75 protein-coding genes and 5 tRNA genes are annotated in these 81,600 nt (G+C 56.5%); 59 read left to right on the top strand and 21 right to left on the bottom strand.

What is annotated here, in order from left to right; translation table 11 throughout:
• The first annotated feature begins 122 nt into the window (after positions 1–122).
• Positions 123–198: transfer RNA gene (locus tag HCH49_RS21530), tRNA-Trp, on the top strand.
• 97 nt (positions 199–295) lie between these two features.
• Here HCH49_RS21530 and hdfR read toward each other — a convergent pair.
• Positions 296–1,117 (bottom strand): HTH-type transcriptional regulator HdfR, encoded by an 822-nt coding sequence (hdfR, locus tag HCH49_RS21535; protein WP_214580483.1) that lies wholly within the window; start codon positions 1,115–1,117, stop codon positions 296–298.
• Between the two features lie 118 nt (positions 1,118–1,235).
• Here hdfR and HCH49_RS21540 point away from each other — a divergent pair, with 118 nt between their 5' ends.
• Positions 1,236–1,574, top strand: a complete 339-nt coding sequence (locus HCH49_RS21540) for a DUF413 domain-containing protein (protein ID WP_023309658.1) — start codon at positions 1,236–1,238, stop codon at positions 1,572–1,574.
• Positions 1,575–1,604: 30 nt separating this feature from the next.
• Here HCH49_RS21540 and HCH49_RS21545 read toward each other — a convergent pair whose 3' ends face one another.
• Positions 1,605–3,125, bottom strand: coding sequence for a YifB family Mg chelatase-like AAA ATPase (locus tag HCH49_RS21545; protein ID WP_221703326.1), 1,521 nt, complete (start codon positions 3,123–3,125; stop codon positions 1,605–1,607).
• A 341-nt stretch (positions 3,126–3,466) separates the two neighbouring features.
• Between HCH49_RS21545 and ilvL the strand changes: the two genes are divergently transcribed.
• The 7 genes from ilvL to ilvA all read left to right on the top strand — a co-directional run bounded on the left by ilvL (position 3,467) and on the right by ilvA (position 10,017).
• Complete coding sequence (gene ilvL / locus HCH49_RS21550) at positions 3,467–3,565, top strand: ilv operon leader peptide (protein ID WP_001311244.1); 99 nt, start codon at positions 3,467–3,469, stop codon at positions 3,563–3,565.
• A gap of 86 nt (positions 3,566–3,651) precedes the next feature.
• Positions 3,652–3,702: a peptide IlvX gene (gene ilvX, locus HCH49_RS21555; protein WP_166792073.1), complete on the top strand. Its 51-nt coding sequence runs from the start codon at positions 3,652–3,654 to the stop codon at positions 3,700–3,702.
• A 2-nt stretch (positions 3,703–3,704) separates the two neighbouring features.
• Positions 3,705–5,351 (top strand): acetolactate synthase 2 catalytic subunit, encoded by a 1,647-nt coding sequence (gene ilvG / locus HCH49_RS21560; protein ID WP_064673098.1) that lies wholly within the window; start codon positions 3,705–3,707, stop codon positions 5,349–5,351.
• On the top strand, positions 5,348–5,611 hold the full coding sequence (gene ilvM / locus HCH49_RS21565; RefSeq protein ID WP_024907956.1) for an acetolactate synthase 2 small subunit: 264 nt from the start codon (positions 5,348–5,350) through the stop codon (positions 5,609–5,611). The genes ilvG and ilvM overlap by 4 nt, the downstream gene beginning before the upstream one ends.
• Positions 5,612–5,629: 18 nt before the next feature.
• Positions 5,630–6,559 carry a branched-chain-amino-acid transaminase gene (ilvE, locus tag HCH49_RS21570; RefSeq protein ID WP_221703327.1) on the top strand — a complete coding sequence of 310 codons (930 nt, stop codon included), beginning with the start codon at positions 5,630–5,632 and terminating at the stop codon, positions 6,557–6,559.
• 60 nt (positions 6,560–6,619) lie between these two features.
• Complete coding sequence (gene ilvD / locus HCH49_RS21575) at positions 6,620–8,470, top strand: dihydroxy-acid dehydratase (RefSeq protein ID WP_059347432.1); 1,851 nt, start codon at positions 6,620–6,622, stop codon at positions 8,468–8,470.
• A gap of 2 nt (positions 8,471–8,472) precedes the next feature.
• Positions 8,473–10,017 (top strand): threonine ammonia-lyase, biosynthetic, encoded by a 1,545-nt coding sequence (gene ilvA / locus HCH49_RS21580; protein WP_096150382.1) that lies wholly within the window; start codon positions 8,473–8,475, stop codon positions 10,015–10,017.
• Between the two features lie 45 nt (positions 10,018–10,062).
• Here the strand turns inward: ilvA and ilvY are convergent, their stop codons facing one another.
• Positions 10,063–10,953, bottom strand: a complete 891-nt coding sequence (gene ilvY, locus HCH49_RS21585) for an HTH-type transcriptional activator IlvY (protein ID WP_032641403.1) — start codon at positions 10,951–10,953, stop codon at positions 10,063–10,065.
• A gap of 152 nt (positions 10,954–11,105) precedes the next feature.
• Here ilvY and ilvC point away from each other — a divergent pair, with 152 nt between their 5' ends.
• Entirely contained in the window at positions 11,106–12,581 is a 1,476-nt protein-coding gene (gene ilvC / locus HCH49_RS21590; protein WP_023333828.1) for a ketol-acid reductoisomerase, read from the top strand.
• A gap of 92 nt (positions 12,582–12,673) precedes the next feature.
• Here the strand turns inward: ilvC and ppiC (HCH49_RS21595) are convergent, their stop codons facing one another.
• Together ppiC (HCH49_RS21595) and ppiC (HCH49_RS21600) are read right to left on the bottom strand one after the other, a co-directional pair.
• Positions 12,674–12,955 (bottom strand): peptidylprolyl isomerase PpiC, encoded by a 282-nt coding sequence (ppiC, locus tag HCH49_RS21595; RefSeq protein WP_023309650.1) that lies wholly within the window; start codon positions 12,953–12,955, stop codon positions 12,674–12,676.
• Between the two features lie 50 nt (positions 12,956–13,005).
• Positions 13,006–13,287 carry a peptidylprolyl isomerase PpiC gene (ppiC, locus tag HCH49_RS21600; RefSeq protein ID WP_023309649.1) on the bottom strand — a complete coding sequence of 94 codons (282 nt, stop codon included), beginning with the start codon at positions 13,285–13,287 and terminating at the stop codon, positions 13,006–13,008.
• A gap of 112 nt (positions 13,288–13,399) precedes the next feature.
• Here ppiC (HCH49_RS21600) and rep point away from each other — a divergent pair, with 112 nt between their 5' ends.
• Complete coding sequence (gene rep / locus HCH49_RS21605) at positions 13,400–15,424, top strand: DNA helicase Rep (RefSeq protein ID WP_032646096.1); 2,025 nt, start codon at positions 13,400–13,402, stop codon at positions 15,422–15,424.
• 58 nt (positions 15,425–15,482) lie between these two features.
• On the opposite strand, the gene gppA is transcribed toward rep, so the two are convergent.
• Together gppA and rhlB are read right to left on the bottom strand one after the other, a co-directional pair.
• Positions 15,483–16,967, bottom strand: a complete 1,485-nt coding sequence (gene gppA, locus HCH49_RS21610) for a guanosine-5'-triphosphate,3'-diphosphate diphosphatase (protein WP_033146916.1) — start codon at positions 16,965–16,967, stop codon at positions 15,483–15,485.
• 6 nt (positions 16,968–16,973) lie between these two features.
• Positions 16,974–18,242 (bottom strand): ATP-dependent RNA helicase RhlB, encoded by a 1,269-nt coding sequence (rhlB, locus tag HCH49_RS21615; protein ID WP_023309646.1) that lies wholly within the window; start codon positions 18,240–18,242, stop codon positions 16,974–16,976.
• Between the two features lie 144 nt (positions 18,243–18,386).
• Between rhlB and trxA the strand changes: the two genes are divergently transcribed.
• The 17 genes from trxA to HCH49_RS21700 all read left to right on the top strand — a co-directional run bounded on the left by trxA (position 18,387) and on the right by HCH49_RS21700 (position 33,550).
• A complete protein-coding gene (trxA, locus tag HCH49_RS21620; protein WP_006179218.1) occupies positions 18,387–18,716 on the top strand; it encodes a thioredoxin TrxA in 330 nt (109 codons plus the stop codon).
• 345 nt (positions 18,717–19,061) lie between these two features.
• Positions 19,062–20,321, top strand: a complete 1,260-nt coding sequence (gene rho, locus HCH49_RS21625) for a transcription termination factor Rho (RefSeq protein ID WP_008501566.1) — start codon at positions 19,062–19,064, stop codon at positions 20,319–20,321.
• Positions 20,322–20,563: 242 nt separating this feature from the next.
• The gene (wecA, locus tag HCH49_RS21630) at positions 20,564–21,667 is read left to right on the top strand and encodes a UDP-N-acetylglucosamine--undecaprenyl-phosphate N-acetylglucosaminephosphotransferase (RefSeq protein WP_023309645.1); all 1,104 of its coding nucleotides are present in this window, start codon (positions 20,564–20,566) and stop codon (positions 21,665–21,667) included.
• Positions 21,668–21,680: 13 nt separating this feature from the next.
• Positions 21,681–22,727 carry an ECA polysaccharide chain length modulation protein gene (gene wzzE / locus HCH49_RS21635; RefSeq protein WP_033146914.1) on the top strand — a complete coding sequence of 349 codons (1,047 nt, stop codon included), beginning with the start codon at positions 21,681–21,683 and terminating at the stop codon, positions 22,725–22,727.
• Between the two features lie 56 nt (positions 22,728–22,783).
• On the top strand, positions 22,784–23,914 hold the full coding sequence (gene wecB / locus HCH49_RS21640) for a non-hydrolyzing UDP-N-acetylglucosamine 2-epimerase (protein WP_221703328.1): 1,131 nt from the start codon (positions 22,784–22,786) through the stop codon (positions 23,912–23,914).
• The gene (gene wecC / locus HCH49_RS21645) at positions 23,911–25,176 is read left to right on the top strand and encodes a UDP-N-acetyl-D-mannosamine dehydrogenase (RefSeq protein ID WP_143347703.1); all 1,266 of its coding nucleotides are present in this window, start codon (positions 23,911–23,913) and stop codon (positions 25,174–25,176) included. The genes wecB and wecC overlap by 4 nt, the downstream gene beginning before the upstream one ends.
• On the top strand, positions 25,173–25,850 hold the full coding sequence (gene rffC / locus HCH49_RS21650) for a dTDP-4-amino-4,6-dideoxy-D-galactose acyltransferase (protein WP_221703329.1): 678 nt from the start codon (positions 25,173–25,175) through the stop codon (positions 25,848–25,850). The genes wecC and rffC overlap by 4 nt, the downstream gene beginning before the upstream one ends.
• 4 nt (positions 25,851–25,854) lie before the next feature.
• Entirely contained in the window at positions 25,855–26,985 is a 1,131-nt protein-coding gene (rffA, locus tag HCH49_RS21655; protein ID WP_210867621.1) for a dTDP-4-amino-4,6-dideoxygalactose transaminase, read from the top strand.
• A 1-nt stretch (position 26,986) separates the two neighbouring features.
• The gene (gene wzxE / locus HCH49_RS21660) at positions 26,987–28,237 is read left to right on the top strand and encodes a lipid III flippase WzxE (protein ID WP_045888450.1); all 1,251 of its coding nucleotides are present in this window, start codon (positions 26,987–26,989) and stop codon (positions 28,235–28,237) included.
• On the top strand, positions 28,234–29,313 hold the full coding sequence (locus tag HCH49_RS21665; protein ID WP_221703330.1) for a TDP-N-acetylfucosamine:lipid II N-acetylfucosaminyltransferase: 1,080 nt from the start codon (positions 28,234–28,236) through the stop codon (positions 29,311–29,313). Before wzxE ends, HCH49_RS21665 begins: the two co-directional genes overlap by 4 nt.
• Positions 29,310–30,662 (top strand): ECA oligosaccharide polymerase, encoded by a 1,353-nt coding sequence (gene wzyE, locus HCH49_RS21670; RefSeq protein ID WP_033146908.1) that lies wholly within the window; start codon positions 29,310–29,312, stop codon positions 30,660–30,662. The genes HCH49_RS21665 and wzyE overlap by 4 nt, the downstream gene beginning before the upstream one ends.
• A gap of 12 nt (positions 30,663–30,674) precedes the next feature.
• A complete protein-coding gene (gene wecG, locus HCH49_RS21675; protein ID WP_029739560.1) occupies positions 30,675–31,415 on the top strand; it encodes a lipopolysaccharide N-acetylmannosaminouronosyltransferase in 741 nt (246 codons plus the stop codon).
• 197 nt (positions 31,416–31,612) lie between these two features.
• Positions 31,613–32,998 (top strand): bifunctional threonine/serine APC transporter ThrP, encoded by a 1,386-nt coding sequence (gene thrP, locus HCH49_RS21680; RefSeq protein ID WP_023309635.1) that lies wholly within the window; start codon positions 31,613–31,615, stop codon positions 32,996–32,998.
• Positions 32,999–33,100: 102 nt separating this feature from the next.
• Positions 33,101–33,177 (top strand) — tRNA-Arg (locus HCH49_RS21685).
• 67 nt (positions 33,178–33,244) lie between these two features.
• Positions 33,245–33,320: transfer RNA gene (locus tag HCH49_RS21690), tRNA-His, on the top strand.
• A 22-nt stretch (positions 33,321–33,342) separates the two neighbouring features.
• Positions 33,343–33,428: transfer RNA gene (locus tag HCH49_RS21695), tRNA-Leu, on the top strand.
• A 45-nt stretch (positions 33,429–33,473) separates the two neighbouring features.
• A tRNA-Pro gene (locus HCH49_RS21700) sits at positions 33,474–33,550 on the top strand.
• A 507-nt stretch (positions 33,551–34,057) separates the two neighbouring features.
• On the opposite strand, the gene HCH49_RS21705 is transcribed toward HCH49_RS21700, so the two are convergent.
• The 5 genes from HCH49_RS21705 to hemC all read right to left on the bottom strand — a co-directional run bounded on the left by HCH49_RS21705 (position 34,058) and on the right by hemC (position 39,538).
• The gene (locus tag HCH49_RS21705; protein WP_221703331.1) at positions 34,058–35,269 is read right to left on the bottom strand and encodes an MFS transporter; all 1,212 of its coding nucleotides are present in this window, start codon (positions 35,267–35,269) and stop codon (positions 34,058–34,060) included.
• Between the two features lie 171 nt (positions 35,270–35,440).
• A complete protein-coding gene (gene hemY / locus HCH49_RS21710) occupies positions 35,441–36,640 on the bottom strand; it encodes a protoheme IX biogenesis protein HemY (protein ID WP_069303414.1) in 1,200 nt (399 codons plus the stop codon).
• A 2-nt stretch (positions 36,641–36,642) separates the two neighbouring features.
• The gene (hemX, locus tag HCH49_RS21715; protein ID WP_033146905.1) at positions 36,643–37,839 is read right to left on the bottom strand and encodes a uroporphyrinogen-III C-methyltransferase; all 1,197 of its coding nucleotides are present in this window, start codon (positions 37,837–37,839) and stop codon (positions 36,643–36,645) included.
• A 20-nt stretch (positions 37,840–37,859) separates the two neighbouring features.
• Positions 37,860–38,600 carry a uroporphyrinogen-III synthase gene (hemD, locus tag HCH49_RS21720; protein WP_033146904.1) on the bottom strand — a complete coding sequence of 247 codons (741 nt, stop codon included), beginning with the start codon at positions 38,598–38,600 and terminating at the stop codon, positions 37,860–37,862.
• Positions 38,597–39,538 (bottom strand): hydroxymethylbilane synthase, encoded by a 942-nt coding sequence (hemC, locus tag HCH49_RS21725; protein ID WP_033146903.1) that lies wholly within the window; start codon positions 39,536–39,538, stop codon positions 38,597–38,599. Before hemC ends, hemD begins: the two co-directional genes overlap by 4 nt.
• Positions 39,539–39,888: 350 nt before the next feature.
• Between hemC and cyaA the strand changes: the two genes are divergently transcribed.
• Positions 39,889–42,432: a class I adenylate cyclase gene (gene cyaA / locus HCH49_RS21730; RefSeq protein WP_023309629.1), complete on the top strand. Its 2,544-nt coding sequence runs from the start codon at positions 39,889–39,891 to the stop codon at positions 42,430–42,432.
• Between the two features lie 95 nt (positions 42,433–42,527).
• Here the strand turns inward: cyaA and cyaY are convergent, their stop codons facing one another.
• A complete protein-coding gene (gene cyaY / locus HCH49_RS21735; RefSeq protein ID WP_023333807.1) occupies positions 42,528–42,848 on the bottom strand; it encodes an iron donor protein CyaY in 321 nt (106 codons plus the stop codon).
• Positions 42,849–42,983: 135 nt separating this feature from the next.
• Between cyaY and lptM the strand changes: the two genes are divergently transcribed.
• From lptM to corA, 8 genes are all read left to right on the top strand, one after another.
• Entirely contained in the window at positions 42,984–43,187 is a 204-nt protein-coding gene (gene lptM / locus HCH49_RS21740) for an LPS translocon maturation chaperone LptM (protein ID WP_014885650.1), read from the top strand.
• A 35-nt stretch (positions 43,188–43,222) separates the two neighbouring features.
• The gene (gene dapF / locus HCH49_RS21745; protein ID WP_008501545.1) at positions 43,223–44,047 is read left to right on the top strand and encodes a diaminopimelate epimerase; all 825 of its coding nucleotides are present in this window, start codon (positions 43,223–43,225) and stop codon (positions 44,045–44,047) included.
• Complete coding sequence (locus tag HCH49_RS21750) at positions 44,044–44,751, top strand: DUF484 domain-containing protein (RefSeq protein WP_126797457.1); 708 nt, start codon at positions 44,044–44,046, stop codon at positions 44,749–44,751. Before dapF ends, HCH49_RS21750 begins: the two co-directional genes overlap by 4 nt.
• Positions 44,748–45,650 (top strand): tyrosine recombinase XerC, encoded by a 903-nt coding sequence (xerC, locus tag HCH49_RS21755; protein WP_033146901.1) that lies wholly within the window; start codon positions 44,748–44,750, stop codon positions 45,648–45,650. Before HCH49_RS21750 ends, xerC begins: the two co-directional genes overlap by 4 nt.
• Positions 45,650–46,366 (top strand): 5-amino-6-(5-phospho-D-ribitylamino)uracil phosphatase YigB, encoded by a 717-nt coding sequence (gene yigB, locus HCH49_RS21760; protein ID WP_033146900.1) that lies wholly within the window; start codon positions 45,650–45,652, stop codon positions 46,364–46,366. The genes xerC and yigB overlap by 1 nt, the downstream gene beginning before the upstream one ends.
• A 107-nt stretch (positions 46,367–46,473) precedes the next feature.
• Positions 46,474–48,636 carry a DNA helicase II gene (gene uvrD / locus HCH49_RS21765; RefSeq protein ID WP_221703332.1) on the top strand — a complete coding sequence of 721 codons (2,163 nt, stop codon included), beginning with the start codon at positions 46,474–46,476 and terminating at the stop codon, positions 48,634–48,636.
• A 149-nt stretch (positions 48,637–48,785) separates the two neighbouring features.
• Positions 48,786–48,842, top strand: coding sequence for a YsgD/CorL family protein (gene ysgD, locus HCH49_RS21770; protein WP_212743980.1), 57 nt, complete (start codon positions 48,786–48,788; stop codon positions 48,840–48,842).
• Positions 48,843–48,993: 151 nt separating this feature from the next.
• Positions 48,994–49,944 (top strand): magnesium/cobalt transporter CorA, encoded by a 951-nt coding sequence (gene corA, locus HCH49_RS21775; RefSeq protein WP_008501540.1) that lies wholly within the window; start codon positions 48,994–48,996, stop codon positions 49,942–49,944.
• Positions 49,945–50,027: 83 nt separating this feature from the next.
• On the opposite strand, the gene rarD is transcribed toward corA, so the two are convergent.
• Together rarD and yigI are read right to left on the bottom strand one after the other, a co-directional pair.
• Positions 50,028–50,924, bottom strand: a complete 897-nt coding sequence (gene rarD / locus HCH49_RS21780) for an EamA family transporter RarD (protein WP_023309622.1) — start codon at positions 50,922–50,924, stop codon at positions 50,028–50,030.
• Positions 50,925–50,975: 51 nt separating this feature from the next.
• Positions 50,976–51,443: an acyl-CoA thioesterase YigI gene (gene yigI / locus HCH49_RS21785; protein WP_008501538.1), complete on the bottom strand. Its 468-nt coding sequence runs from the start codon at positions 51,441–51,443 to the stop codon at positions 50,976–50,978.
• 163 nt (positions 51,444–51,606) lie between these two features.
• Between yigI and pldA the strand changes: the two genes are divergently transcribed.
• The 3 genes from pldA to rhtC all read left to right on the top strand — a co-directional run bounded on the left by pldA (position 51,607) and on the right by rhtC (position 55,078).
• Positions 51,607–52,476 (top strand): phospholipase A, encoded by an 870-nt coding sequence (gene pldA, locus HCH49_RS21790; RefSeq protein ID WP_023333803.1) that lies wholly within the window; start codon positions 51,607–51,609, stop codon positions 52,474–52,476.
• Positions 52,477–52,566: 90 nt separating this feature from the next.
• Positions 52,567–54,396, top strand: coding sequence for an ATP-dependent DNA helicase RecQ (recQ, locus tag HCH49_RS21795; RefSeq protein WP_029741834.1), 1,830 nt, complete (start codon positions 52,567–52,569; stop codon positions 54,394–54,396).
• Between the two features lie 61 nt (positions 54,397–54,457).
• Positions 54,458–55,078, top strand: a complete 621-nt coding sequence (gene rhtC, locus HCH49_RS21800; protein WP_025757538.1) for a threonine export protein RhtC — start codon at positions 54,458–54,460, stop codon at positions 55,076–55,078.
• Here the strand turns inward: rhtC and rhtB are convergent.
• Positions 55,075–55,695: a homoserine/homoserine lactone efflux protein gene (gene rhtB, locus HCH49_RS21805; protein ID WP_008501533.1), complete on the bottom strand. Its 621-nt coding sequence runs from the start codon at positions 55,693–55,695 to the stop codon at positions 55,075–55,077. The two genes, rhtC and rhtB, sit on opposite strands and share 4 nt — an antisense overlap.
• A gap of 110 nt (positions 55,696–55,805) precedes the next feature.
• Between rhtB and pldB the strand changes: the two genes are divergently transcribed.
• The 3 genes from pldB to HCH49_RS21820 all read left to right on the top strand — a co-directional run bounded on the left by pldB (position 55,806) and on the right by HCH49_RS21820 (position 58,612).
• On the top strand, positions 55,806–56,798 hold the full coding sequence (pldB, locus tag HCH49_RS21810) for a lysophospholipase L2 (RefSeq protein ID WP_033146896.1): 993 nt from the start codon (positions 55,806–55,808) through the stop codon (positions 56,796–56,798).
• Positions 56,799–56,829: 31 nt separating this feature from the next.
• Positions 56,830–57,630: a sugar/pyridoxal phosphate phosphatase YigL gene (gene yigL / locus HCH49_RS21815; protein WP_029741831.1), complete on the top strand. Its 801-nt coding sequence runs from the start codon at positions 56,830–56,832 to the stop codon at positions 57,628–57,630.
• An 82-nt stretch (positions 57,631–57,712) separates the two neighbouring features.
• Entirely contained in the window at positions 57,713–58,612 is a 900-nt protein-coding gene (locus HCH49_RS21820; protein WP_064673083.1) for a carboxylate/amino acid/amine transporter, read from the top strand.
• Here HCH49_RS21820 and metR read toward each other — a convergent pair.
• On the bottom strand, positions 58,500–59,453 hold the full coding sequence (metR, locus tag HCH49_RS21825) for an HTH-type transcriptional regulator MetR (RefSeq protein ID WP_023309616.1): 954 nt from the start codon (positions 59,451–59,453) through the stop codon (positions 58,500–58,502). The two genes, HCH49_RS21820 and metR, sit on opposite strands and share 113 nt — an antisense overlap.
• Before the next feature lie 115 nt (positions 59,454–59,568).
• Here metR and metE point away from each other — a divergent pair, with 115 nt between their 5' ends.
• Positions 59,569–61,830, top strand: coding sequence for a 5-methyltetrahydropteroyltriglutamate--homocysteine S-methyltransferase (metE, locus tag HCH49_RS21830; RefSeq protein ID WP_221703333.1), 2,262 nt, complete (start codon positions 59,569–59,571; stop codon positions 61,828–61,830).
• A gap of 46 nt (positions 61,831–61,876) precedes the next feature.
• Here metE and HCH49_RS21835 read toward each other — a convergent pair whose 3' ends face one another.
• Positions 61,877–62,683 (bottom strand): dienelactone hydrolase family protein, encoded by an 807-nt coding sequence (locus HCH49_RS21835; RefSeq protein WP_023333795.1) that lies wholly within the window; start codon positions 62,681–62,683, stop codon positions 61,877–61,879.
• 255 nt (positions 62,684–62,938) lie between these two features.
• On the opposite strand from HCH49_RS21835, the gene udp reads away from it, so the two are divergent.
• The 9 genes from udp (at position 62,939) to tatD (ending at position 70,849) form a co-directional block, all read left to right on the top strand.
• Positions 62,939–63,700, top strand: coding sequence for a uridine phosphorylase (gene udp, locus HCH49_RS21840; protein ID WP_003860792.1), 762 nt, complete (start codon positions 62,939–62,941; stop codon positions 63,698–63,700).
• Positions 63,701–63,839: 139 nt separating this feature from the next.
• A complete protein-coding gene (gene rmuC, locus HCH49_RS21845) occupies positions 63,840–65,297 on the top strand; it encodes a DNA recombination protein RmuC (RefSeq protein WP_221703334.1) in 1,458 nt (485 codons plus the stop codon).
• 66 nt (positions 65,298–65,363) lie between these two features.
• Positions 65,364–66,119, top strand: a complete 756-nt coding sequence (ubiE, locus tag HCH49_RS21850) for a bifunctional demethylmenaquinone methyltransferase/2-methoxy-6-polyprenyl-1,4-benzoquinol methylase UbiE (RefSeq protein ID WP_023309612.1) — start codon at positions 65,364–65,366, stop codon at positions 66,117–66,119.
• A gap of 13 nt (positions 66,120–66,132) precedes the next feature.
• Positions 66,133–66,738 (top strand): ubiquinone biosynthesis protein UbiJ, encoded by a 606-nt coding sequence (gene ubiJ / locus HCH49_RS21855; protein WP_039264246.1) that lies wholly within the window; start codon positions 66,133–66,135, stop codon positions 66,736–66,738.
• The gene (gene ubiB / locus HCH49_RS21860; protein WP_213730194.1) at positions 66,735–68,375 is read left to right on the top strand and encodes a ubiquinone biosynthesis regulatory protein kinase UbiB; all 1,641 of its coding nucleotides are present in this window, start codon (positions 66,735–66,737) and stop codon (positions 68,373–68,375) included. Before ubiJ ends, ubiB begins: the two co-directional genes overlap by 4 nt.
• Positions 68,376–68,451: 76 nt before the next feature.
• Positions 68,452–68,706 (top strand): Sec-independent protein translocase subunit TatA, encoded by a 255-nt coding sequence (gene tatA, locus HCH49_RS21865; protein ID WP_024908000.1) that lies wholly within the window; start codon positions 68,452–68,454, stop codon positions 68,704–68,706.
• Positions 68,707–68,709: 3 nt separating this feature from the next.
• A complete protein-coding gene (gene tatB / locus HCH49_RS21870; protein WP_047059130.1) occupies positions 68,710–69,252 on the top strand; it encodes a Sec-independent protein translocase protein TatB in 543 nt (180 codons plus the stop codon).
• Between the two features lie 2 nt (positions 69,253–69,254).
• Positions 69,255–70,025, top strand: a complete 771-nt coding sequence (tatC, locus tag HCH49_RS21875; protein WP_023309607.1) for a Sec-independent protein translocase subunit TatC — start codon at positions 69,255–69,257, stop codon at positions 70,023–70,025.
• 41 nt (positions 70,026–70,066) lie between these two features.
• Complete coding sequence (gene tatD, locus HCH49_RS21880) at positions 70,067–70,849, top strand: 3'-5' ssDNA/RNA exonuclease TatD (RefSeq protein ID WP_221703335.1); 783 nt, start codon at positions 70,067–70,069, stop codon at positions 70,847–70,849.
• Here tatD and rfaH read toward each other — a convergent pair.
• Complete coding sequence (rfaH, locus tag HCH49_RS21885) at positions 70,846–71,337, bottom strand: transcription/translation regulatory transformer protein RfaH (protein ID WP_033146887.1); 492 nt, start codon at positions 71,335–71,337, stop codon at positions 70,846–70,848. The two genes, tatD and rfaH, sit on opposite strands and share 4 nt — an antisense overlap.
• A 173-nt stretch (positions 71,338–71,510) precedes the next feature.
• Between rfaH and ubiD the strand changes: the two genes are divergently transcribed.
• A complete protein-coding gene (ubiD, locus tag HCH49_RS21890) occupies positions 71,511–73,001 on the top strand; it encodes a 4-hydroxy-3-polyprenylbenzoate decarboxylase (RefSeq protein WP_161496003.1) in 1,491 nt (496 codons plus the stop codon).
• A 42-nt stretch (positions 73,002–73,043) separates the two neighbouring features.
• Complete coding sequence (fre, locus tag HCH49_RS21895) at positions 73,044–73,745, top strand: NAD(P)H-flavin reductase (RefSeq protein ID WP_008501516.1); 702 nt, start codon at positions 73,044–73,046, stop codon at positions 73,743–73,745.
• Positions 73,746–73,927: 182 nt separating this feature from the next.
• Here fre and fadA read toward each other — a convergent pair whose 3' ends face one another.
• Entirely contained in the window at positions 73,928–75,091 is a 1,164-nt protein-coding gene (fadA, locus tag HCH49_RS21900; protein WP_008501515.1) for an acetyl-CoA C-acyltransferase FadA, read from the bottom strand.
• Between the two features lie 9 nt (positions 75,092–75,100).
• Complete coding sequence (gene fadB, locus HCH49_RS21905; RefSeq protein WP_221703336.1) at positions 75,101–77,290, bottom strand: fatty acid oxidation complex subunit alpha FadB; 2,190 nt, start codon at positions 77,288–77,290, stop codon at positions 75,101–75,103.
• Positions 77,291–77,480: 190 nt separating this feature from the next.
• Between fadB and pepQ the strand changes: the two genes are divergently transcribed.
• The 4 genes from pepQ to hemG are packed head-to-tail and all read left to right on the top strand — an operon-like array spanning position 77,481 to position 81,475.
• Positions 77,481–78,812: a Xaa-Pro dipeptidase gene (pepQ, locus tag HCH49_RS21910; RefSeq protein WP_221703339.1), complete on the top strand. Its 1,332-nt coding sequence runs from the start codon at positions 77,481–77,483 to the stop codon at positions 78,810–78,812.
• Positions 78,812–79,426 carry an IMPACT family protein gene (locus HCH49_RS21915; RefSeq protein WP_221703337.1) on the top strand — a complete coding sequence of 205 codons (615 nt, stop codon included), beginning with the start codon at positions 78,812–78,814 and terminating at the stop codon, positions 79,424–79,426. The genes pepQ and HCH49_RS21915 overlap by 1 nt, the downstream gene beginning before the upstream one ends.
• A 41-nt stretch (positions 79,427–79,467) precedes the next feature.
• Positions 79,468–80,919, top strand: a complete 1,452-nt coding sequence (gene trkH, locus HCH49_RS21920) for a Trk system potassium transporter TrkH (RefSeq protein ID WP_023309600.1) — start codon at positions 79,468–79,470, stop codon at positions 80,917–80,919.
• Positions 80,920–80,929: 10 nt separating this feature from the next.
• Positions 80,930–81,475, top strand: coding sequence for a menaquinone-dependent protoporphyrinogen IX dehydrogenase (hemG, locus tag HCH49_RS21925; protein WP_221703338.1), 546 nt, complete (start codon positions 80,930–80,932; stop codon positions 81,473–81,475).
• Positions 81,476–81,600 lie beyond the last annotated feature (125 nt).

The following is an 81,600-nucleotide window of genomic DNA, read 5'->3' on the forward strand; positions in this document are numbered from 1 at the left end:
AGTTCAGTCGGTTAGAATACCTGCCTGTCACGCAGGGGGTCGCGGGTTCGAGTCCCGTCCGTTCCGCCACTTATTAAGACATTAAGCCTGCCTTGTTGGCAGGCTTAATGGCAAAAAACTTTAGGGGCGTAGCTCAGTTGGTAGAGCACCGGTCTCCAAAACCGGGTGTCGCGAGTTCGAGTCTCTCCGCCCCTGCCATATAGAATCCTTTGCTTCGGCAAAGGATTTTTTTTGCCTGAAACACGGCAGATAATTCTCTTCTTAATTTCAGCCAGCATCCCTGCTGGCTGATGCATCAATCCATTACATTGATTTTTAAAAGATCTTTTATCTGTGATTGCTTATCACTGTTTTGCAGCCAAATTGCATACAGCGGCCTGGTAAGCGTGGTGGAATCCAGCACGGTGTGCAGCCCTGCTTTAGCGTCTGCCCAGCGAACAGGTAACCAGGTACAACCTTTCAGCAGGGGCAGCTGCTGACAGGCGATCTCTGCCGAGCTGGTCGTTAACTGCGGAACATCATCAGGTGCAATCAGTCCCGTCTCGTGCTGCTGAAAATCCGGTCCCCATTCCAGGCGTAAATAAGTCAGGTCTGCCTTCATCATCGAAGGTTCGGACGCATAAAGTGCCAGGCCAAACTGGCCCACAATCTGGCTGCTAAATTCGTCCATCTTGGGGGCTTCGGTTGTGATCAGAAGATCAAGCTGGCGCTCATGAAGTTGCTTAACAAGCGACTGCCGTTGCGCAATTCTGGCCTCAAATTGCAGGTGGCCATGTGAATGATACAGTCGGGTAAGCCACTGACTTAGCATGCATTCCCACAGAGAAGCGCTGGCTCCTATCGAGAACTCATTATGCCTCGAAGTATGTGCCACCTCTTTACGTGCCGCCTGCCAGGTATTCATGAGCGTTTCTGCGTACGGCAGCAGTTTCTCACCGGCAGGCGTTAAGCGAATATTGTTGCGATGGCGGGTAAAAAGATTCACACCCAGTTGATTCTCCAGCTGTCGAATACGAAAACTGACTGCTGACTGCGTCAGGTAAAGGGCTTCAGCTGCTCGCCCAAAGTGGCGTGTTCTGCTCACTTCAAGGAAAGTTTTAAGCAATTCCGTATCCACATCTTTCTCCGCAAAATTATTTGTCGTTATGATTTAAATGTTTTGTTTTACACTCTGTCAAGCGTAACTAATACTCCGCGCCATAAATAGCTCGGCCAAAGAATTAGGAGCGTGTAGGATGGCGGAAAGCTTTACGACGACTAATCGTTTTTTCGACAATAAACATTATCCGCGCGGGTTCTCTCGTCACGGCGATTTCACCATCAAAGAAGCTCAACTGCTTGAGCGCCATGGTTATGCCTTTAACGAGCTGGATCTGGGTAAGCGTGAACCTGCAACCGAAGACGAAAAACAGTTTGTTTCTGTTTGCCGTGGTGAGCGTGAGCCGGAGTCTGAAGCGGAACGCGTATGGATCAAGTACATGGCGCGCATTAAGCGTCCTAAGCGCTTCCATACGCTGTCTGGCGGCAAGCCACAGATGGAAGGTGCAGAAGACTACACCGAGTCTGATGACTAAAGAGAAGAGAAGGGGCTACGGCCCCTTTTTTTATGCCAGCAATTTCTGCAAATGCAGCAGCAAACGATCGATAGCGCGGTAGCTCAGCGCCTCCTGCAAATGTTTCCTCTCAATGTCATTGCACCCCTCTACGTCAGCAATGGTTCTGGCCACCTTCAGCAAACGCTGCCACGCACGTATGGACAGCCCGAACCGCGTAAACGTCTCCTCCAGCCATCCCGCATCCTCAACATTAAGTGAACAAAACTGCCGGATCCCGGCATTATCCAGCCGTGCATTCAGCCTGTTCTGACGAGCGTACTGCCGCGTCTGAGCAGCAATCACCCGTTCGCGTACCTCCGCTGAGCTTTCACCCGTTATGCCCGTTTGCCTGAGCAGACCCGGCGGGGGAAGGGGAACTTCGAGGGATAAATCGAAACGGTCGAGGAACGGGCCGGATAACTTACCCAGATAGCGCAACGTCTGCTCTGGCGTACAGCGGTTATGGTTGCCCTGGTAGTGACCCGTCGGGCTGGGATTCATCGCCGCGACCAGCTGAAACTGTGCGGGATAGCTTATTTTGGCTCGCGTGCGTGAGATATGTATCTCACCGGATTCAATGGGCTCTCTTAGTGCATCCAGTACACGGCGCTCAAATTCAGGCAGTTCATCAAGAAACAGAATGCCATTGTGTGCCAGCGAGATCTCTCCCGGCCCCGGAATCGCCCCGCCGCCGACCATTGCCGTCAGTGAAGCGCTATGATGCGGGGAACGAAAAGGACGACGGCGCCACTGTTTTTGCAACGACGTCGAACTGATAAGGCTATATATGGCGGCGCTTTCCAGCGCTTCATGATTATTGAGCGGTGGAAGTAACCCACTCAACCTGCTTGCCAGCATGGTTTTACCCGTACCTGGCGGCCCAATTAACAGAAGATTGTGTCCACCTGCAGCCGTAATCTCCAGCGCCCGTTTCCCTTGCTCCTGTCCCATAATCTCGCTGAGATCCTCTGGTGCATCCGCTATAACATCATCACACTCCTCCGGCTCGGACAGTTCATGTCGCCCTTCCAGCCAGGCACAAACTTCCTGTAAATGCCCGGCGATGAGACACCCCTTCTCGGCGATAAGACTCACTTCTGATGCGTTTTCATTGGCGACAATGATTTGCCGCCCTGCTCGTATGGCTTCCAGCGCTCCCGATATCGCACCGGGAACGCCTCTTAACGCGCCTGTGAGCGCGAGTTCGCCAACGAACTCATACGAGCCTAGCCGTGTCGTATTAAGCTGCTCAGAAGCCGCGAGAAGGGCAATTGCGATAGGTAAATCGTATCGTCCCCCCTCTTTAGGCAAATCGGCGGGGGCAAGGTTGATGGTGATCTTCTTCGCGGGGAAGGTATAACCGCTATTTATTATTGCGCTGCGAACGCGATCCCTGGCCTCTTTAACCGTCGTTTCAGGTAACCCGACAAGCGTGAGTCCGGGTAGCCCATTGCTCAAATGAACCTCGACGGAAATAAGCGGTGCCTTTACCCCGAGAGCCGCACGCGTATAAACAACTGACAGTGACATTTGCACTACCTCCTGGCGTGACTATGCCAGCACCTGCTTTGTCTGTTTAGCGTCATTTTGCGAATTTACGCCGCCTGTTCAGGGATTTTAAGCGCACACTGAAACCCTTGCATAACCGTGGAAGCCTCCTCGCAGAATGTAAAAAGCCCCGTTTTGACGCTAAGAACCGCAGTGAAAAAATGAAAAATATTCATTTTCTAATTTCCGTATATAAAACAACGGTTTTAAGAAATATGATTCGCGGCCTAATCAAATCCGTCATAAATAAATCTTGTGTTTGATTTAAAAACTGTGATAACTCTTTAGGTATTCCTTCGAACAAGATGCAAAAAGAACTGAAAATGACAGCCCTTCTACGAGTGATTAGCCTGGTCGTGATTAGCGTGGTGGTGATTATTATCCCACCGTGCGGGGCTGCACTTGGACGAGGAAAGGCTTAGAAATCAAGCCTTAACGAACTAAGACCCCCGCACCGAAAGGTCCGGGGGTTTTTTTATGACTAAAAAATGTAAATGAGGAGCAGAGAATGACGACTAGCACAAAATTCTGTTTCTCCCGATTTATGACGGGGAACTAACTATGAATGGGGCACAGTGGGTAGTACATGCGTTGCGCGCGCAGGGAGTCGAAACCGTATTCGGTTATCCGGGTGGCGCAATTATGCCGATTTACGATGCACTGTATGACGGCGGCGTGGAACATCTCTTGTGCCGACACGAGCAGGGCGCAGCGATGGCAGCCATTGGCTACGCCCGCGCGACCGGTAAAACCGGCGTGTGTATGGCGACTTCAGGCCCGGGCGCAACGAACCTGATCACCGGCCTGGCTGACGCGCTGCTGGATTCCGTTCCCGTTGTCGCCATCACCGGGCAGGTGGCGTCGCCGTTCATCGGTACCGATGCTTTCCAGGAAGTTGACGTCCTCGGTTTATCGCTGGCCTGCACCAAACACAGCTTCCTCGTCCAGTCTCTGGAAGAGCTGCCGCGCGTAATGGCAGAAGCGTTCGACGTGGCAAACTCCGGTCGTCCCGGTCCGGTTCTGGTTGATATCCCGAAAGATATCCAGGTGGCTCTCGGCGATCTGGAACCGCACTTCTCTACCGTTGAAAGCGACGATGCGTTTCCGGAAGCGGAAGTTGAAGAGGCCCGTCAGATGCTGGCCCAGGCGAAACAGCCGATGCTGTACGTCGGCGGTGGCGTAGGCATGGCGCAGGCCGTTCCTGCCCTGCGCGAATTTATCGCAACAACGCAGATGCCAGCGACCTGCACGCTGAAAGGTCTCGGTGCAGTCGACGCGGATTACCCCTACTATCTGGGCATGCTGGGGATGCACGGCACCAAAGCGGCAAACCTGGCGGTGCAGGAGTGCGATCTGCTCATCGCCGTCGGTGCCCGTTTTGACGACCGCGTCACCGGCAAGTTGAATACCTTTGCGCCGAACGCCAAAGTCATTCATATGGATATCGACCCGGCGGAGATGAACAAGCTGCGTCAGGCGCATGTCGCCTTGCAGGGCGATCTCAACGCGCTGTTACCGGCATTGCAGCAGCCGCTGGATATCAGCGCATGGCGTCAGCACACCGCAGACATGCGCGCCGAGCACGCCTGGCGTTACGACCATCCCGGCGAGGCCATCTACGCGCCGCTGCTGTTGAAGCAGTTGTCCGACCGTAAACCGGCTGACAGCGTCGTCACTACCGACGTAGGCCAGCACCAGATGTGGTCCGCGCAGCACATGACCTACACCCGTCCGGAAAACTTCATCACCTCCAGCGGGTTAGGGACGATGGGCTTCGGTCTGCCGGCAGCCGTTGGCGCGCAGGTTGCCCGCCCGAACGATACCGTTATCTGTATCTCCGGTGACGGCTCCTTCATGATGAACGTTCAGGAGCTCGGCACCGTTAAGCGTAAGCAGTTGCCGCTGAAAATCGTCTTGCTCGACAACCAGCGTTTAGGGATGGTTCGCCAGTGGCAACAGCTGTTCTTCCAGGAGCGCTACAGCGAAACGACTCTCACCGATAACCCAGATTTCCTCACCCTGGCCAGCGCCTTCGGCATCCCTGGTCAGCACATCACCCGTAAAGATCAGGTTGAAGCGGCGCTCGACACCATGCTGAACAGCGATGGGCCTTACCTGCTTCATGTCTCAATCGACGAACTCGAGAACGTCTGGCCGTTGGTACCGCCTGGTGCCAGTAACTCACAAATGATGGAGAAATTATCATGATGCAGCATCAGGTCGCCGTACAGGCTCGCTTCAACCCGGAAACCTTAGAACGCGTTTTGCGTGTGGTGCGTCATCGTGGTTTTCAGATTTGCTCTATGAATATGGAGACGGCCACTGACGCCCGGAATATCAGTATCGAATTAACCGTTGCCAGCCCGCGGTCGGTCGACTTACTGTTTAGTCAGTTATCAAAGCTGGTAGACGTTGCCCATGTTGCCATCTGCCAGAGCACAACCACATCACAACAAATCCGCGCTTAAGCGTGACAGGACGAAAAAATGACGACAAAAAAAGCTGATTACATTTGGTTCAACGGTGAGATGGTTCGCTGGGAGGACGCGAAGGTCCACGTGATGTCCCACGCGCTGCACTACGGTACCTCCGTATTTGAAGGCATCCGCTGCTACGATTCTCACAAAGGGCCAGTGGTGTTCCGCCATCGCGAACACATGCAGCGTCTGCATGACTCAGCCAAAATTTATCGTTTCCCGGTTTCACAAAGCGTTGATGAGCTGATGGAAGCCTGCCGCGACGTGATTAGCAAGAACAACCTGACCAGCGCCTATATTCGTCCGCTGGTCTTCGTAGGCGATGTCGGTATGGGCGTGAACCCGCCAGCCGGCTATACCACAGATGTGATCATTGCCGCATTCCCGTGGGGTGCCTACCTGGGTGCTGAAGCCCTGGAGCAGGGGATCGACGCAATGGTCTCTTCCTGGAACCGCGTGGCGCCAAACACTATTCCGACCGCCGCGAAAGCAGGCGGTAACTATCTCTCCTCATTGCTGGTCGGTAGCGAAGCGCGCCGCCACGGCTATCAGGAAGGTATCGCCCTGGATGTGAATGGCTACATCTCTGAAGGTGCGGGTGAAAACCTGTTTGAAGTGAAAGACGGCATTTTGTTCACGCCGCCGTTCACCTCGTCCGCGCTGCCGGGCATCACCCGCGACGCCATCATCAAGCTGGCGAAAGATCTGGGTATCGAAGTGCGCGAGCAGGTGCTGTCCCGCGAATCCCTGTATCTGGCGGATGAAGTGTTCATGTCCGGTACGGCGGCTGAAATCACGCCGGTACGCAGCGTGGACGGTATCCAGGTGGGCGAAGGCCGCTGTGGCCCGGTCACCAAACGTATTCAGCAAGCGTTCTTCGGCCTCTTCACCGGCGAAACAGAAGATAAATACGGCTGGTTGGATCAGGTTAATCACTAAGCATAAATTTGGGACGGCACGCACCGTCCCATTAAATAGTCAGACGGGAGTCAATAAAGCATGCCTAAGTATCGTTCAGCCACCACCACCCACGGCCGTAATATGGCGGGAGCCCGCGCGCTGTGGCGCGCCACCGGAATGACCGACGCCGATTTCGGCAAGCCGATTATCGCCGTGGTGAACTCCTTCACCCAGTTTGTACCGGGCCACGTGCACCTGCGCGATCTCGGTAAGCTGGTTGCCGAGCAAATCGAAGCCTCCGGCGGCGTGGCAAAAGAGTTCAACACCATTGCGGTGGATGACGGTATCGCGATGGGGCACGGGGGCATGCTCTATTCACTGCCGTCGCGCGAGCTGATCGCCGACTCCGTAGAATATATGGTTAACGCCCACTGCGCCGATGCGATGGTCTGCATCTCCAACTGCGACAAAATCACCCCGGGGATGCTGATGGCCTCCCTGCGCCTGAACATTCCGGTGATCTTCGTCTCCGGCGGCCCGATGGAAGCGGGGAAAACCAAGCTCTCCGACAAAATCATCAAGCTCGACCTGGTTGATGCGATGATCCAGGGCGCGGACCCGAAAGTCTCTGACGAGCAGAGCGACCAGGTGGAACGCTCCGCGTGTCCGACCTGCGGCTCCTGTTCCGGTATGTTCACCGCCAACTCCATGAACTGCCTGACCGAAGCGCTGGGCCTGTCTCAGCCGGGCAACGGTTCGCTGCTGGCGACCCACGCCGACCGTAAGCAGCTGTTCCTCAACGCCGGTAAGCGCATCGTTGAGCTGACCAAACGCTACTACGAGCAGGACGACGCCAGCGCGCTGCCGCGCAACATTGCCAGTAAAGCCGCGTTCGAAAACGCCATGACGCTGGATATCGCCATGGGCGGCTCCACCAACACCGTACTGCACCTGCTGGCCGCCGCGCAGGAAGCCGAAATCGACTTCACCATGAGCGACATCGATAAGCTCTCCCGCAAAGTCCCGCAGCTGTGTAAGGTCGCGCCGAGTACCCAGAAGTACCATATGGAAGACGTACACCGCGCGGGCGGCGTGCTGGGCATTTTGGGCGAGCTGGATCGCGCCGGGCTGCTGAACCGTGAAGTGAAAAACGTGCTCGGCCTGACGCTGCCTGAGTCGCTGGACCAGTACGACGTGATGCTGACCAAAGACGACGCGGTGAAAAAGATGTTCCGCGCCGGTCCTGCCGGGATTCGCACCACCCAGGCGTTCTCGCAGGATTGCCGCTGGGACACTCTGGACGACGACCGCGCCGAAGGCTGCATCCGCTCGCTGGAACATGCCTACAGCAAAGACGGCGGTCTGGCCGTGCTGTACGGTAACTTTGCGGAAAACGGCTGCATCGTGAAAACCGCAGGCGTGGACGACAGCATCCTGAAATTCACCGGTCCGGCGAAGGTATACGAAAGCCAGGATGAAGCGGTAGAGGCGATTCTCGGCGGCAAAGTGGTGGAAGGCGACGTGGTTGTCATTCGCTACGAAGGGCCGAAAGGCGGCCCGGGCATGCAGGAGATGCTCTACCCAACCACCTTCCTGAAATCCATGGGACTCGGTAAGGCGTGTGCGCTGATCACCGACGGACGTTTCTCCGGCGGCACCTCCGGCCTCTCTATCGGCCACGTTTCGCCGGAAGCGGCAAGCGGCGGCAACATCGCCATCATCGAAGATGGCGACCTGATCGAAATCGACATTCCGAATCGCGGCATTCAGCTGAAGCTGAGCGACCAGGAAATTGCGGCCCGTCGTGAAGCGCAGGAAGCCCGCGGCGACAAAGCCTGGACGCCGAAAGACCGCCAGCGTGAAGTCTCCTTCGCTCTGCGCGCCTACGCGAGTCTTGCCACCAGTGCAGATAAAGGCGCGGTGCGCGATAAATCTAAACTTGGGGGCTAATGATGGCCGAGTCACAACCCTTATCCGCCGCCCCTGAGGGGGCGGAATACCTGAGAGCGGTGCTACGCGCGCCGGTCTATGAAGCCGTGCAGGTCACGCCCCTGCAGAAAATGGAAAAACTCTCTTCGCGCCTCGACAACGTCATTCTGGTGAAGCGCGAAGACCGTCAGCCGGTGCACAGCTTTAAGCTGCGCGGCGCCTACGCGATGATGGCCGGGCTGACTGACGAGCAGAAAGCGCGCGGCGTGATTACCGCGTCTGCGGGCAACCACGCCCAGGGCGTGGCGTTCTCGTCTGCTCGCCTGGGGTTGAAAGCGCTGATCGTGATGCCGGTTGCTACCGCAGATATCAAAGTCGACGCGGTGCGCGGTTTCGGCGGCGAAGTGCTGCTCCACGGGGCTAACTTTGACGAAGCCAAAGCCAAAGCGATCGAGCTGGCGCAGCAGCAGGGTTTCACCTGGGTGCCGCCGTTCGACCACCCGATGGTGATTGCCGGGCAGGGCACGCTGGCGCTGGAACTGCTGCAGCAGGATGCCCATCTCGACCGCGTCTTCGTCCCGGTAGGCGGCGGTGGCCTGGCCGCAGGCGTGGCGGTGCTGATCAAACAGCTGATGCCGCAGATCAAAGTCATTGCCGTTGAAGCGGAAGACTCTGCCTGCCTGAAAGCGGCGCTGGATGCGGGTCATCCGGTAGATCTGCCGCGCGTCGGGCTGTTTGCCGAGGGCGTGGCGGTGAAGCGCATTGGGGATGAAACCTTCCGCCTGTGTCAGGAGTATCTCGACGATATCGTCACGGTTGATAGCGACGCCATCTGCGCGGCGATGAAGGATCTGTTCGAGGATGTGCGTGCGGTGGCGGAACCGTCAGGCGCGCTGGCGCTGGCGGGGATGAAAAAATACATCGCGCAGCACAACATTCGCGGCGAGCGGCTGGCGCACGTGCTGTCTGGTGCCAACGTGAACTTCCACGGCCTGCGCTACGTTTCCGAGCGCTGCGAGCTGGGCGAACAGCGGGAAGCGCTGCTGGCGGTGACGATTCCGGAAGAGAAGGGCAGCTTCCTGAAGTTCTGCCAGCTGCTGGGCGGTCGTTCGGTGACGGAGTTTAACTACCGTTTTGCCGATGCCAAAGACGCCTGTATTTTTGTCGGCGTGCGTCTGAGCCGCGGCGTGGAGGAGCGCAAAGAGATCCTCAACCTGCTGCATGAGGGCGGCTACAGCGTGGTCGATCTTTCTGACGATGAGATGGCGAAGCTGCACGTGCGCTACATGGTCGGCGGGCGCCCATCGAAGCCGCTTAAGGAACGTCTGTTCAGCTTCGAGTTTCCGGAATCGCCGGGCGCGTTGCTCAAGTTCCTGCACACGCTGGGCACGCACTGGAACATCTCTCTGTTCCACTACCGCAGCCACGGCACCGACTATGGCCGCGTGCTGGCGGCGTTCGAACTGGGCGAGCACGAGCCGGATTTCGAAACGCGGCTGAACGAGCTGGGCTATGAGTGTCACGACGAAACCCATAACCCGGCCTTCCGCTTCTTCCTGGCAGGCTAAGGGCTGAGCTGCGTGTAGGCCGGGTAAGCGCAGCGCCACCCGGCTTTAGTGGTTTGGCAATATCTGCCAGAACGCATCAATAAGCGGCTCATGCAGCCGCTTTTTTTGTGCGCACACGCCAAGCTCAAACGGCGTCTTCTCGTCGCTGCGCTCCAGAATCATCACGCGATTGCGCACCGGTTCGGGGCTGTTTTCCAGCACCACTTCCGGCAGCAGCGCCACGCCGCAGCCCAGCGCCACCATCGACACCATCGCCTCATGGCCGCTGACCGTGGCGTAAATCGACGGGTTGCTGATTTTCTGACGGCGGAACCACAGCTCGATACGGCGGCGCACCGGCCCCTGATCGGCCATGATAAACGGCACCGTCGACCAGTCCGGTTTTTCCACCGACACCTGGTTACGCACCGGGCAGGGCAGCGCCGGCGCGATCAGCACCACCGCCAGATTCTCCAGCATTGAGAATGCCACCGCGCCCGGCAGGGTTTCGGGTTTCCCGGCAATGGCGAGATCCGCTTCGCCCGTCACCACTTTTTCCATTGCGTCGGAGGCGTCGCCGGTGGTGAGCTTAATTTCAACCGACGGATGCGCCGCGCGGAAGCGGTCAAGAATGGGCGGCAGATGGCTGTAGGCGGCGGTCACGGAGCAGAAAATATGCAGCTCGCCGGAAAGCGACGGCCCCTGCTGGTCAATTGAGTGCCGCAGCTGCTGGTACTGTAGCAGCGTCTGCTGGGCAAAAATGCGCAGCTCTTCACCTGCTTCCGTGAGGGTGACGGTGCGGTTATCGCGCACGAACAGCGGCTGGCCGAGGTCCTCCTCAAGGCGCTGGATCTGGCGTGAAAGCGTGGAGGGGCTAACGTGCATCGCCCGGGCGCTGCGGCCAAAATGGCGGCTTTCCGCCAGGTGCAGGAACATTTTCAGATCGCGTAAATCCACCGATTCCACTCCCTCTTTTTACATTGCAAAAATTGCAATATGACGTTGTGAATATATCAATTTCCGCAATAAATTTCCTGTTGTAATGTGGGTACATTCTCGCTGAAACGCGAACCGAACAATAAGACACACAACATCACGAGGTATCACCCATGGCTAACTACTTTAATACACTGAACTTGCGCCAGCAGCTGGCGCAGCTGGGCAAATGCCGCTTCATGGCGCGCGATGAATTTGCCGATGGCGCGAGCTACCTTCAGGGTAAAAAAGTGGTCATCGTCGGCTGTGGCGCACAGGGTCTGAACCAGGGCCTGAACATGCGTGACTCCGGTCTGGATATCTCCTACGCCCTGCGCAAAGAAGCAATTGCCGAGAAGCGTGCTTCCTGGCGCAAAGCGACCGAAAACGGCTTCAAAGTGGGCACCTACGAAGAGCTGATCCCGCAGGCGGATCTGGTGGTTAACCTGACCCCGGACAAACAGCACTCTGACGTTGTGCGTTCCGTACAGCCGCTGATGAAAGACGGCGCCGCGCTGGGTTACTCCCACGGCTTCAACATCGTTGAAGTGGGCGAGCAGATCCGTAAAGACATCACCGTGGTGATGGTGGCACCGAAATGTCCGGGTACGGAAGTACGCGAAGAGTACAAACGTGGCTTCGGCGTGCCGACGCTTATCGCAGTTCACCCGGAAAACGATCCAAAAGGCGAAGGCATGGCGATTGCCAAAGCGTGGGCAGCGGCGACCGGTGGCCACCGTGCGGGCGTTCTGGAATCGTCCTTCGTTGCCGAAGTGAAATCTGACCTGATGGGCGAGCAGACCATTCTGTGCGGTATGCTGCAGGCCGGTTCTCTGCTGTGCTTCGACAAGCTGGTGGAAGAAGGCACCGACCCGGCCTACGCGGAAAAACTGATCCAGTTCGGCTGGGAAACCATCACCGAAGCGCTGAAGCAGGGCGGTATTACGCTGATGATGGACCGTCTGTCCAACCCGGCAAAACTGCGTGCTTACGCGCTGTCTGAACAGCTGAAAACCATCATGGCACCGCTGTTCCAGAAACACATGGACGACATCATCTCCGGCGAATTCTCTTCCGGCATGATGGCGGACTGGGCGAACGACGATAAAAACCTGCTGACCTGGCGTGAAGAAACCGGTAAAACCGCGTTCGAAACCGCGCCGCAGTATGAAGGTAAAATCGGCGAGCAGGAGTACTTCGATAAAGGCGTACTGATGATCGCGATGGTGAAAGCAGGCGTTGAGCTGGCGTTCGAAACCATGGTGGATTCCGGCATCATCGAAGAGTCCGCGTACTACGAATCTCTGCACGAGCTGCCGCTGATCGCGAACACCATCGCCCGTAAGCGTCTGTACGAAATGAACGTGGTGATCTCTGATACCGCAGAATACGGTAACTACCTGTTCTCTTACGCCTGCGTACCGCTGCTGAAAGAGTTTATGACTACTCTGCAGACGGGCGATCTGGGTAAAGCGATTGCGGAAGGTGCCGTGGATAACGCGCAGCTGCGTGATGTGAACGAAGCGATTCGCAGCCACCAGATCGAGAAAGTGGGTCACAAACTGCGTGGCTACATGACCGATATGAAGCGTATCGCGGTAGCGGGTTAACACCAGGTGCGGGCTGATGCCCTCACCCCGGCCCTCTCCCACGGGGAGAGGGTGAAACATTAAAGGCCTTCTCTTAGAGAAGGCCTTGCTGTTTATTTCCGATACAGCACTTTGATAATGTGGTAGCCGAACTGCGTGTGCAGCGGGCCGGTTGGCTCCAGCACCGGGCAGGAGAACACCACTTTATCGAACGCCGGAACCATCTGACCCTGGCGGAACTCACCCAGATCGCCGCCGCGTTTGCCTGACGGGCAGATGGAATGCTTCTTCGCCAGCTTGCCGAAGTCGGCACCGTTTTTAATCTGCTCCAGAAGATCTAAAGCCAGTTTCTCTTCTTTAACGAGGATGTGCACTGCTGCTGCTGTTTTTGCCATGATCGTGCCTTGAATAGGTTGAAATAAATCGGGGCGCAATATACCACGCGTCAGCGGCGATAAAGCACCTTAATGATATGGTAGCCAAATTTGGTTTTTACCGGGCCGTAGGGCTTCAGAAGCGGGCAGCTAAAGACCGCCCGATCGAACGGGCCGACCATCGCACCTTGTTGAAACTCGCCGAGATCCCCGCCATTGCGCCCGGACGGGCATTTAGAGTAGCGCTTTGCCAGATGATCAAAGCTGATGCCGCGCTCCAGCTTGGCCAGGATCTCCTGGGCCAGTTTCTCTTCTTTTACCAGAATATGCAGGGCTGCTGCGGTCTTTTTCATGGTTCTGCTCTACGGGTTAAACGCGATTTCTCCACTTTATCATTAGCCGGTAAATCTGCGCCCGGCTTTCTGCTACAATCCACTCCCCGTTCGAAGATTGAGCAACACTCCCATGCGTTTAAACCCTGGACAACAACAAGCGGTCGAATTCGTTACTGGACCATGCCTGGTGCTGGCAGGGGCCGGATCGGGTAAAACCCGCGTGATCACCAACAAAATCGCCCATTTGATCCACAATTGCGGATATCAGGCGCGACACATTGCGGCGGTCACCTTTACCAATAAAGCGGCGCGCGAGATGAAAGAGCGCGTCGGCCAGACGCTGGGCCGTAAAGAAGCGCGTGGCCTGATGATCTCCACCTTCCACACGCTGGGGCTGGATATCATCAAACGCGAGTACGCGGCGCTGGGAATGAAGTCCAACTTCTCGCTCTTCGATGACACCGATCAGGTGGCGCTGCTCAAAGAGCTCACCGAGGGGCTGATCGAAGATGATAAAGTGCTGTTGCAGCAGCTGATCTCGACGATCTCGAACTGGAAAAACGATCTGATGACGCCGGCCCAGGCCGCGGCGATCGCCAAAGGCGAACGGGATCGGATCTTCGCCCACTGCTACGGTCTGTACGATGCGCATATGAAAGCGTGCAACGTGCTGGACTTTGACGACCTGATCCTGCTGCCCACGCTGCTGCTGCAGCGTAATGAAGAGGTGCGCGAGCGCTGGCAGAATAAAATCCGCTACCTGCTGGTGGATGAATATCAGGACACCAACACCAGCCAGTACGAGCTGGTGAAGCTGCTGGTGGGGCAGCGCGCGCGTTTCACCGTGGTAGGCGATGACGACCAGTCAATTTACTCCTGGCGCGGTGCACGCCCACAAAACCTGGTGCTGCTGAGCAAAGATTTCCCTGCCCTGCAGGTGATTAAGCTGGAGCAGAACTACCGCTCCTCCGGGCGTATCCTGAAGGCGGCAAACATCCTGATTGCCAATAACCCGCACGTATTTGAGAAGCGTCTCTTCTCCGAACTGGGCTACGGCACGGAGCTGAAAGTGCTCAGCGCCAACAATGAGGATCATGAAGCGGAGCGCGTGACGGGCGAACTCATCGCTCACCACTTCGTCAACAAAACCGAATATAAGGATTACGCGATCCTCTATCGCGGCAATCACCAGTCGCGCGTCTTTGAAAAGATGCTGATGCAGAACCGCATTCCGTACAAAATTTCGGGCGGCACGTCGTTCTTCTCACGGCCAGAAATCAAAGATCTGCTGGCCTATCTGCGGGTGCTAACTAACCCGGATGACGACAGCGCGTTTCTGCGCATCGTGAATACGCCTAAACGCGAGATTGGTCCGGCGACGCTGCAAAAGCTCGGCGAGTGGGCGATGACCCGCAACAAAAGTATGTTTACCGCCAGCTTCGACATGGGGCTGAGCCAGACGTTAACCGGACGCGGGTATGACTCGTTAACCCGCTTCACCCACTGGCTTGGCGAAGTGCAGCGTCTCGCGGAGCGCGAGCCGGTGGCGGCAGTGCGCGATCTCATTCACGGCATCGACTATGAGTCCTGGCTGTATGAAACCTCAGCCAGCCCGAAGGCGGCTGAGATGCGCATGAAAAACGTTAACCAGCTCTTCAGCTGGATGACCGAAATGCTTGAGGGCTCTGAAATCGACGAGCCGATGACCCTGACGCAGGTGGTCACTCGCTTTACCCTGCGCGACATGATGGAGCGCGGCGAGAGCGAAGAAGAGGCCGATCAGGTTCAGCTGATGACGCTGCATGCGTCAAAAGGGCTGGAGTTCCCGTATGTGTATCTGGTCGGCATGGAAGAGGGATTGTTGCCGCACCAGAGCAGCATTGATGAAGACAACGTCGACGAGGAGCGCCGTCTGGCCTACGTGGGGATCACCCGCGCGCAGAAAGAGCTGACGTTCACGCTGTGTAAAGAGCGCCGCCAGTACGGTGAACTGGTACGCCCGGAGCCGAGTCGTTTCCTGCTGGAACTTCCGCAGGATGACGTGATCTGGGAACAGGAGCGCAAAGTGATTACCGCAGAAGAGCGGATGCACAAGGGTCAGGCTAACGTGGCGAACATCCGCGCTATGCTGGCAAAAGCCAAAGAGAAAGGATGAGTTCGAAGGGGTTGTAGGCCGGGTAAGGCGAAGCCGCCACCCGGCAATGTTCAGCGTATTACTTTACCTCAAGCACCCAGTGCACGTAGCTCTGCCACTGGCACTCCTGCTCGATCATCTCTGCCCCTAACGGGTGACGATCAATCCATTTCTCCGGCAGCGCCAGCGAAAGCTTCTCGTCATCGGCCACCAGATTAATGGCAGGCAGCAAATCATCGCGGCGGCGGCTGGCAAACAGGATCGCCAGACGCAGCAGGCGGCACAGATGCTCGGCCACGCGAGGCGGTACGGCGTTTTGCTGATGCAAAGAGGAGAGATCGACGGCGTTGGTCTGGTTCAGCAGCAGCGTGGCCAGCAATTTTTTCTGCGCAGGCGTATAGCCCGGTAAATCCAGGTTTCGCACCAGATACGCTGCATGAGCCGGTGCCTGCTTAAAATCAATGCTCAGCCCCACTTCATGTAGCGCACAGGCGCTCAGCAGTAAATCCCGGCTCAGATGGTCAAGATCCCAGACGTTAGCAACCTGATCGGCGAAGCGTGACGCCAGCTGCGATACGCGTCCTGCCTGATCGATATCAACCAGAAAACGACGCTGAACGTTGCGCAGGGTACGGCTGCGGATATCCTGATCGACCGACAGATGTAACATCCCGTAGACCAGACCTTCGCGCAGCGCGCCGCCGGCCAGGGTCATACACTGGATGTTCAGCTCGGTGAAAATGGCGATAAGAATAGCCAGCCCGCTCGGGAAGACCAGCGCGCGTTCCAGCGTCAGGCCTTCAATTTCCAGCTCTTCCAGGCGTCCGCACTGAATGGCGCGCTGTTTCAGCTGCTGAAGTTTGGCTAGCGTAATCCGCTCGTCCATTCCCTGCGCCATCATGATTTCCTGCAGAGCCTGCACGGTACCCGAGGCACCCACGCAGACTTTCCAGCCGTGATAGCGCAGCTCGTCCATCACCGGGCGTAATACCTCGCGCGCGGCGTTTTCTGCCTCGTCGAAGTTCTCTTTCGCCAGGTTCCGATCGGTAAAGTAGCGCTCAAGCCAGGTCACGCAGCCCATCGACAGGCTGAACAGCGACGTTGCCTGCGCGCCGGTGCCGGTCACAAGCTCGGTACTGGCACCGCCGATATCCACCACCAGACGGCGATCGTCACCTCCCGTGGTGTGCGCAACGCCCTGGTAAATCAGGCGAGCTTCTTCTTCACCGCTGATAACCTGTACCGGACAACCCAGAATTTCCTGCGCTCTGGCGATGAAATCCACGGCGTTGACCGCCAGGCGGAGTGTCGCAGTGGCGACCACGGTAATTTGGGCGTGCGGGATATCCTGCAGACGTTCGGCAAAGAGCCGCAGACACTGCCAGCCACGTTCCATGGCTTCAGGGGAGAGGTGATTATCGCTGCTCAGGCCCGCCGCGAGGCGGACCTTGCGCTTGATGCGCGTCAGCGTTTGTATGCTTCCCGCCACCTCGCGCACAACCAGCATATGAAAACTATTCGAACCGAGATCAATTGCCGCATAAAGCGAGGTGGAGCTGAGCATATTTTCTTAACCTGAACGACGACGATTACGCGGCGCGCCACCTGAACGACGCGGACCATTGCCGGAGCGTGGGCGGGTTAGACGCTTAGGCGGCGGCAGTTCGCTTAACAGCGCTTCCGGATTGTATTTGCTCTGCGGGATAGAGTGACCGATATACGTCTCAATGGCTGGAAGATTCAGCGCATACTCTTCACACGCAAGGCTAATCGAGTGACCGCTTGCGCCCGCACGACCGGTACGACCGATACGGTGTACGTAGTCTTCGCAGTCGTCTGGCAGATCGTAGTTAAAGACGTGCGTCACGGCCGGAATGTGCAGACCACGAGCAGCAACGTCGGTTGCGACCAGAATATCGAGATCGCCACGGGTAAACTCTTCCAGAATACGCAGGCGTTTTTTCTGCGCCACGTCGCCGGTCAACAGGCCAACACGGTGACCGTCTGCAGCCAGATGGCCCCAGATGTCTTCACAACGGTGTTTGGTGTTCGCGAAGATAATGGCGCGATCTGGCCACTCTTCTTCAATCAGCGTTTGCAGCAGACGCATTTTCTCTTCATTGGAAGGGTAGAAGAGCTCTTCTTTAATGCGGTGACCCGTTTTCTGCTCCGGTTCCACTTCTACATATTCGGCGTTGTTCATCTGTTCGAACGCCAGCTCGCGTACGCGATAAGAAAGGGTAGCGGAGAACAGCATGTTCAGACGCTGATTGGCCGGCGGCATGCGGCGGAACAGCCAGCGAATGTCTTTAATGAAGCCCAGATCGTACATGCGGTCAGCTTCATCGAGCACCACAACCTGGATTGCGCCGAGGTTAATGTGGTTCTGTTTGGCGTAATCGATAAGACGGCCGGTGGTACCGATCAGGATATCCACACCGCTTTCCAGCACTTTCAGCTGTTTATCGTAGCCGTCGCCGCCATAGGCCAGGCCAAGCTTCAGTCCGGTAGACTGCGCCAGGGGTTCAGCGTCTGCGTGGATCTGTACCGCCAGTTCTCGCGTCGGTGCCATAATTAGCGCGCGCGGCTGGTTAACTTTGCGGTCTGCAATCGCTGGGTGAGAAAGTAAATAATGAAACGTTGACGTTAAAAACGCCATCGTTTTGCCGGTACCGGTTTGCGCCTGCCCGGCAACATCGCGACCGGCCAGCGTCAGCGGCAGCGCGAGGGCCTGAATGGGCGTGCAGTTATGAAACCCTTTATTTTCAAGGGCTTCAATCACCTTCGGGTGCAGCGCGAAGTCGGAAAACTTCTGTTCTGTTAAATGTGTTTTGCTCATAGTGTGGTAGAATATCAGCTTACTATTGCTTTACGAAAGCGTATCCGGTGAAATAAAGTCAACCTTTAGTTGGTTAATGCGACATCAACACGTCGTTGGTGGAGACAAAACCAACGTACCAGGCTTATTCCTGTGGAGTTATATATGAGCGATAAAATTATTCACCTGACTGACGACAGTTTTGACACGGACGTACTTAAGGCTGACGGGCTGATCCTCGTCGATTTCTGGGCTGAATGGTGTGGTCCTTGCAAAATGATCGCCCCGATTCTGGATGAGATCGCTGACGAATATCAGGGCAAACTGACCGTTGCCAAGCTGAACATCGACCAGAACCCGGGCACCGCACCAAAATACGGTATCCGTGGCATCCCAACCCTTCTGCTGTTCAAAAACGGCGAAGTGGCAGCGACCAAAGTGGGCGCGCTGTCCAAAGGTCAACTGAAAGAGTTCCTGGACGCTAATCTGGCGTAAGGTTTCTCCGCTGTGCGTTCAGGGCTCCCGGCTAAATGATGTGGAACTCTGGACGCCCGGCTGAAGTCGTGCTAAGTTAGCTATGACTTCGTTTTAAACATATCTTGTTGTTTGAATCTTGTTTTACCCGATACTTCCCGTTGTTAACATGAACAGTGCGTGAAGTGGCTAAATTCCGGGCTTGTCACTCAATCCGTCTTGTCGTTTCAGTTCTGCGTTCTTTCCCTGTGACCAGACAGCGAACAGACATGAGTTGATGGCCGCTAAACAGGCATGGATGACCCTGCCATACCATTCACAACATTAAGTTCGAGAATCACCCCGAGTTTAAGAACCCACACCATTATGAATCTTACCGAATTAAAGAATACGCCGGTTTCTGAGCTGATCACTCTCGGCGAAAATATGGGACTGGAAAACCAGGCCCGTATGCGCAAGCAGGACATCATTTTCGCCATCCTGAAGCAGCACGCTAAGAGTGGCGAAGATATCTTTGGCGACGGTGTGCTGGAGATATTGCAAGACGGATTTGGTTTCCTCCGCTCTGCAGACAGCTCCTACCTCGCCGGCCCTGACGACATCTACGTATCCCCCAGCCAAATCCGCCGTTTCAACCTCCGCACTGGTGACACCATTTCAGGTAAGATTCGTCCTCCTAAAGAGGGTGAACGCTACTTTGCGCTGTTGAAAGTCAATGAAGTTAACTTCGACAAACCGGAAAACTCGCGTAATAAGATCCTCTTCGAGAACTTAACGCCGCTGCACGCGAACTCTCGCCTGCGCATGGAGCGTGGTAACGGTTCAACTGAAGACTTAACCGCGCGTGTTCTGGATCTGGCATCACCAATTGGTCGCGGCCAGCGTGGTCTGATTGTGGCACCGCCAAAAGCGGGTAAAACCATGCTGCTGCAGAACATCGCGCAGAGCATCGCTTATAACCACCCAGACTGCGTGCTGATGGTGCTGCTGATCGACGAACGTCCGGAAGAAGTGACCGAGATGCAGCGTCTGGTTAAAGGTGAAGTGGTTGCTTCTACCTTCGACGAACCGGCATCTCGCCACGTTCAGGTTGCGGAAATGGTTATCGAGAAGGCGAAACGCCTGGTTGAGCACAAGAAAGACGTGATCATCCTGCTTGACTCCATCACCCGTCTGGCGCGTGCCTACAACACCGTCGTTCCGGCGTCAGGTAAAGTACTGACCGGTGGTGTGGATGCTAACGCCCTGCATCGCCCGAAACGCTTCTTCGGTGCCGCACGTAACGTGGAAGAGGGCGGTAGCCTGACCATCATCGCCACGGCGCTGATCGATACCGGTTCTAAAATGGACGAAGTAATTTACGAGGAATTTAAAGGTACAGGTAACATGGAACTGCACCTTTCTCGTAAAATCGCTGAGAAACGCGTCTTCCCGGCTATCGACTACAACCGTTCCGGTACCCGTAAAGAAGAGCTGCTCACCACGCAGGAAGAGCTGCAGAAAATGTGGATCCTGCGCAAAATCATCCATCCAATGGGTGAAATTGACGCGATGGAGTTCCTCATTAACAAACTGGCGATGACCAAAACCAACGACGATTTCTTCGACATGATGAAACGCTCGTAACGCAAATAAAGCCAGCGAACGCCACGTTTTTACGTGGCGTTTTTCTTTTATGGACTATACGCTAGTACCATCTACTCCCAATTTTGACCGGTCGGTGCGACAATAGGGTCGTTTGTGCAGCTAAAGAAATAATTGATTGAAAAATATACAAAGGGAGTAGTCAGAAGCCATCTTTATTACTTCTGAGGCTGTGGCTTCATGGTTATACTTCCGGGACTAACATTTGTTGAGAGCAATCCATTGTGAATCTATTCACCGCCGTTACTGAACTGATCAGTATTTTTTTATTCACAACCTGTTTTTTGTTCATTGCGCGCAAGGTGGCAAAACGAATAGGGTTGGTGGATAAGCCAAATTTTCGTAAACGCCATCAGGGACTTATTCCTTTAGTCGGCGGGATTTCTGTTTACGCAGGGATTTGCTTCACGTTTGGTATTGCCGATTATTATATCCCGCATGCCGCCCTCTACATCGCCTGCGCCGGTGTTCTGGTGTTAGTCGGGGCCCTTGATGACCGGTTCGATATTGCGGTGAAAATACGCGCTACCGTTCAGGCGGCGATTGGCGTGGTGATGATGGTAGTGGGCGGACTGTATCTGCGAAGCCTAGGCTATGTATTTGGCCCCTGGGAGTTAGTCCTGGGTCCATTTGGCTTCTTCCTGACACTCTTTGCCGTCTGGGCGGCAATCAATGCTTTCAACATGGTGGATGGCATTGACGGCCTGCTCGGTGGGTTGTCGTCCGTCTCGTTCGCCGCAATCGGCATTATTTTATGGTTTGATGGTCAGTACAGTCTGGCAATGTGGTGTTTTGCCATGATTGCCGCCATTCTGCCTTATATCCTCCTAAACCTCGGTGTGCTGGGCCGTCGTTATAAAGTCTTTATGGGTGACGCGGGCAGTACGCTGATTGGTTTTACGGTTATCTGGATCCTGCTTGAAACCACACAGGGTCAAACCCATCCGATAAGTCCCGTAACCGCGCTGTGGATTATTGCCATTCCATTAATGGATATGGTTGCGATTATGTATCGCCGCCTGCGCAAAGGGATGAGTCCTTTCTCTCCTGACCGCCAACATATTCATCATCTCATCATGCGTGCGGGTTTTACTTCTCGTCAGGCGTTTGTGCTGATTACTCTGGCCGCCGCTATTTTGGCCGCGATTGGTGTAGCTGCAGAATATTCTCATATTATTCCTGAGTGGGTTATGTTGGCATTATTCTTGCTGGCATTTTTCCTGTACGGCTACTGCATTAAACGCGCATGGAAAGTGGCGCGATTTATTAAACGTCTTAAACGCAGGATGCGTCGTAACAGTGGCAAAAACACAACATTAACTAAGTAAAACCGGGACTATGATGACTCAACCGTTGGCGGGAGCGAAATCAGTGGTAACTGAGAATGAACTGGATATTCGGGGTTTGTTTCGCGTGTTATGGGCAGGCAAACTTTGGATTGCGGGGATCGCGCTGGGGTTTGCACTGTTAGCGCTGGCCTATACGTTCTTTGCAAAACAAGAGTGGAGCGCCACGGCAATCACAGACAAGCCAACGGTTAACATGCTCGGGGGATACTATTCCCAGCAGCAATTCCTGCGTAACCTGGACATCAAAGCCAGTCTTGCAACGCCAGACCAGGCTTCCGTTATGGATGAAGCCTATAAAGAGTTTGTGATGCAGCTGGCTTCGTGGGATACCCGCCGCGATTTCTGGTCCCAGACGGATTACTACAAGCAGCGCCGGGTTGATAATACAAAAGCCGACGCCGCCCTGCTGGACGATCTGATTAACAATATTCAGTTTATGCCGGGCGACGCGCTGCGTAACGTGAATGACAGCGTCAAGCTGATTGCAGAAACCGCGCCGGATGCCAACAACCTGTTGCGTCAGTACGTCGCGTTTGCCAGCCAGCGTGCCGCAAGCCATCTTAACGAAGAGCTTAAAGGTGCCTGGGCGGCTCGTACCATCCAGATGAAAGCCCAGGTGAAACGTCAGGAAGAGGTGGCGAATACCATTTTCGGTCGCCGTGTGCATAACATTGAGCAGGCGCTGAAAATTGCAGAACAGCGCAATATTTCCCGTACTGAGACTGACGTGCCGGCCGATGAGCTGCCTGATTCAGAGATGTTCCTCCTTGGTCGCCCTATGTTGCAGGCGCGTCTGGAAAACCTCCAGGCCGTCGGTCCTGATTTTGACCTCGATTACGATCAAAATCGCGCGATGCTCAATACGCTTAATGTCGGTCCATCTCTGGACCCGCGTTTTCAGACCTATCGTTATTTGCGAACGCCTGAAGAACCTGTAAAACGCGATAGTCCGCGTCGTGCATTCCTGATGATTATGTGGGGGATTGTAGGCGCACTGACGGGCGCTGGCGTGGCGTTAACGCGTCGTCGCAAAAACTAAGAACGCCGTCTACGATGAAGGCTGCGGCCTTCATCGCCTAATCGAAGAGAATCGATGTGAAAGTACTAACCGTATTTGGCACCAGGCCGGAGGCCATTAAGATGGCACCTCTGGTTCATGCGCTGGCCTGCGATCCTGATATTGAAGCGAAAGTGTGCGTCACTGCCCAACACCGTGAGATGCTCGATCAGGTTTTAACGCTCTTCTCCATCGTCCCGGATTACGACCTTAATATTATGAAACCGGGGCAAGGATTAACGGAAATAACCTGTCGCATTCTGCAAGAGCTAAAGCCGATCCTGGAGTCATTCAAGCCTGACGTGGTGCTGGTTCACGGTGATACCACCACAACCGTGGCGACAAGCCTGGCCGCGTTTTACCAGCGAATTCCCGTGGGGCATGTTGAGGCGGGTCTGCGTACCGGCAATCTTTATTCGCCGTGGCCGGAGGAGGCCAACCGCACGTTAACGGGTCATCTGGCGATGTTCCACTTTGCGCCAACGGAAAACTCGCGTCAGAACCTGCTGCGTGAAAATATCGCCGATAACAAAATCTTTGTGACCGGCAATACGGTCATTGACGCGTTAATTTGGGTACGTGACCGCGTCCTGGCAAATAGCGAGCTTCAGAAAGAGCTCGCTGCCCGCTATCCGTTCCTTCACAACGGTAAAAAAACCATTCTGGTTACTGGCCACCGTCGCGAAAGCTTTGGCCGGGGTTTCGAGCAAATCTGTCACGCGCTGGCTGAAATCGCCGCGCAGAACGATGATGTGCAAATTGTCTATCCAGTACACCTTAACCCTAACGTCAGCGAGCCGGTTAACCGGATCCTGGGCCATGTCGACAATGTCCTTCTGATTGAACCTCAGGACTACATGCCGTTTGTCTGGCTGATGAACCACGCCTGGCTGATCCTCACCGATTCCGGCGGAATTCAGGAAGAAGCGCCATCCCTCGGCAAACCGGTGCTGGTGATGCGTGAAACGACCGAACGTCCGGAAGCCGTCAAAGCCGGTACGGTGCGGCTGGTCGGCACCAACGCGCAGCTCATCGTCGAAGAGGTCACGCGCCTGCTGCATGACGATGAAGCGTATCAGGCGATGAGCCGGGCCCATAATCCGTACGGAGACGGGCAGGCTTGTGGCCGTATTTTGCAAGCACTTAAACACAATCGGGTATCGCTATGAGTTTTACTACCATCTCGGTCATTGGTCTTGGCTACATTGGCTTGCCTACTGCGGCCGCGTTTGCCTCTCGTCAGAAACAGGTTGTCGGTGTGGATATCAACGCACGGGCGGTAGAAACCATTAACCGTGGCGAGATTCATATTGTGGAGCCCGATCTTGACCGCGTGGTGAAAGAGGCGGTGGAGGGGGGCTTCCTGCGTGCCAGCACGACGCCAGTTGAAGCGGATGCCTACCTGATTGCCGTCCCCACTCCATTTAAAGGCGACCACGAGCCCGACATGGCGTTCGTCGAGGCGGCGGCAAAATCCATCGCGCCTGTGCTGAAGAAAGGGGCGCTGGTGATCCTGGAATCAACATCTCCGGTCGGCGCTACCGAGCAGATGGCACAGTGGCTGGCCGACGCGCGCCCTGATTTAAGCTTCCCGCAGCAGGCGGGTGAACAGGCGGATATCAACATCGCTTACTGTCCGGAGCGCGTGTTACCGGGTCAGGTGATGGTCGAACTGATTAAAAACGACCGCGTCATTGGCGGTATGACGCCCGTCTGTTCCGAACGTGCCAGCGCGCTGTACAAGATTTTCCTGGAAGGTGAATGCGTGGTGACCAACTCCCGCACCGCCGAGATGTGCAAGCTGACGGAGAACAGCTTCCGCGACGTCAATATCGCCTTTGCGAACGAACTGTCGCTGATCTGTGCCGATCAGGGGATTAACGTCTGGGAGCTGATTAGTCTGGCGAATCGCCATCCGCGCGTGAATATTCTCCAGCCAGGTCCGGGCGTGGGCGGACACTGTATCGCCGTCGACCCGTGGTTTATCGTGGCGCAAAATCCGGCGCAGGCGCGTCTGATTCGCACCGCGCGTGAAGTGAACGACAGCAAGCCTCACTGGGTACTCAATCAGGTTAAAGCGACGGTAGCGGATTGTCTGGCAGAGAGCGGCAAGCGCGCCAGCGAGCTGAAAATTGCCTGCTTTGGTCTGGCATTCAAACCCAATATTGACGATCTGCGTGAAAGCCCGGCGATGGAAATTGCTGAGATGATTGCCGAATGGCACAAGGGTGAAACGCTGGTGGTTGAGCCGAATATCCATCAATTGCCGGCAAAACTGGCGGGACAACACTGCACGCTGACGGCGCTGGACGACGCGCTGGCGACGGCGGACGTGCTGGTGCTGCTGGTGGATCATAAAGAGTTTAAAGCAACGTCCGGCGATGCCGTTCGTCAGCAGTATATTGTGGATACCAAAGGTGTCTGGCGTTGAACAGCCTGAATGGGGTGCTCGAGTCCCTGCAGTGGGAGAGTGCCTTTTTCGGCCTGCCGTCGGCCATCGTGCGTCTGCGTGATGATGCGTCGGTGCTGGCTGAACCGGATTTTATCGCCTGGCAACGGGTGCAGGCTAAGATCCCGGCGGAGCGAGCCGATCTGCTTGATGCGCTCCAGCAACACGGCTTTCAACTGGTTGAAGGTGAGGTAGACCTTTCCATTAACCTTACCCGGCACGATGCGTCCGGCGCGGAAATTGCAACAGAGCAGGACATCCCCGCGCTGCGTCAGATGGCGGCCCAGGCATTTGCTCAGAGCCGCTTTCGTGCTCCCTGGTATGCACCTGACGATAGCGGACGTTTCTATGCCCAGTGGATAGAAAATGCGGTCAAAGGCACCTTTGACCACGTCTGCCTGGTTTTCCGTGCAGGGGACGGTCAAATCCAGGGGTTCGTCTCGCTGCGTAAGCTCAACGAGCGCGAGGCGCGTATCGGCTTATTAGCCGGGCGCGGCATGGGTGAGAAACTCATGCAGGCGGCGCTGCACTGGGCGCAGCAGCAACAGCTTGTGACGCTGCGGGTCGCGACCCAACTGGGCAACACCGCCGCGCTTAAACGTTACATTGCGAGTGGTGCCAACATCGACGCCACCGCCTACTGGTTATACAGGTGACAAGATGATTCCATTTAACGCACCACCCGTTGTCGGAACTGAACTCGACTATATGCAGTCTGCCATGGGCAGCGGCAAACTCTGTGGTGACGGCGGTTTTACCCGTCGCTGTCAGCAGTGGATGGAACAGCGTTTTCGCAGCGCCAAAGTGCTGCTGACCCCATCCTGTACGGCATCGCTGGAAATGGCGGCGCTGCTGCTGGATATCCAGCCCGGTGATGAAGTGATTATGCCGAGCTATACCTTCGTTTCCACCGCAAACGCCTTTGTCCTGCGCGGAGCGAAAATCGTCTTTGTGGATATCCGCCCGGACACCATGAACATTGATGAGACGCTGATTGAAGCGGCGATCACCGACAAAACGCGCGCGATCGTGCCGGTTCACTACGCGGGCGTGGCCTGTGAAATGGACACCATCATGGCCATCGCCAAAAAACATAATCTGTTCGTGGTGGAAGATGCGGCGCAGGGCGTGATGTCCACCTACAAGGGACGCGCGCTGGGCACGATCGGCCACATTGGCTGCTTTAGCTTCCACGAAACCAAAAACTACACGGCGGGTGGAGAAGGTGGCGCGACGCTGATTAACGACCGGGCTCTCGTGGAGCGTGCGGAAGTGATCCGCGAAAAAGGCACCAACCGCAGCCAGTTCTTCCGGGGACAGGTAGATAAATACACCTGGCGCGATATCGGCTCCAGCTATCTGATGGCGGATCTGCAGGCGGCGTACCTGTGGGCGCAGCTGGAAGCGGCGGAACGTATCAACCTTCAGCGTCTTTCCCTGTGGCAAACGTATTACGATGCGCTTGAGCCTCTGGCCAAAGCCGGGCGTATTGAGCTGCCGACCATCCCGTCAGATTGCGTCCACAACGCGCATATGTTCTACATCAAGCTGCGCGATAACGACGACCGCAGCGAGCTCATCGCCTGGCTGAAAGAGGCCGAAATTATGGCGGTGTTCCACTACATCCCGCTGCACTCCAGCCCGGCCGGCGAAGCGTTTGGCACGTTCGCGGGTGAAGATCGTTACACCACCAAAGAAAGTGAGCGTTTGCTTCGCCTGCCACTGTTCTACAACCTCGCGCCTGTTAACCAGCGTACGGTGATTAATACCCTTCTGAGTTATTTCGGCTGATATGTCTCTGGCAAAAGCATCGGTGTGGACCGCCGCGTCCACGCTTGTAAAAATTGGCGCCGGGCTGCTGGTCGTCAAGCTGTTGGCCGTCTCATTTGGCCCCTCTGGTGTGGGGCTGGCGGGTAATTTCCGCCAGCTTGTCACCGTCCTTGGCGTGCTGGCCGGTGCCGGTATCTTCAACGGCGTCACCAAATACGTTGCGCAGTATCACGATGATGCGGCTCAGCTGCGCAGAGTGGTGGGTACCTCTTCGGCGATGGTCACGGGTTTTTCGACCCTGATGGCGATTGTCTTTCTGCTGGCGGCGGCGCCCATCAGTCAGGGATTGTTCGGTCATACCCATTATCAGGGGCTGGTGCGTCTGGTCGCGTTGGTTCAGATGGGTATTGCCTGGGCTAACCTGCTGCTGGCGCTGATGAAAGGTTTTCGTGATGCCGCCGGGAACGCGCTTGCCTTAATCCTGGGCAGCGTCATCGGCGTGATTGCCTATTACTTTTGCTATCGCCTGGGCGGCTATGAAGGCGCACTGCTGGGGCTGGCGCTGGTCCCGGCACTGGTTGTTGTACCTGCGGCATTTATGCTGATGCGTCGGGGCGTCATCCCTCTGAGCTACCTGAAACCGCAATGGGACACGATGCTTGCCAGCCAGCTGGGTAAATTTACCCTGATGGCGCTCATCACCTCCGTCACGCTGCCGGTAGCCTACGTGATGATGCGAAATTTGCTGGCGGCGCATTATAGCTGGGATGAAGTGGGGATCTGGCAGGGCGTAAGCAGTATTTCCGACGCCTATCTCCAGTTTATTACGGCTTCCTTTAGCGTTTACCTGCTGCCAACCTTGTCGCGTCTGACGTCCAGACAGGATATTACCCGTGAGATTTTCCGATCGCTGCGCTTTGTGCTGCCAGCCGTCGCGGCGGCCAGCTTTACCGTCTGGCTACTGCGCGATGTCGCCATCTGGCTGCTGTTCTCGGCGAAGTTCACCGCCATGCGCGATCTCTTTGCCTGGCAGCTGGTGGGTGATGTACTGAAAGTGGGTGCTTACGTTTTTGGCTATCTGGTGATTGCAAAAGCGTCCCTGCGGATGTATATCCTGGCGGAAATTAGCCAGTTTGCGTTACTGACAGCATTTTCACACTGGCTGATACCCGCGCACGGTGCGCTGGGGGCGGCTCAGGCCTACATGGCAACCTATATCGTTTATTTCGCCGCCTGTTGCGGCGTATTTTTATTGTGGCGTAAACGCGCATGACTGCACTGATTCACATCCTGGGATCGGATATCCCACACCATAACCAGACCGTTTTGCGGTTCTTCAACGGCGAGCTCGCATCGGGTAATCCTGATGCGCGTGAGTTTATGGTTGCAGGTCAGGATAAGGGCCTGAGCGAGGCGTTTCCGGCGCTGACGATTCGCTTCTGGCCGGATAAGGCCGCGCTGGCGAAGGCGGTCGTTGCCAGAGCCAAGGCGGATCGTAAGCAACGTTTCTTTTTCCACGGGCAGTTCAATACCGGCCTGTGGCTGGCGCTGCTCAACGGGGGGATTAAACCCTCCCAGTTCAGCTGGCATATCTGGGGAGCCGATCTCTACGAAGTCTCCCGCGGCTGGAAATTCCGTCTTTTCTATCCGCTGCGCCGCATGGCGCAGGGGCGCGTGGGCTGTGTGTTTGCCACCCGTGGCGATCTCAACTATTTTGCTAAACAGCACCCGAACGTGCGCGGAGAACTGCTCTATTTCCCAACCCGCATGGATCCGGCGCTGAACGCCATGGCGAATGACGCGGTGCGTGAAGGCAAGCTAACGATCCTGGTGGGGAATTCCGGCGATCGCAGTAATGAACACGTCGCAGCGCTCAGGGCGGTGCATCAGCAGTTCGGCGACACGGTGAACGTGGTGGTGCCGATGGGCTATCCTGCCAACAACGACGCCTATATTGCTGAGGTTCGCCAGCAGGGACTTGCGCTGTTTAGTGCAGAAAATCTGCACATCCTCAGCGATAGGCTGGAATTTGATGAGTATCTTGCGCTGCTGAGAAAATGCGATCTTGGCTATTTCATCTTTGCCCGACAGCAGGGAATCGGCACGCTGTGTCTGCTGATTCAGGCGGGTGTACCGTGCGTGCTCAACCGCGACAACCCGTTCTGGCAGGACATGGCCGAGCAGCATATTCCGGTGCTGTTTACCTCAGACACGCTGAATGTCGAGGTGGTACGGGAAGCCCAACGCCAGCTCACGCTGGTGGATAAAAATAGCATCGATTTTTTCAGCCCGAATTACCTCACGCCGTGGCACCGTGCGCTGCGTATCGCTTCAGGAGACAAAGCATGAGTCAGTTGCAATTCAGCGGCTTACTGGTTGTCTGGCTTCTGAGCGCCCTGTTTATCGCCACGCTTACCTGGTTTGAATTCCGCCGGGTGCGGTTCAACTTTAATGTATTCTTCTCGTTACTGTTTCTGCTGACCTTCTTTTTCGGCTTCCCGCTGACCAGCATTCTGGTCTTCCGTTTTGACGTGAGCGTCGCACCGCCGGAAATCCTGCTCCAGGCGCTTCTGGCGGCGACCTGCTTCTATGCCGTCTACTACGTCACCTATAAAACGCGTCTGCGTTCAGCGCAGGCTGCTGTCCCGCGTCGGCCGCTTTTTACCATGAATCGGGTGGAAACCCACCTGACGTGGGTGATGCTGATGACCATCGCCCTGGTCAGCGTCGGTATCTTCTTTATGCATAACGGCTTTCTGCTGTTTAAGCTCCACTCCTACAGCCAGATTTTTTCGGCCGAAGTCTCGGGCGTGGCGCTTAAGCGTTTCTTCTACTTCTTCATCCCTGCGATGCTGGTGGTCTTTTTCCTGCGCCAGGACAGCAAAGCGTGGCTGTTCTTTCTGGTCAGCACCGTCGCGTTTGGCATTCTGACCTACATGATTGTGGGCGGCACGCGCGCGAACATCATCATCGCCTTCGCCATATTCCTGTTTATCGGCATCATCCGCGGCTGGATCTCGCTGTGGATGCTGGTTGCGGCAGGCGTGTTTGGCATTGTCGGGATGTTCTGGCTGGCGCTGAAGCGCTACGGGATGAACGTGGCGGGCGATGAGGCGTTTTACACGTTCCTCTACCTGACGCGCGATACCTTCTCGCCGTGGGAAAACCTGGCATTGCTGCTGCAAAACTACGACAAGATTGATTTCCAGGGGCTGGCGCCGATTGTTCGCGACTTCTACGTCTTTATCCCTTCCTGGCTATGGCCGGACCGGCCCGGCGTGGTGCTTAACACGGCGAATTACTTTACCTGGGAAGTGCTGAACAACCATTCCGGTCTGGCAATCTCGCCAACGCTGATTGGTTCCCTGGTGGTGATGGGGGGGGCGTGGTTCATTCTGCCCGGGGCGGTTGCCGTGGGGCTGATTATCAAGTGGTTCGACTGGCTTTACCTGCGCGGCAACGAAGAGACCAACCGCTATAAAGCCGCCATTTTGCACAGTTTCTGCTTTGGTGCCATTTTCAATATGATCGTTCTGGCGCGCGAAGGGCTGGACTCGTTCGTTTCGCGCGTGGTGTTCTTCATGGTCGTTTTCGGCCTCTGCCTGTTGCTGGCCAAACTGCTGTACTGGCTGTTTGACAGCGCAGGGCTCGTGCACAAGCGCGAGCGGCAGGGCAGCACAACGCTGTCGCAAGTCTGAGTAAGGATAGTAATGACTGATAAAATTTCTGCACCGCGCTACGCGCTACGTGGCCTGCAGCTTATTGGCTGGCGCGACATGCAGCACGCGCTGGACTTTCTGTTCGCCGACGGCCAGATGAAATCCGGTACGCTGGTGGCCATCAACGCGGAAAAAATGCTGGCGGTTGAGGATAATGCGGAAGTCAAAAGCCTGATTGAAGCGGCTGAATTTAAATACGCGGACGGGATCAGCGTGGTCCGCTCTATCCGTAAAAAGTATCCTGACGCTAATGTATCCCGCGTGGCGGGGGCCGATCTCTGGGAGCAGCTTATGGCCCGCGCAGGTGCGCAGGGTACGCCCGTGTTCCTGATTGGCGGAAAGCCGGAGATACTGGCCCAGACGGAGGAGAAACTGCGTCGTCAATGGAATGTTAATATTGTCGGCAGCCAGGATGGTTACTTCAAACCGGAAGATCGACAGGCTCTGTTTGAGCGCGTTCGTGACAGCGGGGCGAAAATTGTCACCGTGGCGATGGGCTCCCCGCGCCAGGAGATCCTGATGCGCGACTGCCGTCTGGTCTGTCCTGATGCCCTCTACATGGGCGTCGGCGGCACGTACGACGTCTTTACCGGCCACGTTAAGCGTGCGCCAAAGGTCTGGCAAAATCTGGGGCTGGAGTGGCTGTACCGCCTGCTATCGCAACCGACGCGCATTAAACGACAGATCCGTCTGCTTCGCTACCTCGCCTGGCATTACACCGGGAAAATGTAATCAAAATGTAGCGCGATATGCTATTCGCGCTGCAACTCGCCTGCAAAACTGCTGATAATCTGTGCAATGCATTCATTTTTTTAATGCATCGTTTGCCATTTGGCAGATTTTAGGAAACCATTCGCTCCGTATTTTAGTACCCCTAAAAAACAATACCCGGTATTAAGCCGGGAAACAGCAAACACAATCGAGGATCTATGGCAGAGAAACAACCGGAGCTACAGCGTGGGCTGGAAGCTCGTCATATTGAACTGATAGCGCTGGGCGGCACTATCGGCGTGGGCCTGTTTATGGGCTCCGCAAGCACGCTCAAATGGGCAGGCCCTTCCGTATTACTGGCGTATATTATCGCCGGGCTGTTTGTTTTCTTCATCATGCGTTCCATGGGCGAAATGCTCTTCCTGGAGCCGGTAACCGGCTCGTTCGCCGTTTACGCGCATCGCTATATGAGCCCCTTCTTCGGCTACCTGACGGCCTGGTCATACTGGTTTATGTGGATGGCGGTGGGCATCTCAGAGATCACCGCGATAGGGGTCTACGTCCAGTTCTGGTTCCCGGACATGGTCCAGTGGATACCCGCGCTCATTGCCGTGGGGCTGGTGGCGCTGGCAAACCTGGCCGCCGTGCGCCTTTACGGTGAAATTGAGTTCTGGTTCGCAATGATCAAAGTCACCACGATTATCGTGATGATTGTCGTCGGCCTGGGCGTGATTTTCTTCGGCTTTGGCAACGGTGGACACGCTATCGGCTTTGGCAACCTGACCGAAAACGGCGGCTTCTTCGCCGGCGGCTGGAAGGGCTTCCTGACGGCGCTGTGTATCGTTGTGGCCTCGTATCAGGGCGTGGAGCTGATCGGTATTACCGCCGGTGAAGCGAAAAACCCGCAGGTCACGCTGCGTAGCGCGGTGGGCAAAGTGCTGTGGCGTATCCTGATTTTCTATGTGGGCGCGATCTTCGTCATCGTGACCATCTTCCCGTGGAACGAAATTGGCACGACGGGTAGCCCGTTTGTATTAACCTTCGCCAAAATTGGTATCACGGCGGCGGCGGGTATCATCAACTTTGTGGTCCTGACGGCAGCGCTGTCAGGCTGTAACAGCGGGATGTACAGCTGCGGGCGTATGCTCTATGCGCTTTCGAAGAATAACCAGCTGCCTGCGGCGATGAGTAAAGTTTCACGTGCCGGCGTACCGGTGGCGGGTGTGGCGGTCTCCATTGTAATCCTGCTGATTGGCTCTTGCCTGAATTACATCATTCCTAACCCGCAGCGCGTGTTCGTTTACGTCTACAGCGCCAGCGTACTGCCGGGCATGGTGCCGTGGTTTGTTATCCTCATCAGCCAGCTGCGTTTCCGTCATGCGCATAAAAAAGCGATTGAAAGCCATCCGTTCCGCTCAATTCTGTTCCCCTATGCGAACTATTTGACGATGGCGTTCCTGATTTGCGTATTAATCGGCATGTACTTTAATGAAGATACCCGCATGTCGCTGTTTGTCGGGATGATCTTCCTGGCGGCTGTAACGGCTGCATATAAGCTTTTTGGCCTGGGTCGCCGCGGCACAACGCAGAAAGTGGAGGAATAAGCGGCAAAATGTGCAAACCATAACCAAACGCGCATTTTTTTCAAAAAAGCACTAGACAGCGGGGACGGAGGTACGTAATATCCAGCCCCGCAACGGCGCTAAGCGCCCGTAGCTCAGCTGGATAGAGCGCTGCCCTCCGGAGGCAGAGGTCTCAGGTTCGAATCCTGTCGGGCGCGCCATTTTAGTCCCGGCGCTAGAGCTGCGGTGGTCTGAGAAGTAGTCAGTACCGCGTGAAAGAATACAGTGGTGGCTATAGCTCAGTTGGTAGAGCCCTGGATTGTGATTCCAGTTGTCGTGGGTTCGAATCCCATTAGCCACCCCATTATTTGAAAGAGTTGTGAATTGCGAAGGTGGCGGAATTGGTAGACGCGCTAGCTTCAGGTGTTAGTGTCCTTTGGATGTGGGGGTTCGAGTCCCCCCCCTCGCACCACGACTTTTTAAATGAATTGAACTAAAAATTCAAAAAGCAGTACATCGGCGAGTAGCGCAGCTTGGTAGCGCAACTGGTTTGGGACCAGTGGGTCGGAGGTTCGAATCCTCTCTCGCCGACCAATTTTGAACCCCGCTTCGGCGGGGTTTTTTGTTTTCTGCGGCTTCTCATCCCTGTAGTCATGCCCCGACAGCGTCCTTTTTCTTTGTCGCAATCCAGCGACATGCAACTCATTGAAAATTAAATAAATAACTATTTATGGGTTTTGCTGTCTCCTCCTGGCGACATATTCCCGCCTTTTCCCGATACGTTGTAAAGCCTAAGACGGTGCCAGGCAGCATAATTTCCTTTTATCTTAAAATGTTGCGTCATGTAAAAGTTCTGGGTGTCATGTTGGCACGTTACGTGCAATAATATGCGTGTAGATGCTCATTCCATCTCTTATGTTCGCCTTAGTGCCTCATAAACTCAGGAATGACGCAGAGCCATTTACGGTGCTTATCGTCCACTGACAGATGTCGCTTCGGCCTCATCAGACACCATGGACACAACGTTGAGTGAAGCACCAAATATGTTGTCTTACAGACCTGTTTTAACGCCTGCTTTTATAGCAGGCGTTTTTTTATGCCTTATTCCCGATACAGGCGCATGATCAGGGCAACCATCAGCAGGGCCGATGCAGAGACAGCATAGAGCGCCTGTACGGAGCCAAACGCTGAAGCTACCGCCGCTGCAATGCCGGTGAAAAGAGAGGCGCTAAGCGTTTGCCAGCGCCAGGCTTTACCGCTGGCCGAAGCGGTTTGCGTGAGAGGAAAACTACTGAGTACGCCAAACGTGCCCGCTGCGAAGAGAACATTCGAGGCCAGATGTGCGATAAAGATCATCCCCAGCGCGCATACCGTCCACCCGGACAAAAAAGGCAGCATGCCATAAGCGGCCAGAAAGATGCTCAGGCAAACGATTATTCGCGGCGTGTGGGCCGCAATGTGCGTCAGGCTCTCTTTTTTTAGCAGCAGGGGGCCACAAAGCTGCCCCAGACTCCTCGCGAAAAGCAGAGGCAAAGCAAGGCCCGCCGCATCCTGAGGACTAAGCTGCTGGGCCAGTGCTGGAAGAAGCGCCATCGCCGGTGAGCCGACGGCAGCCAGCGCCGGCAGGATGAGCAGGCTGCGTTTTTGCCGAACGGTCAACGCCTGCCAGCGTAATGTTGCAGAAACTCCCCTTTCCATAGCGGTGGGATGTGGTGCCGGAGAAAACCGGCGCCCAGCCAGCCATAGCAGTACCACTGACCCGAGAAAGCTGGCGGCATCAATAGCCAGCAGGGTAAACACGGATGTCTTCTGAAACAGCACCACGCCCAGGCCGGTCCCTAACAACACCTGAGAAGCAAAAATCACATTTTCCAGACAGGTTGCAGCGGGCAGCTCCGCTTCGCTAAGTCCGCGCTTAAAGAGCAAAGTCAGCGCGGGCCAGCTCATCCCGCTGAGCAGGGCTTCGGTGGATTGTACGGCGAGCAATGCGGCAACGCTGTGGTAACCCACACCAAGCAGGGGAAAGAGCAGGGCGAGCAGGCCCAGCCCCTCGGTCAGTATCAGCAGGGATATCGGCGAAAAGCGTGAGCATAGCTTTTCGCCGAAGATACTGCCGATGAACCCTGGTACCGTAGCGAAAAGAAAAGCGAGAGTGAGCAGAGCGGGCGGGGCTGACCACGCCAGCAGCAAACCGAAGACCACGACCTGGGTTAAGCCATTCCCCAGCGAAGAAAAGATAAAAGCACAGGCAAGCAGGCGCAGCCAGAGGTGGCAACGCAGCGCCTGGATAAGCGCATACAAAAGCGAGTTCATGGAGATTTCCTTTCAAAAACGATTTAGTCCACGCTGCAAAATGTGCGCGTGTGTGAAAAAAGGTTAATGAAAAGACATCGTTACATTGGCAGGTTCGTTTGCAGATGTGGGTGTAAAGAATGTAGCAGGAGAAATGCGATAAAAAAAGGAGGCCCTCTGGCCTCCTTTTATTTACGGCTGCGTACCGTTATTTTGCAGCGTTAACAGCAACCCATCACGCCGCATGGCGGCTGCCTCTTCCGGCTTGTGCTGCTTGTCCAGCGTATCGGCAAGCCACGCGTAGTCAAACGCGTCCGGACGCTGCTTCAGCGCCGCGCGGAAGGCGAGGCTCGCCTCCTGCCATTCTCCGTGCTTCATCAGCGACTGACCGAGCGTGCTCCACAGCAGCGGGCGGTCACCGACGGTTTTAATCTGCTGACGCAGCACTTTTTCGATTTGCTCAGGATTATTGGTTTTCAGACGCGGGATCACCATCACCAGACGATCGTCATACTGGCGCTTCAGGCCATCGAGGAGGATCTCCTGAGCCGTGTCATGATCGTCACATTCAATAAGATGTTCCGCCATGGCGACCTGCAGAGGAACCTGCTGGCGCGTCTTACGGCTCTGATTCTTCCACCACGTTTTCAGACCGTCGCTGCCCAGGTCGGCGCGCGCCTGATCCATCAGGCCAATCCATGCCAGACGCTGAAGCTCATCACGATGTTCATCGTCGCCCACCTCGGCCTTCGCCATCGACGGAATGATGTCCAGCAGCGAACCCCAGGCGCCGGTACGAATATACGCCTGCTCGGCAAGACGCAGCACTTCCGGATGACGTGGCGCAACTTCCAGCAGGCGATCGATACCGTGACGCGCCGCGTGATTTTCATTGCGCGCCAGCTGCAGGCGAACGCGCGTGATTTCTACAGGAATCGGGTCGCCGTGGGCCAGCTCTGCCGCCCGCTCCAGATGCTGATTGGCGCGGGCTTCGTCACCGCGCTGCTGCGCCGCTTCGGCAGCGAGCAGATAATTCACCACCGGCTGTTCGGCATGGTCGGCGTTTTTCGACATCAGCTTTTCAACCTGCTGATAGTCACCCTCGGCAAGCTTAAGCAGCGCCTGTTCGGTCTGCTTGCGGGCGCGGCGGCGTTTACGGCCAACGAACCAGCCGCGCGTGTGGGCACCGGTGCGGAAAATACGGCGCAGGATCCACTCGATCGCAAACAGCACCACCACGCCGAGGATCAGAATGATCGTCAGGCCGGTTACGCTGGTTTCAATGTTGTAGTTATCCGTCTGGATCAGGACGTAACCCTGATGACCCGCAAGCATAGGTCCCAGCACGATCCCGGCGATCAGCAGGATGAAGAGTAAGAGAACTTTTAGCATCATTACTCTCCTTGCGGTGCGCTTTCAGGCGCCGGAGCCGGGGCAGGTGCCGCTCCGTCCGTCGGCTCTGCCGGTACGCCCGGCTGCGCCAGCAGGTTACGTACGCGCGTCTGCATCAGTTTCTCCAGAATCGGCTGGCTGGCCAGCTTATCCGGCACGTTCATGGTGATGTTCTGCTGGCTCAGCTTATCAATGTCTTCGAGGAAGGCTGTGGTGGTCGCATCATCGGTGTTGTAGTAGGCGCGTACCCACGTTGAGACATTATCCAGCGCCTGTTTGTACGTCTCTTCCTGATGACGCGGCACGGCCTGAGCCGCCACCAGCAGGCGGGAACGAATGTTCTCGCGCAGATAGATATCCTGGTTCGGCGCCAGCAGCGGCACGGCGGTTTCGTCGCGACGGCGGATAGTGATGAAGCTGTCCATAAAGTTCTGCCAGCTTTTCTGCAGGTTTATGCGCCATTCGCTCAGGGAGCTGGAAAGCTCGGTACCGTCGGAATCCATCGGGGAATCGTCGTCGTTGTTATCCGCCAGCTGCAGGTTATCAATCTGATTCGACAGCTGGTTCACCTTAAGGATAATGCCGTCGTAATCCACCTGCGAGACGGCGGAGAGGCTGGCGATGTCCTCGGTGATCGCGCGACGGGCCGTGATAAGGCTCGGGTCGTTCATGTCTGCCAGGCTCGCGTCGGCGCTTTTCAGCAGCGCGGCGGCAGTGGTGACGTCCTGATCGCTCCAGAGCTTACGTCCGGCGAGCTTCACCAGGAAGTCAGCCTGCGAGAGCAGCCAGGTTTTGGCATCGGTACCGGAAATCGTGGCGACTTTCTGCTGCACGTCGCCCAGCTGTTTAGCCAGCTCTTCCTGTTTGCTGTTCGCCTCGGCAAGCGCGGCGGCCTGCTGCTTAATCACCGTTTCCAGCTCGGTTTTCTGCGTCTCCTGCGCTTTTTGCAGGGCAGTGAGCTGATTCACCAGCGCATCGCTGGTGGACGTCTGATTCGCACCCTGTTGCTTCACCAGACCGTACAGGCCAACCCCTGCTGCCAGCGCAATGGCGATGGCAATCGCGCTCAGCGCGAGGCTCGTTTTGTTGCTGCCGTTTTTCTTCTCAGCGGTTTTCTCAGTCGTCTCTGGCTGTGGCGTCGTCTCCACAGTCTCCCTGGTCTCTTCAACCACGGCGGAGGATTTGTCGTGTTCCGTCATTATGGCTTCCCATTTGAGAGTTATTGTAATGCGCGCAGCAGCGCATCGTTGTCGGCGTTATCAGCGATCCGAATATCCTGCCAGCCCAGTTCCCGGGCCTGGTTCGCCAGACGCTCACTGACGACCAGAAGCCGACAGCGGAGTAACCAGTTTTCGCGATACCAGAGCGGTATCAGCGACCAAAGCTGTTGTAACATTTCACCGCTGGTGACCACCAGCGTATTAATGCCGCGCGCGTGCCAGCGCATCGCCTCTTCCGCGCCATCGTAGTGTTTTGCACAGCGCTGATAGCACTCAACGAACGTCACGTCTGCACCGCGTTCACGCAGCGTTTCGCCCAGCAGCTCGCGACCACCGTTGCCGCGCAAAATGAGCGCACGTTTTCCGGCAATAGTTTGTAATTCAGGTAATTGTAGCAAGACTTCGCTGATTTCCCGATCTAACGGGTAACGAACGTCCGCGCTACTTACGGTATGCAGCGCCAGTGCCGTTGTGCGGCCAATCGCGAAATAGCGGGGGGCAAGTGGCCAGGCTAAACCCTGCTGTTGCAGCTGCGCGTGGGCAAATTCCACGGCATGTTGCGACAGCGCAAACAGCAGGTCGCCTTCCTGAAGGGTATTCATCTGGTCGGCGAGCGCGGAGAGCTCCCGACCGGGGGAGAATTCAATGAGCGGAAAACTCCAGGCCACCTGCCCCAGTGTGCGCAGACGGCTCACTAACTGCTCTCCTGCGGGAGAAGGGCGGGTGACAAGAATACTCATGCAGGGGGCTCTCCATTATAAACGTCAGCCAGAATCTCGCGGGCGCCGTTATCCAGCAGCTCTTCCGCCAGCGACACGCCAAGCTGCTCGGCATCTTGCGCTTTACCGCGACGTTCGCCGCGTACCATCTGGGAACCGTCCGGAGCGCCCACCAGCGCGCGCAGCCACAGCTCACCTTCTGTTAATTCAGCATAGCTGCCAATCGGTACCTGACATCCTCCTTCGAGGCGGGTATTCATCGCACGCTCGGCTTTTACGCGGATAGCGGTCTCGTCATGGTTCAGCGGTGCGAGCAGTTCGCGGGTACGCGCATCGTCCAGACGGCACTCGATGCCGACGGCACCCTGGCCCACGGCCGGAAGCGACAGCTCTGGCGGCAACGCCACGCGAATGCGCGACTCCAGCCCCAGACGCTTGAGGCCGGCAACGGCGAGGATAATGGCATCGTAATCGCCGTTATCCAGCTTGCCCAGACGCGTGCCGACGTTACCGCGCAGCGAGCGAATGATCAGGTCAGGACGGCGCTCTGCCAGCTGACACTGACGGCGTAAACTGGACGTGCCAACCACGCTACCCTCCGGCAGCGCGTCGAGGGAGTCATAGTGGTTAGAGACAAACGCATCGCGCGGATCTTCGCGCTCGCAGATGGTCACCAGCCCCAGCCCTTCCGGGAACTCGACGGGCACGTCTTTCATTGAATGTACGGCGATATCGGCGCGGTTCTCAAGCAATGCCAGTTCCAGCTCTTTGACAAACAGGCCTTTGCCGCCCACTTTCGCCAGGGGCGTGTCGAGGATCACGTCACCGCGCGTGACCATCGGCACCAGCTCGACGCGCAATCCACTGTGGCAGGCTTCAAGGCGCTGCTTCACATAATGTGCCTGCCAGAGCGCGAGGGGGCTTTGGCGTGTGGCAATTCTCAAAACATTGTCTAACATGCTTGTTACCGTCATTATCAATCGCTAACCATCCTAACATTGTTGACTCTGGGATGGCAGTTTTACGGTTGATGAAGCGTGAGAGGGACAAGGCGGCGTATTCGTCAGCCATAGCCGTATTCAGGAATTTACACGTACAGAACGGTGCTACACTTGTATGTAGCGCATCTTTCTTTACGGTCAACCGGCAAGGTGTTAAATTGATCACGTTTTAGACCATTTTTTCGTCGCTACCGCCAAAAATGATAAGGGCGAAAAAGGGTAACGGTTATCTTTTTGAAATACTGCGGGTCCGCTGTTATTCGTGTTTTGAATAGCTTGCGACACCCGGAAACATCAGGCGATACGTCTTGTACCTCTATATTGAGACTCTGAAACAGAGACTGGATGCCATTAATCAACTGCGTGTGGATCGCGCGCTTGCTGCCATGGGCCCTGCTTTCCAGCAGGTATACAGTCTGCTGCCGACATTATTGCACTATCACCATCCGCTGATGCCTGGCTACCTTGACGGTAACGTTCCCCAGGGCATTTGCCTTTTCACGCCTGATGAAACCCAACAGCATTACCTGAACGAGCTGGAACTCTACCGCGGCATGCCGCCACAGGAGTCTCCAAAAGGTGAACTGCCGATTACCGGCGTTTACTCTATGGGGAGCACCTCATCGGTAGGGCAAAGCTGTTCTTCGGACCTGGACATCTGGGTCTGCCATCAGTCCTGGCTCGATAACGACGAGCGTCAGCTGCTGCAACGCAAGTGCAGCCTGCTGGAGAGCTGGGCGGCCTCGCTCGGCGTGGAAGTAAGCTTCTTCCTGATTGATGAAAACCGTTTCCGCCATAACGAAAGCGGCAGTCTGGGTGGTGAGGACTGCGGCTCGACTCAGCACATCTTACTGCTGGATGAATTTTACCGTACTGCCGTGCGTCTGGCCGGGAAGCGTATTCTGTGGAATATGGTCCCGTGCGAAGAAGAAGAGCATTACGATGACTACGTCATGTCGCTTTACGCGCAGGGTGTACTGACGCCAAACGAATGGCTGGACCTCGGCGGCCTCAGCTCTCTGTCAGCCGAAGAATACTTTGGCGCAAGCCTCTGGCAGCTCTATAAGAGTATCGACTCACCGTACAAAGCGGTGCTGAAAACGCTGCTGCTGGAAGCCTATTCCTGGGAATACCCTACGCCGCGCCTGCTGGCGAAAGATATCAAGCAGCGTCTGCACGACGGGGAGATCGTCTCCTTCGGGCTGGACGCCTACTGCATGATGCTGGAGCGCGTGACCGAATACCTGAAAGCCATTGATGACACCACGCGTCTTGACCTGGTGCGTCGATGTTTCTATCTCAAAGTCTGTGAGAAATTGAGCCGCGAGCGCGCCTGCGTGGGCTGGCGTCGTGAAGTGGTCAGTCAGTTAGTGAAAGAGTGGGGATGGGACGAAGCGCGTCTGTCCATGCTCGACAACCGGGCCAACTGGAAAATCGATCAGGTGCGTGAAGCGCACAACGAACTGCTCGATGCGATGATGCAAAGCTACCGTAACCTGATCCGCTTTGCGCGCCGTAACAACCTCAGCGTTTCCGCCAGCCCGCAGGACATCGGGGTCTTGACCCGTAAGCTGTACGCCGCGTTTGAAGCGCTGCCGGGCAAAGTCACCCTGGTTAATCCGCAGATTTCGCCAGACCTGTCAGAACCGAATCTGACCTTTATCTACGTGCCGCCGGGCCGCGCAAACCGCACCGGGTGGTATCTGTATAACCGTGCGCCAAGCATGGACTCAATCATCAGCCATCAGCCGCTGGAGTATAACCGCTACCTGAACAAGCTGGTGGCCTGGGCCTGGTTTAACGGCCTGCTGACCTCGCGCACGCGCCTGTTTATCAAAGGTAACGAGGTGGTAGATCTCGCTAAGCTGCAGGAGATGGTCGCGGATGTGTCGCACCACTTCCCGCTGCGTCTGCCTGCCCCAACGCCGAAAGCGCTCTACAGCCCGTGCGAAATTCGCCATCTGGCGATTATCGTCAACCTGGAATACGACCCGACGGCGGCCTTCCGCAATCAGGTGGTTCACTTTGACTTCCGCAAGCTGGACGTTTTCAGCTTTGGCGAGCAGCAAAACTGCCTGGTGGGCAGCGTGGATCTGCTGTACCGCAACTCGTGGAACGAAGTGCGTACCCTGCATTTCAACGGCGAGCAGGCGATGATCGAAGCGCTGAAAACGATTCTCGGCAAGATGCACCAGGATGCCGCACCGCCGGACAGCGTTGAGGTGTTCTGCTACAGCCAGCACCTGCGCGGTTTAATTCGTACCCGCGTGCAGCAGCTGGTTTCTGAGTGTATCGAACTGCGTCTGTCCAGCACCCGTCAGGAAACCGGGCGCTTTAAAGCGCTGCGCGTCTCCGGTCAGACCTGGGGCCTGTTCTTCGAACGTCTGAACGTGTCGGTACAGAAGCTGGAAAACGCCATCGAGTTCTACGGCGCGATTTCACACAACAAGCTGCATGGCCTGTCGGTGCAGGTGGAAACCAACCACGTTAAGCTCCCGCAGGTGGTGGACGGATTCGCCAGCGAAGGGATTATTCAGTTCTTCTTTGAAGAGTCGGGCGACGATGCCGGGTTCAACATCTACATTCTGGATGAAACCAACCGCGCCGAGGTGTATCACCACTGTGAAGGCAGTAAAGAGGAGCTGGTGCGCGACGTCAGCCGCTTCTACTCCTCTTCGCATGACCGTTTCACCTACGGCTCAAGCTTTATCAACTTTAACCTGCCGCAGTTCTACCAGATTGTGAACGTCGACGGACGTACGCAGGTGATCCCGTTCCGTACACAGGCCGTAACGCCAGCCGCGCCTGCCAATCAGGACACCGCGCCGCTGTTGCAGCAGTATTTCTCCTGAGCCTTTTCGCTCGCCCGGTGGCGGCTACGCCTTACCGGGCCTACAACAGCTCGAACCCGTAGGCCGGGTAAGCGCAGCGCCACCCGGCAACAAAACTACCTGAAACTCACAGCCTCACCCGCCTGCGCGGTCGCCGCCTGTTCCAGCAGATCCCAGAACGGTACGCCGCTACGGTCGCAAACCCATTCCCCGTCCTTCAGATCGAAATGATAGCCGCCCTGTTTCGCGGCCAGCCACACCTGGTGAAGCGGCTCCTGGCGGTTAATAATAATTTTGCTGCCATTTTCGAAGCTCAGGGTCAGAATGCCGCCGTTGATTTCACAATCGATATCGCTGTCGCCGTCCCAGTCGTCAAGACGCTCTTCGATGGTCATCCACAGGTTGTCGGCAAGGCGATGGAATTCACTGTCGTTCATGGTTTTGTTCCTGTTTTTCGTGATGCCGGCAGTATAACCCTAAATAATTCCCGTTGCAGGAAAGCGGCAAACTCTTGCTTTTGTGTCTTCTCCTGCGATGATAGAAACAGATTTGAACTTACGGGCAACTTTATAATGAAAAACGCTTTCCGAACGCTTGCCGTTCTCATCACGCTGTTTAGCCTGACTGGCTGCGGACTGAAGGGACCACTGTACTTCCCACCTGCGGATAAAACCGCGCCGCCGCCGACGAAACCCGTGCAAAGCGGCATTGAGTCCACCACGCCAAATACTAACGATCGTGGCGACAACGGTGGCCCGACTCAGGTTAATCTCTGACGACAACGTTCTGTACCCGCGCAATGGAGCAAATGATGCAGTTCTCTAAAATGCATGGCCTTGGCAACGATTTTATGGTCGTCGACGCGGTAACGCAGAATGTGTTTTTCTCCCCGGAACTGATCCGTCGCCTGGCGGATCGGCATCTGGGCGTGGGGTTCGATCAGCTGCTGGTGGTCGAGCCACCGTACGATCCCGACCTCGATTTCCACTACCGTATTTTTAACGCGGACGGCAGCGAAGTTAACCAGTGCGGCAACGGCGCGCGCTGTTTTGCCCGCTTTGTCCGCCTGAAAGGGCTGACCAACAAGCGTGATATTCGCGTCAGCACGGCCAATGGCCGCATGGTGCTCAGCGTCACCGATGATGAGCTGGTGCGCGTGAACATGGGCGAGCCTAACTTCGAGCCCTCCGTCGTGCCGTTTCGCGCAAACAAAGCGGAAAAGACCTATATTATGCGTGCGGCCGAGCAGACAGTATTGTGCGGCGTCGTCTCAATGGGTAACCCACACTGCGTGATTCAGGTTGATGATGTGGAAACCGCCGCGGTCGAAACGCTCGGCCCGGTGCTTGAAAGCCACGAACGTTTCCCGGAGCGCGCGAACATCGGATTTATGCAGGTGGTGAAGCGCGAGCACATTCGCCTGCGGGTTTACGAGCGCGGCGCGGGCGAGACTCAGGCCTGCGGAAGCGGTGCCTGTGCAGCGGTGGCCGTGGGCATCTCCCAGGGGTTACTGGCTGAAGAGGTTCGCGTGGAATTACCGGGCGGTCGGCTTGATATCGCCTGGAAAGGACCGGGTCATCCACTGTATATGACTGGCCCGGCGGCACATGTCTATGACGGGTTTATCCATCTATGAAACAACCAGGGGAAGAACTGCAGGAAACAGTGACGGAACTGGACGACAGAGCTGTTGTTGATTATCTGCTGCGCAATCCTGAGTTTTTTATTCGTAATGCACGCGTCGTCGAAGAGATGCGCGTGCCGCATCCGGTTCGCGGGACCGTGTCGCTGGTCGAATGGCACATGGCGCGCTCGCGCAACCACATCAATCAGCTAGAAGAGAACATGACGCTGCTGATGGAGCAGGCCAGCATCAACGAAAGCCTGTTCTATCGTCTGCTGCATCTGCAGGCGCGTCTGGCGTCGGCGCACAGTCTTGACGAGTTCCTCAGCCGCTTCCACCGCTGGGCTCGCGAGCTGGGGCTGGCGGGCGCAACGATTCGGCTTTTCCCTGACCGCTGGCGCATTGGCGCACCGTCGGGGTTCACCCATCTGGCGCTCAGCCGTCAGGCGTTTGAACCGCTGCGCATTCAGCGTCTGGGCCATGAGCACCACTATCTGGGGCCGCTGAACGGGCCTGAGCTGCTGGTGGTGTTACCGGAAGCCAAAGCGATTGGCTCGGTGGCGATGTCGCTGATGGGGCGCGATGGCGATCTGGGAGTCATGTTATTTACCAGCCGCGATGCGCATCACTATGAGCAGGGGCAAGCCACGCACCTGCTGCAGGAGATCGCCCTGATGCTGCCCGAGCTGCTGGAGCGCTGGATTGAGCGCGTATGATGGACGGACTGCTCGCCACTGACGTCTCGCGCTTTCTGCGCTATCTGGGCGTGGAGCGTCAGCTTAGCCCCATTACCCTGCTCAACTACCAGCGTCAGCTTGATGCCATCATGCAGATCGCCGACGAAATCGGCCTGAAAAGCTGGCAACAATGTGACGCTGCGACGGTACGCGGGTTCGTCGTGCGTAGCCGTAAAAAAAATCTCAGCCCGGCGAGCCTGGCGCTCAGGCTCTCAGCGCTTCGCAGTTTCTTCGACTGGCTGGTCAGCCAGGGGGGCTTAAAAGCCAACCCGGCAAAGGGGATCGCCACGCCGAAAGCGCCGCGCCATCTGCCTAAAAATATCGACGTCGACGACGTAAACCGCCTGCTGGATATCGACCTTAACGATCCGCTCGCCGTGCGCGACCGCGCGATGCTGGAGGTGATGTACGGTGCCGGGCTGCGTCTGTCCGAGCTGGTTAATCTTGATATCAAACACCTCGATCTGGAGTCCGGTGAAGTGTGGGTAATGGGTAAGGGCAGCAAAGAGCGCCGCCTGCCGATTGGCCGCAATGCGGTTTCCTGGATTGAGCACTGGCTTGACCTGCGCGGGCTGTTTGGCAGCGAAGAGGATGCGCTGTTCCTGTCGAAGCTCGGCAAACGGATCTCGGCGCGTAACGTCCAGAAGCGCTTTGCGGAGTGGGGCATTAAGCAGGGGCTGAACAGCCACGTTCACCCGCACAAGCTGCGCCACTCCTTTGCGACACACATGCTTGAGTCGAGCGGCGATCTGCGCGGCGTGCAGGAACTGCTTGGCCACGCGAACCTGTCGACCACACAAATTTATACCCACTTAGACTTCCAACACCTTGCCTCGGTGTATGACGCGGCGCATCCACGCGCCAAACGGGGGAAATAATGCGTTTTTACCGCCCACTCGGTCAGATCTCAGCTCTGACGTTTGACCTTGATGACACCCTTTATGACAACCGCGAGGTGATCCTGCGTACCGAGCAGGAGTCGCTGGCGTTTGTGCAGAACTACCACCCCGCGCTGAAAGCGATACAGAACAAGGACTTTCAGAAGCTCCGTCAGTCCCTGCGGGAAACCGAGCCGGACATTTACCACGACGTGACCGAATGGCGTCGTCGTGCGGTCGAGCAGGCGATGCTCAATGCTGGCCTGAGCGCGCAGGACGCGGCCATCGGTGCCGAAGCGGCCATGGAAAACTTTGCCAAATGGCGCAGCCGTATCGACGTGCCGCAGGAGACCCACGACACGCTGGCGAAGCTTGCCGAAAAGTGGCCGCTGGTGGCCATCACCAACGGCAATGCCCAGCCCGAGCTGTTTGGCCTCAGCGATTACTTTGAATTTGTGCTGCGCGCGGGCCCGCACGGGCGCGCGAAGCCGTTTAATGATATGTACCATCTGGCGGCGGATAAGCTTAACCTGCCGCTGGGTAACATTCTGCACGTGGGAGATGACCTGACCACGGACGTGGCCGGTGCTATTCGCTGCGGGATGCAGGCCTGCTGGATCAAGCCTGAAAATGCGGAGCTGATGACCGCAACCGACAGCCGTCTTCTGCCGCACGTGGAAATTTCACGGTTGGCATCCCTCACGACGCTGATATAATCACCAGTAATATTGTATAAATTACCAGGGGTTTGCAGTTGTAGGCCCGGTAAGCGAAGCGCCACCGGGCGCTTCGCTGTGTTCCTGAATACTATGTGACGGTGCCAATGGACGTTTCTTACCTGCTCGACAGCCTTAATGACAAACAGCGTGACGCGGTTGCCGCCTCGCGCACCAACATGCTGGTGCTGGCTGGGGCGGGCAGTGGTAAGACGCGCGTGCTGGTTCACCGTATCGCCTGGCTGCAGAGCGTGGAGAACTGCTCCCCGTACTCCATCATGGCGGTGACGTTTACCAACAAGGCGGCAGCAGAGATGCGCCACCGTATCGCTCAGCTGATGGGCACCAGCCAGGGCGGCATGTGGGTTGGCACCTTCCACGGCCTGGCGCACCGCCTGCTGCGCGCGCACCATATGGACGCCAACCTGCCGCAGGATTTCCAGATCCTCGACAGCGAAGACCAGCTCCGCTTGCTGAAGCGCCTGATCAAGGCGATGAACCTCGACGAGAAGCAGTGGCCGCCGCGTCAGGCGATGTGGTACATCAACGGCCAGAAGGACGAGGGGCTGCGCCCGCACCACATTCAGAGCTTCGGCAACCCGGTCGAGCAGACCTGGCAGAACGTCTACAAGGCCTATCAGGAAGCGTGCGATCGCGCCGGTCTGGTGGATTTCGCCGAGCTGCTGCTGCGCGCCCACGAGCTGTGGCTGAACAAACCGCACATCCTGCAGCACTACCGCGAACGCTTCACCAATATCCTGGTGGACGAGTTCCAGGATACCAACAACATCCAGTACGCGTGGATCCGCCTGCTGGCCGGTGATAACGGCAAGGTGATGATCGTGGGCGATGATGACCAGTCGATCTACGGCTGGCGCGGGGCGCAGGTGGAAAACATTCAGCGCTTCCTTAACGATTTCCCCGGCGCGGAAACCATCCGTCTGGAGCAGAACTACCGTTCAACCAGCAACATCCTGAGCGCGGCCAACGCCCTCATTGAGAACAACAACGGGCGTCTGGGTAAAAAGCTGTGGACCGATGGCGTCGACGGCGAACCGATTTCGATTTACTGCGCCTTCAACGAGCTCGACGAAGCCCGCTTCGTGGTGAACCGCATCAAAACCTGGCAGGACAACGGCGGCGCGCTGGAGCAGTGCGCCATTCTCTACCGCAGCAACGCCCAGTCGCGCGTGCTGGAAGAGGCGCTGCTGCAGGTGAGCATGCCGTACCGCATTTATGGCGGCATGCGCTTCTTCGAGCGCCAGGAAATCAAAGATGCGCTGTCGTATCTGCGCCTCATTGCGAACCGCAACGACGACGCGGCGTTTGAACGCGTGGTCAATACGCCGACCCGCGGGATTGGCGACCGCACGCTGGACGTTGTGCGTCAGGCCTCGCGCGATCGCCAGCTGACGCTGTGGCAGGCGTGCCGCGAGCTGCTGCAGGAAAAAGCGCTCGCCGGACGTGCCGCCAGCGCATTACAGCGCTTCCTTGAGCTGATTGACGCTCTGGCGCAGGAAACCGCCGACATGCCGCTGCACGTGCAGACCGACCGGGTGATTAAAGACTCCGGCCTGCGAACCATGTACGAGCAGGAGAAAGGCGAGAAGGGCCAGACCCGTATTGAGAACTTAGAGGAACTGGTCACGGCAACGCGCCAGTTCAGCTACAACGAAGAAGACGAAGACCTGATGCCGTTGCAGGCGTTCCTCTCCCACGCCGCGCTGGAAGCGGGTGAAGGGCAGGCGGACACCTGGCAGGATGCGGTTCAGCTGATGACCCTGCACTCCGCCAAAGGCCTGGAGTTCCCGCAGGTGTTTATTGTCGGGATGGAAGAGGGGATGTTCCCGAGCCAGATGTCGCTGGATGAAGGCGGACGTCTGGAAGAGGAACGTCGTCTGGCCTACGTGGGCGTGACGCGCGCAATGCAAAAGCTGACGCTAACCTACGCCGAAACCCGCCGTCTGTACGGCAAAGAGGTTTATCACCGTCCGTCGCGCTTCATCGGCGAACTGCCGGAAGAGTGCGTGGAAGAGGTGCGTCTGCGGGCGAGCATCAGCCGTCCGGTCAGCCATCAGCGCATGGGCTCGCCGATTGCGGAAACCGACACCGGCTACAAGCTAGGCCAGCGCGTGCGCCATTCGAAGTTTGGCGAAGGCACCATTGTGAATCTGGAAGGCAGCGGCGAGCACAGCCGTCTGCAGGTGGCGTTCCAGGGGCAGGGGATCAAATGGCTGGTGGCGGCCTATGCGAAGCTGGAAACAGTCTAACATTCAGAAAAATATCATTATTTTGTAATAATCTGCTAGCCTTATACAGCGAAGGTCAATTAATGCCCTTCAGCGTTCCGTTGCGTGTTGACGCCATAGTTATAGCTGGCGTAACATGCGCGCACGATTACGCTAAGAGGACATTCGCCTTGGACACACCCAGTAGATACTGGCTCAATTCCCTGTCATCCAGGAACAACTCCTAAGGCTATCTCCTCTTGCTGATGGCCTTAGTGGTTGTCAGCGACCTGCATTATTCCCGTCGCGCTGAGTCAGGCTGTTTAATGGTCTGAAACCCAATTTGTTTCTGTGTGCCCACCGAACTGTCCGATATTTTTTGCATTGGGAGTCCCGGTCATGTTGAGCGCATTTCAACTCGAAAATAACCGACTGACTCGGCTTGAAGCCGAAGAGTCACAGCCCCTCATTGATGCCGTATGGGTGGATCTGGTCGAGCCGGACGACGATGAACGCCTTCGCGTACAATCTGAACTGGGGCAAAGCCTGGCAACCCGCCCGGAACTGGAAGACATCGAAGCATCCGCGCGTTTTTTTGAAGACGAAGACGGTCTGCATATTCACTCCTTCTTCTTCTTTGAAGATGCGGAAGACCACGCGGGTAACTCCACCGTGGCGTTTACCATTCGCGACGGCCGTCTGTTTACCCTGCGCGAGCGCGAGCTGCCGGCATTCCGCCTCTACCGCATGCGCGCCCGCAGCCAGGCAATGGTGGACGGTAACGCTTACGAGCTGCTGCTCGATCTGTTCGAGACCAAAATTGAACAGCTGGCGGACGAAATTGAAAACATCTACAGCGATCTGGAAAAGCTGAGCCGCGTGATCATGGAAGGCCATCAGGGCGATGAGTACGACGAAGCGCTCTCCACGCTGGCGGAGCTGGAAGATATCGGCTGGAAGGTGCGCTTGTGTCTGATGGATACCCAGCGCGCGCTGAACTTCCTGGTGCGCAAGGCGCGTCTGCCGGGCGGTCAGCTGGAGCAGGCGCGTGAGATCTTACGCGATATCGAATCCCTGCTGCCGCACAACGAATCCCTGTTCCAGAAGGTGAACTTCCTGATGCAGGCGGCGATGGGCTTTATCAACATCGAGCAGAACCGCATCATCAAGATCTTCTCGGTGGTGTCCGTGGTGTTCCTGCCGCCGACGCTGGTGGCGTCCAGCTACGGGATGAACTTTGAGTTTATGCCGGAGCTGAAGTGGAGCTTTGGCTACCCGGGGGCGATTATCTTCATGATCCTCGCGGGGCTGGCGCCGTATCTGTACTTTAAGCGCCGGAACTGGCTGTAAAAATCTGGCGGGTGGCGCTTCGCTAACCCGCCCTACGATCGAATTCCCTCTCCCAGTGGGAGAGGGTTAGGGTGAGGGCAACATCACAACCCTTTGCGCACCCTGCGCTGGGTATAAATCGCATCCGCAACAAAGATTGCCAGCGCCACCCAGATAAAGGCGAACGTCACCATCTTATCCGCCCCCGGCACCTCACCGTAGAACACCACCGCCAGCAGGAACATCAGCGTCGGGCCAATGTACTGGAAGAAGCCCAGCGTGGAGAGACGCAGGCGCGTCGCGGCACCGGTGAAGCACAGCAGTGGAATGGTGGTCACCACGCCCGCCGCCATCAGCATCAGGTTCAGCGACCACGGGTTGCTGCCCATATGGCTGGTGGCGCTGTCGGCGATGCCGAAGAGATAAATCGCCGCCACGGGCAGCAGCCACAGGGTTTCAAACAGCATCCCCGTCTGCGCTTCCACCGCAATCTTCTTACGCACCAGGCCGTAGAATGCAAAGCTGAACGCCAGACCGAGGGCAATAATCGGCAGCGAGCCGAAGGTCCAGAGCTGCACCAGTACGCCGCAGAAGGCCAGAATCACCGCCACCCACTGCATCCGGCGGAAGCGCTCACCGAGGAAAATCATCCCCAGCACGATATTCACCAGCGGGTTAATGAAGTACCCCAGGCTCGCTTCGAGCATGTGATGGTTATTCACCGCCCAGATAAACAGCAGCCAGTTGCCGCCAATCAGCACCGCGGAGAGCGCCAGCAGGAAAATCTTTTTCGGGGTTTGCAGTAGCGTTTTGACGCCCGACCACTGACGGCTGAGGCTCATCAGTGCAATCATAAAGAAGAATGACCAGATAACACGGTGAGTCAGGATCTCATCGGCCGGAACGTAGGCGATAAGCTTGAAATACGCCGGGGCGATACCCCAAATAAAATAAGCGGCAAGGGCGAGTAAAACGCCCTGCCGCGTCTGTTTAGCATCCATCGGGAAAATCCGTTACAAAAAAGTGAATTAATTTTACCCGATTTTGCCGCCTCAACCCACCATATAAGTGGCGGTTGCGCTGGCGATATATACCTGCTCTTCGTTGTGTAATTCAACGCGTGCCACGGCAACTTTATTTCCCGCGCGCAGCAGGCTGCTGGTACAGGTAAAGCGATTTCCGCGCCCCGGGCGAAGATAGTCGACGCGCAAATCAATGGTGCCCATGCGCGCCAGACGCTGGCGGAGTTCGTCTTCGTTGATGGTGTCATGGCGGGTCAGCGTGCTGCCCACGCAGACCAGACCTGCCGCCACGTCCAGCGCGGAGGCAATCACGCCGCCGTGCAAAATACTTTGCGCCCAGTTACCCACCATCATCGGCTGGTTGTTAAAGCTCAGCTGGGCAAAATCTTTCTCGTAACGCTCCAGCTCCAGTCCCAGCGCGCGGTTAAACGGCATATGGTAAACAAAAATCTCGCCCACGAGTTTTAACACTTCTTCGGCGGTAAGCATGGCTGACATGAGGCATCACATCCTTATTGTTAACGAAATGTTGATTTTATGCCTCAGCAACAAGGAATTCCACTTTCAGAAACGAGGATGCAGCAGTTGTCGCAGAAGTCTGTAGAATGTTCGCCACATAACTATTCAGCTAATTTTACTCTTTTGCAGGAGAACACCACCGATGCGGACGTATCTGGCCTGGTTACTGGCGGCGGTTGCGCTGCCCCTCACAGCATATGCGCAGGAAGCGACGATCAAAGAGGTGCATGATAAACCTGCCGTTCACGGTAGCATTATCGCGAACCTTCTTCAGGAGCATGACAATCCGTTCACGCTCTATCCGTATGACACCAACTACGTGATTTACACCCAGACCAGCGATCTCAACAAAGAGGCGATAAGCTCCTATAACTGGTCTGATAATGCGCGTAAAGATGAGGTGAAGTTCCAGCTCAGCCTCGCGTTCCCGTTCTGGCGCGGTATTCTGGGGCCAAACTCGGTGCTCGGGGCGTCTTACACGCAGAAATCCTGGTGGCAGCTGTCTAACAGCGGAGAGTCCTCGCCGTTCCGTGAAACCAACTATGAGCCGCAGCTGTTCCTCGGTTTTGCAACGGATTATGAGTTTGCGGGCTGGACGCTGCGTGACGTCGAAGTGGGCTTTAACCACGATTCCAACGGTCGCTCTGACCCTACCTCGCGCAGCTGGAACCGTGCCTATACGCGTCTGATGGCGCAGAACGGTAACTGGATGGTGGAAGTGAAGCCGTGGTATGTGGTGGGCGAAACCGATGACAACCCGGATATCACCAAATATATGGGCTACTACCAGCTTAAAGTCGGCTATCAGTTGGGTGATGCCGTGCTCAGCGCCAAAGGCCAGTACAACTGGAACACCGGCTACGGCGGTGCGGAAGTGGGCTTAAGCTATCCAATGACGAAGCATGTCCGCATCTATACTCAGGTGTACAGCGGTTACGGCGAGTCGCTTATCGATTACAACTTCAACCAGACCCGCGTCGGCGTGGGCGTGATGCTGAACGATATTCTCTAGGCTGTTCGAATGTTTTTGCGTTAAACGTTGAAGTTTCTCTCTCAGGCGCTGAAAATAGCGCCTGTTTCATTTCTGGCATATGGGGTTAACGTGGCGCAGGCGGAAGTATTGAATCAGGAGTCGCTGGCTAAACAGGTTTTGCATGAAACCTTTGGCTACCAGCAGTTCCGCCCCGGCCAGGAAACCATCATTGAAACGGTGCTGGAAGGTCGTGATTGCCTGGTGGTGATGCCGACCGGTGGCGGCAAGTCCCTTTGTTATCAGGTGCCCGCGCTGGTGCTTAACGGCCTGACGGTCGTGGTATCCCCCCTTATTTCTCTGATGAAAGACCAGGTTGACCAGCTGCTCGCCAACGGCGTGGCGGCGGCCTGTCTCAACTCGACCCAAACCCGGGAGCAGCAGCAAGAGGTGATGGCCGGTTGTCGTACCGGGCAGATCCGCCTGCTGTATATCGCCCCGGAACGCCTGATGCTGGATAACTTCCTCGACCACCTGGCGCACTGGAACCCGGTCCTGCTGGCGGTGGACGAAGCGCACTGTATTTCCCAGTGGGGACACGATTTCCGCCCGGAATACGCCGCTCTTGGCCAGCTGCGTCAGCGCTTCCCCGAGCTGCCGTTTATGGCGCTTACCGCCACGGCGGATGACACCACCCGTCTGGACATCGTTCGTCTGCTCGGGCTGAACGACCCCTATATTCAGGTCAGCAGCTTCGACCGCCCTAACATCCGCTATATGCTGATGGAAAAATTCAAGCCGCTGGATCAGCTCCTGCGCTACGTCCAGGAGCAGCGCGGCAAGTCCGGCATCATCTACTGTAACAGCCGTGCGAAGGTGGAAGACACCGCCGCGCGTCTGCAAAACCGCGGCTTTAGCGCCGCCGCCTATCACGCCGGATTAGAGAACCACATCCGCGCCGACGTGCAGGAGAAATTCCAGCGCGATGACCTGCAGATCGTGGTCGCAACGGTGGCGTTTGGGATGGGCATCAACAAGCCAAACGTGCGCTTTGTGGTGCACTTCGACATCCCGCGCAATATCGAATCCTACTATCAGGAAACCGGCCGCGCCGGGCGTGACGGTCTGCCTGCGGAAGCGATGCTGTTTTACGATCCGGCCGATATGGCGTGGCTGCGCCGCTGTCTGGAAGAGAAGCCGCAGGGACAGCTGCAGGATATCGAGCGCCACAAGCTCAACGCGATGGGCGCGTTTGCCGAAGCGCAAACCTGCCGTCGTCTGGTTCTACTCAACTACTTCGGTGAAGGGCGCCAGGAGCCGTGCGGCAACTGCGATATCTGCCTCGATCCGCCGAAACAGTACGATGGCCTGATGGACGCGCGTAAAGCGCTCTCGACCATTTACCGTGTGAATCAACGCTTCGGGATGGGCTACGTGGTGGAGGTGCTGCGCGGGGCTAATAACCAGCGTATCCGCGATATGGGCCACGACAAGCTGCCTGTCTACGGTATTGGCAAGGAGCAGAGCCACGAACACTGGGTGAGTATCATTCGTCAGCTGATCCACCTCGGCTTCGCCACGCAGAACATTGCCCAGCACTCCGCCCTGCAGCTGACCGAGGCGGCACGTCCGGTCCTGCGCGGTGACGTTGAGCTCAAGCTCGCCGTGCCGCGCGTCATCGCCCTGAAGCCACGCGTGATGCAGAAATCCTACGGCGGCAACTACGACCGCAAGCTGTTCGCCAAACTGCGCAAGCTGCGTAAGGCCATCGCCGACGAAGAAAACATCCCGCCTTATGTGGTGTTCAACGACGCGACGCTGATCGAGATGGCCGAGCAGATGCCGCTCAGCGCCAGCGAAATGCTCAGCGTCAACGGCGTGGGAACGCGCAAGCTGGAGCGCTTCGGTAAAGAGTTTATGGCGCTCATCCGCTCTCACGCCGATGGTGATGATGAGGAGTAGTCAGCCGGGCGAAAAAGTGCCAGGATGATGACTCACTGAATTATTTCCCCGCGAGCTAATTATGTTAATGCTATTTCTCACCGTGGCGTTAGTGCACATCGTTGCGCTGATGAGCCCCGGCCCGGACTTTTTCTTCGTATCACAAACGGCCGTCAGCCGCTCCCGCAAAGAGGCGATGATGGGCGTGCTCGGTATCACCATGGGCGTTATGGTCTGGGCGGCCGTTGCGCTGCTCGGTCTGAACCTAATCCTGGCGAAGATGGCCTGGCTGCATAACATCATTATGGTCGGCGGCGGGCTGTACCTGTGCTGGATGGGCTACCAGATGCTGCGCGGGGCGCTGAAGAAAGAAGAGAAAAAACCGCAAGAGCCGAAGGTGGAGCTGGCTACGGGCGGCCGCAGCTTTGTAAAAGGGCTGCTGACCAATCTGGCGAACCCAAAAGCGATTATCTATTTCGGCTCGGTGTTCTCGCTGTTTGTCGGCGATAGCGTCGGCGCGGGCGCACGCTGGGGCATCTTCCTGCTGATCGTCGTTGAAACCTTTGCCTGGTTTACCATCGTAGCCAGCCTGTTCGCCTTACCGGCAATGCGCCGCGGCTACCAGCGTATCGCGAAGTGGATTGACGGCTTCGCCGGCGCGCTGTTCGCCGGCTTCGGCATTCATCTCATCATTTCTCGCTAAGCATGACGCGCTGACGCAAGCAGCGCGCCAACCAGCATAAACAGCGAACCAAAGACTTTATTCAGGGCCTTCATCTGCTTAGGCCCTTTAATCCATGCCGCAATTCGCTGCGCCAGCGTCGCGTAACCAATCATCACGATGATATCGACAATAATGGTGGTCGCGCCCAGCACCACGTACTGCATCACCTGCGGCTGATGCGGAACGATAAACTGCGGGAACAGCGCGGCGAGGAAAACGATGCTCTTCGGGTTGGTCAGGTTGACGAACACCGCACGTTTAAACAGATGGCCGCGGTTTTGCGTCTGAGCCAGCGTATTCAGGTTGATGGAGCCTGCCGCGCGCCACTGCTGGATGCCGAGCCAAATCAGATACGCTGCCCCGGCCCATTTCAGCACCTCAAAGGCCAGCACGGAGCGGGAGAACAGGGTCCCCAGACCGATCCCGACCAGCACAATATGAATGCCCAGCCCGGTCTGCAAACCGGCAATCGACGCTGCCGCACCGCGGTAGCCGTGGTTGATGGAGGTGGTCATGGTGTTAATAGCACCCGAACCCGGAGAAAGGCTGAGGATAATGGATGTCAGCAGGTAGGCGAACCACCATTCGAAGGTCATTTGAAACTCCCGAACCGTCTATTTTTATGCCACAATACGCTATTATTGAGTCATTTTGTGACCGGTGACGAAAAAAACGATATTCCCTGGATTACGTGAGTGGAAACCCAATGTTTCAGCAGAAAAAGGACTGGGAAACACGAGAAAACGCTTTTGCTGCTTTCTCTATGGGGCCGCTGACCGATTTCTGGCGGCAGCGTGAGGAAGATGAGTTTACGGGCATCGGGGGCGTCCCGGTGCGTTTCGTTCGTTTCCGAAATGAAAAAAATGACCGGGTGATTGTGGTCTGCCCTGGGCGTATTGAAAGCTACGTTAAATACGCCGAGCTGGCCTATGACCTGGTCCATATGGGGTTCGATGTCCTGATCATCGACCATCGTGGACAGGGGCTGTCCGGACGTATGCTGCCGGACACGCACCGTGGGCACGTCGATCGCTTCAGCGATTACGTCGACGATTTTGCCGCGTTCTGGCAGCAGGACGTTCAGCCCGGTCCCTGGCGCAAGCGGTATATTCTTGCGCACTCCATGGGCGGCGCCATTTCGACGCTGTTTTTGCAGCGTTACGCGCACCAGTGCGACGCCATTGCGCTCACCGCGCCGATGTACGGTATCGTCATCCGTTTTCCTGACTGGATGGTGCGCCATCTTCTTGACTGGGCTGAGGGCCATCAGCGCATTCGTGAAGGTTACGCCATTGGCACAGGACGCTGGCGCGCGCTGCCGTTCGCCATCAACGTCTTAACCCACAGCCGGCAGCGTTATCGCCGCAACCTGCGCTTTTATGCCGATGAACCGCGCTTGCGCGTCGGCGGCCCGACCTGGCACTGGGTGCGGGAGGGGATTCTGGCCGGTGAGCAGGTGCTGGCGGGCGTAGGCGATGATGACACGCCGACGCTTCTGATCCAGGCGGAAGAAGAGCGTGTGGTGGATAACCGCATGCATGACCGCTATTGTGAACTGCGCGCTGCAGCCGGTCACCCCTGTGAAGGGGGTAAACCGCTGGTCATTAACGGCGCGTTCCATGAGATCCTTTTTGAAAAGGACGCTATGCGCTCAGTCGCGCTTAACGCCATTGTTGAATTTTTCAACAGGCATAATTGATTCTTGTTTTCCACCAGAGGTTGAAATCCCTATGTACCAGGTTGTTGCATCTGATTTAGATGGCACGCTGCTTTCCCCCGACCACACCCTGTCGCCTTATGCGAAAGAGACCTTAAAACTCCTGACTGCCCGTGGCGTGAACTTTGTGTTCGCCACCGGCCGCCACCACGTGGATGTGGGGCAGATCCGCGATAATCTTGAGATCAAATCGTACATGATCACCTCCAACGGTGCGCGCGTGCATGATACCGACGGCAACCTGATCTTTACCCACAATCTGGATCGCGATATTGCCGCCGATCTGTTCGGCGTGGTGCATAACAACCCGGCTATCGTCACTAACGTTTACCGCGACGACGACTGGTTCATGAACCGCCACCGCCCGGATGAAATGCGTTTCTTCAAGGAAGCGGTATTCAACTACTCCCTCTACGAACCGGGCCTGCTGGAGCCGGAAGGGATCAGCAAGGTGTTCTTCACCTGTGACAGCCACGAAGAGCTGCTCCCGCTTGAACAGGCGATCAACGCCCGCTGGGGCGATCGCGTCAACGTGAGCTTCTCAACCCTGACCTGTCTGGAAGTGATGGCGGGTGGCGTCTCTAAAGGTCACGCGCTGGAAGCCGTTGCGAAACGTCTGGGCTTCGGGCTGAAAGACTGTATCGCCTTCGGTGACGGCATGAACGACGCCGAGATGCTTTCGATGGCGGGCAAGGGCTGCATCATGCAGAACGCGCACCAGCGTCTGAAGGATCTGCACCCTGAGCTGGAAGTGATTGGTTCTAACGCTGACAACGCGGTACCGAAGTATCTGCGCAAACTGTTCCTTGAATAATCTTCATTTGGTTGTTTATTGCTCAGTTGTCAACTAAAGAGTTCGCTACAATGCCTCTCCTTCTTTCTGAGAGACAAGCATTGTGGCGCTACTCATTATCACCACTATCCTGTGGGCCTTCTCCTTTAGCCTGATTGGCGAATACCTTGCCGGTTCGGTCGACAGCTACTTCTCGGTGCTGATGCGCGTGGGGCTGGCGGCGCTGGTTTTCCTGCCGTTTCTGCGCAAGCGCGGGCAATCGCTGAAAACGATTGTGCTGTATATGCTGGTGGGGGCGATGCAGCTCGGCATCATGTATTTGTTCAGCTTCCGGGCCTACGTCTACCTGTCCGTCTCTGAATTCCTGCTCTTTACCGTGCTGACGCCGCTCTATATCACGCTGATTTACGACCTGCTCAGCAGACGCCGTCTGCGCTGGGGATACCTGCTGAGCGCCGCGCTGGCGGTGATCGGCGCGGCGATTATTCGCTATGACAAAGTCAGCGATCACTTCTGGACCGGACTGATGTTCGTCCAGCTCGCCAACATCAGCTTCGCCATCGGCATGGTGGGCTACAAACGCCTGATGGAAACCCGTCCGATGCCGCAGCATAACGCGTTTGCTTGGTTCTATATGGGCGCCGCGATTGTCGCGGTGGCGGCGTGGTTTATGCTCGGCAACCCGCAAAAACTGCCGACCACCGCCGTGCAGTGGGGCGTTCTGGTCTGGCTGGGCGTAGTGGCGTCAGGGCTGGGATACTTCATGTGGAACTACGGCGCTACGCAGGTAGACGCCGGTACGCTGGGGATCATGAATAACGTGCATGTCCCGGCAGGGCTGCTGGTCAATCTCGCCATCTGGCAGCAACAGCCGCACTGGCCGAGCTTCCTTATTGGGGGAGCGGTGATCCTGGCTTCGCTGTGGGTCCATCGCCGATGGGTCGCTCCGCGCTCCGCACAAACGGAAGATGGTCGCACGCGTGGTTCCGCGCTGAGCGAATAAACGCCTCCGTAATCGGCTGACGCTGCTCGCCATCGCGCACGGCGGCGTACAGTCGGCTCCACAGTCCTTCACCCAGGGTTTTGGTCTGCACCAGACCCTGGCGTTCAAAACTCTCCACCACCCAGTGCGGCAGCGCCGCGATACCCATTCTGGCCGCCACCATCTGAATCAGCAGCAGGGTGTTATCCACGCTTTTCAGCTGCGGGCTAATGCCTGCCGGCTGCAGGAAGTGGCGCCAGATATCCAGGCGGCTGCGCTGCACCGGATAAATCAGCAGCGTCTCTGTCGCCAGGTCTTCCGGCGTGATGCGCGTTTTGGCGGCCAGCGGGTGATCCGGCGCCAGCACCAGGCGCACTTCATAATCAAACATCGGCGAATAGTGCAGGCCGCTGCGCGGCAGGATATCAGAGGTCATGACCAGATCCAGCTCGCCCTGCTGCAGCGACGGCTGCGGGTCAAAGGTCACGCCGGATTTGAAGTCCATCTCCACCTGCGGCCACTTCTGGCGGAAGTTCTCAAGCGCGGGGGTCAGCCACTGAATACAGCTGTGGCACTCAATGGCGATGCGCAGTTTGGTCTGCTGCGGTTCGTTACACGCCTGCAGCGCGCTCGCGATTTGCGGCAGTACCTGATTCGCCAGCTGAAGAAGAATTTCACCCTGCGGCGTAAAGCGTAGCGGCTGGCTCTTACGCACAAAAAGACGGAAGCCGAGGCGTTGTTCCAGATCGCTGAACTGGTGAGAAAGGGCGGACTGGGTCTGGTGCAGCGTGGCCGCAGCCGCCGCGAGCGAACCGCAGTTCCGCAACGCTTGTAGCGTTTTCAGGTGTTTAATCTCGATCATGAAAGTCCTTCACTTCGCCATGAACATATTGCGCTTGAGGAATATACAGTACCTGCCAATTATAGAAGTGTAAACATCTGGACGTCTAAATAACGAATTTCACAAGGGGCACACCATGACAATCCGCAATCACACTCTCGGTTTCCCTCGCGTCGGCCTGCGTCGCGAGCTGAAAAAAGCGCAAGAAAGCTACTGGGCGGGTAATGCCACCCGCGAAGAACTGCTGGCGGCAGGACGCGAGCTGCGCGCCCGCCACTGGGATCAGCAAAAACAGGCGGGCATTGACCTGCTGCCGGTGGGCGATTTCGCCTGGTACGACCATGTTCTGACGACCAGCCTGCTGCTTGGCAACGTGCCGGCTCGTCATCAGAACAAAGATGGATCGGTAGATATCGATACCCTGTTCCGCATCGGCCGTGGCCGCGCGCCGACGGGTGAGCCAGCGGCAGCGGCGGAAATGACCAAGTGGTTTAACACCAACTATCACTATATGGTGCCGGAGTTCGTCAAAGGTCAGCAGTTCAGGCTGGCCTGGACGCAGCTTCTGGACGAAGTGGATGAAGCGCTGGCGCTGGGCCACCAGGTGAAGCCGGTGCTGGTCGGGCCGGTAACGTACCTGTGGCTGGGCAAAGTAAAGGGCGAGCCGTTTGACCGACTCAGCCTGCTGAAGGATATTCTGCCGGTCTACAAACAGGTGCTGAGTGAGCTGGGCAAACGCGGCATTCAGTGGGTGCAAATCGACGAACCGGCGCTGGTGCTTGAGCTGCCGCAGGATTGGCTCGATGCCTTAAAACCGGCGTATGACGCGCTCACCGGTCAGGTAAAACTCCTGCTGACGACCTATTTTGAAGGCGTGACGCCGAACCTGAAGACCATTACCGCGCTGCCGGTTCAGGGCCTGCACGTTGACCTCGTACACGGTAAAGATGATGTGGCGGAGCTGCACAAGCGTTTGCCAGCGGACTGGCTGCTCTCCGCTGGTCTGATCAACGGCCGTAACGTCTGGCGCGCCGATCTCACCGAGAAATACGCGCAAATCAAAGACATCGTCGGCAAACGTGAGCTGTGGGTGGCCTCGTCCTGTTCGCTGCTGCACAGCCCGATCGATCTGAACGTAGAGACCCGTCTGGATGCCGAGGTGAAAAGCTGGTTTGCCTTCGCCCTACAAAAATGTGAAGAGCTGACGCTGCTGCGCGACGCGCTGAACAGCGGCGAAACGGCGGCGATTACCGAATGGAGCGCCCCGATCCAGGCGCGTCGTCACTCGGCGCGCGTGCACAACCCGGCGGTGGAAAAACGCCTGGCGGCCATCACCGCCCGGGACAGCCAGCGCCAGAGCCCGTACGAGGTGCGCGCCGAAGCGCAGCGCGCCCGCTTCAACCTGCCCGCGTGGCCAACAACGACGATCGGCTCTTTCCCGCAGACTACGGAGATCCGCGGCCTGCGTCTGGACTTCAAGAAGGGCAATCTGGATGCGAATCACTACCGCACCGGCATCGCGGAACACATCAAGCAGGCGATTATCGAGCAGGAACGCCTGGGGCTGGACGTGCTGGTGCACGGCGAGGCCGAGCGTAACGACATGGTGGAATACTTCGGTGAGCACCTGGACGGCTTTGTCTTTACCCAGAACGGCTGGGTGCAGAGCTACGGCTCCCGCTGCGTGAAGCCGCCGGTGGTTATCGGTGACGTCAGCCGCCCGGAAGCGATTACCGTGGAGTGGGCGAAGTATGCCCAGTCCCTGACCGATAAACCGGTAAAAGGGATGCTGACCGGTCCGGTGACCATTCTCTGCTGGTCGTTCCCGCGTGAAGACGTGACTCGTGAAACCATCGCCAAACAGATCGCCCTGGCGCTGCGTGATGAGGTGGCGGATCTGGAAGCGGCAGGCATTGGCATTATTCAGATTGACGAACCGGCCCTGCGCGAAGGCTTGCCGCTGCGCCGCAGCGACTGGGATGCCTACCTGCAGTGGGGCGTGGAGGCGTTCCGCATCAACGCCGCGGTGGCGAAGGACGACACCCAGATCCACACCCACATGTGTTACTGCGAATTCAACGACATCATGGATTCGATTGCCGCGCTGGATGCCGACGTGATCACCATCGAGACCTCGCGTTCAGACATGGAGCTGCTGGAGTCGTTTGAAGAGTTCGACTACCCGAATGAAATCGGGCCGGGCGTGTACGACATTCACTCCCCGAACGTGCCGAGCGTGGAGTGGATTGAAGCCCTGCTGAAAAAAGCGGCCCAGCGCATTCCGGCAGAGCGCCTGTGGGTGAACCCGGACTGCGGACTGAAAACCCGCGGCTGGCCGGAGACGCGCGCGGCGCTGGCGAACATGGTGAAGGCGGCGCAAAACTTGCGTCAGGCTTGATGATGCGTAGGCCCGGTAAGGCATAGCCGCCACCGGGCTTTTTTTATTACGCTTTCTTACCGCCGTACTGGCTAAACCACGCCAGCATTCTTTGCCAGCCATCTTTGGCTGATTCTGCGTGATAGCTCGGACGATAATCGGCGTTAAACGCGTGCCCGGCATCCGGATACACCACGATCTCTGCCTTCGCATTGGCCGCACGGAGCGCATGGCGCATGGTCTCTACCGAATCCAGAGAAATACCGGTGTCCTGACCGCCGTATAGCCCTAACACGGGGGCGTTTAGCTCCGTGGCGATATCGACGGGATGTTTCGGTGAATTCAGCGTTTTTTCACCCACCAGTTTGCCGTACCAGGCGACAGCGGCTTTGAGCTGCGGGTTATGCGCGGCATACAGCCAGCTAATGCGTCCACCCCAGCAGAAACCCGTGACCAGCAGACGATGCGGATCGCCGCCGTTGCGCGCCGCCCAGCTGGCGACGTGGTCGAGATCGGCCAGCACCTGCGCGTCCGGGACTTTACTGACCAGGTTGCTGAGCAGTGTTGGAATATCGCTGTAGTCGTTCGGATCGCCCTGACGGAAGTAAAGCTCTGGCGCAACGGCCAGATACCCTTCCAGCGCCAGTCGGCGGCAGAGGTCGCGAATGTGTTCGTGAACACCAAATATCTCCTGAATCACAATCACGATGGGCAGCGGACCGTCTGCCGATTTTGGCCGTGCGTGATAAGCAGGCATATTCTCCCCCTGCGAGGGAATGGAGGTCTCGCCCGCGGTAATTGCCGCTTCTGGCGTCGACACGATGGTTGAAGCATGTGGGGCCGCAGCAGGTGCAAAACCGGTTTTTTCAGTCATGGCATTCTCCGTACCAATGAGTTAGCGCAAAGGTAAATATAGACACCAGGTTAACAACTCACAGTGCCTTAAACGGTCTATCTTTTGTGCAGCACCTGGCGTTATAACTTGTTAATGTGATGTGAATCACTTTTTTATGGAAATTCAATGTAATCATTTTCATTCATGGTGAGGTGTGTCACGAAAATATGCTTACTGCTTCTGTAAAGTACCGTTTTACTTCTTCTGACTAACCGACCCACAGAGGAGTCACCTATGTCTAAGTCTGATGTTTTTCATCTCGGCCTCACCAAAAACGATTTACAAGGGGCTACGCTCGCTATCGTCCCTGGCGATCCTGAGCGTGTGGAAAAGATCGCCGCGCTGATGGATAAGCCGGTCAAGCTGGCTGCCCATCGTGAGTTCACCACCTGGCGCGCAGAGCTGGATGGCAAAGCGGTGATCGTGTGCTCTACCGGTATTGGTGGTCCGTCTACGTCTATTGCTGTTGAAGAGCTGGCACAGCTGGGCATCCGTACTTTCCTGCGTATTGGTACCACTGGCGCTATCCAGCCACACATCAACGTCGGAGACGTGCTGGTCACGACCGCGTCCGTTCGTCTGGACGGCGCAAGCCTGCATTTTGCTCCGATGGAGTTCCCGGCAGTGGCTGATTTCGAATGCACCACCGCGCTGGTTGAAGCCGCGAAATCCGTGGGCGCGACCACCCACGTGGGCGTCACCGCCTCTTCCGACACCTTCTACCCGGGCCAGGAGCGTTACGACACCTTCTCAGGCCGCGTGGTTAGCCGTTTCAAAGGCTCAATGGAAGAGTGGCAGTCCATGGGCGTGATGAACTACGAAATGGAATCCGCAACGCTGCTGACCATGTGCGCAAGCCAGGGTCTGCGTGCCGGTATGGTGGCGGGCGTTATCGTCAACCGCACCCAGCAGGAGATCCCGAACGCCGAAACCATGAAGCAGACCGAAAGTCATGCAGTGAAAATCGTGGTGGAAGCAGCGCGTCGCCTGATCTAATCCTCTCTTCTGAAATCAAAGGCCGACGCGTTCGGCCTTTATTTTTTGCGTAGCGCCTCGCAGGAAAACCCTTTCAAACTGGACGTTTATACAGCACAATTCTATTTTGTGCGGGTAATACGTTGATGCAGGGGGCATTGTGGATATCTCGATCCTGATTTACGCGGTGATTGCGCTGGTGGGCTTAGGGATTGGCTGGCTGATTTCCAGCTACCAGCATGCGCAGCAGAAGGCCGACCAGCTGGCCGAGCGAGAAGAGATGGTCGCCGATTTAAGCGCGACAAAACAGCAGCTTGCTTTGAGCGAACACTGGCGCGACGAGTGCGAACTGCTCAACAACGAGCTGCGTAACCTGCGAGACATTAACACCTCGCTGGAGGCCGATCTCCGCGAAGTCACTACCCGCCTTGAATCCACCCAGCTGCATGCGGAAGACAAAATCCGCCAGATGATCAACAGCGAGCAGCGCCTCAGCGAACAGTTTGAGAACCTCGCCAACCGAATTTTTGAGCACAGCAACCGCCGCGTTGACGAACAGAACCGCCAGAGCCTGAACAGCCTGCTGACGCCGCTGCGCGAACAGCTGGACGGTTTTCGTCGTCAGGTGCAGGACAGCTTTGGTCAGGAAGCCCGCGAGCGACACACGCTGGCGCATGAGATTCGCAATCTTCAGCAGCTGAATGCGCAAATGGCGCAGGAAGCGGTCAACCTGACCCGCGCGCTGAAAGGGGATAACAAAACCCAGGGCAACTGGGGAGAAGTGGTGCTGACCCGCGTGCTGGAGGCCTCTGGTCTGCGCGAAGGATACGAATACGAAACGCAGGTGAGTATCGAAAACGATGCCCGCTCTCGCATGCAGCCGGATGTGATTGTGCGGTTGCCGCAGGGTAAAGATGTGGTGATTGACGCCAAAATGACGCTGGTGGCGTATGAACGCTACTTTAATGCGGACGATGACTACACCCGCGAGTCTGCGCTGCAGGAGCACATTGCCTCCGTGCGTAATCATATTCGCCTGCTTGGCAGAAAAGACTACCAGCAGCTGCCGGGTCTGCGCTCGCTGGACTATGTCCTGATGTTCATCCCGGTAGAACCCGCGTTCCTGCTGGCACTCGACAGACAGCCTGAACTTATCACCGAAGCGCTCAAAAATAACATTATGCTGGTCAGCCCCACCACGCTGCTGGTGGCGTTACGCACCATTGCGAACCTGTGGCGCTATGAGCACCAGAGCCGCAACGCGCAGCAGATTGCCGATCGCGCCAGCAAGCTGTACGACAAAATGCGCCTCTTCGTGGACGACATGTCTTCAGTCGGTCAGAGCCTGGATCGTGCGCAGGATAACTACCGCCAGGCGATGAAAAAACTCGCCTCCGGACGCGGCAATCTGCTGGCACAGGCTGAATCATTCCGCAGCCTGGGGGTTGAGGTTAAACGCGAGATTAATCCGGAATTGGTCGAACAGGCCACCGCCCAGGACGACGAATTTCGCCTGCGAGAAGGTTCTGATGAACAAAATACAAACAGTGAAGACAACACGTTAGCGGCGGATTTGTCACCAGACGAGACTCCAGCGCGTTTCATTTGCGGTGGTTGAAACGTAGGGCAAACGCGCCCAATCTGTTACACTTCACGAACATTTTACTGATAAGCAGGCTCTGAGATGGCTGACGATTCACAAGACACAACGCACTTTGGCTTTCAGACTGTCGCCAAAGCGCAGAAAGCTGACATGGTGGCCCACGTATTTCATTCCGTGGCGGCGAAGTACGATGTGATGAATGACCTGATGTCGTTCGGCATTCATCGCTTGTGGAAGCGCTTCACCATTGACTGCAGCGGCGTACGTCGTGGACAAACGGTGCTGGATTTAGCCGGTGGCACGGGCGATTTAACCGCGAAATTCTCCCGTCTGGTGGGCGAAACCGGTCGCGTAGTTCTCGCCGATATTAATGACTCCATGCTGAAAATGGGACGCGAAAAGCTGCGTAACATCGGCGTGGTGGGGAATGTGGAGTATGTACAGGCAAATGCTGAAGCGCTGCCATTCCCGGACAATACTTTTGACTGCATCACGATCTCTTTCGGTCTGCGTAACGTGACCGATAAAGAAAAAGCGCTGCGCTCCATGTACCGCGTGCTGAAGCCGGGTGGACGTCTGCTGGTGCTCGAGTTCTCTAAACCGATCATTGAGCCGCTGAGCAAAGCCTACGACGCCTATTCCTTCCACGTGCTGCCGCGTATTGGTGAGCTGGTGGCTAACGACGCTGAAAGCTACCGCTATCTGGCGGAATCTATCCGTATGCACCCGGATCAGGACACATTAAAAGCCATGATGCAGGACGCGGAATTTGAGAACGTTGAATATTTCAACCTGACGGCGGGTGTCGTCGCGCTGCATCGCGGTTACAAATTCTGAGTGGAGGTGTCCCGTGCCCTTTAAACCCTTAGTCTCCGCAGGCATCGAGAATGTACTGAACGCTTTTCTGTATCGCGCCCCTGCGCTGAAAGCTGCACGTCAGCGGCTTAACGGAAAGGTATTACGTATTGTTTTAAAAGAGTTCTCGACGCCGCTTGTGCTGGTATTCAGCGAACGCCAGCTTGACGTTCTGGGGGCGTGGGAAGGTGAAGCCGACTGCTCGGTCATCACGCACATGAGCGTGCTGCCAAAACTGCGCGATCGCCAGCAATTAACGGCGCTTATCCGCAGCGGTGAGCTGGAAGTGGAAGGCGACATTCAGGTCGTGCAGAACTTCGTTGCGCTCACCGATCTGGCGGAGTTCGACCCGGCAGAGCTGCTCGCGCCTTTTATCGGCGACATTGCCGCCGAAGGCATCGGGAAAGTCCTTCATGGCGGCGCCTCCTTTGCGCGTAAAAACCTTCAGCGCCAGCAACGCTATGCGGCGGAAGTGCTGACTGAGGAGTGGCGAATGGCGCCCGGGCCACTGGAAGTTGCATGGTTTGCGGAAGAGACCGCTGCTGTTGAACGTGCGGTTGATGCGTTAACCAAACGGCTGGAAAAACTGGAGGGCAAATGACGCCTGGTGAAATTCGGCGCCTCTATTTTATTATTCGCACCTTTTTGAGCTACGGGCTCGACGAGCTTATCCCCAAAATGCGTATCACGCTGCCGCTTCGTATCTGGCGGCGGATGCTCTTCTGGATGCCCAATCGCCATAAAGGTCAACCGCTGGGTGAGCGTCTGCGCCTGGCGCTGCAGGAGCTCGGCCCGGTTTGGATTAAATTCGGACAGATGCTGTCGACCCGCCGCGATCTCTTCCCGCCTCTGATTGCCGATGAGCTTGCGATGCTGCAGGATCGCGTCGCACCGTTTGACGGCGCGCGCGCGAAAAAGCAAATTGAAGAGGCGATGGGAAATGTCCCCGTCGAGACCTGGTTTGACGATTTCGACATTAAGCCACTGGCATCGGCCTCTATCGCGCAGGTGCACACCGCGCGTCTGAAAGAAAACGGCAAAGAAGTCGTTATTAAAGTCATTCGTCCGGACATCCTGCCAGTCATCAAAGCGGACATGAAGCTGATTTATCGGCTGGCGCGCTGGGTGCCACGCCTGCTGCCGGACGGGCGTCGCCTTCGTCCACTGGAAGTGGTGCGGGAATATGAAAAAACGCTGATTGATGAGCTTAACCTGCTGCGTGAATCGGCGAATGCCATTCAGCTGCGTCGCAACTTTGAAAACAGCCCGATGCTCTATGTACCTGAAGTCTATTCTGACTACTGCAGCCAGAACATGATGGTGATGGAGCGTATCTACGGTATTCCGGTTTCGGATGTGGTGGCCCTGGAGAAACAGGGAACGAACATGAAGCTCCTGGCTGAACGTGGCGTACAGGTCTTCTTTACCCAGGTGTTCCGCGACAGCTTTTTCCATGCGGACATGCATCCGGGCAATATCTTCGTAAGCTACGAGCATCCTGAGGATCCGAAGTATATCGGTATCGACTGCGGGATTGTGGGGTCGCTGAACAAGGAAGATAAACGGTATCTGGCTGAGAACTTCATCGCGTTCTTCAACCGCGACTACCGTAAGGTGGCCGAGCTGCACGTCGATTCCGGCTGGGTGCCGCCGGACACCAACGTCGAAGAGTTCGAGTTCGCGATCCGGACCGTTTGTGAACCTATTTTTGAAAAACCGCTGGCGGAAATTTCCTTTGGGCATGTGCTGTTAAACCTGTTCAACACGGCTCGCCGCTTTAATATGGAAGTTCAGCCACAGCTAGTTTTACTCCAGAAAACATTACTTTACGTTGAGGGTGTAGGCCGACAGCTCTATCCTCAGTTAGACTTGTGGAAGACCGCGAAACCTTTCCTTGAATCCTGGATTAAGGATCAGGTTGGCATTCCGGCGCTGGTGCGCTCGCTGAAAGAGAAAGGCCCGTTCTGGATAGAAAAAATGCCTGAAATTCCTGAACTGGTTTATGACAGTTTGCGTCAGAGCAAGAACCTTCAGCACAGCATGGATAAAATCGCCCGCGAACTTCAGTCCAGCCGTGTTCGCCAGGGACAGTCACGCTATCTCTTTGGGATTGGCGCAACGCTGCTGCTGAGCGGTACGCTGCTGCTGATCAACCGTCCGGACTGGCAGATGATGCCCGCCTGGCTGATGGCTGGCGGAGTGGTAGTCTGGCTAACAGGCTGGCGAAAAACGCGCTGAGCGTGCGTCGCTATCGACGGGTCGCATACGTATAATGCGGCCTGACTCTTTAATCATCTATCCCTGAGGAACATGTATGGGTGGTATCAGTATCTGGCAATTGTTGATCATTGCCGTCATCGTCGTGCTGCTGTTTGGCACCAAAAAGCTCGGTTCTATTGGTTCCGATCTGGGCGCGTCTATCAAAGGCTTCAAGAAAGCGATGAGCGATGATGAGAGCAAGCAGGATAAAACCAGCCAGGACGCTGACTTTACTGCTAAATCCATCGCCGACAAGCAAGAAGAAGCCAAAAAGGAAGACGCTAAACGCCACGATAAAGAGCAGGTGTAAGTCGTGTTCGACATTGGTTTTAGTGAGCTCCTGCTGGTCTTTGTGATTGGCCTGATTGTGCTGGGGCCGCAGCGTCTGCCGGTGGCAGTGAAAACCGTTGCGGGCTGGGTTCGTGCGCTGAGATCGCTGGCATCGACCGTTCAGAATGAACTGGCGCAGGAACTTAAGCTGCAGGAATTTCAGGAAAGCCTGAAAAAGGTCGAGAAGGCGAGCATGGATAACCTGACGCCGGAACTGAAAGCGTCAATGGATGAGCTGCGCGAAGCGGCAGAATCGATGAAGCGCTCCTATAGCGTTAACGATCCTGAAAAAGCGAGCGATGAAGCGAACACCATCCATAACCCGGTGGTGAAGGGCAGCGAGGAGCAGCGCGAGGGCGTAACGCCTGCCAGCGCTGAACATCAGGCTGCCGCGCCAGAACAGACGCCGCAGGAAACCGAAGTGAAAAAACAGGCGCAGCCGGAAGAGCCGGTAGCAAAAACGGCGGAAGTGAAGCCCGCTGCGTCCGTTTCCGAATCATCCCCCTCGTCGAGTGATAAAGCGTAAACATGGCAGTAGATGATACTCAACCGCTGATTACGCACCTCATTGAGCTGCGTAAGCGCCTGTTAAACTGCATTATTGCGGTTTTACTTATATTCCTGTGCCTGGTCTATTTTGCCAACGATATCTATCAGGTGGTCTCTGCGCCGCTGATCAAGCAGATGCCGCTGGGCGCAACGATGATTGCAACAGACGTTGCTTCGCCGTTCTTTACCCCCATCAAGCTGACCTTCTGGGTGTCGTTGATTGCTTCTGCACCTGTCATTCTTTACCAGGTGTGGGCGTTTGTGGCGCCCGCGCTGTATAAGCATGAACGCAAGCTGGTGATCCCGCTGCTGGTGTCCAGCTCGCTGCTGTTCTATATCGGCATGGCGTTTGCCTATTTCGTTGTCTTCCCGCTGGCCTTCGGCTTCCTGACGCATACCGCGCCGGAAGGGGTCCAGGTGTCGACGGATATCGCCAGCTACCTCAGCTTTGTGATGGCGCTGTTTATGGCGTTTGGCGTGGCATTCGAAGTGCCGGTGGCTATTGTGCTGCTCTGCTGGGTAGGAGTAACGACCCCGGATGACCTGCGTAAGAAGCGTCCGTATATCCTTGTGGGCGCATTTGTTGTTGGCATGCTGCTGACACCGCCGGATGTGTTCTCGCAGACGCTGCTGGCCATACCGATGTACTGTCTGTTTGAGGTCGGCGTTTTCTTCTCGCGTTTCTACGTGGGTAAAGGACGTCGAGCGGATGACGAAGACGATACGTCCGACAAGACCACTGAAGAGTAAAACCAGCCGCCCGTCAGGGCGGTTGTTATATGGGGATTTGCATGTTTGATATCGGACTCAACCTGACCAGCTCGCAGTTTGCGAAAGATCGTGATGAGGTGGTTGCGCGCGCTTTTGCCGCCGGGGTGAAAGGACTGCTGCTGACGGGCACCAACCTGCATGAGAGCGAGCAGGCGCAGCAGCTGGCGCAACGATACGATCGCTGTTGGTCTACTGCTGGCGTGCATCCTCACGACAGCAGCCAGTGGACCGCGGAAAGTGACGACATCCTGTACAGGCTGGCGAAGACGCCAGACGTTGTGGCGATCGGCGAATGCGGTCTCGATTTCAACCGTAACTTTTCCACGCCTGAAGAGCAGGAAAAGGCGTTTACTGCCCAGCTTGCGCTGGCGGCAGAGCTTGGAATGCCCGTATTTATGCACTGCCGCGACGCGCATGAGCGTTTCCTGGCACTTCTGGATCCGTGGCTGGAGAAACTGCCCGGCGCGGTATTGCACTGTTTCACCGGTTCACGGCAGGAAGCGCTGGATTGCCTGGCGCGAGGGCTTTATCTGGGTATTACCGGCTGGGTGTGCGATGAGCGTCGCGGGCTTGAACTTCGTGAGCTATTGCCGGTAATCCCGGCTGACCGGCTGCTCCTCGAAACCGATGCGCCTTATCTGCTACCGCGCGACATGAAACCCAAACCGGCATCGCGGCGAAATGAGCCCGCGTATCTGGGGCACATTGTTGAGAGCGTCGCGAAGTGGCGCGGAGAGGATCCGCACTGGCTTTCGGCGCAGACGGATGACAACGTGCGTAATCTGTTCGGGATAAACGTTTAAAGCTTGCGGAAGTCGGTGTTTTTAACGCTCTGCAGCACCTGCTTGTTCAGCAGATTGAGCAACAGCATAGAGCGCGCTTCCCCGTCCGGCTCGGCAAAAATCGCCTGCAGGCCTTCGAAAGCGCCTTCGGTAATCACGACGCTATCGCCGCTGTAAGGGGTTTCGGGGTCGGTGATCCCTTCAGGTTGTTGATAAATTGACAGCTGATGAATGACCGTCGACGGAACCGTTGCCGGGTGGGCACCAAAACGAACGAAGTGGCTGACGCCGCGCGTTGCGCTGATGGTGGTGGTGTGGATGACTTCCGGGTCGAACTCCACAAACAGGTAGTTCGGGAACAACGGCTCACTGACGGTTGTGCGCTTCCCGCGCTGCATTTTTTCAAGCGTGATCACGGGTGTCAGGCAATTTACAGACTGACGTTCAAGATGTTCCTGCGCGCGCTGAAGTTGCCCGCGTTTGCAATACAGTAAATACCAGGCCTGCATAATCACTCTTTCCCTTAGTTCGGGGCGCAAGCATATCAAAACCCTGGCGGGATCGCTAAGTTGATTATAATGGGGGAAAATGGAACAGAACGCATAAGTTCACGCTTATTTAACAAAATTACAGCATCAAGCAGGCTTACGCCGTATAATGAAGCGCTTACAGAGAGGCCATGATTAACTGCATGAAATACCACGATCTCCGCGACTTCCTGACGCTGCTGGAAAAGCAGGGTGAACTCAAACGTATTACACTTCCTGTCGATCCTTATCTGGAGATGACAGAAATTGCTGACCGCACCCTGCGTGCCGGTGGCCCCGCATTACTGTTTGAAAATCCGAAAGGTTACTCCATGCCGGTGCTGTGCAACCTGTTTGGTACACCGCGTCGTGTTGCACTGGGAATGGGGCAGGAAGACGTCTCTGCGCTGCGTGAAGTCGGTAAACTGCTGGCGTTTCTGAAAGAGCCGGAGCCACCGAAAGGCTTCCGCGATCTGTTCGACAAGCTGCCGCAGTTTAAGCAGGTGCTGAACATGCCCACCAAACGCCTGCGCGGTGCGCCGTGCCAGCAGAAAGTGCTCGAAGGCGATGCGGTTGATCTGACTAAAATCCCCATCATGCAGTGCTGGCCTGAAGATGCCGCTCCGCTTATCACCTGGGGGCTGACCGTTACGCGCGGCCCGCACAAAGAGCGGCAAAACCTCGGTATTTACCGCCAGCAGTTGATTGGCAAGAATAAACTCATCATGCGCTGGCTGTCGCATCGCGGCGGCGCGCTGGATTTCCAGGAGTGGTGCGCTGCGCATCCGGGGGAGCGTTTCCCGGTGTCTGTCGCCTTAGGCGCCGATCCGGCCACCATTCTGGGAGCCGTCACGCCGGTGCCGGATACGCTCTCTGAATATGCATTTGCAGGCCTGCTGCGCGGAACGAAAACCGAAGTCGTGAAGTGTATCTCTAACGATCTCGAAGTTCCGGCCAGTGCGGAAATTGTGCTGGAAGGTTACCTTGAGCAGGGTGAAATGGCGCCAGAAGGCCCTTACGGCGACCACACCGGCTATTACAACGAAGTGGATAACTTCCCTGTGTTTACCGTGACGCACATTACGCAGCGTGAAGATGCGATTTATCACTCCACGTATACCGGACGTCCACCGGATGAACCGGCGGTGCTGGGCGTGGCGCTGAATGAAGTGTTTGTGCCGATCCTGCAAAAGCAGTTCCCGGAAATTGTTGATTTTTATCTGCCGCCTGAAGGATGCTCGTATCGCATGGCGGTGGTCACGATGAAGAAGCAGTATCCTGGTCATGCTAAACGCGTAATGATGGGCGTATGGTCTTTCCTGCGCCAGTTTATGTATACCAAATTTGTTATTGTCTGCGATGATGACGTTAACGCCCGCGACTGGAATGACGTAATCTGGGCCATTACCACGCGAATGGACCCGGCGCGCGATACGGTGTTAGTCGAAAACACGCCGATAGATTACCTGGATTTTGCCTCGCCGGTTTCCGGCCTTGGCTCAAAGATGGGACTGGATGCCACAAATAAATGGCCTGGCGAAACCGACCGTGAATGGGGTCGCCCGATCAAAAAAGATCCTGCAGTGACCGCGCGAATTGACGCGATCTGGGACGAGCTGGCCATAATGAATAACGGTAAACCCTGAGCTAACCGTTAAGCCCTATAGACTTCCCGACAGAGAGAGCGAATGACAACCTTAAGCTGTAAAGTGACCTCGGTAGATGCCATCACCGACACCGTATATCGCGTCCGTTTAGTGCCTGAAGCGCCATTCTCTTTCCGCGCGGGTCAGTACCTGATGGTTGTGATGGATGAGCGTGATAAGCGTCCTTTCTCTATGGCCTCAACGCCAGCGGAGCAGGAATTTATTGAGCTTCATATTGGTGCGTCAGAGCTTAACCTGTATGCGATGGCGGTGATGGATCGGATCCTGAAGGAACGTGAAATCGTGGTGGATATTCCGCACGGTGATGCGTGGCTGCGCGATGACGAAGACCGTCCGCTGATCCTGATCGCGGGTGGTACGGGCTTCTCGTACGTGCGCTCTATTCTGTTGACCGCACTGGCGCGTAACCCTGACCGCGACATCACCATTTACTGGGGTGGCCGCGAAGAGAAACATTTGTACGACCTGTCTGAGCTGGAAGCGCTGAGCGTAACCCATCCTAACCTGCGCATTGAGCCGGTAGTTGAGCAGCCGGAAGAGGGCTGGCGTGGTCGTAGCGGGACGGTGCTGACGGCGGTACTGCAGGATCACGGCACGCTGGCAGGGCACGATATCTACATTGCTGGCCGTTTTGAGATGGCGAAAATTGCCCGCGACCTGTTCTGCAACGAACGTGACGCGCGTGAAGACCGCCTGTTTGGCGATGCGTTTGCCTTCATTTAAATAAAAAACCCGCCCCTGACAGGCGGGAAGAACGGCAACTAAACTGTCTCTCTTCGCCAATGACGCCATAACTGCGTTGGCTGCGCTCGTTCACCCGAATCACTTACTTGAGTAAGCTCATCGGGATTCGCTCGCTTGCCGCCTTGTTCTGGCGCCATTGGCTTTGAGATACTTTTCCTGATTTACACTCTCTCAAACACCGTCGCGATACCCTGACCCAGCCCGATACACATCGTTGCCAGACCAAACTGGGCATCTTTGCGTTCCATCAGGTTGATAAGCGTCGTGCTGATACGCGCCCCGGAGCAGCCCAGCGGGTGGCCGAGGGCGATCGCGCCGCCGTTGAGGTTAATCTTCTCGTCGATCTGCTCCATCAGCCCCAGATCTTTAATGCACGGCAGGATCTGCGCGGCGAACGCTTCGTTCATTTCAAACAGGTCGATGTCGCTGGCGGTTAATCCCGCTTTTTTCAGCGCCAGCTTCGAGGCCGGAACCGGGCCGTAACCCATGATTGAAGGATCGCAGCCCACGACCGCCATCGAACGTACCCGTGCGCGAGGCGTTAAGCCCAGCTCGCGGGCACGGCTTTCGCTCATCACCAGCATCGCGGCGGCACCGTCGGACAGCGCCGACGAAGTACCTGCCGTTACCGTACCGGTGACCGGATCAAACGCAGGGCGCAGGGTAGAAAGCGCTTCTACGGTGGTTTCCGGGCGGATGACTTCGTCGTAGCTGAACTGCTTCAGTACGCCGTCTGCGTCGTGGCCGCCGGTCGGGATGATCTCATTCTTAAAGGCACCGGACTGCGTCGCCGCCCATGCGCGAGCGTGAGAGCGCGCGGCAAAGGCATCCTGCATTTCACGGCTGATGCCGTGCAGACGAGAGAGCATCTCGGCGGTCAGGCCCATCATCCCCGCGGCTTTCGCCACGTTACGGCTCATGCCTGGGTGGAAATCGACCCCGTGGCTCATCGGCACGTGGCCCATGTGCTCAACGCCGCCCACCAGGCAGGCCTGCGCATCGCCGGTCATGATCATGCGCGCCGCGTCGTGCAGCGCCTGCATTGACGAACCGCACAGACGGTTCACGGTGACGGCCGGAACCGAGTGCGGGATCTCCGCCAGCAGCGACGCGTTACGGGCGATGTTGAAACCTTGCTCCAGGGTCTGCTGCACGCAGCCCCAGTAGATATCGTCCAGCGCAGCAGGATCCAGCGCTGGGTTACGCGCCAGCAGGCTACGCATCAGATGCGCGGAGAGGTCTTCCGCACGCACGTTACGGAATGCACCGCCTTTAGAACGGCCCATCGGGGTGCGAATCGCATCAACAATGACAACCTTTTCCATTGTGACTCCTTAAGCCGTTTTCAGCTCGCCAACCGGACGGGCTGGCTCAACTGCTGGATAGTAGGGTTCGTTATGGCGCGCTTTGTTACGCAGCCCTTCCGGCACCTCATAAAGCGGGCCGAGGTGCTGATACTGCTGAGCCATATCGAGATAGCGGGCGCTGCCGAGCGTGTCCAGCCAGCGGAACGCGCCGCCGTGGAACGGAGGGAAGCCCAGGCCGTACACCAGCGCCATGTCGGCTTCTGCCGGGCTGGCGATGATGCCTTCTTCGAGGCAACGCACCACTTCGTTGATCATCGGGATCATCATGCGGGCGATGATTTCATCGTCGGTGAAGTCGCGTTTTGGCTGGCTAACGTTGGCCAGCAGGCCATCCACCACGGCATCTTCTTCTTTCTTCGGTTTGCCTTTGTTGTCTTCTTTATAGCGCCAGAAGCCCAGGCCGTTTTTCTGGCCGAAGCGGTTAGCGTCGAACAGAGCGTCAATGGCGTCGCGATAATCTTTCTGCATACGCTGCGGGAAGCCTGCCGCCATCACCGCCTGAGCGTGGTGAGCGGTATCAATGCCGACCACGTCCAGCAGATACGCCGGGCCCATTGGCCAGCCGAACTGTTTCTCCATCACTTTATCGATTTTGCGGAAGTCCGCACCGTCGCGCAGCAGCTGGCTGAAGCCGGCGAAGTAAGGGAACAGCACGCGGTTGACGAAGAAGCCCGGGCAGTCGTTAACAACGATCGGCGTTTTGCCCATCTTGCTGGCCCATGCCACCACTTTAGCGATGGTTTCGTCAGAGGTTTTTTCCCCGCGGATCACTTCGACCAGCGGCATACGGTGTACCGGGTTGAAGAAGTGCATCCCGCAGAAGTTTTCCGGACGCTTCAACACGCTCGCCAGTTCGCTGATTGGAATGGTGGAGGTGTTAGAGGCCAGCACGGTCTCAGGACGAACTTTATCTTCCGTTTCTGCCAGCACCGCTTTTTTGACTTTCGGGTTCTCGACGACGGCTTCGACTACTACGTCCACACGGTCGAAACCGCTGTATTCCAGCACGGGCTGAATGGTGGAGATCACGCCTGCAAGCTTCAGCCCGTCAATTTTTCCGCGCTCCAGCTGTTTATTCAGCAGCTTGGCCGCTTCGGTCATGCCCAGCGTCAGGGATTTCTCGCTGATGTCTTTCATCACTACCGGCACGCCTTTCCACGCGGACTGGTAAGCGATACCGCCACCCATAATGCCGGCGCCGAGTACCGCCGCATGTTTTGGCGTCTCAACGTTTTTGGTCAGCTGCTTGGCTTTACCCTTCACGAACTGATCGTTGAGGAAGATACCGACCAGCGCGCGAGCTTCATTGGTGTGCGCCAGCGGGACAAAGCTCTGATTTTCGAGCTTCAGCGCTTCATCGCGTCCGAGACGAGCAGCCGCTTCAATGGTTTTCACCGCCGTGATCGGCGCCGGGTAGTGTTTACCCGCCGTCTGCATCACCATGCCTTTGGCGATGGTGAAGCTCATGGTGGCTTCAATCTTGCTGAGTTTTAACGGCTCCAGCTTCGGCTGGCGTTTGGCTTTCCAGTCGAGATCGCCGTTAATGGCCTGACGCAGAATGGCGAGTGCGCCTTCAACCAGTTTCTCTGGCTTCACGACGCCGTCGACCAGGCCGATTTTCTGCGCCTGTTCTGCGCCGACGTCTTTACCTGCGGCAATGATCTCCAGCGCGCTGTCGGCACCCAGCATGCGCGGCATACGCACGGAGCCGCCAAAGCCCGGCATGATGCCCAGCCTGGTTTCCGGCAGGCCGATGCGCAGGTCCGGCGTCGCCAGACGGTAGTCGGTCGCGAGTACGCATTCGCAGCCGCCGCCCAGCGCGTAGCCGTTAACGGCGGAAATGGTCGGGACAGGCAGATCTTCCAGACGATTAAAGACGCTGTTGGCAAAGTGCAGCCACTGGCTCAGCTGTTCTTCCGGGACCAGGAACAGCGAAAGAAACTCGGTGATATCGGCACCGACAATAAAGGCCGCTTTGTTCGAACGCAGCAGCAGCCCTTTTAATTCAGGTTGTTTTTCAAGAACATCCAGCGCCTGGCCAAGACTGGCCACCGTCGCGGTATCAAGCTTGTTCACTGAGCCGGGAGCATCGAACACCAGTTCGGCAATGCCATCTTCCAGCCAGTTGAGGTACAGGGTGTCGCCTTTGTAGAGCATGTCAGTCTCCTGAATCCAGCAATTGGATCTGGTCATACCAGATGAATCGGAGTGTGGGATTTATGTTAATAAAATGCAAATTACTCATTAAGAAAATGCTGCATTGATCACGGTCGGTGGAAATCACGCAGCCGGAGTGAGGTGTGCTAAGATGCGATGACTTGAGGTCAAAAAAACGAAAGGAAGAATGATGGACTCACTGGCTTCGCTTTATAAAAATCATATCGTTACCCTACAGGAACGTACCCGCGATGTACTGGCCCGCTTTAAGCTGGATGCGCTGCTGATCCACTCCGGCGAGCTGATGAATACCTTTCTGGATGACCACGCTTATCCGTTTAAGGTGAACCCGCAGTTTAAAGCCTGGGTGCCGGTGACTCAGGTTCCAAATTGCTGGCTGCTGGTGGATGGCGTGAACAAGCCGAAGCTGTGGTTCTACCTGCCGGTCGATTACTGGCACAACGTAGAACCGCTGCCGACCTCTTTCTGGACGGAAGAGATTGATGTGATTGCACTGCCGAAAGCGGACAGCATTGGCAGCCAGCTGCCTGCCGCGCGGGGCAACATCGCCTATATTGGACCTGTTCCGGAGCGTGCGCTGGGTCTGGATATTCCGGCAGACAAACTCAATCCGAAAGGGGTGCTGGATTACCTGCACTATTACCGCGCGTATAAAACCGACTACGAACTTTACTGCATGCGTGAAGCGCAAAAAACGGCGGTGAATGGCCACCGTGCCGCGCACGAAGCGTTCCAGTCGGGGATGAGCGAGTTCGACATCAATCAGGCCTATCTGACCGCGACAGGCCACCGTGATACCGACGTGCCGTACAGCAATATCGTCGCGCTGAATGAGCACGCGTCCGTGCTTCACTACACCAAGCTGGATCACCACGTGCCGTCGGAGATGCGCAGCTTCCTGCTTGACGCAGGCGCCGAGTACAACGGTTACGCGGCCGACCTGACCCGTACCTGGGCGGCGAATGCGGATACCGATTTCGCGCAGCTGATTAAAGACGTGAACGATGAACAGCTGGCGCTGATTGGCACCATGAAGGCCGGAACCAGCTATGTGGATTACCACATCCAGTTCCATCAGCGCATCGCAAAACTGCTGCGTAAACATCAGATTGTGAAAGACATGAGCGAAGAAGCGATGGTCGAGAACGATCTGACCGGGCCATTCATGCCGCACGGTATCGGCCACCCGCTGGGCCTGCAGGTTCACGACGTTGCGGGCTTTATGCAGGATGACACCGGCACGCACCTGGCGGCACCGTCTAAATATCCTTACCTGCGCTGCACCCGTATTCTGGAGCCGCGTATGGTGCTGACGATTGAACCGGGGATCTACTTTATCGAATCCCTGCTGGCGCCGTGGCGTGAAGGTCAGTTCAGCAAACACTTCAACTGGGAAAAAATTGACGCGCTGAAGCCGTTTGGCGGTATTCGCATCGAAGATAACGTAGTGGTTCACGAAAACGGTATCGAGAATATGACGCGAGACCTGAAGCTGGCCTGATGGAAAGCTGGCTGATACCGGCTGAACCGGTCACCTTTGTTGAGGAAATCAAGAAAAGCCGCTTTATTACGCTGCTGGCGCATACCGACGGCGTAGAGGCGGCAAAGGCGTTTGTCGAATCCGTTCGGGCTGAGCATCCTGACGCGCGTCACCACTGCGTGGCGTGGGTGGCAGGACCGCCAGACGATTCGCAACAGCTGGGGTTTTCCGACGACGGTGAACCGGCGGGCACGGCCGGTAAACCCATGCTTTCGCAGCTTATGGGCAGCGGCGTGGGTGAAATTACCGCCGTGGTGGTGCGCTACTACGGCGGCATCCTGTTAGGCACGGGTGGGCTGGTAAAAGCCTATGGCGGGGGAGTTCAGCAGGCGCTGAATATGCTCACAACTACCCGCAAAACGCCGCTCACCGAATATACTTTACTGTGCGATTACGCCCAGTTATCCGGCATCGAGGCGCTGCTGAGGCAGTTTAACGGCGTGATTGCGCACAGTGATTACCAGGCAATGGTGCAATTACGCGTGGCGCTTCCGCAGGCGGAGCTGGCTGCTTTTTCAGCAAAACTGGCTGATTTTAGTCGTGGTTTGTTGCAATTGCTGCCGATTGAAGAATAATCCCCACCTCACTTTTTTGAATACCAAAGGAAGCGGCAGAGATGCATTTTCGTGCCATAACCCGAATCGTTGGACTGCTGGTCATACTTTTTTCCGGGACGATGATTCTCCCAGGACTGGTGGCGCTTATCTACCGGGACGGCGCGGGGCGGGCATTTACCCAAACCTTCTTTGTCGCGCTGGCGATCGGCTCGCTGCTATGGTGGCCAAACCGTCGTCAGAAAGGTGAACTGAAATCTCGCGAAGGATTTTTGATTGTGGTCCTGTTCTGGACGGTGCTGGGGAGCGTCGGTTCGCTGCCCTTTATCTTCTCTGAACAGCCTAACCTGAGCATTACGGATGCCTTTTTTGAATCGTTCTCCGGTTTAACAACCACCGGGGCGACGACGCTGGTGGGGCTGGATTCACTCCCGCACGCCATTCTCTTTTATCGTCAGATGCTGCAGTGGTTCGGGGGGATGGGGATCATCGTCCTGGCAGTGGCTATTCTTCCTATTCTGGGCGTTGGCGGCATGCAGCTTTATCGCGCCGAAATGCCCGGGCCGCTGAAAGATAATAAAATGCGCCCGCGTATTGCCGAGACGGCGAAAACCCTCTGGCTTATCTATGTCTTACTGACGGTGGCCTGTGCGCTGGCGCTATGGTTTGCCGGGATGCCCGCTTTCGACGCCATCGGACACAGCTTTGCGACGATCGCTATCGGCGGGTTCTCCACCCATGATGCCAGCGTCGGCTACTTCGACAGTCCAACGATTAACACCATTATTGCCATTTTCCTGCTGATTTCAGGCTGTAACTATGGCCTGCACTTTTCTTTACTGAGCGGGCGCAGCCTGAAAGTGTACTGGCGTGACCCGGAGTTCCGCATGTTCATTGGCGTCCAGCTTACGCTGGTGATCATCTGTACCCTGGTGCTGTGGTTCCATGATGTCTACAACTCCGCGCTGACCACGCTAAATCAGGCGTTCTTCCAGGTGGTATCGATGGCGACGACCGCCGGGTTTACCACGGACAGCATCGCGCGCTGGCCGCTGTTCCTGCCGGTGCTGCTGTTATGCTCGGCATTTATTGGGGGCTGTGCGGGTTCTACGGGCGGTGGCCTGAAGGTAATTCGTATTCTGCTGCTGTTTAAGCAGGGGAACCGTGAGCTGAAGCGCCTGGTCCACCCGAACGCGGTTTACAGCATTAAGCTGGGGAACCGCGCGCTGCCGGAACGTATCCTCGAAGCGGTGTGGGGATTCTTCTCGGCGTATGCGCTGGTCTTTATCGTCAGTATGCTGGCGATTATCGCGACGGGGGTGGATGATTTTTCCGCCTTTGCGTCCGTCGTAGCAACATTGAATAACCTCGGGCCCGGCCTGGGCGTTGTGGCGGATAACTTTGCCAGCATGAACCCGGTCGCGAAATGGATCCTCATCGCCAATATGCTGTTTGGTCGTCTTGAGGTCTTTACGCTGCTGGTGCTGTTCACCCCTACATTCTGGCGCGAGTAAGGAGCCGTTGATGAAAACATTGATTCTTTTCTCTACGCGAGACGGGCAAACGCGTGAGATTGCCGCCTGTCTGGCGTCGGAATTAAAAGAGCTGGGTATTTACTCGGATGTGGTGAACCTGAACCGTGCGAAGCAGATAGCCTGGCAGGAGTACGATCGCGTGGTGATTGGCGCGTCAATTCGTTACGGGCATTTCCATCCGGCGCTGGATCGCTTTGTGAAAAAGCACACGGCGGTGCTCAACAAATTGCCCGGTGCGTTTTATTCGGTCAACCTGGTCGCACGTAAAGCCGAGAAGCGTACGCCGCAGACCAACAGCTACACGCGCAAGTTTTTACTCAGCTCGCCGTGGCAGCCAGACCTGTGCGCCGTCTTTGCCGGCGCGCTGCGCTACCCTCGCTACCGCTGGTATGACCGCTTTATGATCCGCCTGATTATGAAGATGACCGGGGGTGAAACCGATACGCGTAAAGAAGTGGTTTATACCGACTGGTCGCAGGTGGCCAGTTTTGCGCGGGAAATCGCACATTTAACGGGCGATTCGCGACATAAATAAGCGTTAAGTTTGAAAAGTGAGCGAACGAAAAGTTTTTTGTATTTTATGCTTGTCACGTCGGAATAACTCCCTATAATGCGCCTCCACTGACACGGAACAACGGCACACACGCCGCCGGGTCAGCA

The sequence above is a fragment of the Enterobacter sp. Y17 genome, assembly GCF_019730495.1.
Taxonomy (GTDB): Bacteria; Pseudomonadota; Gammaproteobacteria; order Enterobacterales; family Enterobacteriaceae; genus Enterobacter; species Enterobacter asburiae_B.

What these genes read in the sequence shown, in the direction of transcription:
- rhlB (WP_023309646.1), bottom strand. Translation starts at nt 18,242, where the DNA reads ATGAGCAAAACACATTTAACAGAACAGAAGTTTTCCGACTTCGCGCTG.
- ubiE (WP_023309612.1), top strand. Translation starts at nt 65,364, where the DNA reads ATGGCTGACGATTCACAAGACACAACGCACTTTGGCTTTCAGACTGTC.
- wzyE (WP_033146908.1), top strand. Translation starts at nt 29,310, where the DNA reads ATGAGTCAGTTGCAATTCAGCGGCTTACTGGTTGTCTGGCTTCTGAGC.
- ubiB (WP_213730194.1), top strand. Translation starts at nt 66,735, where the DNA reads ATGACGCCTGGTGAAATTCGGCGCCTCTATTTTATTATTCGCACCTTT.
- metR (WP_023309616.1), bottom strand. Translation starts at nt 59,453, where the DNA reads ATGATCGAGATTAAACACCTGAAAACGCTACAAGCGTTGCGGAACTGC.
- yigL (WP_029741831.1), top strand. Translation starts at nt 56,830, where the DNA reads ATGTACCAGGTTGTTGCATCTGATTTAGATGGCACGCTGCTTTCCCCC.
- pldB (WP_033146896.1), top strand. Translation starts at nt 55,806, where the DNA reads ATGTTTCAGCAGAAAAAGGACTGGGAAACACGAGAAAACGCTTTTGCT.
- hemG (WP_221703338.1), top strand. Translation starts at nt 80,930, where the DNA reads ATGAAAACATTGATTCTTTTCTCTACGCGAGACGGGCAAACGCGTGAG.
- thrP (WP_023309635.1), top strand. Translation starts at nt 31,613, where the DNA reads ATGGCAGAGAAACAACCGGAGCTACAGCGTGGGCTGGAAGCTCGTCAT.
- pldA (WP_023333803.1), top strand. Translation starts at nt 51,607, where the DNA reads ATGCGGACGTATCTGGCCTGGTTACTGGCGGCGGTTGCGCTGCCCCTC.
- fadB (WP_221703336.1), bottom strand. Translation starts at nt 77,290, where the DNA reads ATGCTCTACAAAGGCGACACCCTGTACCTCAACTGGCTGGAAGATGGC.
- gppA (WP_033146916.1), bottom strand. Translation starts at nt 16,967, where the DNA reads ATGCTCAGCTCCACCTCGCTTTATGCGGCAATTGATCTCGGTTCGAAT.
- rfaH (WP_033146887.1), bottom strand. Translation starts at nt 71,337, where the DNA reads ATGCAGGCCTGGTATTTACTGTATTGCAAACGCGGGCAACTTCAGCGC.
- hemC (WP_033146903.1), bottom strand. Translation starts at nt 39,538, where the DNA reads ATGTTAGACAATGTTTTGAGAATTGCCACACGCCAAAGCCCCCTCGCG.
- udp (WP_003860792.1), top strand. Translation starts at nt 62,939, where the DNA reads ATGTCTAAGTCTGATGTTTTTCATCTCGGCCTCACCAAAAACGATTTA.
- HCH49_RS21540 (WP_023309658.1), top strand. Translation starts at nt 1,236, where the DNA reads ATGGCGGAAAGCTTTACGACGACTAATCGTTTTTTCGACAATAAACAT.
- HCH49_RS21835 (WP_023333795.1), bottom strand. Translation starts at nt 62,683, where the DNA reads ATGACTGAAAAAACCGGTTTTGCACCTGCTGCGGCCCCACATGCTTCA.
- fadA (WP_008501515.1), bottom strand. Translation starts at nt 75,091, where the DNA reads ATGGAAAAGGTTGTCATTGTTGATGCGATTCGCACCCCGATGGGCCGT.
- pepQ (WP_221703339.1), top strand. Translation starts at nt 77,481, where the DNA reads ATGGACTCACTGGCTTCGCTTTATAAAAATCATATCGTTACCCTACAG.
- hemY (WP_069303414.1), bottom strand. Translation starts at nt 36,640, where the DNA reads ATGCTAAAAGTTCTCTTACTCTTCATCCTGCTGATCGCCGGGATCGTG.
- wecG (WP_029739560.1), top strand. Translation starts at nt 30,675, where the DNA reads ATGACTGATAAAATTTCTGCACCGCGCTACGCGCTACGTGGCCTGCAG.
- rep (WP_032646096.1), top strand. Translation starts at nt 13,400, where the DNA reads ATGCGTTTAAACCCTGGACAACAACAAGCGGTCGAATTCGTTACTGGA.
- ilvG (WP_064673098.1), top strand. Translation starts at nt 3,705, where the DNA reads ATGAATGGGGCACAGTGGGTAGTACATGCGTTGCGCGCGCAGGGAGTC.
- HCH49_RS21750 (WP_126797457.1), top strand. Translation starts at nt 44,044, where the DNA reads ATGAAACAACCAGGGGAAGAACTGCAGGAAACAGTGACGGAACTGGAC.
- rffA (WP_210867621.1), top strand. Translation starts at nt 25,855, where the DNA reads ATGATTCCATTTAACGCACCACCCGTTGTCGGAACTGAACTCGACTAT.
- uvrD (WP_221703332.1), top strand. Translation starts at nt 46,474, where the DNA reads ATGGACGTTTCTTACCTGCTCGACAGCCTTAATGACAAACAGCGTGAC.
- wzxE (WP_045888450.1), top strand. Translation starts at nt 26,987, where the DNA reads ATGTCTCTGGCAAAAGCATCGGTGTGGACCGCCGCGTCCACGCTTGTA.
- rhtB (WP_008501533.1), bottom strand. Translation starts at nt 55,695, where the DNA reads ATGACCTTCGAATGGTGGTTCGCCTACCTGCTGACATCCATTATCCTC.
- yigB (WP_033146900.1), top strand. Translation starts at nt 45,650, where the DNA reads ATGCGTTTTTACCGCCCACTCGGTCAGATCTCAGCTCTGACGTTTGAC.
- hemX (WP_033146905.1), bottom strand. Translation starts at nt 37,839, where the DNA reads ATGACGGAACACGACAAATCCTCCGCCGTGGTTGAAGAGACCAGGGAG.
- lptM (WP_014885650.1), top strand. Translation starts at nt 42,984, where the DNA reads ATGAAAAACGCTTTCCGAACGCTTGCCGTTCTCATCACGCTGTTTAGC.
- tatD (WP_221703335.1), top strand. Translation starts at nt 70,067, where the DNA reads ATGTTTGATATCGGACTCAACCTGACCAGCTCGCAGTTTGCGAAAGAT.
- tatA (WP_024908000.1), top strand. Translation starts at nt 68,452, where the DNA reads ATGGGTGGTATCAGTATCTGGCAATTGTTGATCATTGCCGTCATCGTC.
- trkH (WP_023309600.1), top strand. Translation starts at nt 79,468, where the DNA reads ATGCATTTTCGTGCCATAACCCGAATCGTTGGACTGCTGGTCATACTT.
- rhtC (WP_025757538.1), top strand. Translation starts at nt 54,458, where the DNA reads ATGTTAATGCTATTTCTCACCGTGGCGTTAGTGCACATCGTTGCGCTG.
- metE (WP_221703333.1), top strand. Translation starts at nt 59,569, where the DNA reads ATGACAATCCGCAATCACACTCTCGGTTTCCCTCGCGTCGGCCTGCGT.
- tatC (WP_023309607.1), top strand. Translation starts at nt 69,255, where the DNA reads ATGGCAGTAGATGATACTCAACCGCTGATTACGCACCTCATTGAGCTG.
- cyaY (WP_023333807.1), bottom strand. Translation starts at nt 42,848, where the DNA reads ATGAACGACAGTGAATTCCATCGCCTTGCCGACAACCTGTGGATGACC.
- hemD (WP_033146904.1), bottom strand. Translation starts at nt 38,600, where the DNA reads ATGAGTATTCTTGTCACCCGCCCTTCTCCCGCAGGAGAGCAGTTAGTG.
- HCH49_RS21665 (WP_221703330.1), top strand. Translation starts at nt 28,234, where the DNA reads ATGACTGCACTGATTCACATCCTGGGATCGGATATCCCACACCATAAC.
- rho (WP_008501566.1), top strand. Translation starts at nt 19,062, where the DNA reads ATGAATCTTACCGAATTAAAGAATACGCCGGTTTCTGAGCTGATCACT.
- ilvC (WP_023333828.1), top strand. Translation starts at nt 11,106, where the DNA reads ATGGCTAACTACTTTAATACACTGAACTTGCGCCAGCAGCTGGCGCAG.
- wecC (WP_143347703.1), top strand. Translation starts at nt 23,911, where the DNA reads ATGAGTTTTACTACCATCTCGGTCATTGGTCTTGGCTACATTGGCTTG.
- HCH49_RS21915 (WP_221703337.1), top strand. Translation starts at nt 78,812, where the DNA reads ATGGAAAGCTGGCTGATACCGGCTGAACCGGTCACCTTTGTTGAGGAA.
- HCH49_RS21545 (WP_221703326.1), bottom strand. Translation starts at nt 3,125, where the DNA reads ATGTCACTGTCAGTTGTTTATACGCGTGCGGCTCTCGGGGTAAAGGCA.
- rarD (WP_023309622.1), bottom strand. Translation starts at nt 50,924, where the DNA reads ATGGATGCTAAACAGACGCGGCAGGGCGTTTTACTCGCCCTTGCCGCT.
- corA (WP_008501540.1), top strand. Translation starts at nt 48,994, where the DNA reads ATGTTGAGCGCATTTCAACTCGAAAATAACCGACTGACTCGGCTTGAA.
- ilvA (WP_096150382.1), top strand. Translation starts at nt 8,473, where the DNA reads ATGGCCGAGTCACAACCCTTATCCGCCGCCCCTGAGGGGGCGGAATAC.
- wzzE (WP_033146914.1), top strand. Translation starts at nt 21,681, where the DNA reads ATGACTCAACCGTTGGCGGGAGCGAAATCAGTGGTAACTGAGAATGAA.
- ppiC (WP_023309650.1), bottom strand. Translation starts at nt 12,955, where the DNA reads ATGGCAAAAACAGCAGCAGCAGTGCACATCCTCGTTAAAGAAGAGAAA.
- ilvD (WP_059347432.1), top strand. Translation starts at nt 6,620, where the DNA reads ATGCCTAAGTATCGTTCAGCCACCACCACCCACGGCCGTAATATGGCG.
- ilvE (WP_221703327.1), top strand. Translation starts at nt 5,630, where the DNA reads ATGACGACAAAAAAAGCTGATTACATTTGGTTCAACGGTGAGATGGTT.
- dapF (WP_008501545.1), top strand. Translation starts at nt 43,223, where the DNA reads ATGCAGTTCTCTAAAATGCATGGCCTTGGCAACGATTTTATGGTCGTC.
- ppiC (WP_023309649.1), bottom strand. Translation starts at nt 13,287, where the DNA reads ATGAAAAAGACCGCAGCAGCCCTGCATATTCTGGTAAAAGAAGAGAAA.
- yigI (WP_008501538.1), bottom strand. Translation starts at nt 51,443, where the DNA reads ATGTCAGCCATGCTTACCGCCGAAGAAGTGTTAAAACTCGTGGGCGAG.
- ilvL (WP_001311244.1), top strand. Translation starts at nt 3,467, where the DNA reads ATGACAGCCCTTCTACGAGTGATTAGCCTGGTCGTGATTAGCGTGGTG.
- xerC (WP_033146901.1), top strand. Translation starts at nt 44,748, where the DNA reads ATGATGGACGGACTGCTCGCCACTGACGTCTCGCGCTTTCTGCGCTAT.
- trxA (WP_006179218.1), top strand. Translation starts at nt 18,387, where the DNA reads ATGAGCGATAAAATTATTCACCTGACTGACGACAGTTTTGACACGGAC.
- fre (WP_008501516.1), top strand. Translation starts at nt 73,044, where the DNA reads ATGACAACCTTAAGCTGTAAAGTGACCTCGGTAGATGCCATCACCGAC.
- ilvM (WP_024907956.1), top strand. Translation starts at nt 5,348, where the DNA reads ATGATGCAGCATCAGGTCGCCGTACAGGCTCGCTTCAACCCGGAAACC.
- HCH49_RS21705 (WP_221703331.1), bottom strand. Translation starts at nt 35,269, where the DNA reads ATGAACTCGCTTTTGTATGCGCTTATCCAGGCGCTGCGTTGCCACCTC.